Origin of the sequence: Marinomonas fungiae (assembly GCF_001418205.1) — a bacterium.
Classification (GTDB): Bacteria; Pseudomonadota; Gammaproteobacteria; order Pseudomonadales; family Marinomonadaceae; genus Marinomonas; species Marinomonas fungiae.
The window spans coordinates 115344-230686 of the sequence record NZ_LIQF01000005.1; the positions used below are offsets into that span (position 1 = coordinate 115344).

Annotated in this window: 103 protein-coding genes and 4 tRNA genes (2 of these 107 cut by a window edge); 25 read left to right on the plus strand and 82 right to left on the minus strand. The window is 45.1% G+C overall.

Going from position 1 to position 115343, the window contains the following annotated elements:
- The 8 genes from ASC49_RS09345 to ASC49_RS09380 all read right to left on the minus strand — a co-directional run.
- Positions 1-239: the 5' portion of a YcgL domain-containing protein gene (locus tag ASC49_RS09345; RefSeq protein ID WP_055462982.1), read on the minus strand. 52 nt of this gene lie to the left of the window's left edge; the window shows 239 of its 291 coding nt (coding positions 1-239); its start codon is at positions 237-239; its stop codon lies beyond the left edge, outside the window.
- Positions 240-262: 23 nt separating this feature from the next.
- Positions 263-1402 carry a ribonuclease D gene (gene rnd / locus ASC49_RS09350; RefSeq protein WP_055462983.1) on the minus strand — a complete coding sequence of 380 codons (1140 nt, stop codon included), beginning with the start codon at positions 1400-1402 and terminating at the stop codon, positions 263-265.
- 1 nt (position 1403) lies between these two features.
- Entirely contained in the window at positions 1404-1997 is a 594-nt protein-coding gene (gene recR, locus ASC49_RS09355) for a recombination mediator RecR (protein WP_055462984.1), read from the minus strand.
- 15 nt (positions 1998-2012) lie between these two features.
- The gene (locus tag ASC49_RS09360; protein WP_055462985.1) at positions 2013-2339 is read right to left on the minus strand and encodes a YbaB/EbfC family nucleoid-associated protein; all 327 of its coding nucleotides are present in this window, start codon (positions 2337-2339) and stop codon (positions 2013-2015) included.
- A 19-nt stretch (positions 2340-2358) separates the two neighbouring features.
- A complete protein-coding gene (gene dnaX / locus ASC49_RS09365) occupies positions 2359-4485 on the minus strand; it encodes a DNA polymerase III subunit gamma/tau (RefSeq protein WP_055463130.1) in 2127 nt (708 codons plus the stop codon).
- A 192-nt stretch (positions 4486-4677) separates the two neighbouring features.
- Positions 4678-5745 carry a hypothetical protein gene (locus tag ASC49_RS09370; RefSeq protein ID WP_055462986.1) on the minus strand — a complete coding sequence of 356 codons (1068 nt, stop codon included), beginning with the start codon at positions 5743-5745 and terminating at the stop codon, positions 4678-4680.
- A 158-nt stretch (positions 5746-5903) separates the two neighbouring features.
- A complete protein-coding gene (gene trhO / locus ASC49_RS09375) occupies positions 5904-6896 on the minus strand; it encodes an oxygen-dependent tRNA uridine(34) hydroxylase TrhO (protein ID WP_055462987.1) in 993 nt (330 codons plus the stop codon).
- A gap of 91 nt (positions 6897-6987) precedes the next feature.
- Complete coding sequence (locus ASC49_RS09380) at positions 6988-7641, minus strand: 2OG-Fe(II) oxygenase (protein ID WP_055462988.1); 654 nt, start codon at positions 7639-7641, stop codon at positions 6988-6990.
- An 87-nt stretch (positions 7642-7728) separates the two neighbouring features.
- Here ASC49_RS09380 and ASC49_RS09385 point away from each other — a divergent pair, with 87 nt between their 5' ends.
- Positions 7729-9474, plus strand: coding sequence for a DEAD/DEAH box helicase (locus ASC49_RS09385; RefSeq protein WP_055462989.1), 1746 nt, complete (start codon positions 7729-7731; stop codon positions 9472-9474).
- A 10-nt stretch (positions 9475-9484) separates the two neighbouring features.
- Here the strand turns inward: ASC49_RS09385 and ASC49_RS09390 are convergent, their stop codons facing one another.
- A complete protein-coding gene (locus ASC49_RS09390) occupies positions 9485-10069 on the minus strand; it encodes a TetR/AcrR family transcriptional regulator (protein WP_055463131.1) in 585 nt (194 codons plus the stop codon).
- A gap of 70 nt (positions 10070-10139) precedes the next feature.
- Positions 10140-10898 carry a DUF1499 domain-containing protein gene (locus tag ASC49_RS09395; RefSeq protein ID WP_055462990.1) on the minus strand — a complete coding sequence of 253 codons (759 nt, stop codon included), beginning with the start codon at positions 10896-10898 and terminating at the stop codon, positions 10140-10142.
- A 211-nt stretch (positions 10899-11109) separates the two neighbouring features.
- Here ASC49_RS09395 and ASC49_RS09400 point away from each other — a divergent pair, with 211 nt between their 5' ends.
- Positions 11110-11820: a tRNA-uridine aminocarboxypropyltransferase gene (locus ASC49_RS09400; protein WP_055462991.1), complete on the plus strand. Its 711-nt coding sequence runs from the start codon at positions 11110-11112 to the stop codon at positions 11818-11820.
- 115 nt (positions 11821-11935) lie between these two features.
- Positions 11936-12211, plus strand: coding sequence for a hypothetical protein (locus ASC49_RS09405; protein ID WP_055462992.1), 276 nt, complete (start codon positions 11936-11938; stop codon positions 12209-12211).
- Between the two features lie 10 nt (positions 12212-12221).
- Here ASC49_RS09405 and ASC49_RS09410 read toward each other — a convergent pair whose 3' ends face one another.
- Positions 12222-12695, minus strand: a complete 474-nt coding sequence (locus tag ASC49_RS09410) for a DUF2947 family protein (RefSeq protein ID WP_055462993.1) — start codon at positions 12693-12695, stop codon at positions 12222-12224.
- A gap of 132 nt (positions 12696-12827) precedes the next feature.
- Here ASC49_RS09410 and ASC49_RS09415 point away from each other — a divergent pair, with 132 nt between their 5' ends.
- Complete coding sequence (locus ASC49_RS09415; protein WP_055462994.1) at positions 12828-13103, plus strand: hypothetical protein; 276 nt, start codon at positions 12828-12830, stop codon at positions 13101-13103.
- Positions 13104-13230: 127 nt separating this feature from the next.
- Positions 13231-13878 carry an HAD family hydrolase gene (locus tag ASC49_RS09420; RefSeq protein ID WP_055462995.1) on the plus strand — a complete coding sequence of 216 codons (648 nt, stop codon included), beginning with the start codon at positions 13231-13233 and terminating at the stop codon, positions 13876-13878.
- On the opposite strand, the gene ASC49_RS09425 is transcribed toward ASC49_RS09420, so the two are convergent.
- Positions 13861-14892, minus strand: coding sequence for a nucleoid-associated protein (locus ASC49_RS09425; protein ID WP_055462996.1), 1032 nt, complete (start codon positions 14890-14892; stop codon positions 13861-13863). The two genes, ASC49_RS09420 and ASC49_RS09425, sit on opposite strands and share 18 nt — an antisense overlap.
- A 76-nt stretch (positions 14893-14968) precedes the next feature.
- On the opposite strand from ASC49_RS09425, the gene ASC49_RS09430 reads away from it, so the two are divergent.
- From ASC49_RS09430 to ASC49_RS09440, 3 genes are all read left to right on the plus strand, one after another.
- Positions 14969-15295 carry a hypothetical protein gene (locus ASC49_RS09430; protein WP_055463132.1) on the plus strand — a complete coding sequence of 109 codons (327 nt, stop codon included), beginning with the start codon at positions 14969-14971 and terminating at the stop codon, positions 15293-15295.
- A gap of 88 nt (positions 15296-15383) precedes the next feature.
- Complete coding sequence (locus tag ASC49_RS09435) at positions 15384-15806, plus strand: VOC family protein (RefSeq protein ID WP_055462997.1); 423 nt, start codon at positions 15384-15386, stop codon at positions 15804-15806.
- A gap of 133 nt (positions 15807-15939) precedes the next feature.
- The gene (locus tag ASC49_RS09440) at positions 15940-16599 is read left to right on the plus strand and encodes an OmpA family protein (protein WP_055462998.1); all 660 of its coding nucleotides are present in this window, start codon (positions 15940-15942) and stop codon (positions 16597-16599) included.
- 100 nt (positions 16600-16699) lie between these two features.
- Here ASC49_RS09440 and ASC49_RS09445 read toward each other — a convergent pair whose 3' ends face one another.
- The 8 genes from ASC49_RS09445 to ASC49_RS09480 all read right to left on the minus strand — a co-directional run bounded on the left by ASC49_RS09445 (position 16700) and on the right by ASC49_RS09480 (position 26230).
- A complete protein-coding gene (locus ASC49_RS09445) occupies positions 16700-18016 on the minus strand; it encodes a uracil-xanthine permease family protein (protein ID WP_055462999.1) in 1317 nt (438 codons plus the stop codon).
- A 38-nt stretch (positions 18017-18054) separates the two neighbouring features.
- Positions 18055-18681, minus strand: coding sequence for a uracil phosphoribosyltransferase (gene upp / locus ASC49_RS09450; RefSeq protein WP_055463000.1), 627 nt, complete (start codon positions 18679-18681; stop codon positions 18055-18057).
- Between the two features lie 176 nt (positions 18682-18857).
- Complete coding sequence (locus ASC49_RS09455) at positions 18858-19286, minus strand: copper resistance CopC family protein (protein WP_245624679.1); 429 nt, start codon at positions 19284-19286, stop codon at positions 18858-18860.
- 70 nt (positions 19287-19356) lie between these two features.
- Entirely contained in the window at positions 19357-22482 is a 3126-nt protein-coding gene (locus ASC49_RS09460; RefSeq protein ID WP_055463001.1) for an efflux RND transporter permease subunit, read from the minus strand.
- A 9-nt stretch (positions 22483-22491) separates the two neighbouring features.
- On the minus strand, positions 22492-23994 hold the full coding sequence (locus ASC49_RS09465) for an efflux RND transporter periplasmic adaptor subunit (RefSeq protein ID WP_055463002.1): 1503 nt from the start codon (positions 23992-23994) through the stop codon (positions 22492-22494).
- The gene (locus ASC49_RS09470) at positions 23991-25307 is read right to left on the minus strand and encodes a TolC family protein (RefSeq protein WP_055463003.1); all 1317 of its coding nucleotides are present in this window, start codon (positions 25305-25307) and stop codon (positions 23991-23993) included. The genes ASC49_RS09465 and ASC49_RS09470 overlap by 4 nt, the downstream gene beginning before the upstream one ends.
- A gap of 79 nt (positions 25308-25386) precedes the next feature.
- Entirely contained in the window at positions 25387-25782 is a 396-nt protein-coding gene (locus tag ASC49_RS09475) for a hypothetical protein (RefSeq protein ID WP_055463004.1), read from the minus strand.
- Positions 25783-25981: 199 nt separating this feature from the next.
- Complete coding sequence (locus ASC49_RS09480) at positions 25982-26230, minus strand: hypothetical protein (protein WP_055463005.1); 249 nt, start codon at positions 26228-26230, stop codon at positions 25982-25984.
- A gap of 306 nt (positions 26231-26536) precedes the next feature.
- Between ASC49_RS09480 and ASC49_RS09485 the strand changes: the two genes are divergently transcribed.
- Complete coding sequence (locus ASC49_RS09485) at positions 26537-27613, plus strand: hypothetical protein (RefSeq protein ID WP_055463006.1); 1077 nt, start codon at positions 26537-26539, stop codon at positions 27611-27613.
- Positions 27614-27698: 85 nt separating this feature from the next.
- Here the strand turns inward: ASC49_RS09485 and ASC49_RS09490 are convergent, their stop codons facing one another.
- Both ASC49_RS09490 and ASC49_RS09495 read right to left on the minus strand, forming a co-directional pair.
- A complete protein-coding gene (locus ASC49_RS09490; protein WP_055463007.1) occupies positions 27699-28658 on the minus strand; it encodes an AraC family transcriptional regulator in 960 nt (319 codons plus the stop codon).
- A 193-nt stretch (positions 28659-28851) separates the two neighbouring features.
- A complete protein-coding gene (locus ASC49_RS09495; protein WP_055463008.1) occupies positions 28852-29814 on the minus strand; it encodes an acyltransferase family protein in 963 nt (320 codons plus the stop codon).
- Between the two features lie 252 nt (positions 29815-30066).
- Between ASC49_RS09495 and ASC49_RS09500 the strand changes: the two genes are divergently transcribed.
- Entirely contained in the window at positions 30067-30462 is a 396-nt protein-coding gene (locus tag ASC49_RS09500; protein WP_055463009.1) for a hypothetical protein, read from the plus strand.
- 88 nt (positions 30463-30550) lie between these two features.
- Here ASC49_RS09500 and ASC49_RS09505 read toward each other — a convergent pair whose 3' ends face one another.
- Positions 30551-31267 carry a YccT family protein gene (locus tag ASC49_RS09505; RefSeq protein ID WP_055463010.1) on the minus strand — a complete coding sequence of 239 codons (717 nt, stop codon included), beginning with the start codon at positions 31265-31267 and terminating at the stop codon, positions 30551-30553.
- A 290-nt stretch (positions 31268-31557) separates the two neighbouring features.
- Between ASC49_RS09505 and ASC49_RS09510 the strand changes: the two genes are divergently transcribed.
- Entirely contained in the window at positions 31558-32115 is a 558-nt protein-coding gene (locus ASC49_RS09510; RefSeq protein WP_055463011.1) for a DUF1439 domain-containing protein, read from the plus strand.
- A gap of 171 nt (positions 32116-32286) precedes the next feature.
- Here the strand turns inward: ASC49_RS09510 and gloA are convergent, their stop codons facing one another.
- The 7 genes from gloA to ASC49_RS20305 all read right to left on the minus strand — a co-directional run bounded on the left by gloA (position 32287) and on the right by ASC49_RS20305 (position 40265).
- Positions 32287-32811, minus strand: coding sequence for a lactoylglutathione lyase (gene gloA, locus ASC49_RS09515; protein ID WP_055463012.1), 525 nt, complete (start codon positions 32809-32811; stop codon positions 32287-32289).
- An 85-nt stretch (positions 32812-32896) separates the two neighbouring features.
- Positions 32897-35737 carry an aconitate hydratase AcnA gene (acnA, locus tag ASC49_RS09520; protein WP_055463013.1) on the minus strand — a complete coding sequence of 947 codons (2841 nt, stop codon included), beginning with the start codon at positions 35735-35737 and terminating at the stop codon, positions 32897-32899.
- A 728-nt stretch (positions 35738-36465) separates the two neighbouring features.
- A complete protein-coding gene (locus tag ASC49_RS09535; protein ID WP_055463016.1) occupies positions 36466-38187 on the minus strand; it encodes a DUF2326 domain-containing protein in 1722 nt (573 codons plus the stop codon).
- A complete protein-coding gene (locus ASC49_RS20300) occupies positions 38178-38411 on the minus strand; it encodes an ABC-three component system middle component 6 (protein ID WP_055463017.1) in 234 nt (77 codons plus the stop codon). Before ASC49_RS20300 ends, ASC49_RS09535 begins: the two co-directional genes overlap by 10 nt.
- The gene (locus tag ASC49_RS09545; protein ID WP_055463018.1) at positions 38404-39396 is read right to left on the minus strand and encodes an ABC-three component system protein; all 993 of its coding nucleotides are present in this window, start codon (positions 39394-39396) and stop codon (positions 38404-38406) included. The genes ASC49_RS20300 and ASC49_RS09545 overlap by 8 nt, the downstream gene beginning before the upstream one ends.
- Before the next feature lie 184 nt (positions 39397-39580).
- Complete coding sequence (locus tag ASC49_RS09550; RefSeq protein ID WP_055463019.1) at positions 39581-39985, minus strand: HI0074 family nucleotidyltransferase substrate-binding subunit; 405 nt, start codon at positions 39983-39985, stop codon at positions 39581-39583.
- Positions 39972-40265 (minus strand): nucleotidyltransferase domain-containing protein, encoded by a 294-nt coding sequence (locus ASC49_RS20305; RefSeq protein WP_055463020.1) that lies wholly within the window; start codon positions 40263-40265, stop codon positions 39972-39974. Before ASC49_RS20305 ends, ASC49_RS09550 begins: the two co-directional genes overlap by 14 nt.
- Before the next feature lie 719 nt (positions 40266-40984).
- On the opposite strand from ASC49_RS20305, the gene ASC49_RS19605 reads away from it, so the two are divergent.
- A complete protein-coding gene (locus tag ASC49_RS19605; RefSeq protein ID WP_082443781.1) occupies positions 40985-41140 on the plus strand; it encodes a phage integrase N-terminal SAM-like domain-containing protein in 156 nt (51 codons plus the stop codon).
- Positions 41141-42015: 875 nt separating this feature from the next.
- Here the strand turns inward: ASC49_RS19605 and ASC49_RS09560 are convergent.
- The 24 genes from ASC49_RS09560 to ASC49_RS09670 form a co-directional block, all read right to left on the minus strand.
- Complete coding sequence (locus tag ASC49_RS09560) at positions 42016-42321, minus strand: hypothetical protein (protein ID WP_055463021.1); 306 nt, start codon at positions 42319-42321, stop codon at positions 42016-42018.
- Between the two features lie 328 nt (positions 42322-42649).
- Positions 42650-44236: a TnsD family Tn7-like transposition protein gene (locus tag ASC49_RS09570; protein ID WP_055463023.1), complete on the minus strand. Its 1587-nt coding sequence runs from the start codon at positions 44234-44236 to the stop codon at positions 42650-42652.
- Positions 44211-45137 (minus strand): TniQ family protein, encoded by a 927-nt coding sequence (locus tag ASC49_RS09575; RefSeq protein ID WP_055463024.1) that lies wholly within the window; start codon positions 45135-45137, stop codon positions 44211-44213. Before ASC49_RS09575 ends, ASC49_RS09570 begins: the two co-directional genes overlap by 26 nt.
- 1 nt (position 45138) lies before the next feature.
- Positions 45139-46563 carry an ATP-binding protein gene (locus ASC49_RS09580; RefSeq protein WP_055463025.1) on the minus strand — a complete coding sequence of 475 codons (1425 nt, stop codon included), beginning with the start codon at positions 46561-46563 and terminating at the stop codon, positions 45139-45141.
- 2 nt (positions 46564-46565) lie between these two features.
- Positions 46566-48821: a Mu transposase C-terminal domain-containing protein gene (locus tag ASC49_RS09585; protein ID WP_055463026.1), complete on the minus strand. Its 2256-nt coding sequence runs from the start codon at positions 48819-48821 to the stop codon at positions 46566-46568.
- Positions 48818-49651, minus strand: a complete 834-nt coding sequence (locus ASC49_RS09590; protein WP_082443783.1) for a TnsA endonuclease N-terminal domain-containing protein — start codon at positions 49649-49651, stop codon at positions 48818-48820. The genes ASC49_RS09585 and ASC49_RS09590 overlap by 4 nt, the downstream gene beginning before the upstream one ends.
- A 590-nt stretch (positions 49652-50241) precedes the next feature.
- Positions 50242-51000: a Fic family protein gene (locus ASC49_RS09595; RefSeq protein ID WP_245624680.1), complete on the minus strand. Its 759-nt coding sequence runs from the start codon at positions 50998-51000 to the stop codon at positions 50242-50244.
- An 88-nt stretch (positions 51001-51088) separates the two neighbouring features.
- Positions 51089-51340 (minus strand): DUF4172 domain-containing protein, encoded by a 252-nt coding sequence (locus tag ASC49_RS20010; protein ID WP_245624681.1) that lies wholly within the window; start codon positions 51338-51340, stop codon positions 51089-51091.
- A gap of 267 nt (positions 51341-51607) precedes the next feature.
- A complete protein-coding gene (locus ASC49_RS09600; RefSeq protein WP_055463028.1) occupies positions 51608-52183 on the minus strand; it encodes a hypothetical protein in 576 nt (191 codons plus the stop codon).
- Positions 52183-52803 carry a hypothetical protein gene (locus ASC49_RS09605; RefSeq protein WP_055463029.1) on the minus strand — a complete coding sequence of 207 codons (621 nt, stop codon included), beginning with the start codon at positions 52801-52803 and terminating at the stop codon, positions 52183-52185. The genes ASC49_RS09600 and ASC49_RS09605 overlap by 1 nt, the downstream gene beginning before the upstream one ends.
- 167 nt (positions 52804-52970) lie before the next feature.
- A complete protein-coding gene (locus tag ASC49_RS09610) occupies positions 52971-53381 on the minus strand; it encodes a hypothetical protein (RefSeq protein ID WP_141656822.1) in 411 nt (136 codons plus the stop codon).
- A 39-nt stretch (positions 53382-53420) separates the two neighbouring features.
- On the minus strand, positions 53421-53903 hold the full coding sequence (locus ASC49_RS09615) for a lysozyme inhibitor LprI family protein (RefSeq protein WP_055463031.1): 483 nt from the start codon (positions 53901-53903) through the stop codon (positions 53421-53423).
- A gap of 57 nt (positions 53904-53960) precedes the next feature.
- Positions 53961-56987, minus strand: a complete 3027-nt coding sequence (locus ASC49_RS09620) for a DEAD/DEAH box helicase (protein WP_055463032.1) — start codon at positions 56985-56987, stop codon at positions 53961-53963.
- Between the two features lie 69 nt (positions 56988-57056).
- On the minus strand, positions 57057-58772 hold the full coding sequence (locus ASC49_RS09625; protein ID WP_055463033.1) for an EH signature domain-containing protein: 1716 nt from the start codon (positions 58770-58772) through the stop codon (positions 57057-57059).
- 2 nt (positions 58773-58774) lie between these two features.
- Positions 58775-59533, minus strand: a complete 759-nt coding sequence (locus ASC49_RS09630) for an OmpA/MotB family protein (RefSeq protein ID WP_055463034.1) — start codon at positions 59531-59533, stop codon at positions 58775-58777.
- The gene (zorA, locus tag ASC49_RS09635; protein WP_055463035.1) at positions 59533-61398 is read right to left on the minus strand and encodes an anti-phage ZorAB system protein ZorA; all 1866 of its coding nucleotides are present in this window, start codon (positions 61396-61398) and stop codon (positions 59533-59535) included. The genes ASC49_RS09630 and zorA overlap by 1 nt, the downstream gene beginning before the upstream one ends.
- 36 nt (positions 61399-61434) lie before the next feature.
- Entirely contained in the window at positions 61435-61710 is a 276-nt protein-coding gene (locus tag ASC49_RS09640; protein WP_141656823.1) for a hypothetical protein, read from the minus strand.
- Between the two features lie 296 nt (positions 61711-62006).
- The gene (locus ASC49_RS09645; RefSeq protein WP_055463037.1) at positions 62007-62528 is read right to left on the minus strand and encodes a hypothetical protein; all 522 of its coding nucleotides are present in this window, start codon (positions 62526-62528) and stop codon (positions 62007-62009) included.
- 47 nt (positions 62529-62575) lie between these two features.
- Positions 62576-62788, minus strand: a complete 213-nt coding sequence (locus ASC49_RS19785; RefSeq protein ID WP_141656824.1) for a hypothetical protein — start codon at positions 62786-62788, stop codon at positions 62576-62578.
- Positions 62789-62842: 54 nt separating this feature from the next.
- A complete protein-coding gene (locus tag ASC49_RS09650) occupies positions 62843-64006 on the minus strand; it encodes a restriction endonuclease subunit S (protein WP_082443785.1) in 1164 nt (387 codons plus the stop codon).
- A complete protein-coding gene (locus ASC49_RS09655; protein ID WP_055463038.1) occupies positions 64003-65607 on the minus strand; it encodes a class I SAM-dependent DNA methyltransferase in 1605 nt (534 codons plus the stop codon). Before ASC49_RS09655 ends, ASC49_RS09650 begins: the two co-directional genes overlap by 4 nt.
- Positions 65608-65691: 84 nt before the next feature.
- Positions 65692-69075: a DEAD/DEAH box helicase family protein gene (locus tag ASC49_RS09660; RefSeq protein WP_055463039.1), complete on the minus strand. Its 3384-nt coding sequence runs from the start codon at positions 69073-69075 to the stop codon at positions 65692-65694.
- 51 nt (positions 69076-69126) lie between these two features.
- A complete protein-coding gene (locus ASC49_RS09665; protein WP_055463040.1) occupies positions 69127-70617 on the minus strand; it encodes a sigma-54 interaction domain-containing protein in 1491 nt (496 codons plus the stop codon).
- Between the two features lie 333 nt (positions 70618-70950).
- On the minus strand, positions 70951-72132 hold the full coding sequence (locus tag ASC49_RS09670) for a BaiN/RdsA family NAD(P)/FAD-dependent oxidoreductase (RefSeq protein WP_055463041.1): 1182 nt from the start codon (positions 72130-72132) through the stop codon (positions 70951-70953).
- A gap of 309 nt (positions 72133-72441) precedes the next feature.
- Here ASC49_RS09670 and ASC49_RS09675 point away from each other — a divergent pair, with 309 nt between their 5' ends.
- The 6 genes from ASC49_RS09675 (at position 72442) to ASC49_RS09700 (ending at position 80469) form a co-directional block, all read left to right on the plus strand.
- Complete coding sequence (locus ASC49_RS09675) at positions 72442-73017, plus strand: hypothetical protein (RefSeq protein ID WP_055463042.1); 576 nt, start codon at positions 72442-72444, stop codon at positions 73015-73017.
- Positions 73018-73180: 163 nt separating this feature from the next.
- Complete coding sequence (locus tag ASC49_RS09680) at positions 73181-74476, plus strand: imelysin family protein (protein ID WP_055463043.1); 1296 nt, start codon at positions 73181-73183, stop codon at positions 74474-74476.
- Between the two features lie 67 nt (positions 74477-74543).
- The gene (locus ASC49_RS09685) at positions 74544-75890 is read left to right on the plus strand and encodes a di-heme oxidoreductase family protein (protein ID WP_055463044.1); all 1347 of its coding nucleotides are present in this window, start codon (positions 74544-74546) and stop codon (positions 75888-75890) included.
- The gene (locus tag ASC49_RS09690; RefSeq protein ID WP_055463045.1) at positions 75890-76945 is read left to right on the plus strand and encodes an imelysin family protein; all 1056 of its coding nucleotides are present in this window, start codon (positions 75890-75892) and stop codon (positions 76943-76945) included. Before ASC49_RS09685 ends, ASC49_RS09690 begins: the two co-directional genes overlap by 1 nt.
- 3 nt (positions 76946-76948) lie before the next feature.
- Entirely contained in the window at positions 76949-78064 is a 1116-nt protein-coding gene (locus ASC49_RS09695) for a DUF1513 domain-containing protein (protein ID WP_055463046.1), read from the plus strand.
- A gap of 221 nt (positions 78065-78285) precedes the next feature.
- Complete coding sequence (locus ASC49_RS09700; RefSeq protein WP_245624682.1) at positions 78286-80469, plus strand: GGDEF domain-containing phosphodiesterase; 2184 nt, start codon at positions 78286-78288, stop codon at positions 80467-80469.
- A gap of 71 nt (positions 80470-80540) precedes the next feature.
- On the opposite strand, the gene ASC49_RS09705 is transcribed toward ASC49_RS09700, so the two are convergent.
- Complete coding sequence (locus ASC49_RS09705) at positions 80541-80819, minus strand: hypothetical protein (RefSeq protein ID WP_055463048.1); 279 nt, start codon at positions 80817-80819, stop codon at positions 80541-80543.
- Between the two features lie 152 nt (positions 80820-80971).
- Between ASC49_RS09705 and ASC49_RS09710 the strand changes: the two genes are divergently transcribed.
- Positions 80972-81472 (plus strand): GAF domain-containing protein, encoded by a 501-nt coding sequence (locus tag ASC49_RS09710; RefSeq protein WP_055463049.1) that lies wholly within the window; start codon positions 80972-80974, stop codon positions 81470-81472.
- Between the two features lie 102 nt (positions 81473-81574).
- On the opposite strand, the gene ASC49_RS09715 is transcribed toward ASC49_RS09710, so the two are convergent.
- The 23 genes from ASC49_RS09715 to ASC49_RS09825 all read right to left on the minus strand — a co-directional run bounded on the left by ASC49_RS09715 (position 81575) and on the right by ASC49_RS09825 (position 106165).
- Positions 81575-83761, minus strand: coding sequence for an OsmC domain/YcaO domain-containing protein (locus tag ASC49_RS09715; RefSeq protein ID WP_055463050.1), 2187 nt, complete (start codon positions 83759-83761; stop codon positions 81575-81577).
- 173 nt (positions 83762-83934) lie between these two features.
- Positions 83935-84843: a response regulator transcription factor gene (locus ASC49_RS09720; protein WP_055463051.1), complete on the minus strand. Its 909-nt coding sequence runs from the start codon at positions 84841-84843 to the stop codon at positions 83935-83937.
- Positions 84844-84860: 17 nt separating this feature from the next.
- The gene (locus ASC49_RS09725) at positions 84861-88292 is read right to left on the minus strand and encodes a hybrid sensor histidine kinase/response regulator (protein ID WP_055463052.1); all 3432 of its coding nucleotides are present in this window, start codon (positions 88290-88292) and stop codon (positions 84861-84863) included.
- Between the two features lie 93 nt (positions 88293-88385).
- Positions 88386-88970, minus strand: coding sequence for a HupE/UreJ family protein (locus ASC49_RS09730; RefSeq protein ID WP_055463053.1), 585 nt, complete (start codon positions 88968-88970; stop codon positions 88386-88388).
- A gap of 33 nt (positions 88971-89003) precedes the next feature.
- Positions 89004-89651: an urease accessory protein UreG gene (ureG, locus tag ASC49_RS09735; RefSeq protein WP_055463054.1), complete on the minus strand. Its 648-nt coding sequence runs from the start codon at positions 89649-89651 to the stop codon at positions 89004-89006.
- Positions 89652-89726: 75 nt separating this feature from the next.
- Entirely contained in the window at positions 89727-90404 is a 678-nt protein-coding gene (locus tag ASC49_RS09740) for an urease accessory protein UreF (protein ID WP_055463055.1), read from the minus strand.
- Positions 90385-90828, minus strand: coding sequence for an urease accessory protein UreE (gene ureE / locus ASC49_RS09745; protein ID WP_055463056.1), 444 nt, complete (start codon positions 90826-90828; stop codon positions 90385-90387). Before ureE ends, ASC49_RS09740 begins: the two co-directional genes overlap by 20 nt.
- Before the next feature lie 32 nt (positions 90829-90860).
- The gene (gene ureC / locus ASC49_RS09750; RefSeq protein WP_055463057.1) at positions 90861-92567 is read right to left on the minus strand and encodes an urease subunit alpha; all 1707 of its coding nucleotides are present in this window, start codon (positions 92565-92567) and stop codon (positions 90861-90863) included.
- A complete protein-coding gene (locus tag ASC49_RS09755) occupies positions 92567-92887 on the minus strand; it encodes an urease subunit beta (RefSeq protein ID WP_055463058.1) in 321 nt (106 codons plus the stop codon). Before ASC49_RS09755 ends, ureC begins: the two co-directional genes overlap by 1 nt.
- A gap of 14 nt (positions 92888-92901) precedes the next feature.
- Positions 92902-93204 (minus strand): urease subunit gamma, encoded by a 303-nt coding sequence (locus ASC49_RS09760; RefSeq protein WP_055463059.1) that lies wholly within the window; start codon positions 93202-93204, stop codon positions 92902-92904.
- 58 nt (positions 93205-93262) lie between these two features.
- Complete coding sequence (locus ASC49_RS09765) at positions 93263-94144, minus strand: urease accessory protein UreD (protein WP_055463060.1); 882 nt, start codon at positions 94142-94144, stop codon at positions 93263-93265.
- Positions 94145-94170: 26 nt separating this feature from the next.
- Positions 94171-94860: an urea ABC transporter ATP-binding subunit UrtE gene (gene urtE / locus ASC49_RS09770; RefSeq protein WP_055463061.1), complete on the minus strand. Its 690-nt coding sequence runs from the start codon at positions 94858-94860 to the stop codon at positions 94171-94173.
- 2 nt (positions 94861-94862) lie between these two features.
- On the minus strand, positions 94863-95720 hold the full coding sequence (urtD, locus tag ASC49_RS09775; protein WP_055463062.1) for an urea ABC transporter ATP-binding protein UrtD: 858 nt from the start codon (positions 95718-95720) through the stop codon (positions 94863-94865).
- Positions 95717-96850 carry an urea ABC transporter permease subunit UrtC gene (urtC, locus tag ASC49_RS09780; protein ID WP_055463063.1) on the minus strand — a complete coding sequence of 378 codons (1134 nt, stop codon included), beginning with the start codon at positions 96848-96850 and terminating at the stop codon, positions 95717-95719. Before urtC ends, urtD begins: the two co-directional genes overlap by 4 nt.
- Positions 96847-98406 carry an urea ABC transporter permease subunit UrtB gene (gene urtB, locus ASC49_RS09785; protein WP_055463135.1) on the minus strand — a complete coding sequence of 520 codons (1560 nt, stop codon included), beginning with the start codon at positions 98404-98406 and terminating at the stop codon, positions 96847-96849. The genes urtC and urtB overlap by 4 nt, the downstream gene beginning before the upstream one ends.
- 123 nt (positions 98407-98529) lie before the next feature.
- Positions 98530-99816, minus strand: a complete 1287-nt coding sequence (gene urtA / locus ASC49_RS09790) for an urea ABC transporter substrate-binding protein (protein ID WP_055463064.1) — start codon at positions 99814-99816, stop codon at positions 98530-98532.
- 532 nt (positions 99817-100348) lie between these two features.
- Positions 100349-100424, minus strand: a tRNA-Val gene (locus ASC49_RS09795).
- 39 nt (positions 100425-100463) lie between these two features.
- Positions 100464-100540, minus strand: a tRNA-Asp gene (locus ASC49_RS09800).
- 307 nt (positions 100541-100847) lie between these two features.
- Entirely contained in the window at positions 100848-101888 is a 1041-nt protein-coding gene (locus tag ASC49_RS09805) for a cytochrome d ubiquinol oxidase subunit II (RefSeq protein ID WP_055463065.1), read from the minus strand.
- 124 nt (positions 101889-102012) lie between these two features.
- Positions 102013-103092 carry a DNA polymerase IV gene (gene dinB / locus ASC49_RS09810; RefSeq protein ID WP_055463066.1) on the minus strand — a complete coding sequence of 360 codons (1080 nt, stop codon included), beginning with the start codon at positions 103090-103092 and terminating at the stop codon, positions 102013-102015.
- Positions 103093-103244: 152 nt separating this feature from the next.
- Positions 103245-104735, minus strand: coding sequence for a tripartite tricarboxylate transporter permease (locus ASC49_RS09815; protein WP_055463067.1), 1491 nt, complete (start codon positions 104733-104735; stop codon positions 103245-103247).
- 2 nt (positions 104736-104737) lie between these two features.
- The gene (locus ASC49_RS09820) at positions 104738-105172 is read right to left on the minus strand and encodes a tripartite tricarboxylate transporter TctB family protein (RefSeq protein WP_055463068.1); all 435 of its coding nucleotides are present in this window, start codon (positions 105170-105172) and stop codon (positions 104738-104740) included.
- 15 nt (positions 105173-105187) lie between these two features.
- Positions 105188-106165, minus strand: a complete 978-nt coding sequence (locus ASC49_RS09825) for a Bug family tripartite tricarboxylate transporter substrate binding protein (RefSeq protein ID WP_055463069.1) — start codon at positions 106163-106165, stop codon at positions 105188-105190.
- Between ASC49_RS09825 and ASC49_RS09830 the strand changes: the two genes are divergently transcribed.
- The 3 genes from ASC49_RS09830 to ASC49_RS09840 are packed head-to-tail and all read left to right on the plus strand — an operon-like array spanning position 106152 to position 109387.
- Positions 106152-106943 carry a response regulator transcription factor gene (locus ASC49_RS09830; RefSeq protein WP_245624683.1) on the plus strand — a complete coding sequence of 264 codons (792 nt, stop codon included), beginning with the start codon at positions 106152-106154 and terminating at the stop codon, positions 106941-106943. The two genes, ASC49_RS09825 and ASC49_RS09830, sit on opposite strands and share 14 nt — an antisense overlap.
- A gap of 52 nt (positions 106944-106995) precedes the next feature.
- Positions 106996-108387, plus strand: a complete 1392-nt coding sequence (locus tag ASC49_RS09835) for a sensor histidine kinase (RefSeq protein ID WP_055463071.1) — start codon at positions 106996-106998, stop codon at positions 108385-108387.
- Positions 108368-109387, plus strand: a complete 1020-nt coding sequence (locus ASC49_RS09840) for an ABC transporter substrate-binding protein (protein ID WP_055463072.1) — start codon at positions 108368-108370, stop codon at positions 109385-109387. Before ASC49_RS09835 ends, ASC49_RS09840 begins: the two co-directional genes overlap by 20 nt.
- Positions 109388-109528: 141 nt before the next feature.
- Here ASC49_RS09840 and ASC49_RS09845 read toward each other — a convergent pair.
- From ASC49_RS09845 to ASC49_RS09855, 3 genes are all read right to left on the minus strand, one after another.
- Positions 109529-109604, minus strand: a tRNA-Val gene (locus ASC49_RS09845).
- 39 nt (positions 109605-109643) lie between these two features.
- Positions 109644-109720: transfer RNA gene (locus ASC49_RS09850), tRNA-Asp, on the minus strand.
- Between the two features lie 138 nt (positions 109721-109858).
- The gene (locus tag ASC49_RS09855; RefSeq protein WP_082443791.1) at positions 109859-110770 is read right to left on the minus strand and encodes an AraC family transcriptional regulator; all 912 of its coding nucleotides are present in this window, start codon (positions 110768-110770) and stop codon (positions 109859-109861) included.
- Positions 110771-110880: 110 nt separating this feature from the next.
- Between ASC49_RS09855 and ASC49_RS09860 the strand changes: the two genes are divergently transcribed.
- From ASC49_RS09860 to ASC49_RS09870, 3 genes are read left to right on the plus strand one after another with little or no spacing between them, the layout of a single operon-like run.
- Positions 110881-112335: an aldehyde dehydrogenase gene (locus tag ASC49_RS09860; RefSeq protein WP_055463074.1), complete on the plus strand. Its 1455-nt coding sequence runs from the start codon at positions 110881-110883 to the stop codon at positions 112333-112335.
- Between the two features lie 48 nt (positions 112336-112383).
- Positions 112384-113172, plus strand: coding sequence for a coniferyl-alcohol dehydrogenase (locus tag ASC49_RS09865; protein WP_055463075.1), 789 nt, complete (start codon positions 112384-112386; stop codon positions 113170-113172).
- A 10-nt stretch (positions 113173-113182) separates the two neighbouring features.
- Positions 113183-114628 (plus strand): aldehyde dehydrogenase, encoded by a 1446-nt coding sequence (locus tag ASC49_RS09870; RefSeq protein ID WP_055463076.1) that lies wholly within the window; start codon positions 113183-113185, stop codon positions 114626-114628.
- A 264-nt stretch (positions 114629-114892) separates the two neighbouring features.
- On the opposite strand, the gene ASC49_RS09875 is transcribed toward ASC49_RS09870, so the two are convergent.
- Positions 114893-115343: the final stretch of an alginate export family protein gene (locus ASC49_RS09875; protein ID WP_082443792.1), read on the minus strand. 854 nt of this gene lie beyond the right edge of the window; 451 of the gene's 1305 nt are visible here — the last part of the coding sequence; the start codon falls outside the window, past its right edge; the stop codon is at positions 114893-114895.

Sequence of the window (115343 nt, forward strand, 5' to 3'; positions counted from 1 at the left end):
CGCACTGGCGGCAACTGCAAATAGAACCCCTTTTCGCGAATCTCTTTCATGACATCTTCCGCATTTGCGCGGGCCAATTTCTTTTCTGGCTTCAACAGCATCGTCATAGCACTGATCGGCTTACCGAAACGCTCCATTAGCATTTCAGGTACATCTTTAAAGCCTTTCTGCTTTTCCACGTAAAGGTACATTTCATCACGCTTTGAAGAGCGGAAAATTTCAATAATCAAATGGCTCATAGTGAGTCTCACAATGTCTCGGGTTACTTGGAAAATTTCTCAAGCAAAGGCTTAACAACCTTATCTTGACGCCAACCATTAAAAGCTGGATTCGACCAATCCATCGGTGAACCTTCATAAATATGTCGTAACAATGGGTCCAGCAATTTGCGCTTCAGAACCACTTCAGGAGCAATTGAAAGCGCCTGCGCCTGCTCTTTTAAATAAGCGCGAATGGCTTTCGATAAATCGCCGGCGTCTGAAGGTAACGGGGCAGGCAGTGCGACCTGATATTCATCGGGACTTAACTCATTCACTAGCGCCACTTTCTCAACAATCACTTGTGAAAACAAGCGTACTTGCTTTGGAGTAATATCTTCAGCTTTGCCAACCGCCCGAGCATTATCAGGCATTGACTTCGCCAAAGCCCACAACGTTCGGTCTTTTAGCACTTGCCCACGCGGGATGTTATCCGCACGGGCACGCTCGTCACGCCACAAGAATAGCAAACGTAATAGCGTTAAGCTTTTCGGGCTTAAGCGCCACGCAGCCTTAATACCGTCCCAATTTTGTTCGGCATCATTATTCTGTAGGTATTGCCACTTTAGGCTTTCGCAGTCCTCGAGCACCCAGTCCAGCATGCCTTTCTCTTCAAGACGAGCGACTTGCATTGGGTATACATGGGCAAGATAAATCACATCAAGCGCAGCATAACGTTTTTGCGCATCAGTTAAAGGGCGCAAGGTCCAATCTGAGCGAGTTTCGTCTTTCGCCACCTCAATGTCTAAGTAAGCTTTGACCAACTTCACATAGCTCAAAGACCACTCAGCACCCGCAAAGGCTTCACCGATTTGTGTGTCATAAAATGGCGTAGGCAAAACCCCCACTAGATCATCAAAAACATCTAAATCTTCAGAGCAAGCATGAAACACCTTCATCACCTGCTCGTTGATTAACAAGTCACGAAGCGGCGACCAGTCGGTGATGGTTTGCGGGTCAATCAGTATCGCCTGCTTCCCTTCGGAAATCTGGATCAATCCCGTAACTGGGTAAAATGTAGTACGACGAACAAATTCTGTATCGACAGCAACGAACGGTAATGTGGTCCAATAGTCACACCACTTTGCTAATTCCGCATCGTTTTCCACCCAAACAATGTCTAGGTTTTGGTTTTGAGTTTCCATGTTAAAGTTTTTTCCGGCCTTCTAGTGCCAATGCCAACGTATTACCGTCAACGTATTCTAATTCACCACCCATAGGTACGCCTTGAGCGATACGACTCACCTCAACACCTTGAGGTTTTAATAACTGCGCAATGTAATGGCTGGTGGCTTCACCCTCAACGGTGCTGTTGGTTGCGATGATCACTTCTTCGACGCCCTGCTGCTTTGTAATCTCTTCTAATCGATCCAAACCCAGCTCTTCAGGGCCAATGCCATCAATGGGTGATAGATGACCTAATAACACAAAATATAAACCATCAAACTGCTTAGTGCTTTCGATAGCAACCACATCCGCAGGCGTCTCAACAATGCACAATCGACTGCGATTGCGTTGCTCATCGGCACACACTGGACACAGATTATCTTCTGTCAATGTGCGACACTGACTGCAGCGCCCCACTTTATCCAGAGCCAAACGCAAAGACTGAGCTAATCGGTCAGCCCCTTGGGAATCGCGCTCTAACAAATAGAGCGCCATTTTTTGCGCTGATTTTGGCCCGACACCGGGTAAGCAGCGCAAGGACTCAATCAGCTCTTTGATTAACGGGCTGAACAATCGGCCACTCCTCTCTTAGAACGGCATTTTAAAACCAGGAGGAATTGGCATGCCCGCAGTTGCCGCAGACATTTTGTCTTTTGAAGCCGCTTCGATATTACGAACTGCATCGTTGATCGCAGCCGCAATTAAATCCTCTAGCATTTCTTTATCATCTTCAAACAAAGAATCATCAATGGACACACGCTTAACATCGTGGCGACCAGTCATAGTGATCTTTACAAGACCCGCGCCTGCTTGACCTTCAACTTCCATGTTGCCGATTTCTTCTTGGGCTTTCTGCATATTTTCCTGCATTTTTTGCGCTTGGCGCATCATATTGCCCATTCCACCTTTAAACATATTTTTCTCCAATAGTTGACTAAGCTTTCACTTTGACAGTGTCGTACAGTACTTGCCCACCCAGTTTACTTGCCAAGGCTTGTACCACTGGATGGGCATTTAAATGGTTAATTGCTGCTTGCAGAGCTTCTGCACGCTTACTCGCCGCGAATTCTTCTGCAGTAACGCCTTCGACCTCCGCTAGAGTATCGATAATTAGGGGTACCGGTGTTGCGAAGAAGCCAGATAGTTCACCTTGTATTTGCTCGTAGCGCGCTTGATTCAACATGTGTCCGTATTCTAACGGCACTTGTAGCTTGATACCCTGTTCTGACGCGCTGATTAAGCATGAGTTCATAACTATATTTTGGACCAATCCAGTCAATTTCAAGCGCGGCGCCACCAGCCACCACAAATTCATGGTCATATCTTTAAAGTGCGCAATCTCAGGTAAAGCCATCGCCAATGCTGGCTGCGCCACCGTATCAGGCTGTTTATCAATCAATGCAGGCTTTTCTGTGACCGCCTCAACTAGATTAGCGGTTGTTGCAAACGGATCTTCTGTTTCCGCAATTACACGCTCATCCGCGTCTTCATCACTCTCTTCATCTGTATCTAAGGCACTATCTTTTGAATCATGCAGCATTCTCGATAAGCGCTCACTAGGATCGATCGCAGCCACCTTAGTACGTTCCGGTGCAGGTTGTTCCACGGGTTGAGGGGCAGGTACTGATGCAATGTCTCCTGACGGTGCCTGATAATCGTCGTAATCCGGTAAAGAATCATCCCATGGTGGAACATCTTCATAGGACGGTGCTGCAGGGACACTTTGGCGTCCACCTGCATCGTCCTGAGCTTGAACAGCTAGGGTGACGCTAGGCTGAGAAGCAGGCGCAATACTGTGCGACGCTGTAGCCACTTCAGCTTTGACTTCTACTTGATCGCCTTCTACTGGGATAGAGCTAGCTGGCGTTAGTGTTTTTTTTTCTTCAAACACTGGCTCTGATGTAGAGGTAGCTGAAGCCGTTGACGCTGAAATAGGCTGGGCTGGCGCTGCATCGTAACATACCGTCAGAGTATTCACAGGACGAAACGCAATCAAACGCAACATCAGCATCTCAAAGCCGGATTTGATCGAGTAAGACAGAGGTAGGTCTCGGCGCCCAACCAACAAGCTTTGATACATCACCTGAATTTCTTCGGCAGACACAGTACGAGCTAATTGCTGGATTTGTGCTAAGTCACCAATTTGATCTTGCAGAACACCGGGAACTTGTTGTTCTACTGCCACGCGGTGAAGAGAATCCAACATAGCACCACAAATCGAAATGAAGTCCGGCTGATAATCCGCTATGGTATCGATTTTTGCTAAGGTCTGTGCGGCGTCTTTTGCCGCAACCGATTCCAGCAACGATAGAATTTGACTTTGATTCACCAAACCAAGCATGGATGTCACACCGGTTTCGGTGATTTGACCATCGCCAAAGGCAATCGCCTGATCGGTTAAACTTAGCGCATCACGCATACTGCCATTAGCGGCCTGACCGATTTGCCACAGGGCAGGCTGATCATAACTCACTTGCTCAGTCGTCAGAACTTTCTGCAGGTAATCCACCACTCGCTGAGCTGACATATTTTTTAGGTTGAACTGCAAACAGCGCGACAGAATTGTCACTGGCAATTTTTGCGGATCGGTCGTCGCCAATAAAAACTTCACATGCTCAGGCGGCTCCTCTAATGTTTTTAACAAGGCATTAAAAGAGTGCGTTGACAGCATATGCACCTCGTCTATGAGATACACTTTAAAGCGACCACGAGTCGGTGCGTATTGCACGTTCTCCAGTAATTCGCGGGTGTCTTCTACCTTGGTGCGAGACGCCGCATCGACTTCGATCAAATCAACAAAACGACCTTCCACAATCTCACGGCAACTATCACATTCACCACAAGGCTCAGGTGAAATGCCATTCACTTCACAGTTAAGACACTTAGCAAAGATTCGCGCAATGGTAGTTTTACCGACACCACGAGTCCCCGTAAACAAGTAGGCGTGATGCAAGCGCTGCTGGCGTAAAGCATTCACCAAAGCTTGTAATACGTGGTCTTGCCCTGCCATTTCAAGGAAAGTTTGGGGGCGCCATTTTCGTGCGAGTACTTGATAGCTCATGCAATCTAATCTGGTGATGATTGGGGCTGTAAAAACACAGCGCTGGGTTGTGTGACCTGAAATCATGCTTCCATGACGGCCAGATAATGCGCTGAATTTTAAGCTTTTTCAGCGAGAAAAGGAATGTGCAGGAAGAAATCTCTGCTTTTAACAAAAGCCTGCTATAGACCAACTATAGCAGGCTGCAAACAATTACTGACGATCAATGATCTTAAAGCCCGCCGGCACTTCAAAACGACTAGCACGCTCTGCCGTCATGTTAGCCGCTTTAACTTCCGACATAATCGTTAACACAGGCTTGCCATCTTCCATACCCATCCAAGACTTCGCGCCTTTCTCAGCCTGATCTGAAATGAAATCACCTGCCATACTTTGCAACGACCCTAATGGATCGGTGGCATCAAAGCCCGCCTTCTGCCTAGCTGTTTCAGGTTCTTGGCAAGTTTTGACATCAGCATACCATTCCAGCTTAGTTGATACTGGCTTTCCACCCACGACAGTCAGTTTGCGCAGCTCTTTTTCCTTACCAGCACTAAAGATGTCCATCACCTTAGCAAGGTTGGCATTGAAAAACTGCGCTAAAGGCGTTCCCGCAACCACCTGATTATAATATTTCTGGTCAAAATCATAAGCTGTTTTCAAAGCTTGATTTGTGGCTACATCAGCCATCCAATAATCCATGGTCACTATATGCTTATCTTGCTTACCACGATTATCTTCAGTCACTAACTCCCAGCGAGCCACATATTGGTCAGCGGTGAAACCGTTAATTTTTCTAGCGCGAGCCTTAGGCGTTACCGTGAAATCGTATTTTTTAACAGTAATTGGGCAGCTCTCTGAACCATTTGGATCATAGCTATCAGCCTCATCTTCCGAAGATTCCCCCAAACCAAGTTGCTCCAGCGGACTAAGAGAAGAACAGCCACTCAAAGGACATTCTAAATAGTTCTCGGCACCATAATTGACTTGCCAAATTAGATTTTTATCTAATCGAGTAATCTCAGATTGATGGCCATCCCCCATCAACTTGCCAGTGATCCAAGAGTCATATTCTGACTTTGATTCCACCGTACTTTTATCTGCCACCGTGTAACGCGTTTCCACTCGATTACCATCCGGTAAAAGATAGCCCCCAGTACGAATATTGGTTTGCACGACACTAACATCGATTTTCGGAGTATTATCGACGGCTTGACCAGCACATCCAGTTAGAGCAAAAGCAATCGCTGATAGGGTAAAAAGAGAAGCGTAATGTTTCACGAACAAAAATCCTTCTAAATAGTTTTCCAAAAAATGATCGCAGGAACAACCCCCACAACCTATGCCAGTCGCGAATGTTAGCCCTCTAACTTTGTAACATCAAGTAAACAAAAAAGGGCCAGCATGCGCTGACCCTTTTAAAAATTCTCACTAAGCCATTAGTTGGCTTTCTGACCCGCTTGACGCTGACGTTCACGCTCAAGCTCTTTTTCACGTCGGTGTTTTTCTACCGCATCCAACACTTCTGCGCCAATATGTGCTTCGCCACGTGATTTTGCTAGCTGAACTTGACGCTCACGCTCAACAAAACGACGACGTTGCTCTTCAGTGTATTTATCGAAACAGTGCGGGCAGCTTACGCCTTGTTCAAAGCGCTCGTCTTGCTTTTCTTCTTCGGTGATTGGCATACGGCAAGCGTGACACTGATCGTATTCACCTTTTTCAAGCTTGTGGTTTACCGATACACGGTTGTCGAACACGAAGCACTCACCTTTCCACATGGTCTCTTCTTCAGGCACTTCTTCCAAGTACTTCAGAATACCGCCTTCTAAGTGGTAAACCTCTTCAAAGCCTTGCTCTTTCAGGTAAGCTGTAGATTTTTCACAACGAATACCACCGGTACAGAACATAGCGACTTTCTTGTTCTTTTCAGGATCAAGATTTTCTTTCACGTACTGAGGGAATTCACGGAAGGTATCCGTTTTTGGGTTTACTGCATTCTCGAAAGTACCGATTTGGAATTCGTAGTCATTACGAGTATCGATCAACACAACATCCGGATCGGAGATCAACGCGTTCCAATCTTTTGGCTTAACATAAGTACCCACCACTTTACGTGGATCTACGCCTTCCACACCCATGGTTACGATTTCTTTCTTAAGCTTAACCTTAGTGCGGTAGAACGGCATCGTCTCGTCGTAAGACTCTTTGTAAACGATGTTTTCAAGACCAGGCTGCTGATCCAACCAAGCCAACATGGCATCAATGCCTTCACGACTGCCCGCAACCGTACCATTAATACCTTCACTTGCTAACAACAAGGTACCACGAATGCCGTTTTCTTCTAGGGTTAAACGAAGTGGCTCGCGCAGCGCTTCATAGTTATCAAGCTGAACAAATTTATACAGGGCACATACAACAACTTTTGACACGTCTTTCTCTCCTAATGCGATCTGGAACGTAAAACCAGAGCCTTTAATTGAAGGCGCGCATTATAGAGAAAAGACGCATCTTTTGCGAATTTTATTGATCCGGATCAACCGTATTTTGAATGCTATTATTGACACGAAACCAACCCGCAATACTATGCCGAGTCCGCTGAGCCGTCAGCACTTCATGGGGAAATTCTTCGCTCAAGAACACCGCCAAGCGCCCCTTCAGAGGGAAGTATCGGCCCAATTCAACGGTTTCATCACACTCATCAAACAAGACCAACTCACCACCGTCACCCTCTGCCCAGTTTTCATTCAGGTACAAAACGGTAGACAACACTCGATTACTTTTACCCTTAAAAGCATCAACATGTTTCTCATAAAAAGCGCCTTCCTCATAACGAGCAAAGTGTGCTTCATAGTCCCACAAACCTAAAAACAAACGACGATTAAACTCCAAGCGCAACTCGCTCATCGCGCTAAGAAAGGCACTACGAGCAGGGGTAATAGGATCAATCCAACGAATATAATCACTGCGACGATTAAGTGCCACCTGATGATCACTTGAACGCCCAACACCCGCCTGCTTCATGTAGCTATTGTCCAGTTCCGAGATATCCATCATCAAGGCGTCAACCATCTCATCAGAGAAGAAATCATCCGTAATACTCCAACCTTTTTCGCGAATATCGGACACAACCTTGTCGAATGGCGTCTGCGAAGTAAAGGGGATGATTGCACTCATAATGAAAACCTACTTGATCGTTGTAATGCGGCGAATGATACTGTAGCGTGCCCAGCGAAAACACTAACTTTTGACGATTTTCAGTAAATGTATCAACTACGTGACTATCAGCAAGAAGCGGTTGACGCTACCCTCGCACACTTTCGTAAAAGCGATGAGTCAGCCGTCATAGTGCTACCCACCGGAGCAGGCAAAAGCCTTGTGATTGCAGAATTGTGTCGTCTAGCACGCCATAAAGTTATTTGTCTTACTCATGTAAAAGAGCTCGTTGAGCAAAATCACCAAAAATTAAAGTCACTTGAATTAGACGCAGGCATTTACTCGGCGGGATTGGGCAGAAAAGACCTTAATCATAAAATCACATTTGCCAGTATTCAAAGTATTGCTCGCGGATTAGAGCATCACCACGAAGCCTTATCTTTGCTGATTATTGATGAATGTCACCGCATCCCCCAAGAGCAAGCGGGGCAATACCACCAGGTCATTGAGCATTTCAGATTACTTAACCCCAACTTAAAAGTGCTGGGATTAACCGCAACACCGTATCGCTTGGATAGTGGCTGGATTTATCACAAACACTATTGGGGGTTCGCCCGCGAAACCGAGAAGCCGTTTTTCAGCCAATGTATATATGAATTGCCACTGCGCCGACTGGTGAAATCAGGCTATCTAACCGAACCCAAGGTATTCGATGCAGCCATTGCTCATTACGACTTCGACCAACTGCTGGGCAATGAATACGATGATGCTAACCGCCCTATCGAGCAACAGCTAAATGAATTAGTCAGCAAGCACCCGCGCGTCACAAAAGCAATCTGCGAGCAAATTATTGAACTCTCAACGCAACGTAAAGGCGTGATGATTTTTGCCAGCACAGTCGAACACGCGAAGGAAATTCTAAGCTATTTGCCTACCAGTGAAGCCGCTGTAGTAACGGGCGATAGCTCATTAAAAGAGCGCGATCATATTATTACCGAGTTCAAAGCGCAGCGACTAAAATATCTAGTCAATGTCTCGGTCCTAACCACTGGTTTTGATGCCCCTCATGTGGATGTCATCGCCCTACTTCGCCCAACCGAATCTATCAGTCTATTTCAACAAATGGTCGGTCGCGGTTTAAGACTCTCCCCAGATAAGCAGGACTGCTTGATTCTGGACTACACCAACAGTGGCTATGATATCTTTCAACCAGAGATAGGCACAAAGAGGCCCAATCCAAATTGCCAGTTAGTACAAATCGAATGCCCACAGTGTGAACATCAAAACTTGTTCTGGGGGATCAAATCCGCCGATGGCTCGATCCGAGAGCACTATGGCCGTCGCTGCCAAGGACTTGTGGAGACACTAGATGGCGAATACCAATGCGACTATCGCTTTGTATTTAAGCGTTGCCCACATTGCAACGAAGAAAATGACATCGCTGCCCGACACTGCCAGCAATGCCATGAGCGCCTGATCGACCCTGATGACATTTTGAAAAAAGCTCTCAATTTAAAGGGGCACAAGGTCATCCGCTGCCAAGCTATCTCCATTACTGTTACGGGTAATAAAGTGCAGGTTACTTATCATGATGAAGACGGCGATGAGCTAAAACAGCGCTTCAACTTTGATTTCAAAAAAGATCGGCAACGTTTTAATGAAGAATTTTCTCGACGCCTTGGTGGCGGCAGCACGCCTGTTGAGTTTGATAAAGCAGAGCAAGTGACAGCCTTTGCCGCGCATTTCCCGCATCCAGATTTTGTGATCGCAGAGCAAGACAAGCAAAACTGGCAAGTCACCCAGCTACTCTTTGATTATCAAGGCCCTTACCGCAAAGCTAACGAGCTTATCTGAAGCATTCACCTCAAGCCCTAGCTGCATTTTCAAACGACACTTTAAAAGGTAGGTTGAGCGTTTCCAGCCTTTGCAGCACAGCAGACGACGTGAAAGATTTCGCAGGAAGACACTCCATGAACACCAACCAATAGTTAGCCGTCATGTTTTCAGAAAAAATTAATGCCGTCTTAGCATCGACACCCACAGCCTCAAAACGCTTAGCAATTCCCTGTTTAATGGAAGCCATCTGCTGAGAGTGAAATCCCCCATTCAGTACACTATCCACCAGAATCACACGAGTAAATTCATCGTACTGTTCATAAAATGGAAATAAGGTTGTAACGATTTGAGAGAGGTATTCAGTGGGAGAGGTTGTAGGAGGATGAAGGCCGACACTAGCACTCAACGTTTCGTCTAGGGCATCAAAATAGATTTCTTTGACGAGATCTAGCTTATCTTGAAAATGAACAAAGAAGGTACCAACCGCCACCCCAGCTAGGCGACTAATTTCTCGCGTCGTTGTTACTTCAACACCCTGCTCAAAAAACGCCTGCTTAGCAACCTGTTTGATTTTAGCGCGTGTATTTGCTTTTTGCTGGACTCTACGACTCACACCCATTCACTCCTTGACTTCATCATCGATGAGTCTATCGAAAAGAGCGTCTAGGGTGAACAAAAAAACATCAATTACGTAACACTAAACCATCGGGTATAGGTTGCAACCGCTTCCTGAGCTCACCTAAGAATCCCTGAATGCGCTCTGCATTATTACCATGATCAGACTCACCTGAGCGCGAGCTGGAACGCATATCGACAACTACTTTATCGCGCTGCTGTGTAATACGGATAACAATGTCGTTACGTAGACCAAAAATTGGCGTTCGAGCAGTTGCTTCAATCACACCCGCACTTGGGTACTGCGCTACCACATCCCAGCCACGCTGATTCACCAAAGCAGCCGCTTCGATGTAGGTTTCTTTAAAGGAATTGGTAACTTCTAAGGGCTTCACTTTCGGATAGTATTTCTTTTGCACTGGCACCCATGCAAAATCATAAGTTAGGTCATGCTCAGAGGCTTTGCGCAAAAAGGCCACATTGATGAAAACAGGAGGGTTATTGAGATCGGTCGAGATGTCATATAAATCTGGCAAACGAGACTTTTGCATAAAAAGCGCCAGCCACATGACGCTATAGATAAATGAGACGACACAAACAAGCCAAAAGAAGCGACGACCACCCGCACTACACTCTTTGCGGCACACATAGAGAGCCACCAGAGTTAAAATGGTCAATGCCAAGGCAGAAAAAACAGTTTTGCGCAACATATCAAAGGCGGCGATCGGCTCAATAAAACCAACACGAACACCGGCTATAGCAATAAACGCCACACACCCAATTAGCATCATCAAAATGTACAGCACGGGCGAAATGTAACGACTCATAGTTCACTCATTAAAAACATCACATCGCTTACCTTAGCGTGAGCGGGTACAGCTTGATAGTGCGTTACAAAGCCTTCTACAGTGATTCCACCAAATTTGCATATTTTGCGTAAAGCAGGCTGATTTTTAATAGAAAAATACATAAAAAATCGTCAGAATCCCTAGTCAACCACACTATAAACCTGTTATCAGTATCACTACATATAAAGCCATGATTACATTGAAACACCCGCCTCACTGCGTTGATCACCTCAGAGAATTTGCAAAAGAAGGTAGCCGCAGAGAGTTTATCGCCCGTGGTGCCAACGCAGAACGTTGCCCATCCTGCTTGATGGCCACTTTTGCTTGTTTCTGTGATCAACGAAAAACCATGCAGAGCCCACTTCATTTCACTCTGCTCTATCACTGTACAGAGATACACAAGCCGACTAATAGTGGTCGCCTTATCGCCGACCTATTTCCACAGCAAACCGACGCTTATCTGTGGTCACGCACTGCTCCCAACGACCTGCTTTTAGAGCGTTTAAAGTCATTTTCTGGCAATAACATCATCCTTTTCCCCAGCACCGAAAAACGTGAGAACGCTGGCACACACCTGCACGACCTTCCACCCTTAGATTTAGATACACCGTTGAATGTGATCGTTTTGGATGCCACTTGGCGTTTGGCTAGCAAGATGCTGCATCAAAGTCGCTGGCTTGATGACTTCTCTACCTTCGCCATTAACGAAGAGGCTATCCGCTCTTTTAAGGTAAGGCATGCTAAACACGATAATCAATTTGCCACCGCTGAAGTGGTCGCCATGCTGCTAGCCCAAGCCAATGCTATACAACAAAGCCAAGCGTTAGCGCACTATTATCACGTATTCAACAATCACAGCATGTGGAGTCGACACAGGCAAAAGACGCTTACCCCAGCCTAGTCGCGGCAAAGATTCCAAAGAAACAATAAAACTGCAAAAGCTTTAGAATCACCTAAACTAAGGGAACATCTGCATCAGGTCAGATTGTAGTCCTCAGTTTGTTAGGTGAAGCACTATGTTAAAAGCATTTATCTCTTTTCACATTCAGCTGGCACTATCAGTACTCATGCCAAGCTGGTATCAACGAGACTTTTTCGACGACCAAAAACCCTCGAAGCATGCCCATTACAGACGCTTTAGCAAACACTATCGAGCCAAGCGGCGCCTAGTTCGTACCCTCTGGACCGGCACAGGGTTCTTGATACTGGCATTTCCAAGCCCACCTATCTTGGTGGGTGGCGTACTATTCAGTACATGCCTCTCTTTCGCCATTTTAGATGAAAGCGAATAAGGACTCTATTTTAGGGTCTTAGCAATAAAGCCACTTGGCCATTTTCGCAAAACTGCAAGGCTTGCTTCTTCTTACGTCCCACCAGTACGGCATCACTGTCTAGAAACAGAAAGGCCTTCCAGCTACGCGCAAAGCCCCCCCATGTGGTTTCAATAACAAAGTCTGCATGGCAACAGAAATACACCTTGGTGTCGTCCCCCCAATTCGCACAATGAGTCAAAACACCTTCAGGCAGCTTAAGCTCATCCGACTCCCATACTGACTCCCAGTCATCTTCCCCTGTCTTACCGGTTTTTACCCACATATCTTTACTGAACAAATCGGGATATAGAAAAGCATCCGAAATGTAATCACGCCAGATGTTCGCACCGGCGGATTCGGTCATTAATAAAATAGCGGCACGATCTTCCTGCGTTACAAAGGGCTCTTCTCGACGAAAGACCCACTCTTTACCACTATCCGCTAATGATCGATATTGAGACATACAACCTCTATTGTTGAAAAAAAGTAACCTAATTCGTGAAAAAGCATCGTTTGAAGAATAAAACTCAAACAACTAACCTACAAATGTAGTAATAAAACTACATTTTCAAAAAATCACTCATGGAGACTGACTATGTACACTTCCGAAGATGTTAACACAGCCGCACTATACAACCTGCACTACACAGGCGCTGCAAAGAAAACGAAAGACTCTCAAGAGCAATACGAAGCCTTGCTAAACAATTGGGGCTTTGCAACTAAAAACGCTTCCGAGATTGCCCTAAGTAAGAAAATTTCAACTTTTGCCAAAAAAGTACTTAGCGCACTCAAATCCAGTTATAACATGATGACTGCATCACCATTATTAGCCAAACAACAGAGCGCTAACGCCCACATTTCCAGCCACTAAGGTTGAGCCAACTCACAATTTGCAATAACTCAGTAATTGGGAAGAAAAAAAATAACATCCCTCCCTTTCTCTTATCGCTCTCGCTACAATCATTTCGCACCAACACATCCACCTTAAAGGAGTTGTCATGCGCTTTAGCTACCAAGCTATTTTATTCGATTGTGACGGCGTAATAGTAGACACCGAAACACTTTCTTCTAATATTCTACAACGTATGCTTGCCGAGCAGGGACTTCACCTTGACGAGCACACCTTGCATACACAATTTGCCGGACACACTAACCAAGAAAATTTAGCCCTTGCCGAGTCAATGCTCGGAAAAGCATTACCCGCAAACTTTGCCAGTCAATTCCGAGATGAGTTTCAACGCAGCATCAAGACTTCACTGCAACCTATTCCAGGTGTCACTGAGCTGCTAAGCGCCATTCAATGCCCTATCGCGATGGCAACTAATGCTCAACGCGAAGAACTTGAACTTAAACTTGAACTGATTCAGCTGTCGGATGTGTTTCACACCCGCTTTGCTGTGGACGATGTAAAGCAAGGGAAACCCGCTCCCGATCTCTATTTAAAAGCCGCCTCAGCACTTGGTGTGGCACCGCAAGACTGCATTGTTATAGAAGATTCCTTAGCGGGGATCAGGGCAGGTGTTGCCGCTGGAGCAACCGTATTGGCTTACAGCGCGGTTTTCACCGCACAAGCACAACTTGATGCAGGAGCAACTCTGACATTTAACAGTATGCCAGAGTTAATGACATTACTTGGACTCAAGTGACATAAGCTGCTTAAGCAAGCTACGCGGCAGGTCTTTGATCGTCAGTTCACCTGTATCGGCATTGAACTGAATGCTCTCACCCAATAAATCCGTATCAAAACTCAGCGTTAGGGATCGGTTTGATCCTGACGCTCGCGTTAGCTTTTTAAGTGCTGCTTTTTCGACAAAAATTTCTTTTTCTACTTGAAAGGCATCGGACTCAGCCAGCTCAAGAAACTTACTTGCCTGCTCCGGTGAAAATCGCGTTTCAATTTGACGAGCAATTTCTGACAACTCTAATGGCTCTCGCTCTTCCGCTTTTTCAAGGCATTGCTCAGCCACAGCACGCTTAAAGTCGTTGGCAGCTTTAGATGGTAGGGACTGAGACTGACAAAAAGCCGATGCTGCTTCGACCAACTTGCGAGTTTCTTTGGCTGCCACTTTCGGCTCATCACAACCAATAAACTGTGTGAAATATTCACTTTCCCATTTGGGCGCCTTGCCAAATCGAAACGCTATATAACGGGTGTCATCACGGTCATGGTAAGCCGACAAGTTAACGCGCAAAGCCATGTGCAACTTATCTGTTTCCAATTGATGAACTTGAGCAAAGCTTAAATCTTCGCCTAACGTAATTCCGGCTTTGCGTTTAAGGAGCACAATAAATAAAAAGTGCGAGCCACCTAATTCATAATGGTTAAACCACAACAAGCCACCTTCCGCCTCATTAACAGGCTCAAGATAACGCACGTATTCAGCCGCACAAGCTTTAGTAAACGCAGCAAAGTCATCAAACGCCTCACCATTGAAGTGCTTGTGCAGTAAAGCAGGCAACTTACTACCGTCATCGCTCCCTTCTGGATTAGAAAATTGTCCTGTATTCATACCAGAACGATTAAAAAGGTGTGTCACCTTGGCAGCCAATTGTTCGGCTTCAGCGTCAATCGGATTTTCATTGGGACGCGCTACTAAGAGCGCTTTGGACTCCCCTTCCGCTTTTTGAACTTCATGGACAATTAAATTGACAATAGACACTAGCGACCTCTTACTATTAGTATGATTGGTTTGTGACACTTCTTATGCCGTAATGGACACAGCTATAATCATCGATATGACAAAACCAACGAAGACAAAGGCACAAACTCGAAAGGAAATTGAGTCTCAAATCGAAAGCTTCATTCGCCAGCAAGGTGAAATACAGCAAGTCGAAATGGGTGCTTCCGGTTTACAAGATGGCAAGTATAACACGAGCCACATGGGGTTTATCGAGCCTAAAAAAGAACGTACGCCGCTTAATCATGTGGTTGCCGCTATACAGCAACGAAAGTCTGAGAAATCCCCCGCCACAGCGTTACCCGCAAACAAACCAAGAAAACCGAAAAAGAAAGTTATCTACGACGATTTTGGTGATCCTATTCGCTACGTTTGGGAAGATTAAGGAAAGTCCCTGTAAGCTTTTCTCGACTTTTGCTCCGGCTCCTAAGTTCCACTACCATAAGGAAAAATCACTTACAGGAGAAAGCAAAATGTCCATCAAATATCTTCACGCTATGATCCGCACGACAGACCCAGAAGCTAGCCATGAATTCTACACCGATGGCCTCGGTCTGGTACAAACACGCCGTTATGACAGCGAGCAGGGCCAATTTTCTTTGATTTACTACGCTACAGAACCTGGCGCACCCGAAGTGGAACTTACCCATAACTGGGATGATCGCACCTACTCTGGCGGAGATCAGTTCGGTCATTTAGCTTTTGAAGTCGAAAACATCTACGACGTTTGTCAAAATTTGCAGAATATGGGCATCACCATACTGCGCCCACCGCGCGATGGTCACATGGCATTTATTAAAGATCCTAATGGCATTTCCATTGAGCTACTACAAAAGGATGGCTCATTAGAACCTCAAGAACCTTGGGCATCTATGGCTAATACCGGCTCTTGGTAACATTTGTTAACAAAACTTTAAGTTTGGTAACAAAGATTTGAAGTTTATTGGCCTCTGCTAAATTGATTTACATAAAGACAAGGATGTTTCTGCCACTATATTTGTATAGCCAACGGAAATACGGAATAGCACAATGATTCTAAAATCAATTGCCCGAAATAGCATGATCTTGCTTGGTGTTGCTGTGACACCTTTTAGCTTCGCCAATCAACCCCTGTATGACGCACAGCCATTGATGCCTAATATTGCAGATGAAGACAAAGATGGTGTCATTAATATTCGAGATTTTTGCCCCCAAACAGCTCAGGGAGCGAAAGTGGATAATGATGGCTGCCCTAGCAAGTCAACACATTTGCAGTCTATTAATCTTGAAGTTCTGTTTGATACTGGCAAGTTTGACGTTAAACCCATTTACTATTCAGAAATTCAGAAACTGGCTGACTTCATGAATGCCAACCCAAATACGACTGTTGTTATTGAAGGCCATACGGATAACGTTGGTGATGATGAATCAAACATCGAGCTTTCAAGAAACCGTGCAAATGCTATCGCGGTAGTCGTGATTCGACAGTTTGGAATTGATCGTAATCGCATACGCGGTATTGGTTACGGCGAGTCCCGCCCTATAGCAACCAATGACACGCCAATAGGCCGAGAGAAAAATCGACGCGTGGTGGCAGAAGTCTATAGCGAGCAAACCATGCAAACCAAGCGCTGGAATATTTACAGTGTTGATAACATGGGCATGGAGCCAGAGCTTGCACCAAACAGTGCATTCAACGGAAGCTACTAAAGCCTTAAACGTACCCACTACACCTCTATCTCTATAAAGCCAAAAAGGGTGAGCACTGAGTGCCCACCCTTTTCTTTTTCACATAAAAGCCAGTTTATAGCTATTTGCTTTCGCCATGGTGAACCATGTCTTCCACCACTTCTTGTTCTTCGTGTAGATCATTAGTTTGATCAGCGTGCGGCAGAATCAAGTTTAGGAAGATCGCCACTAGACCACATAAACTCACGCCTTGTAGATGCCAGCCAGAAGAGCCAAGTGTCATACCACCAATACCAAACACCAAGGTCACCGCTACAATCACTAGGTTACGCTGAACACCTAAGTCAACACGTGACTTAATCAGGATATTCATACCCACACCAGCAATCGAACCGAACAGCAGGATCATGATGCCGCCCATTACCGGACTTGGAATGGTTTGTAGCATGGTGCCAAATTTTCCGATAAAGGCTAAGGCAATAGCAAATACTGCTGCCCACGTCATCACCACAGGGTTGAAAGCTTTGGTCAGCATGACCGCACCAGTTACTTCAGAGTAAGTCGTGTTTGGTGGGCCGCCGAACAAAGACGCTGCTGACGTCGCTAAACCATCACCTAGCAAGGTGCGATGTAGACCAGGCTTTTGCACGTAGTCTTTACCCGTAATCGAGCCAATCGCTAGTACGTCACCCACATGCTCAATCGCTGGCGCAATCGCAACCGGTAACATAAACAAAATCGCTGCTAGATGAAACTCAGGCATGATAAACGCAGGCACACTCAACCAACCTGCTTGTTGTACGTTAGTGAAATCGACAATGCCCATAAATAAGGACACGACATAGCCAACCACCACACCCGCGATAATTGGCACAAGTCGGAAGACACCTTTCGCATAAGTAGCAACCAGCAAGGTGGTCAGCAATGCTGGCATAGACACTAAGATGGCATCTGCATAAGGGAACAACTGCACAGAGCCATCACCCGCTTTACCTAATGCCATGTTTACGGCAACGGGCGCCAAACCCAGACCAATTACCATAATGATCGGCCCCGTTACAACGGGTGGCAATAGACGATGCAGGAAGCCAGGGCCACGAATTGCCACTAGAATGGATAGCAAAACGTACACTAGACCCGCACAAAACAAAGCTCCCATGGTCGCGGCTTGTCCCCAAGTTTCCACCGCAAAAATGATCGGGGCAATGAAGGCAAACGACGAGCCCAAGAAGACTGGCATACTACGTTTCGTACACAGTTGGAAAATTAACGTCCCTAAACCTGCGGTGAACAATGCCACACTTGGATTTAGACCCGTAATCAAAGGAACTAAGACCAAAGCCCCAAATGCTACGAATAGCATTTGCGCCCCAGCTAAAGCCAGACGCCAGCCCGCAAGCATGTTGTCCTGTTGAGTAGTAGAAGTTGGTGTTGTCATGTGAAGGGAACCAAGACTAATGATTGAATACTAAATTATTATTTAGTGCCGAAGATCTTATCGCCCGCATCGCCTAGACCCGGCACGATATAACCTTGTTCATTCAAGTGGCTATCAATTGACGCGGTGTAAATGTCTACGTCAGGATGTGCTTCTTGCACTTTTTTGATGCCTTCCGGTGCAGCCACCAAGACCAATGCACGAATGCTGTCACAACCGTTTTTCTTCAAAAGATCGATGGTTGCGATCAATGAACCGCCTGTCGCCAACATGGGATCCACCACCAGCGACATACGCTGATCAATATCGCTCGCCAGCTTGTCGAAGTAAGGCACTGGTTCGAGTGTTTCTTCATCGCGGTAAATACCCACCACACTGATACGAGCACTGGGAATCAGCTCAAGCACACCATCCAACATGCCTAAACCCGCACGAAGAATGGGCACGACAGTGATCTTTTTACCACTAATACGCTGGCAAGTAGTTGGACCACACCAGCCATCTTGCTCGTATTCTTCAAGTTCAAGATCTTTCGTTGCTTCATAAGTCAGCAGATTACCCACTTCTGACGCCAACAAACGAAAACCACGCGTACTCATTTTCTGATTACGCATTAAGCCAATCTTATGTTGAACTAGGGGGTGGCGAATTTCATAAACGCTCATGGAAACCTCTTAAATAGCATTGATCTTGACTAAACGGTCATTTTCGCACATTACCCCGTTTGAGGCGATATGAGATGGCCCAGTTTTTGCGTAGTTAGCTCTAGAAAGCATGAAAAAATTGTGCCAAATAAAAAAGGCGCTTGTGTTACCAAGCGCCTTGCTAGCAATAATAGCCATTAGTGCTGCATAAAACCGTAGGCACCATCCATCATATGGCCGTCTTGGCCTTTGGCTTTCCAGTGCACTTGATACGTATCTGGCTCAAGCTTTGGCAAATTGATCGTGAACTCTTGCATTGCTTCACCTCCACGTTTGTACTTAAGCGCAACAGGTTTACCATCAGAGCCAACCAACTTTACATTCATCACTTGCATGGGCTGAGTAAAATGAAGCGATAGATGCTCCACTGGCGCCATCATCATAGCGCCGTCTTCAGGGTAAGTTGAGTGCATCATGCTGCCCATGCCATCGTGGTTCATCGAAACATCCGGCATTGAACCGTGATCCATTTCACCATGCTCCATACCTCGACCTGAGTTATCCGCCATCGCGCCGGCAGAGACAGCAATGGCTACTGCGGCTAAAGTAAGTTTCACTGCTTTCATGATTCCTTCTCCTATTGAAGTTCACTTAAATTCAAAGTGGACGCAGACAACCACTGCATCCGGTTGTCTGTCACACTTTGGCAAGTTCAAAGCGTTTCCATAAATAGTACACCGCGGGGAGCACCACTAAGGTCAGCACCACCGCACTGATCATGCCGCCCACCATTGGGGCCGCAATACGACTCATCACTTCAGAACCTGTACCGGTGGCAAATAGAATCGGCAACAGACCAATAATGATCGACGCAGAGGTCATCATAACGGGACGCACTCGTAAGCCCGCGCCATGCATCACCGCGTCAAGCAAACGCTCTTGGCGTTGCTCTTTGGTTAAGTTAGCGGCTTGCTCTTTAAAGGTCTGCCACTCTTGGTTGAGGTAAACCAACATGATGACACCGATCTCAACCGCCACCCCAGCTAGAGCAATAAAGCCCACACCGGCCGCCACCGAGAAATTGAAGTTCAGTAGATACATCAACCAAACACTACCGACCATGGCAAACGGCAAAGTAGCCATGATGATGGCGACTTCCATCGGCGAACGGAAATTGAGGTATAGCAGCACCAAGATAATGGCAATAGTGAGTGGCACCACATAGGTTAGCTTCTCTTTCGCCCGCTCCATGTATTCGTACTGCCCAGACCAATTCAGCGAATAGCCCGCTGGCAAATCCACTTCCTTAGCCACCACTTCTTTGGCATGTTCCACATAACGCCCTAAGTCCATGCCGTCGATGTCGATGAAGGTCCATCCATTTAAGCGTGCGTTCTCACTCTTAATCCCTGGCGGTCCATCTTCTAGATAGACATTGGCCACATCGCCTAATGCAATACGCTGACCACTAGGCGTAACGATTGGCAACAAGGACAATTGCTCCGGCGAGTCACGGTATGACTGCGGGTAACGAATATTGATTGGGTAACGCTCAAGGCCTTCCACCGTGGTGGAAACATTCATACCCCCCACCGCCAAAGCCACCAGCTGCTGCACTTCTTGAATATTAAGGCCGTAGCGAGCGGCTTTAGCACGTTGAATATCGACCTTAATATAACGACCACCTGCTACGCGCTCAGAGTAGACCGAAGCTGTGCCTTCAACCTTACTCAGTACCCGTTCAAGCTGCTGACCAATTCCCTGAATGACGGCCAAATCAGGCCCCGCCACCTTGATACCTACCGGTGTTTTAATACCGGTTGCCAGCATATCGATACGGGTCTTAATCGGCATTACCCAAGCATTGGTGACACCCGGCACCTTAACCAGCCGATCCAGCTCTTGCTTCAGGGACTCGGTAGTCACGCCATCGCGCCACTCAGACTTAGGCTTTAGCTGAATAAAGGTTTCAATCATGGTCAGCGGTGCGGGATCGGTCGCGGTTTCCGCACGCCCTACTTTACCGAAGACCGTCTCAACCTCTGGCACGGAGGCAATCAGCTTATTGGTTTGTTGCAAGGTTTGACGCGCCTGACCAATGGAGATCCCTGGGTAAGTCGTCGGCATGTACATCAAGTCGCCTTCGTCTAGATTCGGGATAAACTCACTGCCCAATTTATCCAACGGCCACATACCGATGGCAAACACACCAACCGCAACCACTATGGTCATTTTGGGGTAATGCAAGGCTCGTTTCAGCACCGGTAAATACAACGCCGTTAAACTACGGTTGATTGGGTTTTTATGCTCAGGGAGCACCTTACCACGCACAAAGTAACCCATCAGCACGGGCACCAAGGTTATCGCCAACGCCGCCGAAGCCGCCATGGCATAGGTTTTGGTGTAGGCCAAGGGGCCAAACATGCGTCCTTCTTGGGACTCCAAGGTAAACACCGGCACAAAACTGACAGTGATGATCAGCAAGCTGAAGAACAGCGCAGGCCCCACTTCCGAAGCGGCTTTGGCCACCACTTGCCAACGGTTTTCCTTGGTCAGTGGCGTTTTCTCAATATGTTTGTGCAGGTTTTCGATCATCACGATCGCGCCATCAATCATGGCACCAATGGCGATGGCGATCCCGCCCAAGGACATGATGTTGGCATTGATGCCTTGCCAGTGCATAACAATAAAAGCAGCTAGGATGCCAACCGGAAGACTGATGATCGCGACCAAAGAGGAACGCACATGGAACAAAAACAGCACACACACTAAAGCCACGACAATGAACTCTTCGATCAGTTTTGACCAAAGGTTGTCCACGGCACTGTCGATCAAGCCGGAGCGGTCGTACACCGTCACCACTTCTACACCGTCAGGCAAGCTGCTTTTCAGGGTCTCAAGTTTGGCTTTCACCCCATTAATGGTTTGTTGCGCGTTCTCACCAAAACGCATCACCACCACACCACCGACCGTTTCCCCTTCACCGTTTAGCTCGGCAACACCCCGGCGCATCTGTGGGCCTTTGACGATATCGGCCACATCTTTTAGCAAAATCGGCACACCGCTATCATTCGCCCCTAACGGAATGTTTTCTAAGTCTTCAACGCTTTGGATATAACCCGAGGTGCGCACCATGTACTCGGCTTCAGCCATCTCAATGACAGAGGCACCCACTTCTTGGTTGCCGCGCTCAATCGCCATTTTGATCAGGCTAAGCGGCATATTAAACGCGCGTAGCTTTTCTGGATTCACCTGTACTTGATACTGTTTCACCATACCGCCCACTGGCGCCACTTCTGACACCCCCGGCACGGTCTGCAGCTCGTATTTCAAGAACCAGTCCTGTAATGAGCGCAGTTCGCTCAAGTCATGCTGGCCCGTGCGATCGACCAGTGCATACAAATACACCCAGCCTACACCGGTTGCATCTGGGCCCAACTGTGGACGCGCATTGCTGGGCAGCGACGGCGCTACTTGGCTCAAATACTCCAACACACGGCTTCGCGCCCAGTACATATCGGTATCTTCATCGAAGATCACGTAGACATAGGAATCACCAAAAAAGGAAAAGCCTCGTACGGTTTGCGCCCCAGGTACGGACAACATGGCTGTCGTCAGCGGATAGGTCACTTGATCCTCGACCACTTGCGGCGCTTGGCCTGGGTAACTGGTTTTGACAATCACCTGCACATCGGACAAATCAGGGATCGCATCCACCGGTGTATTCTTCACCGAATACAGCCCTAGCCCGACTAAAATAAGCGTGGCCAACAACACCAAAAAGCGATTATTAATGGACCAATAAATAATGCTATGAATCATAATCGCTCCTTATTGATCATCCGTTTCCAGAAAATCGCTCACCACATAACGGGGGCTACTTTCACGGATAATTTCCAGCTGTAGATCGACATCAAGCGGCAAAGCCTCTAGGTCTAGCCACTCAGCGGCATAGAAATCCATAGTCATTTTTGGCCAATTCCATTCAGCAATCGCAGCGTGATTGACGTTCAACTTGCCATTGCCTGGATCAATGCTGTTTACGCTGGCCTTGACCCAAACATTTTCTGGTGGGGCGGCAGCGGCTTCTGAAGACATCTCCTTATCAGACATATCCTCAGCGCTGGTCATACGTTTAAAGTCTGATGTCTTGCTAGATTCAGAGTCCAACAGAAATTGTGCCGACGTCACCACCTGATCTCCGACCTGAAGACCCGATAGGATTTCTGCCTGCTTATCTGAAAAAGCGCCGACTTCCACGGCGATGGATTTAAAACGTCCGTCCCCTAATGCCAACACCACGCGGTTCTGTTTCGCGCCACGAATCACCGCTTCTTTTGGCACCAGTAGCGTTTCGCCCTGACGTTTGGCATCAATATCAATGTGCGCAAACATTTTCGGCTTCAAACGGCCATCGGGATTGTCCAAGCGCACTCGCACTTTTAAGGTACGGGTATTGGGATCAAGGGTGGGATAGATAAAGTCCACCTGACTCTGGAAGCGCTCACCGGGCAAGAAATCTAATTCAGCACTGACCGATTGCCCCACCTTGACCCAGCTGGCTTGACGTTCAAACACTTCCGCTTCGAGCCAGAGCTCAGACAGATCGGCAATCGACATCAGTGTTTTCGCAGGCGTCACGTAGAAACCATCTTGAATCGACAGATTATCCACCACCCCAGAACGCGGTGCGAAAAAGCGAACGGTTTGTGACACTTGGCGTGTTTTCTTTAAGCGATCAATAAAGCTCTGCGGCACTTGCAGTGCCTGTAGGCGTTCTTCACCGGCCTTGATCATGCGCGCATCTTTACGCCCTAGGGCAAACACAAACTCTTCTTGAGCATTTACCAAGGTTGGCGAGTACAAATCAAACAAGGGCGCGCCCTGCTCAACCTTGTCACCATTAGTTTTGATAAAGCTTTTCTCAATCCAACCATCAACACGTGGGTGAACATGCACAATTTGCTCTTCGTTATAGCCCAAATAGCCCACGGTACGAATATGGGTACTTAACTGGCCACGCTCGGCAACGCCCGTGCGCACACCGAGATTGTTCACCACTTCAGAGGCAACACTGACTGTCCCTGCGCCCATTTTTTCACCGCCTTCATCCCCATAGAATGGAATCAAATCCATGCCCATGGGCGATTTACCCGGTTCATCACGACGATAATTAGGGTCCATCGGCGCGACCCAGTACAAAGGCTGCTTTTCGGTGCTGCTCGCCGAACTTGACGACGCTTGCGAAGTGCTAGGCAGCCAGCCCATTTGCAAAGCACCGTAGGTTAAAGCGCCACCCAACACCAAAGTGCCGACATAGGCTAATCCTTTCATAGTTGCTCTCCTTTTAAATGGGCTTCACTCTGGCTGGCTAATAGATAATGCAGCTCGGCTGCCTGCTTGCTTTGCTCCACTTGGATGCCTAATAACTCGACTTGAGCGTTAAGCTCGGCAATGCGTGCTTGGACGATATCAACAAAACGGCCATCGTTTCGGGTATAAGCGTTCAGCGCTGCTTCACTGCTGGCGTGGTACTGTGGCAACAATTTCGACTGATAGAGGTTTTCTCGATTTTTGAGCTGCATCCAATTGCTCATCAGCGCTTGATAACGGGCTTTCAGCTCGTTCAGTAACAGCTCTTTGTCCGACAACAAGGCTTCGGCCTGTAAACGAGCCGCAGACACTTCTGCATCCTGACGTACGCTGGAAAAAATAGGTAAGCTGACACTGACTGCTAACGACGCTAAGTCTGCTCGATCGTTGCCATTAGGCGCATCGCCACGATAGCCATAGCCCAGTGTCACCCCCCATTGGGGTTTGTACTTTTGCTCGGCCAGCAACTGATCCAGTTGTGCACTATCACTGCGCGCATCCAGCAACTTCACTAACGGGTGATTGGTTAGACAGGTGGTTAGCGACTGAGACATTTGCTCCGGCACAATCACCAAGGCATCCAACGCCGACTGCTGATTGGCAATGGTCAACTGCGTTGAAAATTGCTCTGGAAGGTACTGTTTAAGCTGATTCACAGCGTTATCTCTAGCTTGGGCTAGCTCAATTAAACGCTGATCTAATTTGCTCAATTCAAGCTCAGCACGCACCAGATCTTGCTGTCGGGCGGAGCCATAGGAAGAGCGATAGTTGCTCACCACCGCATCGTTTAATTGCTCAAACAGCGGCTTACTTTGCTCAACAATAGCTAACGCTCGCTGATAGTAATACGACGTCAGCCACAAACGTGTGACGTCTTTTTCCACTAAGGCAATGCGATTGGCGCGCTGCCATTGGGCTTGCTTAGCTTTAACGCGATACTGATTGCTATTGATTTTCAAGGTATCGCCAGCAGGAAACATTTGCGTGACCTGCACGCTCATTTGCGTCATGGCTTCTTGCTCAAAATCAAACGTGTCGGTTGGCATATTCAGTAAACCGAGCGTAATTTTGGGATCAGGCAATGCCGTGGCCCCTTGGCTTAAAGCCATAGAAGCTTGCTGCTGTTTGCTGTTGGAGGCGAGCCAAGCATCTTGTTTAATCGCTTGTTCAACCGCTTGCGCTAGGGTCAAGGGTTCAGCGTAAGCAGAGCTCGCCAACGCCAATAGACTCAGTGCCGCGCAGGCACGAAGTGCAGTCGTCTTTAATTGGAACATTATGTTTGCTCATAAAAATCTAGCTAAATAGACATGCATGAAGACAAAGCTTCATACATCACATTAGGAATCTAGAGTTTTAAGCAATCGGAGGGATATAGGGCGTATTCGGCACACCAGACAAGGTCATGGGGGCGATAAAATCGCGCTGCTCAACCTGCAGTGCAATGGAAATAAAATGATAAGGTGTCGCCAAGACAGGTAAGGTACTGCAGTGTGCTTGAGTACACCCCTGATGATCGTGGTCGTTATCACTCATCTGGCAAGTCGAAGCATTGTCACTGTGGCAATGTTTATGCGCTTGACTGTCCGCGTGTACCATTTGCATAGCACTCACCGACGACTGACTAGGCAACATCTCCAGCGTCATTTTTAGGGACGCTAGACCCGAAAACACTAACGATACAAGCAATAGCAACAGGCATAAATACCCTTGCTTAGTATTGACTTGGTTAGTTAAGTGCAGTCGTTGCATTGCTCTATAAATCACTATGTATTGAAATAACGCACTGAAGTTAATAGAGATTTCTCCTGAAAGCAAACGCTTTCATATCTCAGATATAACTTTTATCGCTTTCTCTATAAAAAGCATGTCCAAGCATTTGAGGACAGGACAGACATTACAAGAAAAGCGCATTGATTCATGCGCTTTTCAAGTCTGAAGGCTGGCTAAGTCAGTGCACTTCGATGGTGTGCTGAGGACACAAATGTGGCGCCCATAACTGCATCGCTTCTAACAGTCTTTCCTTTTCGAACCCCACCAGCTTTGATGCCTCTAAAATATCCAAATACTGCGTATCTGAATCCTGCAATGGGGATTGACCAGACGCACGCAGCAAATCTGCTTTGTTAAAATAGCGCCCTTCTTTAAACTCCGCGACACGAATATTGTTACCTGCAAACACTTCCGAATAGATAGACATGACCAACCTCCTTAGCGATTTTAGGAAAGCTCAGTGGCTTACAAGTAAGTTATACACCAGTTAATTATGACAATATGTTACAAGCGTCTAAAAATTGATCTATTTAGAAGGCTTGGTGATTCATGTCTTACTTGGCATAAATCTTATTTATTTTATTCAGCTCGCCTCTAAAAGAGCCCCATCTAGACAGCAACCTTGTTACTTACACAATGTACAAAGATTACACTATTTGAATATTCGGATTTACACAGCTTTGCCATAGTTATTACACCTTATTAACAATGATAATAATGAAGGCTGTAAAGTATGATGAAATCAAAAGTAGCGTTGGCAGTATTGGCCGCAGGTCTTTCGTCGCAAATCTTCGCTGTCGAACTGGGCGAGTTCAACGGCACTAAATTTAGCGTCGGGGGTTACTTAAAAGCAGAGACAGTATTCGACCACCCTGATTCAGGTGAAAATTCTGTTGAAGGTAGTGTTCGTCAATCACGTTTTAACTTGGGCACATCTAGCGTAGTAGATGGTCACAATGTACGTGGTTTCATTGAAGGTGACTTTTGGGATAACAACACATCTCAAGACAGTAGCTATGCTTGGCGCCTTCGTCATGCCTACATCAACATTGACAATTTAACCGTTGGTCAAACATGGAACGGTCAGTTCTTTGCCAATGCTCCATTTGATACGGAAACGCTAAACTTCTGGGGTCTTGGTATTGGTACGATTGCTGGTAACGGCGCTCCTATCCGCCCAGATCTAGTGGTTCACTATGTCAAAGATGGCATGCGTCTAACGTTGCAAGACCCACTTTACAGCAATGCTGACTCTCCAGATCTAGTTGCACAATACACATATCGCACCAATGGCCATGCATTTAACGTAGCGGTAACAGGTCGCGAAGTAGACACAACACCAACCGTAAGCTCTGACGATGAGTCAGAATACGGTGCAGCCATCTCTCTAGCGACCAAACTAAAATTTGGCGATACATCACTTAGCCTAAGTGGTTTCACTGGTGAAGGTGCTGCGATTTACGCTGGCTGGGGTTATAACGGTGCACGAGGCCTAGACGGTCAAATGGAAGTTAACGCCAATGGCGACTTGATCACTACAACAGGTTTTAGTGCAGGTATCGGCCATAAATTCTCTGACACACTTCGCGCTAACTTACGTTACGGCCAAGTAAAAGCAGATGAATCGAGCCTTGCTGAAGACACTCTAAAACAGACGGCGTTTAACATGATTTACACTTACATGCCAAATGTTGAGCTAGGCTTTGAATTACGTGATCAAAATGCGGCTAACCGTCCACCATCCTCTCAAGGCACTTCTGTCCGCCCGGCGGGCAAGCAGCTAGAACTGATGGCAATGTACAAGTTCTAATGTTCTGATTCACTTATTAATGCAAGCGACTGCAAATAACCCAAGCTCCCCTTTGCTTGGGTTATTTGTTTTCAAAAGCAATTTTTTAGCAAGTGATGCTACGCAATGTCTGAGAAGGCAACTCACCAATATGCTCTCGGTACTGCGCCGAAAATCGCCCCAAATTAGTAAAGCCATATTTCATCGCCACTTCCGTCACATTTCGAATTCTCTCATTTTGGCTCAGTTCCATATGAACGCCTTCAAGTTTTAAACAACGCACATAAGAAGATGGTGTCATGCCCAATTCACGATCGCATAGATTATAAAGTGACTTGCGACTAATCTGACAAATTTCAGCCAAGTGGTCGATGCTAATATCTTGCGTGATATGGCTTAAAACGTGCTCACGAATACGCTCGACCAATCGATGTTGGCTAGTGTGGGCAATATTGACAGGGTTTACATTACTGGCAAAGGTACCAAAAATCGCATTGGCCAGAAGCTTGCTGTAGTACATCAAACCACGCTCGCACAAACTGCCTTGTGGCTGCTGTAAAATATCATTCAACAAGCTAATAAAAGAACCCGATGTAGGCAGCGGCTGCTTCTCAAAATCAAACACAATGCTGTCTTTCGAAATCCGGTAGCCAAACTCTCGCGCAGTTTGCACCATAAAATTCACAGGAATACGAATAACTAACTTGCGACAGTCCGCACTGTAATGACTAATTAACGGAGAGTTTGGCGATACAATCAACGCATCACCCGCACTTAAATGCTCAGATTTTCCGTGACATTGCACCAGACTTTCACCCTCAAGCATTACCTGCAAATGGTAAATATCTGACATCATCGGCGTTTGCATCTGTACTTCACAGCCAAAACTGTGCTCTGAAATCGACAGCTCACCAAAGCTTTTGAATTTTATACCGGCCTGAGCCAAGTAAGAGGATTTCTGAATCAGCTCATGCTCTCCAAAATGCTTACTCATTAAAAAGCTAGAAACAGATTGCGCAGAAATACCGCTGACTTCGTGATCACAAGCAGTAAGACAAATTGTCATATCAACCCCCAACGTATAATTATTGTTATGTAACCAAGGATAGAGAGTTATTCCCTTAGACATTTTGTTTATAGGCTAAACAATTAAAGTCTAATGCTTGTGATAGGAAGTAGGTCATCCAAATTTGTGAAAGAACTATCAATTATTAGCATAAGCTCTAGAGGCCAAAAGATTGAACAAGTCCTCAAGAGGGCTACAAAAACCAACGTTTTCGGGGGATTTTTTGGTCTATGCGCTGTAAATAGTTTGCCAAAATACTGTTAAATAACAGCACAATCACCACCGAACCGGCGACGTTCATCCCCAGATCCATGAACCAGCTAAGTAAAAACAACCATGGCACGTGAATTAAGAACAGAGCAAAAGACAGATCACTCAACCGAGTAATGGGCTTTTTCAAGAGATTGGGCAAGCCATTTAACAGCAACCAACAAGTTGGCTTTAACTTCAAGGCAAGCCAGATCCCAAAGCCAAACTCAAACACTCGGCACAATGGAAACCAATCGCCAGGGCGACCCGGCATAAAGCCGTATAAGCGATAAGCCCACTCTTCGACACCATCCCACCAATCATTGGGTACAAATGGCACGCCATAGCGCCCCACATACCAACGACTAATAAGACTCACCAGCAATAAGCCGAACAAGGTCTGGTTAGGCCAGCGACGTAATAAAAAGGCTATAAGAGGAAACATGGCATACAAGGTAATTATCAGCGCAATAAACCAACTGGGCGGATTATAAGGCCCGCCCCAGAGCCCAAACCAAGCATAGAAACCAGTGAAACTACCGACAAAATCCGTGCTCAAGCCATTAGGAAATGGATAGCGCCACTCCCCTTCCAGCAACAACCCTTCGAGCACAAAAGCCACCACAACTACCGGAATGGACAACCAGTACAGAGGGTAGATACGCAGAACTTTTTTCCATAGGTAAGTGCCATACGGTGTTTGTTTAGGTAAGTCCGTTAAACCTGCCAAGATGCCGGATAAGACCAAAAACATGGTCACGCCGACGCCTCCCAAACTCACATAATAGAAATTTTTCAGGCCGAAAAAATCCCCGCTCCAATGGCCCAAAACCTGCCCAAAGTGCGCCACAAACACCAAACCGATGGCCACTATTCGTAGCACATCAAGCAATATCGAACGCGCCATCACTCCTCCAATGTCTGAGCTATTGATTGGTTTTAGCAACAGAAGATTGCAAAAATATGAGCAGCTCATTTATTTGAAGAGCAGAAAGTCATGAAAGGCGCCGTCGAAGCGTTCAAAGATTACAATTTGAAACATTGACAATACTGCGTGAATTACTTTTTAACAAAAGCCCATTGGATGCATCGCACCATCAACAGAAATATTTGACCAAGTGTTCTAGATTTAAACCATATACTCAACGGATTTGAATGTATGTTTAGTGAACAAATCAAATTAACACAACGAAGACTTGCTCAGCTGATGGATGACACACTCTACCCGCAAGGAAGCTTCTGTGCAGAAATTGCCTCCCTTGTTAAATCTCGGCCAGACATTAGCGATTACACGCTCAGTGAAATAGAAGAATTAACCGGCAAACAAGGTTATCCAACATTAGTGGCGATCCTTAGATTGTCTATGCCACCCTATCGCCTTTTTGAAACGACGTTTGAATTGCCAAGCAAAGAAGGCACACCTTTGACTTTCAGCCTAAGCCAGTATCAAACGTGTGTTTTGTGCGGAGGGTTGAAAACCACAGAAGGCGAATACATTGATGTGGAGACCATTAATAGAGAAGCCACTGTCCATATACACGTGAACCGTCGCTAAAGCTTACCCATTCACTAAATCAAGCATTCATCCTTCCAGAAAAAAGCCGATTTGAAAACAAATCGGCTTCAGGCGTTCATTGTGCAGATTATTCGTTCAGCAACCAAATTTGGAAGGCTTTTTGATCAGCTGCAGAGGCCTTTTCAAACCAGAAACCTAGCATCTCAAAGGCGGTACTGGCTGTCTTTGGCTGGTGTGAATGCTCCACCATCCAAATACGCATATCTTTGCGTGTGCCAGCGTCCGCTTTGTTGTACCAAAACTTCAGCATTTCCAACTCTTCTGTTGCAGCAACCGTCGCTGGGGCTGGCATCGGCGTATCTACCGCAGGCTGCTTGTAGGTCTTAGTGAAGTCACGTACTTCACTCTTGTAATCACGCATCACCTGAACACCAGGCTTAGCTGGCAGCATACGCATCTCATAATCCAGCTCCGCCTCGCTCCCTTTATCAACCAAAGTAATCTCTGGCGACTTAGCAAAACTCGCGGCATCGTTTTTGCGGAAGAAGTAAGGCGCTTCAAGGACAATATTGGAATCCTCTGCCACGTTCACATCAATGATAAAAGGCTCAGATTGAAACTGTTCTGCATTACTGCCACCGCCAACGCGCTGATTGAAACGCACCACAAATTGACGCTCGCCCGCAGCCACTTCCGTTTTGAAGTCACCACCAAAGCTACCGGGACTTTTTAGATCTACATACATAATTTGGAAGTTTCGTGGCACCTCAAACGTGGCCGCAAACGTTGAAAGGCTGCTCGCCCCTAGCAACATACCCATCACAATATTAGAACGTAAACTCACCTTGGCGACTCCTTAACAGTGATATTAACCCATCATTATTTTAATCAGTAACCTACCACAAAGTGTTTAGAGTTTTTCTTATCTTCACTCTGCCCTAGATAAAAATGCTAATTGCTGCCTTTTTTTAGAGAAAAACTTAGATAAAAAGGACAATACACACGTTCATTTATATCAGATCAAAACAACTTGTATCATCTGGAACAGTATTCATCACAACACCCACTAGAGTTTTTACATACTCACCCAAGACACGCTAAACTAACTTTTTGATTCACTTTAAAGAGCCTCATATGAAAGTTTTCCTGACTGCTTGTTTTGCCATCCTGCTTAGTGGTTGCGCGACCTTATCGCAACTGTCAACTTACACGGTCTCTAATGCCGAATTAGAGCAAGTGCTAGACCGCAAACTTGGGGAACTGCAAACAGACGCCAAGCTCGGCGCCATCCCAATGACCTTAGCAATCGATGATATTAGCGTAAACATTGGCCCAGATGGCCGAGATGTGATTCAGCTAGGCACCCAAGCCACAGCAAGTATCGGCGTGTTTGGCTTTAATTACCCAGCCAAGCTGAACCTTAAACTAGAAGGCACGCCCTACTACGACAGCGAGAAAAAAGCGATCTTCGTGCACTCATTAGCATTATTAGACAGCACAGTGGATGCAGCGGGTTACAAAGGCAACTTAGCCCCGCTTAGCAATGAAGTCATGATGCTCATCAACGGCTACTTAGCATCGAATCCAGTTTACACACTCGACACCACCAATAATGCCATTCAGCTATTGTCCAGCGTACCGCTGAACCTAACGATTGAACAAGGCAAACTAGCGCTTAAACCAAGACAGTAAAACTGCTTTTCTGGGCAGAAAAGCGCGTTGGAAGCCCTTATCCAAGCTTGGATAAGGGCTCAATACCTCAACCTGACGTCAATTTGTCTTAATTACTAAACCAGCGTTTCAATTGACACTTTAAAACAATAAGTGAGCCTGTTCAGAATTAGATACATCGCCTAGCTCGATTTAACTCTGCACACGATTTGCGTCGAAAATCTCAATCCAGTAACCGTCTGGATCTTTGATAAAGGCAATGTAATTCATCTTGCCATCCGACAACTTTTTCTGAAACGTCACGCCCAGATCTTCAAAGCGCTGACACGCGCCTTCTAAATCCGGCACATGGAAGCCAATATGACCAAAGCCACGTGGATCACTGTTGCCACTGTGATACTGCACAGTGTCGGCCGTATCTCCCCAATTGTGCGTCAATTCTAGCACCGCCGGACGACCAAAAGTTTGCGCGGTGCGCTTAGCTTCATCGCTGCTAACATCCGAGAAATCTTCGCCGTAGGTCAAAAAGTACAGGCTGAATTCCATTTCAGGAAAATCCAACTTACGCAATAGCGTCATCCCCATCACACGCGTGTAGAAATCTAGCGAACGCACCGGATCAGCGATACGCAGCATGGTTTGGTTAAACACAAACCCATTGGTTGCCGGATCTTTTTCTTCACACAAGCCCTCGGCTTGCTCAAAATGACGACTCATATTCATACCTCCTTTACTGATAAATCAAAGGTGGGGGTTAAACGATGAAAATCAATGCTTTAGCGGGCTCCAACCCGCTACCCCGTTATTCTGAAACACTGTTTTCACGGGCCAATTGGCGTAGTGCATAGTGCAGTACGCCACCATGACGCACGTACTCGCACTCTTTTGGCGTTTGTAGCATCACATTGACCTCAAACACTTCAGACGAGCCATCGGCACGTGTAGCGGTCACCGTCGCCATCTTACTCTTACCATTATCCAGCCCTGTAATGCTCAGCACTTCCGAGCCGTCTAGCTTGTAGGTCGCCGCATTTTCACCGTCTTTAAAGGTCAACGGCAACACGCCCATTCCCACTAGGTTCGAGCGGTGAATACGCTCGAATGAGCTGGTCAATACCGCTTTGACGCCGAGCAAGCTGGTACCTTTCGCTGCCCAATCACGGCTCGAGCCCGAGCCATACGCCGCGCCACCAAGAATCACAAGAGGACGCTGCTCCGCTTTGTACTTCATCGCAGCATCGTAAATAGGCATCTCTTCGCCATCTTTAAGCGTGGCGTTGTCGCCGTTGAAATAGTAGGTGTAGCCACCCTCTTTGCCCCCCAACATGGTATTTTTGATACGGATGTTGGCGAACGTACCTCGAGTCATGACCGCATCGTTACCACGGCGTGAGCCATAACTATTGAAATCTTCCTTCAGCACACCACGGGATTGTAAGTATTGACCGGCAGGAGAATCCACTGCGATGTTGCCCGCAGGCGAGATGTGATCGGTGGTGATCGAATCGCCGAACAAACCTAAGATACGCGCCCCTTTGATATCAGGAATCCCCTCTGGCTCAAGCGTCATCCCCTCAAAGAAAGGTGGGTTTTTGATATAGGTCGATTCGTCATTCCAAGGGTACAGCTGACTGTCCTCTGAGCTAATGGCATTCCACGCGTCACTGCCGGCGAAAACTTCACCGTAGTTTTTACGGAACATGTCGGCATCGATGTTGTTTGCGATCAGCTCGTTAATTTCATCCGAGGTGGGCCAGATGTCTTTTAAGTACACATCGTTGCCGTCTTGATCTTGACCAATAGGATGGGTCGTCAAATCAATATCCACTGTCCCAGCCAGCGCGTAGGCCACCACCAGCGGTGGCGATGCCAAGTAACTGGCTTTGACGTGTGAGTGGATACGCCCTTCAAAGTTACGGTTACCGGATAATACCGCCGCCGCGACTAAGTCGTTTTCTTCAATGCCTTTTTCAATCGCCTCAGGCAGTGGCCCTGAGTTACCAATACAAGTGGTACAGCCGTAACCGACCAAGTAAAAGCCGGTTTTTTCCAGCGCATCCATCAGGTGGGTTTTCTTTAGGTAATCCGTGACCACTTTAGAACCCGGCGCGAGGGAGGTTTTCACCCAAGGCTTAGCTTTTAAGCCTTTTGCTGCGGCCTTTTTAGCCACCAATCCAGCCCCGATCATCACGGCTGGATTAGACGTATTGGTACAGGAGGTGATCGCGGCAATAACCACTGAGCCATCACGCAATTTGTGCTTTTTGTCATCAATACTGACGCTTGAAAATACATCGTTTGCTGGGCGGTAGGCTTGACTCTCTTCGGTTTGCGTATCGACGTCTATGATTGGCTCAGCGGCCAAGTTGTCGGCCTGCTCTCTCTCCCCGCCCTCGTGATCAAAACGTGCCTTGGCTTCACTTTCAGAGGTACGACCTTTTGCCATCAGCGCGATGGTGTCACCAAACTTTTGATGCATATCCGCTAGGTTGATGCGTTGTTGCGGTAAGTTTGGCCCCGCCAATGCGGGCTGTACAGACGACAAATCAAGCGCCAACTTGCTGGAATAGTTTGCAGCAGGCGTGTCGGCATCATGCCACAGGCCTTGTACTTTAGCGTATTGCTCCACCAGCTTAATTTGAGATTCATCACGACCGGACAGGCGCAAGTAATCAATCGCCATCTGGTCAATGGGGAAAATGCCGCACGTCGCCCCGTATTCCGGCGCCATATTGGCAATAGTAGCCCGATCGGCAAGCGGCATGTTGTGTAAGCCTTCACCAAAGAACTCAACGAACTTACCCACCACCCCATGGGCACGCAACATCTCAACCACACGCAGCACCAAATCGGTGGCCGTCACCCCTTCCGTCAGTTTACCGGTCAGCTCAAACCCAACCACTTGGGGAATAAGCATGGAAGACGGTTGACCCAGCATGGCCGCTTCCGCTTCGATACCGCCAACGCCCCAGCCAAGCACACCGATACCATTGATCATGGTCGTGTGACTGTCCGTGCCAAACACCGTATCTGGGTAAGCGGTTAACTCACCGTCGACCTCCGAAGCCATGACAACACGGGCAAGGTATTCGAGGTTAACCTGATGCACAATCCCCGTCGCAGGCGGCACCACCACGAAGTTTTTAAAGGCATTACTGCCCCAATTCAAAAACTCATAGCGCTCTTGGTTGCGCTTAAATTCAATTTTTTCATTTAAGTCCAGCGAATCTTTGCGGCCATAGGCATCCACCTGCACAGAGTGATCGACCACCAACTCACTGGGAATAAACGGATTAATTTGCTCCGCTTTGCCGCCAAGCTTCACCACCGCATCACGCATCGCGGCCAGATCAACCACCGATGGCACACCGGTAAAATCCTGCAACACCACACGCGCCGGCATGAAAGCGATCTCTTTTGAGGCTTCTGCTTTGGCGTCCCAATTGGCCACCGCCTCAATGTGGTCTTTGCCCACCGACAGACCACCGTCTTCATTACGCAACAGGTTTTCTAAAACAACCTTCATGCAATATGGCAAGCGGCTGATGTTCTCATAGGTGTCGGTCAATTTGGGCAAACTGTAGTAGGCATGCTCTTTACCATCGACCGAGATCGTATCTTTCACATTAAACGTATCACTCATGGTAGCGTCCTTATCATTGTTACTGAACCTAAACATAGACCAACCAACGCCTATGCTGATGGCTAGAGGCTATGGTGTTTTGCCAATACCTCCTTATAACCATAACAACATAAAGATTAGTGCACAGTGTGGGGCAAAATGGGTAAATCACGCGCATATTGCAAAGAAGAGTCTTAGAAATCAGAGAAGAGCAGTAAGCCCCCATGCCGCAGTTGGCACAGAGAGGAGCCTAACCAAGGTTAAAGTATGGCTAGTATTAATCGAATGAAAGCGATATGAAACGCCACTAGTTCAGCACACTCTTCGATTGCCAGCAATGACCAAACAACGAAATACAGCCGAAGCTAATTTGGTAGCGGCTGGGACGATGCTGACAGAGATTGCCAAAATACTAGGCAAGAAGTACTTATTTCTATGTCTACTAACCCAGTACGATTCGCAGATGACAAAAAATGTCGAGTCACTTTTGGGCACTGGATCTCAATGTTCACTGGAATTTGCGCTTAAGAAATTTCTAAAATTTCGTATTCTTAATGAGCTCATATACATACCTTATCCTTGAATTCTCCAATACTCCCACATAAGCACTAACGCCACAAACAGCGGCGGCTGAAAGCCGTCCGACTGCTTTGTTTTGTTAATTTTAGTAGTGACCAAACCTGTACTGAGTCATCAACCTTTTTTCTTGTTAATAACAGGGATAGCCACGTATCATTATCCACAAACTTTTAGTCTTTTTCGTATTGCATATCGATCTGAACACCGAGCAACTTAGATTCCGGAGAATCGTCTTTTAACTCTAGCGTTACCGTGCCAATTATCTCCTCAAATTCTTCTTCTGCAAGAACATCTTTTAGAGATGTTAATTGGTCTTCGTTAATCGTCGCTATATATTGTTTCCCATATTCTTTAGTCAATTTGTGGGCAAGCTGTAACAATATTGCTCTTTGCCTAGGGTCTATATCACTAAACATCCTACTATCATGGAAAATGCTTTGAAAATGATGAACTCTGGAATTAATTAAGTTATTCAAGTCATAGCAAAAGATTTTAACTTCGTTAATTCCATCTGAAGCGTCATTTTGAATTTTTGCACTTATTTTGAATCGTTCTTGGTTATTGCCCTCGTTATTTTTAATTGAAATGCCAGCAGGTACTTCAGGATAAAACTCATTTGCAAGGTCACTAAATCCAAGATAGACCGGATGCTCTTGTTCTTTATAAGCTTCCAAATACTCGATTGTAGTTACTTCTTGGCTTGATAGTTCCTTTTGCGCCTCTGCCATTTCCTTTTTAGAATGTGCCGAAATATTCTTGTAATCTTGCAGTTTGGAAAGCTTGCTCTTTAGTTCGGCTAATTGGGCATTGATTGCAGCGAAAAAGTCTAACGCTCGACTTTTTGCCAGCAACTTAATTTTCTCATCAAAAGCTTTCTGCAGTTCATTCTTGCTTTTTTCTTCTTCCAAATGTGTAGCAGATAACGTCTTAAGTTCTTTAGCTAATCGTTCACTTCGTTTAATATGAATACTTTTATGGAATGCAGTGACATTTTCGAGCGTTTGTAGCGTGCCTTCTTTAAACAGTTCAGTAATTTCACCATAAAGACTATAAACTTTCTCTAAGTCCATATCCTGATATAAGCTCATACTGTACTTAATATTTTTGATACTAGTATTTAAGTAATAAAGCCTGTTTTTCATTTGTGACAGTTTTTCAGCCATACCATCCGCTTCCGATTGGATCGCCGCGTAGTTTTCTGCCACGTTATAGTTTTTAATGTCAGATTCTAGTTTCTTTACATCTTGTTTTAAGCGAGAAATCTCAAATTCAACATCCAAATCGCCAGTATAGTATTCCCTTATTACCGGGTCATTTTTGAACGACTTTTCGAACTTTTCTAACTCTTGGTAACGCTTCCGTGTGTTTCGTTTTTGATAGACATAATCAAGGTCTAATTCAAGTAAGAAGGCATTATTTACCAAGGATGAAAATGGCTGCTCTTTCGCAGTTGCGAGGCTTGATACATAACTTCCCCGGCCTGTACGATAAAAACGTGAAAGAACAGTCCTAAAAGTAAGATATGGAGAGTCTTCGGGGATATCTACAAGCATTCGCTCCATTTCAGCATTGAAAGCAGTTTGCCCGAACTCCTTATCGTTTAGATAAATCTTGTTCTGATTTTTTGCAGCACGGTTTGCGGTAAATATTTTATCACCAACCTTGAAACTAAGAGTAAACTCCCATCCCGACAAATGCTGTTCAAATGCTGGGATTTTGTTGGAGCCAAGACAAAAATTTACGAGCTGGAGCAACAATGACTTCCCAACACCATTATATGTATTATTTTTATCAGTTGATGTGCTTTTCCCAATAATTAGGGTTAAACCCTTAGGGTTAAAATGAACTGTGTTAAAAGATGGCTTATTCGCTTCTAGAGAAATCAACTGCATTTGACTACTTTTCCTTGTTCATTCAACTCAATCGCTCCACATGCATATAAAAAATCTAACGCTAAAATAATGTGTTCAAAATCATGACTAATGAGCAAATTTAGATTCTTCAACTTGTCATAGATTTGTTCAGGGGTCTGTGGACGAGACAATAAATTTAGAATATTTGCGCCTAACCCCAAAAGTGACTCAGACAATCGTATGTGCTTTTGTGGACTAAGCATTTTCAATCACCTTCGGGTCATAACCTTCAAGTGGTTCCTCAAAGATGTCACATGCCTCAAAAAAGTAAGCCAGAACAGCGATTACATTTCTTTCGTAATCACGCCTCTGCATATTAGACAAGTTTTCAGGCAACATTTCATCAACCATGTTTTTAAAAACTATATCGGACTCAGACAAACCTGTAGCTATCGCAGCCTCTGCATTGTCAGTATTTAAGTGGTGTTGATACATTTCGTTCAACGAGTCTCTAGACTGTTGGCGTGAAAACTTACTATTGGTTCGAAAATAGTCATCAACATAGCCTACCTGATAAGCCCCGACATTAAGGTGCATCGCAGTACTTCTACCCAATTTATTAAATAGTATCTTGTTATAAAAATCGGGTGGTTCATTGACTTGAGAATCAGAAAAACCGCTGTAGTTCTTAGATACATAACCTGCAATTTCTGCGACGATTGAATTATCGATAAACCCAATATCTTCTGGCTTTGGATAATAACCACATATTGATGCAATACTGTCCTCTGGCAACTCCATGAAAACATCTTCTAAATCAGAAGAAAGAAATACATCACAAATATCCAGACCATACTTATTCTTAACGCTATTTAGCGTTGTATAAATTTCTGGGTAGGCACCATGATATTTGTCGTTGAACACAAAGTAGAAGTGTTTAATTTTATACTTATGCTCATTCCCCCAATACGCTATTAGTCCGTCTAAATCTTCTTCGATTTTTGAAGTAGCTGAAGTGGGATTGCCAGTCGGAGATTGAGGAGAGTAAACTTGAAAATATTTTCCCTCTAATGGGATGAATCCATCATTTTTTCTATCACCAATGCGTCCTTGTGGTTTTACTTTTTTAAATTCTTTATTTGATGCACGCATCACATCGCAAAACAAATCTTCGAATGCATTTCCATTTGACTCATGTATACGCAATTTAAAGGCTTTACGTACATCTAATTTTTGTTGAACATTCATTGACGAATTCCTTTCACTGCATCCTCGATAGTTTTTTGTAGCCTTGGCTAGTTTAGGGCTCACATCTTTAAAAAATTAACTATAAATATTCGCTGACTGAAGGTACTACACTTCCATTAGAAACTAACGCCGTGCTCTGGGGCAAACCGAAGCGTAGCGTAGGTTTGTCCCTAGCAGCACTTTGTTAAGGCTTTTCTGGATAACGGGCACGAAGAAAATCAAATGTTTTCCTCAAGATTGGGGTCACATGAATAATGTCATCATAATTGTCTTCAGCCAGCTCCTCATCGAGGTAATTGTGAGAAGTCGTATTCCGGCTATCGAGCATATCGTGCCATTCATCTTCATCATCTAGCCAGCCGATCTTAAAGGCTTCCTTCACACTTTCGCGTGGGGTTTTTGGATGAACACCTTCAAACTCTAGAGCTCTTTTTAGTGTTTTCCACATCAGCTCGATAACATACTCAAAGCGCTGAATTGTTCCCTCGACAACAAGCTCACGATCTCTTGGAATAAGCAATGCAGCTTCAAGTTTTGTTAGTGCTTTTTCCAGATTTCCTAGGCTATCTTGTAGTTTACGATCGCTCATAAATTATAATTCCTTGCTCAAGTATTCTTTGTTGTAATGCAGCTGGATTTGACTCGAAGTGAACAAGTGAAACCCAATATAATGTTCTAGACTCGGCAGCGTCCAATCGTAACTTTGAGAATTTTTTCCTGCATAAAGACTTAGAAAAAACCGCAATATCAAAGTCCGATCTATCTTCGTGATCTCCAACGGCTCTAGACCCGAACAACACCAGTTTGTCTATTGGATAAAGTTCGACTAGCTCCTTTATGACCTTTTCTACTGATAATGGTGTGTTCATTGCGAGTAGCCTTAACGTCCAGCCAAAGCGCCGCTGCTTTTTAGCGGTCGCTTTCGGCAAATTGTTGTTTGATGACGAGAAACAAAAGCGTCTGAATATATTCAGGCATCCTCCCCATCGAGGAATTTACAAGAGAAAGCGTGGAAAAAGAAAGCTATGATTGCTCATGCATTACCTTAAAATGAAGTGCTTGTCTGTTGTAACAACCCACTTCGTTGTTCATCAGCAAGCACTTCATTTTAAGGTTAAAAGAGTAAAAGGCTGTCAATCATATTTCCAATACCCTTTCGCTCTAAAAATTCCTCTCAATATACTGGATGGATATACATAAAATATCTTATATGTACTATCCTTGTATCAAGTAACCACGCGTTCTATTTGCAAACAACAGCTTAATAGTGCGCATGCGCGTTTACGCATTGCCGGAGCACTAAAAGAAAACCTTCTAACGATTTGTTTTAAAAGTATTTTTCTGGCTTACCCCATAGCAACTCAAAACATGAAATCGAGCATGCGCGTTATATCTTTTGTCCACAGCACGTTATTCTGGCTGCAGCATTGTTTAGTTATTGATCTTAGTACACTTTCACTGACGCTTCTATGACAAAACGAGAAACTGAATAGTATTCAGATCATAAAAACAGGCACCCAATTTGCGAATACAAAAATAAACTGTATATTTATACAGATTTATTAGATATATCCACAAGGAGTGTGTGATGTCTTCCAGCCCTTTTATGAATCACCTTCGCAGCGAGTTGCGTATCCGTGGCTACAGTATGAAAACGGAAAAGTCCTACTTGTATTGGATTCGTTATTTCATTCGCTTTCATAATTCGACAGGCACACCGTATCAATGCAAAACCAAAAGTTAACACTTCAATTCCATTTTTGGCGGGATTTTGAGAAGAAAACACTGAAAGCCCCAGCGCATCGAGCACTGAGGCTATTTGAGGAGAATTCGGGCTAAAAAGTTAACGGTTTAATTTATTGAATCCAACCCTCTACTGGATTCAGAGAATTAGACCGTATACTTTTTGAGGTCTCTAGCTCAGTGAATTGGCACTCGAAAATTTCTACAAAAAGAAATTCAACCTTATACTTTTGCCAAAAAGTTTACTAACGATCATTTTTCACACAGAAATAAGAAAAAGGAATTGAACCGTATACTTTTAATGCGAAAAAGCACCAAAACAGTGCGCTGATACACCATTTGAATAATGTCTTCCTACCAAGCAAGAGATACTAATGATGTCTTAGACACGCGCACACCTCGAAAATGACATCACATATCTATCTTAGCACTTATCAGAAAAATAGCATTCTCTGCATAAGGCGAAGTTTATGAGCCCCCCCTTAGAGCAATAATTAGTCTACATCGAATGATACTAGAGATCCGAACTGCATCTGATGTAGGCAAAGAGACTTATGGACCACACTACCAAAGCATTTTTTAACCTTAATACGCCTTTAATATCACTTTAGATAGAGCTATCGAGCGAACTAATTATGAATATATTTGCGAAGCTCACGCCCAAAGCGGTCAAGAATCGGACCCAATATTTCGTTGGGACAGCCTGAAATAAGCTGTGTTTCGGGGGTATTTGTCCCTGGATGTAAGCTGTTATGGAGAGTCTATAGAGGGTATAGCTGCTCAATGAGCTTGTGAAGCATTGCCAAAAATGTGAAGGCGTATTGATCAGGGATATCAATACCTAGGTAGAACTTGAGTTCTTATCCTTCTTTATAGTTACGCATAATTAAAATGATACTTCATGAAAAAATCCAGATGACAGGCTCGTCCTTTCGCAATTTCTTCAATCTGCTTCCACAGCATTGGTAAATAGACCTTAATAGCTTCAGCATCAGCTTGGAGATACTCATCGACACAGCCACCTTCTGCTGCTTTGAGCCAATCGGACGGACTTAAAAGACTCAGCCCATGGTGAAAAAACTCAGGGATAGCTTTTCGAATCGATTCTTCACTACCTGTTGCAACGTAAATAGTCACACCTTCACCTGTAGCGAAATAACGACTAACTCCAATATAAAACATAATTCACTCCTCCTCGATTATAGATTCTTTTAGAGCATTCATTCTCAGTTATCACTGTAGGCAGATTCTTAGTTTTGCACCGAATTCGTCAAGAATTGGCTCTAACAGTTCTCTGGGGCAACTCGATATTAGCTGTGTTTGTGGGATTTGAGTCCTTGGATCGAGTTCTATGTGAAGCACCTCAAGAGGGTAAGGTTGCTCACATAACTTGTGCAGCATCACCAAAAATGTGAATGCGTATTGGTCTGGTATCTCTATGCAGGGATAAAACTTGAAGTCCTCTCTTGTAACCACCAGTCCTATAACCACATCATGATCCAGCCACATACTAAGATTCCTCTTTAAGTACGCCTAACATCATCAGTAAATGCTTCGATTTAGGAAGTTTTTCCAGCCGCTTCAGCAGTCTACCGTGTCCTAATAGTAAGTGACTGACTTTCGAAATTGGCATGTTTTGAATGTTTTCAATCTTCAGAATGTCTAAATAAATACGCTCATCTTCCTCTGAGCAATCCATAACTGGCGTTTGAAAAGCCATTTTAGGAGGTAACAGCTCTTCAAGTCGCTGTGGTGCATATTTGTACAAGTAAAAGAATTCCTTGTTATACACTTGCTTAATGTTTTGCCTAGACCAATCAGGATGATTCTCTACCGCATGCTTGATCATATATATAGAGCGTTCAAGTCGTCTCATCTTAGCCAAATTATGTCGCCATTCGGGTAATCCTGGCACTTTGCTAATTTCTGTCTCTATAACGTGAAGCTTTAAACTAAATGCATCAGCTATAAACTGTCTGTGCCTTCCCAGTAAAGCGAAGATCAAAAATTGCTGATACCAGGGTGGAGTGGCACTAGGCACGCGATTAATTTTAATGCCATTCAAGGCTGCTACTCTCTCTATGACAGAGTACACACATCCAAGTTCTGCTTTTATTTCCGCTTTGCTGAAACCACTTTTGATCATAAACAGCACTAAATCATCAATATTCTGCTTCTTGTTCACTCTCTCCTTTTGCTTCAAAAACCGCCCGTCATCTATGGAAATCACATGATCAAGCCATACCTGCAAAAGCAAATGATGAAATGGATGCTGTATGAAATTCGTGTTTTCTCGAAGCATGTGCCCAAGAAACTTAAAGGTCATAACCTTTTCAAGACCCTTTTGCGGCTGAAAATCGTTGTAGTATCTACAAATATCATGGCGTAGCTGAGACTCGCGAATTCGATCATTCCTTGTCACAAGACCAAGCTGCTTAAGAATTGATCGATAATACTGGAGATGGTTTTCATGCTCATTAAAAGATGAGTGAACCAAGTTGTTTACGATCTGCATCGCTTTAAAAGCGACAATACGATTCTTACTCGCACAGTTCTCTACTCTACTTAGTAAATAGGTTGGCAGCTGAAACTTACGATCAATACCAAAGTCTGAATTTTCGGTAACGATGAGCTGAATGCCATGAATTGGGCAAGAGTCAATGCCTGGGAATTGAGGGTGAACTGTATAGATTCGTAGGCCTGTCTCCTGCCTTAATTCATCGACACATAATGGACAAAAATAGTGTCCAGCTTCACAGCCCAAACCCGCATTTGCAATCAAGTTTGGAAGGGGTGTTTTTGAGTTGTAAGTCAAGGAAGCAATGTAGTCACCTTTTGGGTCATATCCAAAGTAGGCAAATAGTGGATATAAAGTGTGCTCCCTCACGATTTCATCTAGCTTTCTTTCCCCTGCAATATTCATTAGGGATTGCGGTAGAAATGGATGAACTCTTATTCTTCTCGTACCAAAAAGCGCTTCATACGTATCTCTTATTTGAGCGTTACCGAATCTCAGATGATAACGGCTAGCCCAACTAAACACTGTTTCAGCTGGGTAAAAATCTAAGCGATTAATTTGTGGTGGAATGCCATTCATGATTAATCACTCCATCGAGAGTCGATAGTTTTTCACGAAGCCAAAATATCGTTACTAACCAATAGATTGGTGAGCGCACGCCTTGGAACGATTTGTCCTCATGCAAAGCGAGCCATAATGGATTAGAGACATATTGATGCCCATTTGCGTATCGCCTAATCATCTCAACAAAGAAGTTTTCTCCGAGATCTGAGTACATCTCTTTAAAGAGAGCGTTTATTCGTTCTTTATCAAAGTAATAAGTGACTTTACGATCAATTTCGAGCAACTCGAAAACATTTTGCTTAATGCGTGTCGCCAGGGTTAAATCGGCTTTAAAGGCTTCACAAAGTTGATATATAAATGACTGCCACTTGAGTTGCCACTCAAACTGAATAACCATCTCTTCAGCTTTCCCGAGCCATTCCTGAGGTAAGCTATAGTCATGCACATGTAGTTTCTGATGTGTAAACAATGGGGTCTTGTGCTTGGCGCAAATCATAGCGCCAAAATAATGATGCGATGAATGCCAGTATGAAAATCCTAGCATCTCTCTTTCTTTCTGTGCGCAGTCTGCACAAAAACGCCAACCTCGATGCCCAGCAAATGAGGTAAGCTCGCTTGCTCGTAAACGTCCTCTTGCCGAAGTATTCTCTTGATCAAGCGAGATCACCCAAGGTGCTGTCGTTGTGTGCTCTAACCAAAACTCATGCTCAGCTTTAGAAGCATCATGCGCTCTATATCGCTGAACGATCTCAGTGCACTGATCGCTAAAGGGAGCTTGTGCATGCAGTTTCCTGTTAGCTAACTCCAAGTGGTTGAACCAACGACGCTCTCCCATATTCCTCTGGCCGCTGAGTAGCTTTGATCGGACTAGCCCGCTAAATACATGCTCATCCTGTTGCAGTGTTTCAAGAATCATTTTACTGCCCCTCTTCGAGGGTTTGAGGACCAGCTTGCTTTTGAGTAGCTTTTTCAAGCCCTATTTTTAAATGTTTCAGAGCCTCTTTTTCTGCCTTGCTTAGCGGTTGAGAGTTTTCAAATCGTTGTATATTGTCCAAGTGTGCTTGTGCAGCCATCCCCATGGGATTTTGCTTCTTAATCGCTTTTTTCAAACTATCGATATAAGTCTTGCTTTCAAATTTATACATCTGTTCAACCGTCATGAAATCTATCACTTGGCTAGTACCTTTCACTCTAAGCTCCTGAAGTGCAGGTACTTGGTTACCGAAGTGCTTTTTCATGATTTTGCTGATAAGTGCTGGCGTCAGAGCTTTATTACGAGGAACAATTTCTTTTAGGCAAGTCCGAAAGAGATCCAACAAAGTAGATGGAATACCGGCGCTTTGAATCCAAAATTCGTTGATGACATCGTCTACAGAAGACACATTTATAGAACGCTCGATATTAGCAAAGAAAGCTTCATTGAATGCTTCCATTTCATCGTGATCTGTTATTCGAGCTAGCTCGATAATCTCACCTAGACGGCGCTGATGTCGCATCCGGTCTGAGAACAACAATATCGAATCTGTAGTGCCTACCTTGATGTGAGGAATCTTCAGATTGTTACTAAGGTCATCAAACAGCTGAATCATGTGTTTGCGATCATGGTCAGTGGTCGAGCTCAGAACCTGAACTTCATCAATGACAAACAAACCTACGTGATGACGAACAAAGACTGTTCTTACTGTCTCGACCATCCGTGCGATCGTTACATTCTCTCCGTTGGCTTTAGTCACAGAATTAGCGTAGCCAGGATTTGGATAACCGGCGTTGATTACTAATTTATCTACCTCTTGAAGCAGTCGTTTTAATAGCTCTGAACGTGATCCGTCATGATGCATATCCACTTTAATGTAAGTAATTTGCAAGTCATTAAAGTCTGATTGTGAATGCTTTATCACTTGATCAAAACAAGAGCTCAAAATACGCTCGATAGAAGATGTTTTGCCAACCCCACTGAATGCAACCACTGCCGCAGTCTCAGCAGTTGTTTTGCCTGAAGGGAACGGTACTTTTTCACCCGCAGCAATTGAATACATGTAATCAATATATTTTGGATGCGTGGGCGCTAACCCCTTGTAGCCCCTACGAATTAACAGGTGTACTTTTTCGTAAAGGTCATAATGCTCTTCTTTTACAAACCGAAATCGATCCACGGAATCAAGCAACTCTTCTAGCAATTCATAACGATCTTCAAACTCTTCAGAATTTGGATAGAGCATCGGGTAGTGATTGCTTTGATAGAATTCTTTAGCTGTCATCTTTGGAGGCAAAGCATCAAGTAAGTGGTTCTTCAAGTCGGTACGACTTGCTTGATTCTCATCATTAGCGAAATTTCTATTCATAATTATCTCCTATCCACCCAAGGTGTTTTCTTAGTAGAGTCGTTATTTTTATTGTTATCCCCACTATCCAGGTCGGACAGAGAAGTATCATTCGGTTCAATTTCAAGCGGTGCATCCGTCAAACTATTTTCAAGCTTTCGATTCTCTCTAACTTTTTGAGCAGTTGAGCTGATTCGTCCTGACTGTTTTATCTGCTGCTTTGCTTGCTTTACCGCAGCTTCAGAATTTGCGAATAAGCTAGCTTTAGAGTTTGCTTCTTCTTGGTGAGCCTCTTCTTCATTCAAAATAAGTAACGCATCAAGCTCATCTCTTTCTATTTGATTCATACCCTCGTAGCGATGGTATTTCTGATCAATGAAGGCTTCATATTGCTCATCTTTATAGTTAATCCAGATTCGGCTAATGTCATTCGGATCGTATCGACATGAAAGAATTTTTGAACGTGAAGCACCCTTATGCGGGCGGTCTTGAAGCCCCGTTAGTCGAATCGCTGGGCAGTTATAAAAAAGCTCTTGGCTTTGTCCTTTGAGGTATATTCCTTTCTGTCGGACTGATACTTCACCGTGAGGCAATAGAGCTAAACGAAGTTCACGATCATCTAAAATCGGAAGCATCCGTGACTTCATATTGTTCACCGACCAAGTCACTATGTCAGCAGGGATACGCTTAACACCATCCAGAATGGCTTCTCTCTCTAGATGAAAATGCTCATTTATCGCTTTAGTATTATGATGAACACATTCACGCATTAGATCTCTATAAAGCTGAGTTCTATTCAATAACGCATGTTTACGAGCTTCATTACTTCTTTGCTCAGGCTTACTCTCACCGCTATGCGATGGCGAAGTGTTTTCCTTAGTTCTTTTTAAGGTCGTAAACACACTTTCAATGAAGGGCTTATCATTCCCTGAGCGTGGCTTTCCAAAATCCACACGAACACCCAAAGATTTCAAAAGAGGCTCAGATAGTGTGTTGTTAAATTCAGCATTATCGACAGCAATGGTTTCCGGTGGTCCCATCTGAATCCAGTACGGAAGATAGTCAGCACAGCCAATTGATTCTAACCATGCTTTCCGGTCTCTCAGGCATTGATAAATAGCATTTCGCATCTCAAAAACTGACGGATTGCCGAACGTAAGATAGAAGCCAACTATGTATCGGCTGTAGACATCCCGTATAACGTATAGCGTAGGTTTTCCGAGTGACAAGCCAGGAATATACTCTGATAGGACTTCTTCATCATACGGGGTTTCATCAATTTCATAGCGTTGGCCAGGTCCTATTACATTCACATACGCATTACCAACACGACCATTAAGATCGCTATGCCGCTTTGAATGTGGGACAATCTTATTTCTTAATGCAACTAATCCATCTCCATGGGTCTGTTCCAGCCAATATTTAAACTGCCAAAAACTGGGTCGTTCGTTCTCTGGTTTTAAATGAATCTTTTTTTCATTACCTGATATATATGCTTGTCTATTGTCTAGCAGCACTGTTTTTTCTGCGTACTTTTTTGGAACCATTCGATCATAAGCAGCTTTGAAGGTTCTCGGTGCGCCTTTACCGCCTTTTTCCATGAGTGCGATAGCAAACTTAAAGTTTTCAATATCAGTCGAGTCAATGATCTTTCTAGTTTCTATTCCTGTTACCTTTGATCGCTTACTGGGCCGACCTTGCGGTTTGGTTAAAACACGTACTGGTTGAACAGAGTTAGCGTACTCCCCGACACCAAACCCAAGCGCAGCCAACTTCATTCCAGAGTATAAATATGCCCAAAGGTAGCGATAAATCGTTGCTTTAGTCAGATTATTTTCATTAGCAACTTTTGTGATAGCTCCATCTCTATACGAGCTGTAGAAAACGCTATCTAAGTCATTTACTAAAGACTCTATGATCTTCAATCTCAAAGATGCCTTTACCTTTTGATTATCATTCAATTGATCATAAGGCGTTTTAGACTGAGTCGATTGAAATGTTTCACCTTTCTGAAGCTCTGAAGACTCCACTGCATCAATAAGATCAACGATCTCAACCCGTATTGGCTTTTTGAGTGTTCCTCTGATGTTCATCAGAAATGCATGACCACGTTTTTCATTGATATGAACAACGATCATCGGCTCTTTCAGTTCACGCTGACTAACATATACAGTGTCTTGCTCATCAGCTAAGAAAAATGAATCATAAAGTTTTATTGGCGCTAAAAGCGTAACTGGCTTAGCATTCTGCTCTAGCTGTGAACTTAGTACATTACTCACAAGCTTTTCACCTCTAGCTTCAGGGCTGTACGCTCTAGACGTAAACGCTCATTCCAATTCATCGTCAGATCGCGAACCCATAGCGCATGCTTGAAGAAGTGAAGGGATAACTCCGGCTGAATGCCCACAGAAAAAGCTACATTTTTCAGCAACTCGCCCATACGCATGTTCGAATGAAACAGAAGCTCACCACGGATTGTGCTAAGCCACTCGGGGTAAACGCTTTCAGTAAATGGCTGTAAACGACGATGGACGTACAGCCCTTCGAGGGTTTCGCTGTAAACAGTGCGTAGCTGATCACTGTCTAGAACGATGAATTCGATATCATTCAGCATTGCAAAAGCTTCTTGTATTTTCAGCTTTTCTTGAACACGATCCGTCAACAGGGCTTTCGTCGACTTAACTGCTACGGCTTGCCATGTCCCGAATTTAAGGTCTTTATGATCGCTACTTGGATCTAATTTCACTAAGAAATCAAATGACTCATAACCTAATTTACTACTACGTTTAGCCCTTGGATGATTAATCTCAAGCTCAGAACAAATCTCTATTGTGTACTCAACCGGAAGAGCCCACTGTTCATAAACGTCCACGACATTCTGACTATGAATGATGTTTAAGTAAGCCCATAGCTCGTTGGCAGACAGCGTGTGTACTAGTCGGTCTTTGTTTTCAAGATGAGGTGTTTTAGAGCGATTTCCTGCCGAGCGAGTAAAGTCCATCGTTCTAATGAACGGTTCATACTCGCATTTAGGATTCTCAAATGATCTCTTGTGTATTTCATATCGTCTCTTCTGATGTTCATCAACAATTAGATTATCGTTTTTCATATTTCACCTACCAAATCAAAAACCGAATAATGAAAAACATAATCCCAATATATTTTTAGTCAAGTTGAAAAAAGATACACGAAATATAATAAAATATTTAAAAACCAATATTATTGATGGGATTTTTAATTATTATATAATATGTATAAAAAATCAGACGAAAATAAAACCATTAAAATTCAGTAGCTTAAAAAATACATCTTTATTGAAAACCACCAAAAAATGAAAAAATATACATTATTCGAAATAAAAACACACTCTATTATAAAGCCCTAAAACCATTAAAAATCAGCTTATCACACCAAGTGAATTACACTTTATTTGCACAATTAAATAATCAAACATTCCCTTAAAAGAACCTAAAACCATAATTCAAATAGCCAAGCTTTGAATTCAGAACGAACACTTTTTTGGAATACAGCCCTATTTTCGGGAGCAATTCCGAAGTCAACGTTAGTGATTATGAATCTAGATACGATCAGAATTTGAACAGAGAAGCTGCTTGGATCTTTTGAGCATTTGCAAAGTGACAAATTTCAAAATTGAGGTACAGCCATAAGTTGAAAAGTTGAAACAGGGATCGTGGTAGATCAATCCTGAAAGTGCGCAAGTGTATACCTTGTGCTACGTCCACCGGCTTCACTTTTTACCAGAAAGCCTAACCCAACCAAGAGAGCTAAATGACGTGAAGCGGTTGGCTTACTTACTTTCATCAACTTATGATATTGCGAGGTGCTAATGCCTTCGTCAAAGTCCCCATCGAGCATACGATCAAGAACTTTTACTTGCTCTGAAGATAATTGAGTTTGATCCACTTTTGCCCAGAAGTTTGTTTTGAAAATCGTTTGATCAATTTCTTCAAGCGCACAGTCAAATGCCTCATCTAATGTGTTTAAAAACCAAATAAGCCAAACAGTAATATCAAGATCACCTTTCTGGGATAGCTCTAATGCTTCGTAGTAGCTTTTACGATTCGCTAGAATCGCTACTGGCATCGCATAGAAACAGGCAGAGCAACGCTCAGCCTGCGCCAGTGCTAAGTCAGTAAGTAACCGTGTGATCCTGCCGTTACCATCCTCTAAAGGATGGAGAGTCACAAACCAAAAGTGTGTTATGGCCGCTCTAAGCAGAGGGTCGAAAACTGGATTCGCCTGTGAATCATTAAACCAGTCGATAAAGTTAGCAAGTTCGGAATCAAGCACCTCTCTGCTTGGGGCTTCAAAGTGAACAGTAGAGTTGTGAATTCGCCCAGAAACAACCTGCATTGACTCATCCCCACGTAGCTGCCCACCTTTAACTGGGTTAAACAAGGTGTAGCCTTCTGGAAACAGTCGTTCATGCCATTTCAATATTCTTTCAAGTGAGAGCGCTGAATCCAAATTCTCCACTGTGTCTAGCTAATCCATCAGTGTGATCGGTTCTAGGAAAAGGTTTTTCTTAGGAAAGGCCAAGCTTACTAGCCAAAGATGAACGAACGAAAAGCGCAGTAAGTTTCACACCCTCAATGGCGCTCGAATGCACAATGTTCGCCAGCATTGTGTCTAACATAATTTGGTTTTGATCTTTGGTTTTGCTAGACATCTTGCCTACAAGAACACCTTGATGAAAACACACATCTCTTAACTTAGGCTCTACTATCTTCGATTCCCAAGTGAAGTGAGGCCAATCTGCGTGCTCCCAAATCCACATATTGCCCCCACTTCGATTCAAATTAACTAATTATTAAAAACAAATAATGATACGAATACCAAGGATATTCATATCAAGCAATGATGCGAATAAGATTAGATCGACATCAGTTACTGAAACACGCATGGTAACTGCCGCCTAAAATTATGCTTTTCTGGTGCTCTTTATGCGGTTTTACACCTGCCAGCCCATCTATTAAATTTAAGCCGCTTTCAGCGATTACAGAAAGCGGCTTCTGCTAAACTAATTACCATTTGGGCAAGGTTGTTAGAAGACCTCTTCATCCGGTGCAAACGTCTTAGGTCTCATGGCATCTTTTTTAGCTTCTCTGGCCTCAATGACATCTACTAAATACCACTGTTCGTTCATCGACTTAAAATCGCGCATTTGCCACTTCATTTCATACAACACGCCACCACGATGTTTCTCAAAAGCAGGGCTACCGGTTGGTAAAGCCAGTTTTTTAGGAAAAGTGCGAATCGTATACATGATATTTTGAGTTTCTAACTGCTTTCCCATCACGCTGTATTGTGTTCCTGGCAGGCTAAACTTTTCAGCATTTCCATAGCAAAGCTTCACAGAATCGAAAGACTCTTCTTTTAATCGCCCAGCGCTTTGCAAAAAAACTCGAAATACATCCATTGGCCCAACAAAATCCTCAAGTGATTTAACACAAAACCAAAGATCATTTCGCTTTGATTCTAAGGTCACTTCAACACCTTGATTACGAGAGTCAGATTCAATGATATCTTCTATTACGCCTTGGTAGTTTTTCGCTGAACTAATGCTTGTCGCAGCTATTAGAACAAAAGCTAAGCTTGAGACTTTCATCTTGATAAACATTAAAATGCCTCCAGATCGTCTGCTTTATCAGCGTTATCTACCTGGTCTTTTGCAACATAAAACTCGGGGCTTTCGTAGATGATTTTGATATAGCCCTTGCCTCTACCCTGACCTTCAATTTGAATCGCAAGCAATCCACCTGATAAATCATACTGAGTAATGTAGTTACCGCAGCCATCGTAGTCCAAGCATTGATAAAACTCATCAGCATCGTCATATAACTTCATACCAACATATTCAAGCTTGTCAGTGGGTTGCCCATATTTCTTAGACATAATGGTTTTCACGTTGTCATACAGCGCTTTCCCCTGTGTTCCGTACACATCACCAGTAACACTCTTCGAGCTAACGATAAGTTTTACCAGTTTGTTTTGATAGGTCAGCGCAAGGTACTGATCGCCCTTCGACCAAGGCTTAGGGGTAGTGAGAGATGTTAAGTATTCAAACTGGCCTGTGGGCCTAGGAGAGTTAAAACCAGCTTGGATGAGCTCTTGATTAGACATTCCCCATTTGAGCCCAAATGGCTCTGGGAAAGCACTTTCTTCGGCCCATGAAAAGCTGTTGCCAATGATGATGGCTGAGGCAATCGAGCCGGTAAGTAGATGTTTGATGATATTCATAGACAGCACCTTCTGTGTTAAATGAAAAACAGCACTCTTTTTAAAGAGGTCTTAATCATTTAAGAGCAGAAGGCGTGCCAGGGATTTATTCTTTATAGATCATATAGTTAACAAAAACCCCATCAGTAATGACATAAATTTTTTTATGTTTGAAAGAAATTTTATTATCAAATATCATTTAAAAAATCGCTGTCTTTGTCAGCTAATTCTTTCCAACGTGAATAGGCTTTACTTATAATTTCAAAGTTTTCAGCTTGTTGCGCATGATTAGGGTATTGATTTATAAAATAATTTATTATCGAATGTGTATTTTCTTCAACAGCTAATACAAAATCAACATTCAAAGAACTAGAATCGCCGCTATTCTCATAAGCTGACCTAGTATTAAGACACGCTATTACACAGCTTGCGATAGCTCCAACTATATATTTCGCATCTTCACTAAGCGTCTTATTTTTATACAGATCATCAAAAAACTGTATTAAAGGCTTTTCACAAGGCCATTCTAAGATCATTTTCTTTAAAAGTGCTGTTGTTTTTGGATCAACATTTGATAGATTCTCAATTTTTGCTGACACACCAGCTCTAAACCACCTAAATCGAGTGTGGTAGAACATTTAGTAATCCTCTTCTATTTTTCGTGAATCATCGATGTAGTACTCATGAAGCACGGATCCTGAGCACATCTCACCATCCTCATGTCCATTAGCCCACTCTGTAAGAAAGCTTATGCGCTCACGAATTAGTTTCTCTAAGTTCGAGTAATAACAAACAGGGAATATAGAACCGTATATTCCTTTGGAGGCCTCAGGAAACCTCATTTTCAAATCAAGTAATAACTGCTTTTCCCAATGAACCTGAGATTCCTCAAAAGCTTCTAAAAAAATAGTATCATCATATAAGGATTGAATTTTACTTATTAATAAATCCAACTCATCTTTTGCTTCTTTATAGTCTACTTTCGAACACTGATTTAGTTCAGATTGTGTCAAAGGATCATTTTTTGAATTAGCTTGAGCAAATACATCAATGCTGAACCCAGAAAGTACTATAAGTGGGATTAGATTTATAGAAATAAGCTTCAATATACACTTTTTCATCTCATTATAGCCTTTAAATTTAGAAAACCTTTAAATGGAAAATTTATGGAAGATGGACTAAAATCCCATAGAATTCATCAGCTCATGCTCATTGACTGCCTCTGGTGTGACAACAGCATCTCTAAGCATAGTCTTTTTGGCTAATAATCTATCTAAGTTCACATCAAACGAGTCGTACTCTGGGTGAAGTAAGCATGGTAAATGGATAAATACATCTTTCTTTTGGCCGATTCGATAAACTCGATCTGTCGCTTGCGCTTCTTTAGCAGGGTTCCAGTGACGTTCTAGATGAATGACGTGATTGGCCCCTACTACCGTCAACCCCACACCAGCAGCAACGGGTGACATAATGATGATGTTAAAACCTTCCTTTGCCTCAAAGTCAGTAATCATTCCTTTACGAGACAATTGATCCTTTTTAGTGGCTACTGCTTTAGCATCACCGTTAATTATGTGAATGCTAAGTCCATAAAGCTTATCTAGGCACAACTTAAGCACTGCTTGCAGTTTCTTAGTCGTTGCGAAGATGATTACTTTCTCTTGCTTACTTTTTATTTCAGCTAGAGTATCCAGCATCATTCTCAGTTTCTCAGACTCCTGCAACTGGTTTTGTGCCTCCTTTGCGTTGGATGGCGGTGACTTGAAAATTTCGTCAAGCCTTGGGTGAAGGCTTATAGAGCGAAGATTTTGAAGCACAGCTAGAGCGTGGCCTGAACCGTCTTCTTTGGCTTTTTTCTTTCGATACTCTTCAATAATATCGTTATATGCTAAAAGCTGACCTCCGCTCATATTGCGGGCAAGATTAGGTTCAAACTTCATATTATCAGGCATATCCAAATGAACACCTGTTAAAATGGTTTTATTTGGCATATTTTGAAGTTGGTCTTCCTTAGTTCGGCGAAGCATAAACTGACCTACAGCACTTCGTAGGTCCTCACCAACTTCTAATCGCTTCTCAGCTTTTTCCTCTTCGCTTGCACTGCTAATAGGTTTAATCCAGCGCTCTCTAAAATATCCCCAATCGCCTAATAGTCCAGGCTGTGCTGTATCCATCAAGCACCAAAACTCGCTTAAGCTATTTTCAACTGGCGTACCCGTTGCTAAAAGCTTGAAGTCTGCTTTCAAAGCTTTTGCAGCACGAGTAGCTTGAGTATTAGGATTCTTAATATTTTGTGCTTCATCAAATACCACAACACCCCAGTCAATCACACACAAAGAGAACTGGTAATCACGAAGCGTTTGATAAGTTGTGATTACGATACGACGATCCATATCTAATCGTTTTGTCGCGGCCTCAGAGCCAACATGAAGAGCGTATCGAATTGATTCATGATCCGCTGTGGTCTCATTCATCACCGTTGTTAACTGCATTGACTCTCGCTCAGCACCTTGCTTTCTAAATTCTTTTAGATCACGCCCTGACTGTAAGATTTTAATATCTCTAAACGGCGAGAGCTTAAACGTAGCTTCAACTTCTTGCTCCCAGTTCTCTAACAGACTCAAAGGCGCAACAATAAGAATTGGCTTTTCAGGATTAGACTGAGACTTTTGCATGGCCAGATATTCTGACAGCATCACGAGCGTCATAAAGGTTTTACCCAGCCCCATATCATCGGCGAGTAAGGCTCCTTGTACTCGATACATGTCATCATGATTTTCAGACAATACTGATTTCAATAAAGCCACCATCCAGCTAATGCCTGACTCCTGATGAGGAAATGGCGTTCGTGCTAGATTTGTTTTATCGAAACCGGTGTTTTTATCCAGTTGAGAGACCTTAGAAACGATCTCTTGGTTATGTTCATCCGCATCCTTAAGCAGCAAAGAAACTTTTTCTTTGCGCTCTAATACTTCGTCAATGTCAGTGGCTCCATCTGCACTGGGAGGGTTAGATATTCTTTCTCGTACTTCTGATATAGATTCTTGAACCCGTTTTTCATCACTGATGTCGATGTTTTCATCATTAACCATTAGGCTTTCAGCATTTTGCGCTTTGGCTTGCGCATAGCTTTGCTCAAAAGACTCAAGATCTTCTTCGCATTCAAGAAGTTTTGTCAGGCGCTCTGGTGGCTCAGCTTGGGCATTAGTTGAGAACCAACCATTACTTCCATCTGAGTCCTGACCAAACGGGATATGCACCATTTTGCCGATGCCTGAGACCCTTACCGAGAAACCAAGATCCAAATTTAAAATCGATGCATCTAAGAACGCTGACGGCGTTTTAATGAACTCTGCAACCTTGTGCGCAGGAATCTTCCGATGTTGAAGCACTTCCTGCACAGCTCGCTTTTTCTCATCAGAAAGCAAAACAATACGATCTTTGATTCGCATGACTTGACCATCATTGGCCAGTTGCGCCCAACGATTTTCAAGCTCTTCTGGGGTTGACCCCTCTCCCATATTTGGAGATAGCTCAAGGCTGCCATCGGCATTCTGCTTAGCGGTTACCGTAATGTGCTCAGGTTGGACTAATTCAAAATTATTAAAATGTTTAAGATCGAGCTTTAGACCTTGGTTAATGGCATTTTGAAGTTTAGCCATGGCCAAGGTGTTGTTTAGTTCTGTTCGATCATCTGGTGAAAGACCACTATGCTCTTCAACCGCAATAACAGCATCAAGTTGTTCTGGTGTGAGTAGAAACTTAGTTTGCTCACTTAGGACCAACACGGGACCTTTGCGCCGAACGGGGTATTTTTGATTCCCATATTTCACAAAAAGCTGAAGAGCAAAACTACTCTTTGTCGTTCTCCCTTGGATATCGATATCAAAAAAGCCATTAAAAAAAGGCGGTAACCCAAGAGCCTCTGCATCATCAGGCTCTAACAAACAAGCCTGCTCACTATCAATCCTAAAACCATTTGGCAGAGCCTCGGCTATGTCACGCTCTTCTAACATTTTCAGCAAAATATGCTGAACAAGCTGACGACCTGAACCTTCACCCTGATTTAAACAATGATAGACCGATTGATCTGTTTTAAAGATCAAACCAAAAGAATCAGATTGCCACTCATAAGCATTATCTTTATGGCTGCTGTGCTGCTCGTCCTTTGAGATCAAGCCTTTAATAAAATTTACAAGAGACATAGTTAAATCTTCTTCTGATACCTAACAATTAATAGATTACGATTTACGGACTTCAATAATTAGTAATAACTAGTGATCTTCAGGCAGGCTCCAGAAGTATTCAGAATCTAATACTGCTTTCCCCTCTGAGCGAAGTGAGTACAAAATTGAGTTTATTTTTGATCGTTCAATCACTAATCCAAATTCTGAAAGCATTGCATTGACCAAGCCTTTCGCCTTAATCGGAGATTTGGTCTCTAATATTCTTAAGATTTGGGCTTCTAGCGTCTTGCTCGCTTCGGTTTTAATTTTCTTTACTACTGGTGTGCCAAATCTTCTGAGATAAACCTGGTAATCTTCTCTTGAGAGGACCTTTTCAAGATCAAGCTCTACCCCATTCTCAGCAAGAAACTCAATAGCATTTCTCTGCCAAGTCGTCGGCGAATGGGTAATAGCCTTGTAGCTCCCTTCATCGTATGCATTATTAAAATCACGAACAAAACCTGTAGTTAAGTCTGAATGACTCAGCTTCTTCAATGAGTAATCAGATAGTCGAGCACTTGGTAGGCCCATATAGATCCATAGTTTAAATGCGTGAGAACCCTCTACGATATGGAAATCTCCACAATCTAAGTAGATGACTGCTTTGTCATTCATACTTGAATCAGAGAGCTTTATAAAATTTGTAGTCATGCTTTTACCAAGCACTTTTTTGACTGTAGATGCTGCGCTATTACCTAGCATCAGCCTAGTATTACGGATAATTCCGTGCTCATATAATCCCTCTAAGAACTTCTTTCGAGCAGGAAACATTCGATTAAGAGCTTCATCACCAGACTGCTTGCCATACTCTTCGATTGCCCCCAAAAACAAGCGCAAATCTTCTTTCGCAAGCCAGCTGGTTACTGTTTTGATTCGGTTTTCGCCTATCGGCATCCACCACTCACGATAGTTCTTAGCCGTACTAGCGATACGAGGGTCACCAGCTAGATCAAGGACAAAGTTTTGCCAAACACTTGAAGGGGCACCACCAGAGCGGTCAATGATGATCTCTAATGCAATATGGCCAATTCGCTTACCGTCTTCGAAGGGCATTCCTGCCACTTCAGTTTTAGACAGCTCAGATAAAATCTCGTGATCCTCTCCTAACGGAATGTCTCGCAATGTTTCTAGGTAGTACTGAGCATGACAAATATTTAAAAAACGTCCTTGTGGAAGCTCACTTAAACGTAATTGTTTAAGTTGGTCATTCAAATCTAAATGATTCTTTTTAGCTAGGTCTACGACTGCCTTCGGAGCCGTCATGTCAAATAACCAACTTTTGTGCTGATGCAGAACTGAAAGAATGGTATCGCTACTACGCTTTCGATCTTTTAGGCGCATATCGATCTGCTGCGACAACCAAGCAGTCAACTTATGGAAAGCTGACCCGATATTTAAGTCATCAAAATAGCGATAAAGCAGCGAAATTAAGTTCATCAGAGACGACATACCTAGTTTAGGATGCTGCTCTTGAATGAAGGAGATAAAAGACTCATTAAAAGAGCTCTTTCTCACTTCATCATTATCGATCCACAACTGCGTCAGCACACGAACACCACGTCGCTTCCGGAGGATCTTTTTTACTTGCTCGAAGTCACCTTGCAAAACCAGTCGTCGAACACCTTCTTCAAGCGCTTTAAATTCTTGGCTTTGCCCTGCACCGTCTGCAATTTTTTTGGTGTTTGCTGTTAGCTTACCCCACTGCTCAGTGACTTTTTCCCACTGAGCATCGTGTAACTTAGGAATAGAAGGTAATTGCAACATAACTACTGCATCTCCAGCCTATTTCTAACGGACTCATACTCTTCACTGCTGGGGCGGCGAATGGTAAAACGAATATCAATTCGACGGTTAGCTCGATAGTCTTGCTCTGTAGCTTCTGATTCAACAGCACGTCGAGTTGCTGCATAGCCGCTAACTGAGAATAGTGGATTACCATCTTGATTCTTTAGGTTATCTAATTGAAGATCTTCAGGCAATGAAGAACTCCATAACTCCCACAAAGAAATTGCCCTGAAAGTCGATAACCCCCAGTTACCTTTACCCATCATGCCATTGAAATTCTTACTATCCGTATGACCCTCAATGAAAATGGTATCGAAATATTGCTCACTTTTATCCAAACTTATTTTCTTGAATAATACTTTACCAATTTCTAAAGCTGTCGTTTCAAATTTAGGACCAATGTTAAATGCCGCACTATCAAAACCAAGAATATCATTAGGGATACTTAGCACCGTTTCATTTTCACTGATCGTGACTTGAATGCCCATTTGACGAAGAGAGTCAGCGATTTCATGAAGAAGAGTTCTACGAACTTGCTCTGCTTTATGAAGCATCTCTAGTTCTTCGGTGAACGCTTCTTGCTTGTTTTCAAGCTCCTGCTTGGCTTCCATCAACTCGACCATAAGCACAACAGAGGCCAAAACAAACAAAATCAAAAGACCTGACAAAATGTCAGAAAAAGACATCCAATATGGGTTTTCCTCATCGACATTGACTTGCCCAGACTTGAACACTCGCATTACTTACGCTCCAACTCATCCACTAAATCAGAAATAGAGCTCACGGTTCTCACCATCTGATCACTGAATTCACGAGTTTTATCGTTCCATGTTTCCATACGCTCTTTAAGCTGAGTATTTACCTCACTTGAGTAAGAACGTAGCCATTCGTTGGTTTGCTTCTCAATGTCCGAAACTTGCTTTTTCAGGTTCTCACCCAAGGACTCAAATGACGATTCTATATTAGCAATGAACTCCGTTTGGTGTTCTTTCATTTCATTAAACCCATTCTGAGCTAACTGTGCAGTTTCACCGAACTTATCCGTAGTCGTTACCAAAGACGTCTCAAGACCTCTAAGCACCTTGGCCTGCTCAATCACATGAGATGCTAATGCATCATTTTGAGCTGAAATGCCTTTAATAGAATCTGTCATCTCGCCTAAACGTGTATCAAAAAGCTCTGTCGCTTTAACAAGGTTCCCAGAAAGCACACCGATTTGATTTGAGCTATTGCTTAGATTTTGACTACTTGTTGCCGTTGTATCCGCAACCGTTTTCAATTGCCCCACTACATCACGGTGTTGTTCAATGACTGAATCCATATGAGCTTGAGTACGCTCTACAGCATCTTTCATGGTTTCAATTAACTGCGCTTGCTTTTCAAGCCAGCTATCTAGCTGTGTTTGTAGCTTATCTCGATGCTCGGTCTCACGCTCAGTTAGTGCTTGTTGTTGCGCATTTAGAGTCTCAGCAAATTTAGACTCCATTGCTTGCTGACGTTCTTCACTCTGTGAAAGCATTGCACGCAACTGCTCATTAAACTGCTGCGACGCTTGCTCTTGCTGTTTTGCCATTGCTTGATGGTTATTAGACGTTTGATCTACAACTGTCTTCATCTGATCGCTAAGGGTGGCAACGGCTTGACGCATTTCTTCAGTAGACTTTTGCATTAACTCGCCTTGGCCTCGCCCAGCAGCTTGCATGCTTTCGGTAAAATTACCGATCAACTGTTCTAAAACACCACTTGTTTGTTGGCTGGTATTACTAACGAGTGACTGCATAGCCGGTGCCATGACATTGTTAAGCGCATTGGTGAAAGCTTCTTGCATGCTATCGCTCACGCCTGAAATGGTCTCTTGTAGGCGATCACCGATACGTTCATGCAGCTCTTGAAGAGCTTCACTGCTTTCTCCAGTGAATTTGCTAATGTCGACTAATGATTTTTCTGCGGGTAGCCGAGGGAATAAGGCGTCAATTTCTTGTTGTAAAGAGCTCACCTTTCTAATTACACTCCTCTCAGCAATTTTCTCAAAAATATTGAGCAACAGACTTAGACCAACTCCCCAAACTGATGTTAAGAATGCAAAAGCAGCACCATTCATCATGCTTGAAATTCCGGCCTTTAAAATATCAATATCCTTGCTATCTAAATGAATTCCTTGTAACCCCATAGTCAAGCCCATAAAAGTACCTAACACACCGATAGCGGTTAAAAATGAAGGTGCAGCGGCTAATAAGCGGCTTGAAGTAATTCCTGATGCTAACGTTCTAGTATTAAAAAAATGCTCTGCATCAAGAGTATTGAATACTCCTTTTTCACGATGGTCTAGTACCAAACTTTCATCAAATTCATGCCAAAGCTTTCTAATTTTTTCGCTTTCTGACTGTTGGCCTTTTTCACGAATATCACCAATATTTTGATAGAGTAAGTCAATACTCTGATCATTTATAATCAGCCAGACTTGCTTGATACTAAAGCTAAATCGTCTGTAGAGAACAACCGTTTGAACTAAAAAGAAAAAGAAGACCACTAATAGTGAGGCCCAAAACCAAAGGCCTAAAGTTGATTTAGGTATAAACCAGTAATCACTCAAAAATTCCAACATTACCACTCCTAACCCTTAAGCATCTAAGGGTACTATTTAATTAAAAAGCACATTGGGCTGAAGGTAGGTCGCACCATTTAACCCCAGTGAAACAGTGATAACAGACGCCTTGGCCCAACGAGAGATTTTGGTTACTAAACTATTTTTCATAGGCTTTCCCTTCTGCTCAGGTGTTTTCAAGTCAGTTGTTCCCTTTCGGGCTTTATTCAATGTTTCAGGAAGATTTGAACTTCCAAATAGACAAGCTTCTACGGTCACATTTTCATTGCTGTAAGCTAGGCAGACGCTGCTATCACCTTCATGCCAATGCACTCTCGGCATAATCCACTTAAAATTAAAGCCTCGCGCTATCCTGCGCGAGGCGTTGCAGACTACTTAGGGTTTGTATCCTGTTTTATGGCATTTCGAACATGGTAGTATCTATCGCTAGTGTCATCCAAAGTGACCTTTTCTAGATAGTTGGTACACGTGTAAGTGCCTTTACCTGATTTTTCGCCGGTCGTAGACATAACGCTCTCCTTTTAAACCTATCCCCATTAGCAATACAGCGCTCGATATTGCGAGTATCGAGATATTAAATCTTCAACACCATAAACTACAGATGAAACCTATTTATGGGTAATTATTAGGTCTTTAATCTCTCCACCAGAGACAGATACTTTTTCCATTAGGTAGCCCCCTTGAGTATTTTTTACGACCCATAGTACTGTAGCCGTTACAAAATACTCCCCATCAGGAACCTCTGTTAGCTTAAATCTACCATCAGAGTCACAAATCGTGCTTCGAGTCATAGTGAAATAGCTATCTGGAGTACTACTAAAATCTATCAGTCGGGTATTGAGACTTGCTGCCGAGTTGTAACCGTGCTTTGTACTACCGTAGAGATACTGCATTCGTTCAGACGAGTAGTCTGTAACTGGGTATAAGGTAATGTTTTCACCCGCACAGGTCACAACACCGCCGCCTCTTTGTCTTAAAAATGCATTACCTGTAATCGTATTAGTGCCATCTTCTTTAATAAATGAGACTTCATCAAGATTAAAAGTACTATTAAAGTTCTCTTTAATGGCTGATGTTTTACAGCCAAATAGAGCGAGTGACGCGATAGAGATGATAGCTAGCTTCTTCATAAATACTCCAATTTTTAAATTTTTCTTAGCTAAGAATTCCGTATACGTTAATCAGCGGTGATGTCGATAATCCAGCCGTCCCATTCAAGACAAACGTGTGTTTGGCACTGTTCATTTACTGTTCTCTCGCCCGCTACATAGCGGACATTTGCATATCCTTGGGTGATAAGAAAACAACCAAGGATACGACTCGCCGCAGCAGCCTGTTGGGAAACGCTCAAATAAATAGTTTCCTTGCGGTTGCTTAGCCAGCCCTTCAAAGTAACTTCGAGCTTGCTTTAGATTCAGCCTTATCTCATCAAGTTCAGGCAAAACTACAGCTCACCAGAAAATGCTTTTTGACTAAGAGCAGAAAATAACGTGCTTTCCTCATCAAGATGTCTTAGTTGTTTATTCTTATATGATTCGATAGCAGAATATCTCGATAAAAACTCATCCTGAAGATCTGAAGAAGGAAGTGCTATAGGAGTTTTTCCAATAAGACCTACGTTTAATGTAGGTTGTGCAACTGCGCGGGTCTCACGTTCAAAGTAGCCTTGAACAACAGGACTCTGAAGATATCTGTATATATACTCTCGATTCACACTACTTTTTAATGGAATACGGGTTACAGCTCTGGCGATATTCCAGCCTTTCATTTCTTCAGAAACCCAGCCAACTTTCCCTATACTCCCAACACATGCAATCAATATCTCATTGCCCACTAGACGAGACTTTTTGTGTTTTAAATCTACTGAGGCTGAGACTCGTCGAATAGTCGACTTATCAGGAGTTCGGCCTGATAAGTCGCCAGACCTCACTAATGGAACACCATCTTCATCATGTTCCCCAGGCTGAACAACTCCGTAGTTCAACTTATCATTAGACACAATAAGCTGATTAAGCTCCACAACCTCCCACCCCTTGGGGTTGGTCACTGGATCACCAAACATATTCAAAAACACGGAGCGCAAGAATTCGTCGGCGAGGTCGATGGCTTGTTGCCGTTTGCGGCGGATGGCGTCGGCTTTGTCGAGGATGGCGGCGATGCGTTTTTGTTCTTCCAGTGGAGGAAGTGGAATTTCTATCGCTTCAAGCTTTCCCTTTGTTATGTGCTTTAGACCTACTCCGCCGTGAGCCTGATCAATAATAAGGTTTAACTTTGAGTTAATTGCATAACGAAGGTAATTTTTACTAACTTCATTTTCATCAATATCAACTCTAAAGATATGTTGGTTCAGGAAACCTTTTCCCCTGTTCCAAAAAAATGCACCAAACGATGTTCCTGGAGTACCTGACCAAGAAAACAACAGATCGCCTGAATTAACATGAAAGCGATCTTCAACTTCAAAGTCACAGTAATTAAATGACTTAGTATCGTCGTTTAAATTTTGAATCCTGATGATTGGAGTTCCCGATGTTGACCACTCTTCAGGCTTAAAAGCTCTTCCATTTTGAAGTTTACAAACAGAGCCAAATTTCACCATCGGCCATTTCATAGCATCCCCTCCAGTTCTTTTAGGTCTGCCATGATTTCATTTTCTAGAGCCATCAGTTTGCCAAGGATGACTTTCGGCTCTTCGTATTGCTCTTCCTCATATACCACTTCTTTGTAGCGGTTGATGGAGAGATCGTATTTATTGCTGGCGATGTCCGCTGCATCCACCACAAAGGCTTTTTGAGTCTTGTCGCCAAATTGCTCTAGGATTTGCTCTGCTGGTGCGTTGTCGAGTACTAGCTGGCGGTAAGCTTTCCATTTGTCGATGGCATAGGGTAGATCGTTGCTGTCTTCGCCTTTTAATGGTGTGCGTTTGTCATCTAGTGAGTAACCATCGGCTTGCAGGTCGTAGAACCAAACGCGCTCGGTATTACCGCCTTTGGTAAACAATAGGATCGCCGTGCTAACACCGGCATAAGGTTTAAACACACCGCTTGGTAAGCTGATAATGCCTTCCAGTTGGTTGTTTTCGATCAATTCTTGGCGTAACTGTTGGTGAGCTTTAGAGGAACCAAATAATACGCCATCCGGTACGATCACTGCGGCACGGCCACCCAACTTCAAAGATCGTAAGATATGAGCCACAAACAACAGTTCGGTCTTTTTGGTTTTGACCATGCTTAGCAGTTCAGGGTTGGTATTGGTCTCGTCCAAGCTGCCTTTAAATGGCGGGTTCGCCAAGATCACATCAAAGAAGTTTTCTTCCTGCTTTGGGTAGTTCTCGCGGATCGACTTGTTCAAGGTATCTTGGTAAACGATGTTGGAGCCATTGACCCCGTGTAGCATCATGTTCATGCTCGAAACACGCAGCATGGTGCTGTCGAAGTCTAATCCCCAGAACATGTCTTCGTTGATGTGCTCGCGGTAGTTTTCCAGCAAATCCCCTGGGTAATGCTTGTTACCTTCTTCGTCTTCCCAAATGGCCTCAGGGCTAGAATGCTTACGATTCAGGTATTCCATAGTGCGCGCAAGGAAACCTGCGGTACCACAGGACGGGTCACAGATCGTATCCCAAGGCTGTGGGTCCATTATCTCAATCATGGCATCGATAATATGACGCGGAGTACGGAACTGACCGTTGATACCTGCTGTGGTTAGCTTGCTTAGCAGGTATTCGTAGATATCTCCCTTCACATCGCTCTGGTTCAATGGCAGTGAATCTACCATTTCTAGCGCAGCAACCAACACAGACTCGTTTTTGATTTCCAAGTCAGCGTCTTGCATGTACTCACTAATGTGACCAAGTGCTTGCTGGGTACTGCCTTCTTGACCGATGCCGTCTTGCTCATCTGAGTATTGGCCCAGTTTCGCGAAGTATGGGTATACCTCATTCTTTAGGTGCTTATGCAGCTCTTTGCCCGATAGATTTTTGAAGTTCTTCCAGCGTAAAAGCTGACCTTCCTTAGTTTCTGGAAATAAGCGTGTAAAAGGCTTCCCAGTTAGCTTAGATTTACGCTCAGCCGTTTCTTCCTGTTGATCCAGCATACGGGCAAACAATAGGTAACTGATCTGTTCGATCACGGTTAGCGGATTGGTAATCCCCCCAGTCCAGAATTTCTCCCAAAGTTTGTCGATGTCGTTACGGATTGGTCCGGTTAGCATATGGTCTCTCTTAGTCACTCTTTAAATCATTAAAGGTGCTGTGAACATCACAGCATCTAAGTTATTCATTTTTTTATTGGCTTGTTAACTTAACGAAGCGCTTGGTGTTTCTTGTTTAACAAACGGCTTTAGCACTTCAACAAGGTCATAGACATCACTCTCTTTAAACACACCGTCGATACCATTTGGGTTCACACTGGTAAACGGTGCTTCGTATAACTTCGCAAGGTCGATGAAACCGTAATTAGCGATGTAGCTTTTCATCATGTCCATAAAGCGGACTTGCTGAGCCGTTAGGTTCGGGTGTCGGTGAACAAAGTCAGTGAAATGCTCATTGACCTTTTCTGGCTCCAAGCCAATCAGTTCTTGCAAGGTAATGTGCAGTTGATCGGCAGTACGGCCATAAAACTCGTTCAACGCATCCAAGCTAACCCTCGGGTGAGTTGTTAGGATGGTTGACGTTAAGTTTTTCAGATCGTCGACAGAAACCGGCTGATGCTGTTTGATCTTTTGCAGCACTTGGTTTTCAGAAACAAGTTTTTCTAAAAGCTCTTTTGCATTACGACGGTAGGCACTCACCTCATCTTTGCTAAATAGCGTGTGCTGACGATCTTCTGAGCGTACTTCACCGTCCTGAGTACGTGTTTTAGGGGTATCAAAACCACCCGTTCCACTGGACTGACGGAACTTCATAATGCCTCGTAGCTGAGTACGAGCGTTCTCCAGCTTTTCAATGCTTGGATTGTTCCAGAAGTCCGCGCTGTTCACTTCATCAATGATGGCTTGTTTTTGGCGTACTGCTTGAATATTGATCGCAAGGCTCGCTAGCTGCTCAAGTACCGTGGCACGCCCATCTTCAAAGCTAGAGGACTTCATAACCAGAGCGGTTTCAACCGTTGCGATAAGACGATCAAATTGCGTCGCGTGTTTGTCCTTTAAAACACGAGCTGCCATCAGTGGAGCCATGGTTTCAAGTAAAAGATGTTGAGTCGTTGATGAAAAGCCCATTAAAAGATCGGTTTGCAGAAGCTTATCGACCTGACGAAGCTCTTTTCGTACTGCTACGCTGTCACGCGGTAAATCAGCAAGATCGGCTTTAATTAATTCAGTTGCCGTATCAAAAGCTTCTCGATGGTTGTGCTTAAGGGCTTCAATCGCTAACTCGACACGGGCTTCAAAGCAGGTTTGCAGTAGTGGCTTGCCACCCACATCTTTGGCTTCCTTGTACTCTTGTTCAAAGTATTCAAAGTTGCCGTAGTGGTCGAAGATCAAGAACTCGCTCTTGTCTTTACCCGGGCCAAAAAGATTCTTACAAAGACGAGTACCACGACCGATCATCTGCCAGAACTTCACTGACGATTTTACTGTCTTAGCGAACACTAAGTTTACCACTTCTGGTACGTCGATACCTGTGTCCATCATGTCCACAGAGATGGCGATACGGAAGTCGTTGTCGCCTTTTTTGAACTCTTTGATCAAGCTTTCAACATGAGGCACTTTGTTGTGAATCACTTTGCAGACTTTATTGCCGTGCTGTGGGTATAGCTTGCAGAACAATTTTTCCAAGTGCTCAGCGTGCTTTTGGTTATTGGCAAAGACTATGGTTTTCCCCACCAAGGAATTGGTTTCATCCTTGATGCCGTTATTCATCAGGTTCTCAAGGATTTCTTGGTCGGTCTTTTCACTGAAGATACGACGACCAATATCCTTACCTGCATAACTAGCGTTCTGCGCTTCATCAAAGCCAAGATCGTCTTCTAGCTGCTGCTTTTGCTCAGGACTGAGATCTTTGTAGTGAATACCTTCACGTAAGAACTCCGTCGTGACATCTTTCACCTTGAAGTTGACCAAGTACGGCGGCTCGTGATTGATTGCCTGATCGAGAGTAAATTCATAGGTTGGGTCTGTGGTTTCACAACCAAACATATCAAAGGTATTACGGCTAACGAACTTCACTGGTGTCGCCGTTAGACCTACTTGCAACGCATCAAAGTAATCAAAGATATCGCGGTAACGATTATAGATACTGCGGTGACTCTCATCGGCAATGATTAGGTCAAAAAAGCCTACATCAAGCTGTGCAAAGCGGTTCATCATGCCTGGGTAAGTCGACACGTAGATTCGCGCACTTTCATCGATCTTGTTAGTTTCACCGATCTCGCAACGAGGTTCACTCGGTAAATTGGTTTTAAACGCTTCACTGGCCTGTGTACGTAGTTCTTTTCGGTCACATAGGAAAAGCACGCGCTTTGCCCAACCTGCGTTTAGAAGCAAATCTCCCAAGGCTATAGCAACACGAGTTTTACCCGTGCCAGTCGCTTGGATAATAAGCGCCTTGCGACGTTGCTCTTGGAATGTCTTGGCCACGGATTTAATCGCTTCAATCTGGTACAAACGATCAGCGATTTTAAGGTTTGGATTGTTTTGCTCAAGCTGATTATTGCGGTAAGTACGCTGGTAAATCAGGTAATTCAAACTATCTTGACTGTAAAAGCCGTAGACCATACGTGGCGAGTTGTACTGTGCATCATCCCAGATAAAGGTTTCGTAGCCGTTGGTGTAGAAGATCACTGGACGCTGACCAAACTCTTTTTCTAGGCTGTCTGCGTACAAGCGAGCTTGTTCACGACCCGCCTGATCGGATTCATTGCCAGTACGTTTAGCCTCCACTACCGCTAGCGGCTTACCATCACTGCCCCATAGGACGTAATCAACGTAACCCACACCTGTCGGATTGTTTGGGAAATCAACTTTTACTTCGATGCCAACACTTTCTTTGTTAGATACATCCCAGCCTGCTTGGGCAAGCATAGAGTCAATAAGTAGCTTACGAGTCTTAGCTTCGTTCCACTGTAGGCTGTCTGCAACGGCCTCACTTTCTTGTTTACGTTTTTGCTGATCTGGAAATGCCGGTGCTTCAAGGTGTTTAAGGTTCTTGGTGCGTTCTTGCTCGACTTGCTCTAATAGCTCTTCGTTTAGCTTACGTTGCTTTTCTAACTCTTCTTTGTACTTGGCAACTGAACCCGATAGAGCAATGGCTTCTGCACGGTTGTCTTTTACATCTGTGAAAGCCGGTATATCGGCTTTTTTCTTAACGTAATATTTTATCGCTAAATACGAGGCAAGCTGATGAGCTGTACCAAGGGCGATGGATGCTGTTCGGGTATCACCTTCTCCGCCGTGAGCCGTATCGTTGCCCAGCGCTCGTAAATAGTTCAGCTGATGGATCAATGATTGGTTTACACAGTTACGAAATGTGCTGTCTTTGATAAGCTCGTAGAAACTTGCCTCTGGTATACGTGGTAGGCGCTCTTCTTTATAAATAGCCTTGGTTAGCTCTTCTGCGAAAGCTCGTAAACGAGTCAAAGCACTACCTGGGTCAATAAACAATACAGCCTCAGCCAATCCTGCTAGGTTAGCCAGCGTTTCGTTTTCTGGTCGAAGAAACTCAAAGTTTTGTGATTTCATAAATAATATTTTATCCATACCAATGTATTTGCGAACGTCATGCCAAGTTTGCTAGGCATCGATTTTTACATTGTGCTTATCAATCCAATTGTTCAGTGTTTGGTAGTTTTTAAGCCCTAAAAGCTCCGCTGCACGGGACTTATTGCCTTGGGCTGCTAACAGTGCTTTAGGCACATAGTGACCTACCAGTTCCGAAATAATATTTTGAATATCAATACCTTGAGAGATTTCCCTATCTAGCAAGCCATCTTGTTTTTGTGGTCGATGGAAAAATGCTTGCTGCATTTCCTCACCACTGATGAGTTCATCACTACTCCATAGTGATGCTCGTAATATCGTAGAGCGTAATTCGCGAATGTTGCCAGGCCAGCGGTGCAACAGGATAAGATTTTTTGCATCAACAGAAAGTTTTGTATCTTCGAGCGCTTTATCTTGTTTTGCTAGACCTGCAAGCAGTGTTTCAGAGAGATGCAGTAGATCACCTTCACGGCTTCGTAGAGGCGGCAGCGTTAGCACACCAACTGCAACTCGATAGAACAAGTCTTCACGGAAGTCTCCACTGGCGATGTCTTCGATCAGATTTCGATGCGTCGCGGTAATGATTCTGACATCAACCGATTCTTCTTTTTGAGAGCCAACTGGCGTAACTAAGCCTTCTTGTATTGCGCGAAGTAAGCGTACTTGAGCCGCTGGCGTTAATTCACCAAATTCATCCAAGAATAATGTTCCGCCATGGGCTTGCTGAAAGACACCCGCGCTATCTGAGGTAGCCCCCGTAAATGCTCCTTTTTTATGGCCAAAAAGCGTCGTATCGATTAACTCTGGCGGTATTGCTCCACAGTTCAACGCAATAAAGGGCTTATTAGCACGCTGACTAGCGTTATGTATGGCTCTGGCAAACAGCTCTTTACCAGTTCCTGTTTCACCTTGAATCAGCACCGGTACTTCACGCTCTGCCAAAATCTGCGCCTGTTTCTTAAGGCGTAACATATTCGGGTCTTGGGTGATGATGTCATCGAATGCCGCATGAACGGGTGCCTGGTCATTGATCAGATTCGCTAAATGCTGGTCATTCACCGACACCGCACTAGGAATGTACTCAGCGGCAATATTGAACGGAATCTCGACCTGCTCAACCCCTTGCTCTCGGCTGGATTGATAAAAGGTCACGGGGTATTTGGTTTTACCCAGTAAGATCCAAACCGCCTGCATGGCTGGTGTACCAGGCGACAGCAAAACCGAAAGGCTTGAACGATCCGAATGAAGTTGCTGAAGGTGGCGATCTGCCACTTGGTAAATGCTGGCAAAGTCGATAGGAGAAAGAAGCGTTTCTTGATGGGCTTCAATAGAGATCGAGTAAGCGCCTAAGCACTCAATTAACCACGCTTTGAACTCACGTAATTCAGACTCGGTGTAAGCCCCAATTATAACCACTTTATCAAAAGTGAATGCTTGTAATGTCGTTAGGATAGGCCCCTGATTAGGAGTCCCAATGGTCTCAAGATCACGCTTGCCTATCCATGTTACTAAAACTGCTTCCATACACCCTGCTCAGCTACCGCTACAATGACGTAGCGGTTATAAACCATATATAAGAAGAATCTACCATAGGCCTATAGCGTAAGGAACGTGTAAACGGGCAAAGTTTAGGGAATCAGTACTCAATGCACCAAGCCTGTGCATTGAGGAAAAGTATACGGTTTAATTTCATGTTTCTAAGAAATTAGCTCTAAAAACACGAAAGCCCCCATCCTGTAAGGGATAGAGGCTTTTAATCAATTTTTGGCCTTGGAAAAGTTTACGGTGCAATTCCTAGTTTTTTCGCCAAAAGTTTAAGGTTAATTACAAAGTATAAGGTTTAATTGTTTGAATCCACTACACAAACTGCCCCGCGGCAAAGCCTGACGACCAGGCAAATTGGAAGTTGTAGCCGCCGAGCCAACCCGTCACGTCAAGTACTTCGCCAATAAAGTACAGTCCCTTAACACTATTGCATTCAAAGGTTTTGGAGCTGACTTCGTTGGTATCGATGCCGCCTAGGGTGACTTCGGCGGTGCGGTAGCCTTCGGTGCCATTTGGTTGCACGTCAAAATGGGTGTGGTATTGAATCAATTCCGCGAGGTTGTCGTTGGACAGTTCCGCCATGGGTTTGGTGATCCAAGGTAGGTCTTGTTTGACGACTTCAACGAATCGTTTTGGTAGCAGCTGGTTTAATTCCGTTTCTAAAGCACGCTTTGGTTTGTCGTTACGCAGGGTTTTGAAGTGCTCTTCAGGGTTTAAATCTGGTAGCAGGTTGAGTTGCAGTTCATCGCCCGGTTGCCAGAAGTTGCTGATTTGCAAAATCGCCGGGCCGCTGATGCCACGGTGGGTAAACAGCATGGGTTCTTTGAAGCTTACGCCATTGGCACTGGCTTCAATGTCCACACTCACGCCAGACAATGTGGATAACTTTTCTTTCATGGCTGGCTGTATTGTAATTGGCACTAAGCTGGCGCGTCTTGGTAGCACTTTCAAGCCAAACTGCTCTGCGATTTGATAGCCAAAACCCGATGCACCCAGTGTCGGAATGGAAAGACCTCCGGTCGCCACGACGAGGGATTCACATTCAATCTCTCCTTTGTTTGTGATTAGAGAGAATCCTTGATCCCGTTTGTTTATCGTTTTAACGCTGGTGTCGAGACGAATTTCTGAGCCAGACCACTCACATTCCGTTAGCAAGATATTGAGCAAATCTTTCGCAGAATGCTGACAAAAGTACTGCCCAGGTGCCTTTTCGACGTATTCGAGCCCATGTCGATCGACTAGCTCAACGAAATCATTCGGGGTGTAGCGTTTCAATGCAGAGATGCAGAAATGCGGATTGGCCGATAGGAAATGCTTTGGGGCAGCATCAAGGTTAGTGAAGTTACAGCGACCGCCACCGGACATAAGGATTTTTTTACCGGCTTTGTTGGCGTGATCAAGCACCAATACTTTGCGCCCACGGTAACCCGCTTGCGCGGCACAAAATAAGCCCGAAGCACCCGCTCCGATGATAACGACGTCGAAAGTTTCCATTTTTACCCCTGTATAATAAGGGGCGCATTATACCTAAGTGATGAAAAATATGCCCATCTTGTGCAAACCTATACAGCAGAAGGCATTCCCGTTTATTTCCACAGAATCCGTGAAAAAGACTGTGGGAATTCCGTTTTTTTCCTTATAAATCAGTGATATTTTTCAAATCAAGCGTTTTTTTAGATTTTCTTTCAAAGCTTCGCTCTGCATCAATTTCAATATTTGTTCAAGAAATCGTCAACAAAAGACTTGCACAGTAAAACTGTTTTTATATACAGTACTGTATATCTATACAGTAAAGGTGATTTTATGAACGCTTTCATCTACTTCTTACGTGGAAAAACTCAATTCTTCGCTTTTTTAGCCATTGTGGTCGCTATGTACGCACCTGCTAAAGATCTGTTTTCGTATGCCAATAAAACGATCGCAGACGCCAAAATTGAGCTGACAAGCATTTCGTTTGGTGGTCACACGCCTTGGCAAAGTCAGACCGCTCATCAGGGCTTTGTAAAGGTCAGTCAGTCACTTTCTGTACCACAACAGATTTTCACTAAATTCACTCTCAAGAATCCGTCTAACCAAGCGGCAAGTTATCGAAAAATTTGGCTGTACTTCGAGCATGCAAACGGTAATCGCGAGTACACGACTGACTACACGCTTTACGATCCAGCAACTCGACAGCGTTTAATCGGCCATTCGATTGAACTTGGGCCAAATAGTGAGGTGGAAGTCTTAGCTTCCTATCGTTTTATTCCAAGTTATAAACAGAGCTCGCCTGAGAGCGTATCGATTTCATGGGAGTCGAATGGTCATTTCCGCGATTCGAGCTGTCAATATGCTTTGTCCACAGATTCACTGAGTCAATTCGGTGTAACCTGTGAGTAACTCTCTCAAAGGCTTATATTCCCTTGCTTAAAACTATTTTTCAGCGTGACGTTAGTTTTTGTTCTGAATCAAGCTTATGGCGCATTGAGGCAAAAAGCACCATTGATAATCATTTTCATTTTTAATAGACTGTGAACACAATTTGCATATGGAGCAGTAACAAATGAAAAAAGTATTGACCCCAATCGCAGCGCTTGTAGCAGCTGGTCTGCTGACTGCATGCGGTTCACAGTCTGTTAAATCTAGTGACTCTGTGGTACTGACACCTAGCTCGGTTGTTGATCAGTACGCCAACATTGCTGAAGCCGCTTATGGTGACTCGTACACCACGGCTTTAACTCTGCAAAGTAGCATTGAAGCATTTCTAGCGAAGCCGACAGAAGCCAATCTACAAGTCGCCAAAGATGCTTGGATTGCGGCACGTGTTCCATACCAGCAAACCGAAGTTTACCGCTTTGGTAACGCTTTTGTAGATGACTGGGAAGGCAAGGTAAACGCTTGGCCTCTAGACGAAGGCCTGATCGATTATGTTGCTGAAGAGCAATACGGTTCTGAGTCTGACATGAATCCTCTGTACACAGCAAATGTCATCGCGAATGCCAATATTGAGATCGGCGGCAAAACAGTAGACGCAAGCAAGATCACACCTGAGCTGATTGCTGACTTTCTACAAGAAGCCGATGGTATCGAAGCAAACGTAGCCAGCGGTTATCACGCCATCGAGTTCCTACTGTGGGGACAAGATCTAAATGGCACCAACCCAGGCGCAGGTAAACGCACTGCCACGGACTACGATGTGAATAACTGCTCTAATGGCAACTGCGAGCGTCGTCGTGAATACCTAACAGCCGTGACTGAGCTGTTGGTGTCAGATCTTAAGTTTATGGCGGATGCTTGGAAAAATGGCGGTGATGCCCGTAGCGCATTGCTTGAGCAATCACCAGAAGAAGGCCTCAGTACCATTCTAACAGGCATGGGTAGCTTGGCTTACGGTGAGCTGGGCGGTGAACGCACTAAGCTTGGCTTAATGCTGCATGATCCTGAAGAAGAGCACGATTGTTTCTCTGACAACACCCACTGGTCACATTACTACGATGCCAAAGGTATTAAGAACGTTTACCTTGGTGAGTACCAGCGCGTTGATGGCAGCTGGGTAAAAGGACCGTCTCTGTCTGCATTAGTGGCGGCCAAAAATCCTGCTCTGGATGTCGAGATGAAAGCGGACCTTCAGAGTACAGAAGCCGCAGGTCAAGCAATGGTAGACGCTGCAAAGAAAGGTCAAACATTTGATGTGCTAATCGCCATGAATAACACAGCAGGCAATGCATTAGTACAAACGTTTGTCGATTCGTTGGTAGACCAAACGCGCACCACAGAAGAAGTGATTCGCGCCTTGAATTTAGAGGGCATTACCCTTGAAGGCTCTGACAGCCTAGATAATCCAAGCGCTGTTTTCTAATCGCTGGATACCGTAGGTTATTTAGGGGTGACAAGTTCACCCCTTTTGTCGTTTTAGGTTTACTAATATGACCCGTTTTTTGTTCTCTTTTGGCATGATGATGCTTAGCAGCGTTAGTCTCAGCTCATATGCTGATAGCCATGCCTACAACCAACCTTTTCCGTCGCTCTCTGCAGAAGACAAGCAGGCGTTCTATTTAGGCGAAAGTATTTTTGAGCGTTTCTGGGTGCCTGCGCCGTCCTCTACCACAGCGAGCGATGGACTTGGGCCCCTGTTCAATGCGCGCTCTTGTCACAGCTGTCATGTCAACAGCGGCCGTGGTCATGCCCCAAAATCAGATCAACTCGGTAGTGAAGTCCCCTCTTTTTTTATTCGCTTCGCTCAACAATCGCCTCAAGATCATAAGACATTGCTTGGGGATGAGATTTATGGCCGACAGTTTCAGCCATTGAGCTCTACCAATACGAATTCAGAAGGCGATTACAAAGTTATATGGCATGAGATTGTCGAGACATTTCCCGATGGTCATCAAGTCACATTGCGTCAACCTGAGCTGCAATGGATTCGATTAAATTATGGTGACTTTTCCCCCAACACGGGCTTTTCAATGCGCGTCTCTCCGCCGCTGGTGGGCATGGGGTTACTGGATTTGGTTCCCGAATCTGTCATTCTGGAATACGCTGATCCGACTGATCGCAATCAGGATGGCATCAGCGGTAAAGCAAACTGGATTATAAGCGATCAAAGTCAGCGTTTAGGCCGCTTTGGACACAAGGCCAGCGTTGCGACCTTGAATGAACAAAATCAATCGGCGTTTAATGGTGACTTAGGTTTATCTACAGAACTCTTCCCTTATCCTAGTGGCGACTGTACCGAAGCCCAAGCTGATTGTCTGCGTGCTCCAAACGGCAACAGTGCTCATTTAGACGATCTCGAAGTCAGCCATGAGCAAATGGCGTTGCTGGATAGTTACGTCGCGCTAAGCATGCCTCCCGCTATGCGAAACTTAAATGAACCTTGGTTTCCTGAGGCCAAACAAATTTTTGATGCGTTAGAATGTGGCAGCTGCCATCGACCAAAACTAAGCACTGGCCCATCGCAATATACGGCACTCCATCGTAGAGATTTCTACCCGTTTACTGATATGCTTCTGCACGACATGGGCCCGGGGCTTGCCAACGGTTTTCCAGTATTTAGCGCATCCCCTACTGAATGGCGAACGGCCCCTCTTTGGGGTATTGGCTTGTCAGAAGCCGTTTCTGGCCGCAATGGCTTTTTACACGATGGTCGGGCACGCACCATTGAAGAAGCAATTTTATGGCATGGGGGCGAAGCCCAAGCCAGTAAGAATGCGTATAAATCACTTAATGCCAAACAACGCACCCTATTCGTAAGATTTTTGGAGTCTCTTTAATGCTAATTACTAAACAAGCCCTCGCAGCTTCAGTTGCTTTGCTGGCGGGAAGCTCTGCATTTGCCGACCAATGGGATAACACCCTTGAGCAAATTCAATCTCAGTATATCGTGCCGAAATATGAGAATTTCAGTGCCAGTGCAGATGAGTTAGCAAAAGCGACAGCGGCTCTTTGTTTGGCGCCAAGTGACACTACCTTAGAAACTGCAAAGCAAGCTTTCAGTCAAAACATTCAAGATTGGCAGCAGGTACAGTGGCTTAACTTTGGCCCAGTCACTTACTTTATGCGTTACTATGCCTACGAATATTGGCCCGATAAAAAAGGCGTGACACAGCGCCAGCTACGCACTCTAAGTGCCGATCCAAGTACGATGGCTACGCCTAAATTCTGGACTTCTGCGAGTATCGCGGTACGCGGCATGACGGCCATTGAATCTTTGCTTTACCATTCTGATTTTGATGTTGTGGCAAAAAACAGTGACTGTGAAGTGCTAGAAGCCATCAGTCGCCATCACGCCACGACCACCCATGATGTATTAACTCAATGGCAACAGAGCCAAGCAACGGATTGGATTTTCCCTGAAGAAGGCACCACCGCCACACCAGAACACTTAGTGGTTGAGCAGCTGATGCAACAGTGGATCGAGCACATGTCAGTGGTGAAAGATGCCAAACTGGAAACACCGATTGGTTACAAGGATCAGCCAACCTTGAAACTGGCGGAGTTCTATCGCAGTGAGCAAACCTTGCCAGCGATCCTGACCAATTTAAAAGCGTACCGTAATCTGTATCATGTAGGACAACCGTCGCTATTTGATACGGCAATGGCTAAACAACCGGAGTTAGCTCAAGCATTAGAGTCAGCTCTCGCGGAGAACGTGAAAGCTGCATTGCAACTGCCTAATGATTACTTCACTGCGGACTACTCTCAAGCTGAACGGATTGAGATGGCTAAGCCTCTCGTCCTTTCCATTTCAAATAGTCAAACGAAATTGAGTAATCTCGTTACCAAACTGGGCTTTCAAATCGGCTTTAACAGCCGTGACGGAGACTGATCCATGTTACTAAGCCGTCGCGCATTCTTGGCCTCGTCGCTAGCCGCTATGTCGATCCCAACTTGGGCTTCGGCTTTGCCGATTGAAGCTCAAGGCGAATTATTCTTTTCGGCTTTTTCAAAAGGTAAAACGGATCATTATGTGGGTGCCTTTGGGAGTAATGGCCGTCTACTCTGGTCAATGCCTTTGCCAGACCGCGCTCACGCTCCCGTCGTTCACCCTACTCACTCCGTAGTTGGTGCCGTTGCACGTCGACCGGGCTTTTACATAGATTTCTTCAACCCATTAACTGGGGAGGCGATTAAGCGAATTGAGCCTTTGGCCGAGCATCATTTCTACGGCCACGCGGTTTTTAGCCAAGACGGTGAGCGCCTAATCACCCAAGAGAATCATTATCCTACTGGCGCAGGTAAAATTGTGATTCGCTCTTGGCCTCAAGGTGAGGTACTTAATGAATACAGCAGTGGCGGTATTGGGCCGCACGAGTCAGTGTTAATGGATCAAGACGTAATAGTCATTGCCAATGGGGGGTTACGAACTCACCCTGATAATGACCGTGAAATCATGAACTTAGAAACCATGAGACCGAATGTAACATTTCTGTCATTAAAAGACGGTAGGGTCATCAACCAAGCCGAACCAGAGCCATTACTTCACAAATTGAGTATTCGCCACCTCGATGTGAATCGCCAAGGGGTGGTGGCATTAGGTTTTCAATACCAAGGCGAGTTATGGGAAAACGTTCCTTTAGTTGCATTAGTGAGCGCAAATTCAGATACTCTAGACTACCTTGATATGCCAGAACAAATTCGAGCTCGCTTCCAACAGTACTGCGGCAGCGTTTGTTTTGATGCCAGTGGAGAAACACTGGCGATTAGTACTCCAAGAGGTGGATTTGTTGCCTACTGGGATGTACCCTCGAAGACCTTTTTAGGCGTTGATAACTGTCGCGATGTGTGCGGCGTGATTGCAACAAATAGGAAACATGAATTTGTATTGACCAGCGGCACAGGAAAACAGTTGATTTCTTCGCCCCGCACACGTCAAATTAGCCAAATAAACCAGCTCGCCGATTTGCATTGGGACAATCATTTAAGGCGAATTAACTTAAACGCATAAACATTTAACAAATTGCATCACACTCAGGATGGTCAGAAGCAGTTTTTTTAGGTAATGTAAAATGGTTTAGCTTGCACATTTCGTGCTGTTATAGCGACCATTAATCTGATTGTAGTAGTTTGATGTTATTAAACTTTTTTAAACAGTTTTTTGTAATCGATGACGCTGAGCACGAATCCGGGAACCTGCACAACTTTCACGTTAGTGCGCTCAGAATTTTATTGAGCACCAGTTTACTGGTTGCTTCAGCGTTCACTCTTCACAGTATTTTCCGTATTGATGGTACGGATGACGCTTTTATGTTAAGTGTGGTAGGCGCTGCTTGCTCACTTGTCTTAATCACTTTACTGTGCACCTCGAAAAGATTTAATCGGCAATCCTCTTTCCTTTTGATTGTTGCCCTTGCTGTAACCGGCGTTCTTTTCATACGTTACTCAGAGCATCCCAATGGCATCGAATTTGGCGTTATCTTGCTTTATTCACTGCCACTGCTGGCCCGCTTATTTTATAGCTTTAAAGTCTCCTTATTGTTTGCCTTTGCTAACACAGCAACGTTAGCAATGGATCTGCATGTCTCGGAACACTTACCGTTTGAATCCGGCGCGAATGCTTTATTTAGCGATCTATACGCTCAGCTAATGGTGTTCACATTGTTAAATTTTGCGCTTCCTTTAGCGGCTTCTCGTTTGATTAAAACCTTACAAAGAAGCATTCACCGTTTAAAAGAGCTAACAAACAGTGTGAGTCACCACTCGGATTTGTACGAGGAAATCTTTGAGCATACGGGTACGCCGACTTTGTTATGTGACAAGCGTGGCGTGATTATCAAGCTTAATCAGAAAGCATTAGACCTGTTTCCTGGTGTTAACCCAGAGACGATTGAAGGGTCAAAGATCAATGATTGGATTTCGTCTATTTCAGACTCCTCTAATCGCTTTTTTTGGCAAAGTAATGTTTCTGAATGTGTGTTGAAATCCAACACCCGAAACTCTCTGGAAGTACATCGATCTAGCTTAACCACTCACGGTCACTATGTCCTGCACTTGCAAGATGTCACGCATCTACGCGCCCTGACCGAAAAGCTGGAGAACACACAGCAGACGAATTCACAACTTGTGCACTATGATGCTCTTACCCAACTGCCTAATCAGCAGAAGTTCTGTAATCAGGTAAATCATCGTATTCACAATGTGTCCGACTATTACACTGGCGCCATGTTTATCATTCGTATTAGTCAGTTTAAACTCTTGAACAAGCAATACGGACGAGACCAAGCCAACCGCGTCATTCTTAATTTCTCACGCACCCTTCAGTCTCGCTTATCCGACAAGACCATTTCAGGACGCTTACGTGGCGTGAAATTTGCCTGCTTTATGCCAGTGGGTCAGACTTATCTGATTCAACGCAATCTGCGAACCCTCATTAAATCCGTGTTGCCAGAACAAATTCGTATTGGTGAAGACATACTCAACATCGATTATCAAATTGGTGTGGCCTACTACCAGAATGAAGGCGAAACAGCAGAAGAACTGCTCGAACGCTGTGAAATGGCACTTGAGTATTCCACTTCCGCGGAACGCATTGCTTTCTTTGACAAGCAACTGGAAACAAAACTCATCCAAGAGCATAAATTAGGGCTGGCTCTTGGTGAGGCGGTCAAAAACAAGAAAATTCAACTTTGGTTGCAACCTCAGGTAGTGTCTTCTGGTGACATCCGTTCTTTTGAAGCCTTGTCGCGCTGGCAGTTGGAAGACGGCACCTTCATCTCTCCAATTGTCTTTATCAAGCTTGCGGAAGAATTAGGGCTTTTACCAAAGCTGGCGGAAAATCTTTTAAAACAGCTTGTGGCCGTTTTAGAAGAGTGGCACGCGGAAAGCATCAAAACACCGATTGCCTTTAACTTGGCAGGACAAGAGCTAATGAACGACGTGTTCTTTGCTTTACTCATGTCGATGACATCAGAGCGTCCTTGGTTAAGTGAAATGCTGGAACTTGAAATCACAGAAACAAGTCCTGTCATGACGCACCCACTGATTCATAAACGTCTGCGAGCGCTTTCTCAGTATGGTTACTCGATTGCCATTGATGATTTTGGAACTGGGCAAGCTTCACTCGGTCAGCTGATTGATATACCGGCTAGCATACTAAAAATCGACCGCCGCTTTGTCGCACCTTTGCCAAATGATAATCGCCACTTGGACATCGTCAAATCCACCATACAATTGGCTCGGTCATTGAATATGAGCGTCATTGCTGAAGGCATTGAAACACGTGAACAAGCCAACCTGTTGATTGGCTTGGGCTGTGACACCTTGCAGGGTTATTATTTCGGTAAGCCGTCCCCTATCTCAGATTGGACAAAAAACAATCATGAGAAAGCCAAACAATTACGAATGGTCTATTAAGTCGATCAAGTACGCCCTGAAAACGAAAAAGCTGGCCTTAGCCAGCTTTTTTGCTATACGAAGAGTATTGATTAGAATAGCAATTTATCGAATACCGCACAGTCTGTGTAATGGTATTCTGTGTTCGCTTTCAAACGCGCCGCTTTATCCAACAGCTTTTGCGATGCTTCTTTTTGTCGGGGTGAAATGTAGTCTGATGACACATTGTCACGCAGCGTTTGTAAGTACTTCTCAAGCCTTGGGGTGCAGTCATCTGCCTCACGTTCAGCGGCGCTCACCGTCAAGGCTGAAGACGCAACCAACGCCACAGATACCAATTTCAATGCTTTTGAGAAATCAAACTTCGCCATAACCAACCTCAGACTAATTTTCTTTTGTCTATTAAACCACATTGGCTAGGTTGAGAGAATGCAACAAAATGAGAGTCAGCAAACTAAGCAGCGAGCTTTGTAATACAATACTCCAAACTATTTCTAAGCTTAATTCACGGGATTGAGAAACGATGTTTACCCTAACAAACGATGCGAATTTACCGAAACATGAACTTTATAAGCAACTGAATCAGCAATTATCAGCGCTCTTACAAGATGAGCGGGATTTGATCTGTAACGCCGCACAATTCTCAGCATTTATCATGCAAGCGTTGCCAGATTTAAACTGGGCAGGCTTTTACTTTGCTCGGGGTGAAGAGCTTGTACTTGGGCCTTACGTTGGAAAAGTCGCCTGCACTCGCATCCCTTTTACCCGCGGTGTTTGTGGTGCTGCAGCGCGTACTTTAACAACACAACGGGTTGATGATGTGCATGCTGTGCCTGATCACATTGCCTGTGATGCCGCGTCGAATGCTGAGCTGGTGATACCAGTTATTGTGGAAGGACAGCTAAAAGCCGTCTTTGATATTGATAGCCCTAAGGTAGATCGCTTTGACAGCACTGATCAGGCTGGCATTGAGCAACTGGTGCGCACCTTTGCTGACGCTTGTGAATGGCAGTGGTCCATTTGAGTGAACTTCGTCACAAAGAACTTTTGCTTAACCATACCGGCGTAAATACCTCGCTAAAAAAATGCAGAGCTGAGTAATAGCTCTGCATTTTTCGCTACCGTTTTAGAGACCGGCTTTCTTCGCGCGATGTGCGTGAAGCTTTTTGTAGCTGTCGATCAGTTTCAAATGACGATCTAGGCCTTCTAGCTTCATGCTGGTCGGTGTGAGGCCATAGAACCTCACTGTGCCATTAACAGAGCCCACAACGTTTTCCATCACCTCTTTGCCAAACATACGCGACAAGTTTGGTAGGAAGTCATCCAGCTCTAGTTCATCATCCAGCGTGATTTCTAATACAGCACTGATCGCTTGGTAGAACAAACCACGCTCCACGGTATTGTTGTTGTAGCTTAAAAACTCCTGCACTTGGTCTTTGGCTTCTTCGTGCATTTGCAGCGCCAAGAACAACAGCAGTTTCAGCTCGCCCACATCTAACTGCCCCCATGGCGTGTTTTCATCAAACTCAACGCCGATCAACGTACGAATGTCGTTGTAGTTATCCAGCTCGCTTTCTTCTAAACGCTCAAGCAGTGCTTCAAGCGCTTCATCATCAAGTGAATGGATGTTAAGAATGTCTTCACGGAACAACAGTGCTTTATTGGTGTTATCCCAAATTAGGTCGTCGGCTGGGTATACCTCTGAGTAATCCGGCACTAGGATTCGGCAAGCGTTGGCACCTAGGTCATCAAACACCGCCACATAGACTTCTTTGCCCATGTCTTCGAGAATGCCCATTAAGCCATCACGTTCTTCCTCGTTGGTGCCAGAGAAATCCCATTCGCAAAACTCATAATCCGCTTTGGCACTAAAGAATTTCCAAGAGATCACGCCGGTTGAATCAATAAAGTGCTCAACGAAGTTATTCGGCTCTTGTACCGCAAACGAGTTAAAGGTCGGCAATGGCACATCGTTTAGACCTTCGAAGCTACGACCTTGCAACAATTCGGTTAAGCTACGCTCCAACGCCACTTCAAAGCTTGGATGAGCACCAAACGAGGCAAACACACCGCCTGTGCGTGGGTTCATCAAGGTCACGTTCATCACTGGGAATTGACCGCCCAGAGATGCGTCTTTGACCACCACTGGGAAGCCGTTTTCTTCTAGGCTTTGGATACCCGCCAGAATACTTGGGTATTTTTCCAATACCGACATCGGCACATCTGGCAGGACGATCTCTTGCTCGATGATTTGCTTCTTCACGGCTCGCTCAAAGATCTCAGACAAACACTGCACCATGGCTTCAGGTAACGTGTTGCCAGCACTCATGCCGTTACTTAAGAATAAGTTCTCGATCAAGTTTGATGGAAAATACACCGTCTCTTGATCCGATTGACGCACGTATGGGATCGCACAAATGCCACGTTCGATATTGCCGGAGTTGGTATCAATTAGATGAGAGCCTTGCAGCTCTTGCTCGGGATCAAAGATATCTAGACAATAATCGTCCAACAGACCTTCTGGTAACGAATCGTCTTCGGTCAATGGAAACCATTTTTCCGTTGGGTAATGCACGAACTCAGCATTGGCTAACTCTTCACCAAAGAATTGATCGTTGTAGAAAAAGTTACAGCTGGCACGCTCGATAAACTCACCCAACGCCGAACAAAGCGCGCTTTCTTTAGTCGCGCCTTTGCCATTGGTGAAACACATGTGCGAGGCGGCATCACGCAGATGCAAAGACCAAACGCCAGGCACGATGTTACGCCAAGACGCGACTTCGATCTTAATGCCCAAATCTGCCAACAGACCTGACATATTGGCGATGGTGTCTTCTAGAGGTAAGTCTTTACCTAAAATCGAAGTTTTCTGGGTTTGATCCGGCTGCGCCATCGCCATCAGCGAAGCTCCCGCATCCAAATCCTCTACCGTTTCGATCTTAAACTCTGGCCCCGTTTGAATAACTTTTTTAACGGTACAACGATCAATCGAACGCAGGATACCTTCACGGTCTTTGTCACTGATGTACTCAGGCAACTCAACTTGAATCTGGAAAATTTGATTGTAGCGATTTTCCGGATCAACGATGTTGTTCTGCGATAAACGAATATCCTCGGTTGGGATATCACGCGCTTTACAGTACACCTTTACAAAATACGCCGCACACAGTGCAGAAGACGCTAGGAAGTAATCAAATGGGCTAGGCGCAGAGCCATCACCTTTGTATCGGATAGGTTGATCGGCAACGACGGTAAAATCGTCAAACTTGGCTTCTAAGCGAAGGTTATCTAAAAAATTTACTTTGATTTCCATGGTGGGTTTCCAGCGTCAATATGGCGCGCAGTCTAGCATTATTTGCCGCCTTGTTCGCCTCATGCACTGTGTAAAGCCATGTTATTTTTTGCAGGGCGTCCTATTGAAGTGGATGTGAATGATTGCTTAGATGATTCAACTCATAGGCTATTAAAAGTTGGCTCTTCCATTGTTCAGTTAGCAACCTCAACCTTAAGTGCAACGCCTGCGGCAGAGGTGCGATTCTCAACACCTAACTTTGGAAAAATCTGCTCTAAATGCTTATTAACAGTTCGAGGGCTCATATTTAAAATTTCAGCAATTTCTCGATTCGTTTTACCGTTGGCGATCCAGTGCAAAACCTCGGATTCACGCTCAGTTAATGCAAGCTTCTGCCTTAGCAGCTCAGGACCAGTTAATTTGTGCCCATCTTCAAGACGGACCAATCCATCGCCATATTCTGTATAGCCTAAAAATTTCAATGCTAAAGGGTATTCCAAGCCTGAAAGTTTTATCGTCTGCCCGACGTTAGGCTGATGGCTAAACCATTCACAAATATGTGTCGCCAGCTGCTTTGCTTGCCATTCTGGAGTCACACGCGCCTTTGCCATTAATGCATAGGCTTGTGGAGTCGCCCATGACACTTCGCCTTGAAGGGTAAAAGACATAAGAAACTGACCAACTGTATCTAATGCCGCTTGTGCATTATTACTCATGCGCGCGTTTGAAAGGTGTACCTTCATTCGCGCCACCAACTCATTTGGCTGAATAGGTTTTGTTAGATAATCAACACCTCCGGCTTCAAGCCCACGCACAATGTCCCCTGTTTCACTTAAACCAGTCATAAAAATAACAGGGATATTTGATAGCTTCGGATCGTTTTTTAATGCTTTACAGGTTTCAAAGCCATCCATGATAGGCATGATGGCATCAAGCAAAATAATATCTGGCCGAATTCGATTGGCGATGGTTAATGCCTGTCTACCATCAAGCGCCACCAGCACATCCATGTTCTCTGATTCTAATGTGTCATGGATCAAACTCAGCGCATCTGCCGAGTCATCTACAACCAGCACAATATCGCTTTCATTGTTTACTTTCATATTTCTTTTCCGATTACTTAGGCCTTGTGCTGCTCTAGATAATTCACTAGATCATCAAACTTAAACTGACTATAAAGATGCTCTAATGTTTGTAAATGATGGTGACAGATTAAGTCGACTTGCTGAAGTTGATCCAACATTTTGCGTACACCTTTTTTGTACCCCATTTCCGAGAAAGCTTCTAACTCCCGAATCATTTCATGATCAGGAATTGGGACAATCTCAAGTGACTCATTTGAAATGTCATTAGGCGTATCTTCAACCAGCGATGCAGGTTCGTCATCTGCATACACCCAGTCCAAACGCAGCCACTGTTTGATCGCTTCCAACAAGTCGGCATTTTTTATTGGTTTAACAAGATACTGGTTGAACAGTACTTTATCATCACGCGAGCGCTCATTTGCATCCGCAGAAAGCATCAAAATCGGCACTTTATAATGTCGCTGCCTTAGCTCACTGGTTAGAGTTAAACCATCCATAACTGGCATTGAGACATCTAAAATAAATAAATCTGGCTCGCATAGGCTGAGTTCTTCTAGACAAGTTACGCCGTTTTCAGCTTCCACAACATTAAAACCAATGGGGGCTAACATTTCAGCCAGAAGTCCTCGAACAACAGGGTCATCATCAACCACCATAATAGTCCTTTGCGCACCATTGTAACTGACCACTTTTCGCTCCATTGGTAACGTTGACGAATCTTCGGTCATCCATGGCAACATCAAACTCACGCGAAACTCACTTCCAACCCCCACATTTGAGATTACCTGTAAGTCTCCCCCCATTATTTCTGTTAATAATTTTACGATGGTCAGCCCTAATCCAGTGCCCGGCAGATTCGCCGTGCTCGCATCTCGAACCCTTTCGAATGGATCAAAAATTCGATCGAGGTTTTCTTCTTTAATACCTAATCCAGTATCGCGGATTTTAAAATCTGCCACTTGGTTGCGATAATAAATCTCAAAAACGACAGAGCCTTGCTGCGTGTACTTCACAGCATTGGAAAGTAGATTAATGAGTATCTGTCGTAAGCGCTTTTCATCGGTTGCAATCACACGCGGTAATGGTGAAAGAACACGACACTCAAATTTGATACCTTTGTTTTTGGCTTGCATGGCAAACATGCTTTCTAACTGCGAAATTAACTTAGGTAACTCGACCGTATTTCGATACAGCTCAAAACGTCCCGCTTCAATTTTTGAGATATCAAGCAAGCCTTCTATTAAATCAGCTAAGTACAAGCCACTACGATGAATAATCTCTAAACCATTCTGGTGGCTTAGTGGTGTATTATCTTTTTCGGAAAGTAACTGTGCATAACCAATAATCGATTGCAGCGGTGTTCTTAGCTCATGGCTTATCCCGCCCAAATAGCGACTTTTCGCTTCATTTGATCGCTCAGCCTGCTCTTTAGCACTTTGCAATGCCAAATCCGTTTCTTTATGCGCTTCAATTTCTTGTGTCAACTTGCGAGTTTGTCGATTCGATTCCTTCTGTGCCACGACACGACTTTCGTGGGCAAGTAAAAACAACCAAGACAACACCCCAGACACGATCAACAAAGTGAAGAATAAGGCAAACATCGCCTGCTCTAATAACATGGCTTCATTGGCAGTTTGCGGTGCCATTTGACGATAAATCAGCATCATCAGCGCCGCATTAATGATGTTAATCACCACCAGCATAGAGGCAAAACGCCCTAGACGTGAGTTGATCGCCCGCACCAGTCTTTTCGGTAAAAATAGCTTAAGAAAGTAATCGCTTTGTTGGGAAATGCTGGCTTGCGGCTTACAGCTGTCTAAACAACGAACATCGAGCGAACAACACAAAGAACAAATTGGCTGTTGGTAAGCTGAGCAGAAACTCATGTCTTCGCTTTCAAATTCATTTTCACAGATACCACACTTTAACGTGACCACAGAATGGCCGTGTGGGTGCGAGTTTGGAGTGGCCTGCTTAACCGTCGCAATAAGCGGTATTAACTCAGGACTTTGTCGTGCTATGTAATACTTCCCCTTGGTAAGAAAGGCGATAAGCGGCACACAAATAAAGCATGACGCGATGGCAATAAAGTGCGACAGGCTTTTTGCCACATCACCGAATATGCCTAAATAACACAATAACCCAAGAGCAGTAGCAATCAACATCGATCCAGTTCCCACTGGGTTGATGTCATACAAATGCGCGCGCTTAAACTCCACATAGTTAGGGCTTAACCCCAGCGGTTTGTTGATCAGTAAATCCGCCGATAAACTTGATAGCCAACTGACAGCACTGATAGCAAATACACTTAAGATGGCACCTAACGCTTGATAAATACCTAACTCCATTAACAAGAGCGCAATGGTAACGTTAAAGATTAACCAAACGACTCGGCCTGGGTGTGAGTGCGTAAGACGGGAGAAAAAATTCGACCATGCAATGGAACCAGCATAAGCATTGGTCAGATTGATCTTCATCTGACAAATAAACACAAATACCGCCGCTAAAATTAAAGCCGTCGTTGGCGAGGTGGTTAAGAACAAGAAGATGCGTTGATAAAGATACGTGGGATCGGTTGCTTGCAGCGCCGTGGCACCATCAGAAATCGCTAAGTAGGCAAGAAAGGATCCCAGCAACATTTTTATGGCTCCGATGAATACCCACCCAGGCCCTGCCAACACTAACCAAAACCACCAACGTTTGCGGTTTTCTTTGGTCTTCTTCGGAAAGAAGCGTAAGTAGTCAACCTGCTCGCCGATTTGCGCCATCAGCGCAAACAACACTGAGGCGGCTGCGCCAAACAGCATCCAGTCAAACCCCGTCTCTTGGGGTAAGTGGCCGGGCACATACTCAGTCCAGCCAGAAAAATTCTGATATTCCTGCGTTACCACAACGCCAATGGCCGCCGCTTGTAATACGAGCCAAAGCCATTGAGTCCCCACTTGGAAGCGGCTGATCGCCCTAATCCCATGAGTCACGATGGGAATGACGAATATGGCTGATAAGGCATAGCCAATAGGCAAAGGAATCCCAAGTAGCACTTCTAAGGCAGATGCCAAAATGGCCGCTTCGATGGCGAAGAAAATAAACGTAAACGTGGCATAAATCAGCGACGTTATTGTGGAGCCAAGATAGCCAAATCCCGCACCACGGGTGAGTAAGTCAATGTCTAAGCCATGCTTAGCCGAGTAATAAGCAATGGGGAACCCAGTAATAAAGAAAACCGCCAGCACCGTCACAATAGCAGTCACGGCATTGGTGAAACCGTACGTTAGAGTAATCACTGCCGCTAAGCCTTCTAGCGCCAGAAATGCCGCAGCGCCCAAGGCAGTATGACCTACGCGGTCAATACTCATGGTATGACCGTGCTTCGCCGTATAACGTAAAGCGTAATCTTCCATCGTTTGATCCGCGACCCACTTATTGTAGTGTCGCCTTACTTTGAAGATTTTTTGAGCAGCAGCCATTTCGCCTTATTCCATTCTAAAACGCCAAGAGTTCACACTCTTGGCGCTTGTTTCAGGGCTAGATAAAACCATCCCCTTATATCTACTGCTGAATTAAGCAATCGACAGTAGTAAACCTAATACGGCAATGGCCGAACCACTAAGGCGCGTGACAAGCGGCGTACCGATACGCGCCATCAGCTGACCAAAGCCTAACCCCACTAGGTGAAGTGCCGTAGTCGCCACAGCAAAACCTAGAGCGTATTGAGCAGCAGTGCCGTTAGCAGGCATTTCCATGCCGTGCGCAACACCGTGAAAAACCGCAAAACCGCCTGCAATCGCAGCACAAGCCGCGACAGGCAAGCGCTTGGCACCTAATACCAATACCCCCAACACCATCACAGATAATAGAATGCCTTGCTCAACAAAAGGCACTTCTAGGCCCGCCATGGCTGCGCCGCCACCTAACAACATCATGGCAACAAATGCCATTGGTACTGTCCACAAAGCACGTCCTCCCATACTGGCAGCCCAAAGACCCACTGCAATCATCGCCAACAAGTGGTCCAAACCACCCATTGGGTGAAGGAAACCCGACATAAAACTAGACGTGTGCTCATGTCCAGCGTGAGCAAATACAGCGTTAGAACCAATCACTAATGCTGCGCCAACTGAGGCCTTTACCATGGTTGTTTTCATATATTTCTCCTCAACAAAGTTCCAAAACCTAACTTAAACAACTGCCTTAGCGGGGGGAATTACTTTTGCTTCGAGCATACCTTCCGATACGATAAATTGAATAATCTCATCTAATCCTTTTGCGGCTTTTAAATTTGAGAACACAAACGGACGTTCACCACGTTGAGCTTTAGCATCTTGGTCCATCACTTCAAGGGACGCGCCAACCAGAGGCGCAAGATCAATCTTGTTGATAATCAATAAATCGGATTTGGTAATGCCTGGCCCCCCCTTACGTGGAATCTTGTCACCCGCTGATACATCAATCACATAAATGGTAAGATCCGACAACTCAGGGCTAAAGGTTGCGCTGAGGTTATCGCCACCAGACTCAACAAATACAATGTCTAACTCACCGTGACGATCGAGTAGTTGATCAATCGCCGCTAAGTTCATCGACGCGTCTTCACGAATCGCAGTGTGCGGACAGCCACCTGTTTCCACACCAATGATACGATCGGCATCCAGTGCTTCATGCCGAGTTAAAAATTTCGCGTCTTCTTGGGTATAAATATCATTCGTTACCACGGCGATGTTGTAGTGATCACGCATCGCAGAGCACAAAGAGCGCAATAATGCTGTCTTGCCCGAACCGACTGGGCCACCTACACCGACTCGTAGGGTTTGCTTAGGTTTACTCATATTTCGCTCCTATTGTAGGGCCTAAAAACTGGCCATGTTTAAACGTCATTTATTCACTCTTCACAACAAAATCTTCTAAGACCGGAACAACCTTGAATATTGGGTTTCATGTAAACAACTGGCGATGGCAACCGCTGGTAAACCTGCCCCAATGTCGTCCTCGTCGATGCTTTTCGACAAGGCAATCGCTTCCGATAAAGTCGGTTGCAACTCCCCTAGCAATAACTGTGCTTGGGTCTGCCCTAAGGGCACGAGCTTGGTCGCCGCGGCGATTTGGTTTTCCAGCCAAGACCATGAAAAGCCCAATGCCGCGCTATCAAATTCCACCTGCCAGTGCGTCGCGGCCATCGCAAACAGCACGACGAAGCTAATGTCTTCCAAGCGCACAAACGGTGTTTCAATCTCCAAACTACGCAACAAACGCGCCAAGGCTTCGCCCATAGCGGTATCGTTTAGACGCAGTTCTTTGGTCTCACGACACGCTAAAATCAGATCGTTCAGTTCGACTATGCGCGCTTCATCACGTTGCGCCCACGCTGCCATCGCCAAACGCAGCACAGGCAAATCCACTCGCGCCAAAGACTGTAACAACTGAAGCTGTGTCCAATCAGCCACCTGCGCTGGTTTGGTTAGCCAGCCTTTGTCGATGGCGTACTCCATACCTTGCGAAAAGGCATAGCCGCCAACGGGCAAGCTGACGCTACTAAGCTGCAATAAGCGCAGCAGTCCGTGATCAGTGGTGGTGATGACCATGGCTGTATGCTCCAGATTCTGGATTAAAAATGCCTTGCTCATGGGTGACGACCAACCCCAACAAATGCAGCATTTCTTCCAGCACGTGATCCGGTTTAATACGCAACCAGCGCTCTCCAACTTCCACTTTGGTGTGGCGGTTACCTAAGTGGTAACAAGCTTTGGCAAACGTGCTCCAATCCTCGCAGCTAGCATGGGCGATGTCTTCGACTGCGCCCACGATACGAATGGTTTTACCGCACTCAGAACGCAAGTATTCTCCCACTAACAAAGGCTTACCACGGTCTAAAAACACACGAATCTCTTCGCCGTTTTCGCCCACGAGTTTTAAGCGACCTCGCTCGCGCTGCTCATGGGTCAAGATCACAGTGGTGTACACCTCATCGTGGCAATGTGTACCGAGGCGAGTGTAAATATCTAACATAGGACTACCCCAATTGGTTGCGCAGGACGCGATTAAAATAAGTTGTACAGTTGTGCCAATGGCAAGCTTTGTGCTGGCTCACAGGTCAATAATTCACCATCCGCACGTACTTCATAGGTTTGCGGATCGACGGTGATATTCGGCATCCAGGCGTTATGAATCATGTCGGTTTTGCCGATATTTCGAGTGTTTTTACAGGCCACCAAAGTGCGATCTAAGCCAAGCGATTCTTTAATGCCATTGTTGAGAGCAGCTTCAGAAACAAAGGTTACCGACGTTGCCGCCGGCGCTTTGCCGAACGAGCCAAACATCGGGCGATAATGCACCGGTTGTGGCGTGGGAATAGAGGCATTAGGATCGCCCATCGGTGCACTAGCAATCATGCCTCCTTTAATAATCATCGACGGTTTCACCGCAAAGAACGCCGGTTTCCATAACACTAAATCTGCTAGCTTACCCGGTTCAATGGAACCCACTTCGTGGCTGATACCGTGTGCGATGGCGGGGTTGATGGTGTATTTGGCGATATAGCGTTTGGCGCGGAAGTTATCCGCCCCCACCTCGGTGTCTTCTGGCAACAGGCCAAACTGTTGCTTCATTTTGTGTGCCGTTTGCCACGTACGAGTAACCACTTCCCCCACTCGGCCCATGGCTTGGGAGTCAGATGAGATCATTGAGAACGCACCGCGATCGTGAAAGATGTCTTCTGCGGCAATGGTTTCTTTACGAATACGCGAATCCGCAAAAGCCACGTCTTCAGGAATATTGCTATCGAGGTGGTGACACACCATCAACATATCCAAATGCTCATCCACCGTGTTGTGCGTGTACGGACGTGTTGGATTGGTGGAAGACGGCAAAACGTTCGCTAAGCCTGCTGCACGAATGATATCCGGTGCGTGACCGCCGCCTGCGCCTTCCGTATGGTAGGTGTGAATAACACGTTCTTTGAAAGCATCAATGGTACTATCGACAAAGCCTGACTCATTCAAAGTATCCGTATGGATCGCCACTTGTACGTCGTATTTTTCGGCAACCGATAAACAGCAATCAATCGAGGCCGGTGTGGTGCCCCAATCTTCGTGCAGCTTTAGACCACAAGCGCCCGCTTCCAATTGCTCTTCCAAGGCTTCAGGCAAACTCGCGTTCCCTTTGCCTAAGAAACCTAAGTTCATCGGCATGCTATCGGTTGCTTGTAACATTTTGCCCAAATACCAAGGACCTGAGGTACAAGTCGTTGCATTGGTACCCGTCGCAGGGCCGGTACCGCCACCAATCATCGTCGTCACACCAGAGGTCAGGGCTTCTTCAATTTGCTGTGGGCAGATGAAGTGAATGTGCGCGTCAATGCCACCCGCCGTTAGAATAGAACCTTCACCTGCAATGACTTCAGTACCTGGGCCAACCACAATATCAACATTGTCTTGAACGTCTGGATTACCCGCTTTCCCGACTTTAAAGATACGGCCATTTTTGATGCCGACATCGCCTTTGACGATGCCCCAATGATCCAGCACAAGGGCATTGGTGATCACTAAATCCACTGCTACGTCATTGGTTAATTGGCTTTGCCCCATGCCGTCACGGATGACTTTACCCCCACCAAATTTCACTTCGTCGCCGTAGGTAGTGAAGTCTTTTTCTACCTGAATCCAAAGATCGGTGTCACCTAAACGCACACGGTCGCCGGTCGTTGGGCCAAACATTTGTGCATAGCTGTGTCTGTCCATTGTCGCCATTATTCTGCCCCCTCTGCCAAGCTGCCCATCACTTCACCACGGAAGCCGTAAATCGTTTTCGTGCCCGCGTATTCGACTAATTCCACTTCACGCCCTTGGCCCGGCTCAAAACGCACCGCGGTTCCCGAGGCTATGTTCAAGCGGTAACCTTTGGCTTGTTCGCGATCAAATACCAGAGCAGGGTTCACTTCATAAAAATGGTAATGGGAGCCAATTTGTACTGGGCGATCACCCGTATTTTCAACACGTAATGTCTGTGTCTTACGGCCTTCGTTTAACTCGATCACTCCATCAGCGACCTGAATTTCACCTGGAATCATGTTGCCTCCGTGAGTTAGTTAATCGGGTTATGCACAGTGACCAATTTCGTGCCGTCTGGAAACGTCGCTTCCACCTGTACTTCGTGAATCAAATCCGCGACACCATCCATCACTTGTTCAGCACTCAATAAAGTCTTACCAAATGCCATCAGCTCGGCCACGGTTTTACCATCGCGTGCACCTTCAATAATTTCCATGGTGATGTAGGCCATGGCTTCGGGGTAATTCAGCTTCAGGCCACGATTTAAACGTCGTTCGGCCAACAAGGCGGCAGTAAACACCAGCAGCTTGTCCTTTTCTCTTGGTAGTAATTCCATCGTTAAACCCTTTATTCGTTATCATTTTGCTTCACGTATGTGGTTAGTGACCTGTGTTTTAGGTCGCCCAAATTCTCGGCGCACACGCGGTTTTATCGATCAATGCTGGGCGTAGCACTTCCCAGCAACGGGCAAATAATCGTTTCATTTTTTCGCTGTCGTGACTCAAGCTACGCAGCACAATAAATTCATCTACTTGTGTCACACCGGATAAACCATCGCTCTCTTGGCAAAAACTTCTCAATGTTTCAATCACGTCTTCTTCAACCTTCACAAACGGCCCCGCTAGCAATAAGCCATTGACAGGATTGCCTTGTAAGCCTGCTTTACCCGCCATCAAGCCACGGCTGTGTTCGTCGACTAATAAGCGCTCACGCAAGCGCAAGCGGCCATCGACACGAATCTGGAAGCTCTGATCCGCATGTCCCGTCCCAAAATCCAACTGATTAGCAGGTAAGCCAAAGCAAGTAATCTCCCAGCCAATAAAGCGCGCGCTGCCGTACAACTCAATCTGGTTGCGTAGTCGCGTGTTAGCATCAGGATAAAGAATGGTTTCTTGCGGTAACCATTCCATGATGGCGTCTTTCGGCACGTTTAAGCGGGTCGTTTGGCGTTGCAAGGTTCGGTCTGAGCGCGCTTTATAAACGCGCCCTGCTCCTGGAGTAGTAATCAGCACATGAGTATCAGGGGCTTGATTGGATTCGATCACTAGCTCGTCACCCGACACCAAACCGCCAGGAGGGTGCAATAAATACACGTGAGCCGTATCTTTGCCTTCTGGATAAAAGGGCTTTTGCACATACAAAGGCCCCTTGTGATCGCAGGTTTTTAATACGGTGCCACGAACACTCTTCGTGAACCCCAGCGTCAAATACGCCTGCCACTGACTGGCAGGCGAAATGGTTTCCATCGAGGGCAACGCATTTTTTACAGCACTCATGCAACTCCTTAGCTTGCTTTCAAAGCCTATACCGCGAGGTATTGCTTAATTAGGTCATCATTCAAGTTTTCCATCTTGTCGGCTGCGACGATGCGCCCCTTTTCCATCAGACGAAACTCTTTGCCTACGCGGCGGGCGAATCCCAGTTTCTGCTCAATTAAGATAACGGTTAGGCCTTCCTCTTCATTGAGCTTAAGAATCACATCGCCAATCTGCTTGACGATGTTTGGCTGAATGCCTTCATTTGGCTCATCCAAGATCAGAACCTTTGGCTCAAGCACCAAGGCGCGACCAATCGCTAATTGCTGCTGCTGACCACCGGATAAGTCGCCACCCCGGCGATGCAACATTTCCTTGAGCACCGGAAACAACTCAAAAATCTTTTCTGGGATCTCTTTGCTTTTACGCACTGGCAGTCCAATACGTAAGTTTTCTTCCACCGTCAGCATGGGGAAAATGTCACGCCCTTGGGGCACATAACCAATCCCTTCGTAAGCTCGACGTTCAGCACTCAGCTTGTGAAGCGCTTGGTTATTCATGGTGATTTCACCGCTTTTAATCGGTAACAATCCCATGATGGCTTTCATCAGCGTGGTTTTACCTACTCCGTTGCGCCCCATGATGCAGGTGATTGAGCCTGGTTCGATGTCTAAGTCCAAATCCCAGAGTATTTGTGTGCCGCCGTATAGTTGGCTCACTTTGTTCATTGCAATCATGCTTAGACCTCCGCCGCTTCTTCACCGAGGTAAACCTCGATCACATCTTTGTTACTTTGAATTTGATCCATAGTGCCTTCGGCGAGCACCGAGCCTTGGTGAAGCACCGTTACAGTGCGTGCAATGCTGCGCACAAACTCCATATCGTGCTCGACCACAATCACCGTTCGCTCTCCTGCTAATGATGTTAAAAGCTCGGCAGTACGCTCCGTCTCTTGCGCGGTCATCCCCGCAACCGGTTCATCAATCAGCAATAAACGCGGATCAGAGACCAACAACATGCCAATTTCGAGCCATTGTTTTTGTCCGTGTGACAAAGCACCCGCTTTCATAAAACGTTGTTGCTTCAAACCGATAATGCTCAACACTTCATCAATACGATCAACTTCCGTTGGCGATAAGCAGGCAAACAGTGTTGGTAGTACGCGTTTATCGGTTTTTAACGACAGCTCTAAATTGTCAAACACAGTTTGCTCTTCAAACACGGTTGGCTTTTGAAATTTACGGCCAATGCCAAGTTGCGCAATGTCGGCCTCGTCTTTGGTCAGCAGGTTATGGGTCTGACCGAAAAACACCGAGCCAGCATCGGGTTTGGATTTACCCGTAATGACGTCCATCAACGTGGTTTTACCCGCCCCATTGGCGCCAATTAGGCAACGCAACTCCCCATCGTTTACGTATAGGTTCAGATCATTAAGCGCTTTGAAGCCATCAAAACTGAGGTTTAAGCCTTCTACGTATAAAATCATTTGGTTCGACACGTCGACCTTAGCCGCTTGCTCCGGCGCTAAAAATGGCCAAACTTGGTCACGACGAAAGGTTTCTCGTAGCCCTTGGATCGAGTTATCGAATGCACTCATGATGTCACCTCCTGAGATGAAGCAGGCTGACGTTTCGATTTCAGTTGGCCATAAAGACCTATCAAGCCTTTTGGTAAGAACAAAGTGACTAGGACAAACAAAGCACCTAATGCAAACAACCAGCCATCCGGCATGATGGCGGTAAAGCGGGTCTTCGCGTAGTTCACCAGTAGCGCCCCGATAATGGCGCCAATCAAGGTGCCACGGCCACCAACCGCTACCCAAATCACCACTTCAATGGAATTAATAGGAGAGAATTCACCCGGGTTAATGATGCCCACTTGTGGTACATACAAGGCCCCTGCCACACCCGCAATAACAGCTGAATACACGAACAACCATACTTTGTAGCGCTCTGTGCGATATCCGATAAAACGTGTACGCGCTTCGGCATCGCGCACCGCCAGAGTGACTTTGCCTAAACGTGATGACAGGATGCGTTGACTGAGCATCAGCACGACCGCTAATAAGATTGCCGTGATGATAAACAGCGACACACGCGTGCTGTCGGCCTGCAAATCAAAGCCTAGGATTTCTTTAAAGTCGGTCAGACCGTTGTTGCCACCAAAGCCCATTTCGTTGCGAAAGAAGGCCAGCAACAGAGCATAGGTCAACGCTTGCGTCATGATGGATAGGTACACCCCCGTCACACGAGAACGGAACGCCAACCAACCAAAGACAAAGGCCAATAGTCCTGGGACCAGCACCGCCATGATCATGGCAAACCAAAATTGATCCATGCCATGCCAAAACCAAGGCAACTCCTGCCAATCTAGAAACACCATAAAGTCTGGCAGGATGGGATGGCCGTATACACCGCGATCACCGATCTGACGCATAAGATACATGCCCATGGCATAGCCGCCCAGCGCAAAGAACGCACCGTGGCCTAAGCTTAAAATACCGCAGTAGCCCCAGATAATATCCACCGCTAGGGCCAGCATGGCGTAGCACAAATATTTGCCTAACAACGTAATACTGTAAGTGCTGACGTACAGCGCTGAATCTTGCGGTAACAATAGGTTCGCGGCTGAAGCTAAAACCGTGACCGCCAAAAGAAGGATGACAAACGGCAGCGTGTACTTGCCTGATGAGCGACCTTCGGAAAACCAGTTGATCAGCTTGCTCATTCTGCTGCTCTCCCTTTTTGTGGGAACAATCCTTTAGGACGTTTCTGAATAAATAGGATGATGAAGACCAACACCAAGATCGCAGCCAACACCGCGCCCGTGGTCGGCTCTAGGAATTTGTTCGCAATACCAAGAGTAAATGCTGCAACGAGAGTGCCGAGTAAATTCCCCACGCCACCGAACACCACCACCATAAACGAGTCGATGATGTAGGCTTGGCCAAGGTTAGGTCCGACATTGGTTAATTGAGACAAGGCCACCCCAGCAATACCTGCAATACCTGAGCCCAAACCAAAGGTCATGGCGTCGACCCACTCGGTTTTCACCCCCATGGCTTTGGCCATGCTGCGGTTTTGCGACACAGCACGAACGTTTAGACCTAATGAGCTTTTCTTCAAAATGAACACCAGTGCCAAGAACACCAGCAAGGCAAACGCTAAGATGTATAAACGGTTCAACGTTAGAGAAAGCACTGGGTTAATTTCCCAAGAGCCACTCATCCAGCTCGGCGTTGACACTTGACGGTTAAGAGGAGAGAAAATCGTACGCACCAGCTGTTGTAAAATCAGGCTGATACCAAAAGTCGCTAACAAGGTTTCCAATGGACGGCCATGCAGACGACAAATAACTAGACGCTCAATCAAGACGCCCATTAAGCCAGACACTAGGAAAGCTGCAGGAATCGCTACCCAGATTGAGTAGTCGATGTAATTCGGCATGACCAACTGCACAACGTAAGTGGTGTACGCGCCCAGCATGATCATTTCACCATGCGCCATATTGATCACCCCCATCACACCAAACGTGATTGCCAGACCAATCGACGCCAACAGCAATACCGAGCCCAAGCTCAAACCAAAGAACAACTGATCCACCAGAGCATAGCGCTCTACTTGTCGGTTAATGTTCACCAGTGCTTTATCCGCGGCTGCGGCAACGGCTTCATTACTGTCACGAGACAATTTTAATAAGGCGTTTCTAACGTCGTTTTCTAAGCTACCACCCAAAAACTCAATCGCAGCAACTCGCGATGTTTGACTGCTACTTTTATCCATCGCGGTGTAAATGGACAATGCCGTTTGCATCATCTCTTTCACATCATTATTGGATTCTTTTGGATATAGATTTTCTAATGCTGCAAAGGTGTCTTCATCAACGTCTGCCAACAGTTCACGCACCGCCCCTTCACGCACGTCAGCATTATTTGAGGTCAATTGAAGACGCGCAATCACACCGCGCAACAGGCCACGCAACTTGTTATTAACTTTGATTTTCTTAACGTCTTTGCTGGAAATCCCCTCTAGCTGCACTTGAGTAAATGGGTCAACGTAGGCGTCATTACCTTGTACATCGATTTCCACCACAATGGCGTTACTGTCTTTGACATAATGCAAATCACCCGCTAGCCAAGCTCTAAAAACTGGTAACAGGGATTCGTCCTCTTGTGCCGCAAGTTGCTCGACGATATCGGGTAATTTTGAAAGTTTGGTTGTTGTTAACTGCTCAAGTAAGGTTTCGGTAGACGCCGCATGCACTGGCATCCAACTGGCAAACATTAACAAACAAAATGAGATGAGATATTTCACGAAGATACTCCAGGATTGGAAAATGTGGGGCGTTAGAAAAGACCCTCAGAACTCGCTCTGAGGGTCAAGTTTTAACCCTGGGAGGCAGTCAGATTAGTAGTTCTGACCCGAACACGTTTTCGTTTCCGTGTTGTAGTTGCCGCACTTTACTGGGTCCGTCCAATCAGCAATTAAGTCTTTTGAGCCCGGCAGGAAGTCAGACCAAGCGTCACCTGGCACAACACCTTCTGTTTTCCATACGGTTTCAAACTGACCGTCGTCTTGGATCTCACCGATTAGAACTGGCTTGCTCAAGTGGTGGTTTTTGTTCATCACCGCCACACCACCCGTCAGGTTAGGTGTTTCTTGCCCAATCATCGCTTGCTCAACCGCATCCACGTCAGTCGTGCCCGCTTTCTTAACCGCATTTGCCCACATGTTGAAGCCAATGTAAGTCGCTTCCATTGGGTCATTGGTTACACGATCTGGGTTCTTAGTGAAGGCTTTCCATTGCGTGATAAACTCTTCATTTTCTTTCGTTTCAACGCTCTGGAAGTAGTTCCAAGCCGCTAAGTGGCCCACTAATGGCGCTGTGTCTAGGCCAGAAAGTTCTTCTTCCCCCACAGAGAAAGCCACCACTGGGATGTCTTCAGAAGAGATGCCTTGGTTACCTAGCTCTTTGTAGAAAGGTACGTTAGCGTCACCGTTGATGGTCGACACTACTGCGGTTTTCTTACCTTCGGAACCAAATTTAGCAATGTCTGCTACGATCGACTGCCAATCAGAGTGACCGAAAGGTGTGTAGTTGATCATGATGTCTTCTTCTGCGACTCCCATGTCTTTTAGGTAGGCTTCTAGAATTTTGTTAGTGGTACGTGGGTAAACGTAGTCCGTACCCGCTAACACCCAACGCTCAACACCTAACTCGTCTTTTAGGTAGTTAACCGCTGGAATTGCTTGCTGGTTTGGTGCCGCCCCTGTGTAGAACACGTTTTTAGACGATTCTTCACCTTCGTACTGCACTGGGTAGAACATCAAGCCATTAAGCTCTTCAATAACAGGTAGTACAGACTTACGAGATACTGAAGTCCAGCAGCCGAAGATGACGTCTACGTCTTTTTCAGTAATCAACTCACGCGCTTTTTCTGCAAACAAAGGCCAGTTTGACGCAGGGTCAACCACAACTGCTTCCAGCTTTTTGCCAAGCAAACCGCCTTTTTTATTTTGCTCTTCTACCATCATTAAAACCGTATCTTTTAATGTGGTTTCAGAGATGGCCATCGTGCCTGACAAGGAATGCAAAACACCGACTTTAATTGTGTCGTCCGCTGCCATCGAAGGCATTGCAATGAAGGTTGCACCTGAAAGCGCAATTGCGGCTGCAAGAGATTTGATTTTCATGTTGCGTGTCGTCCTTTGTGATGTTGATTATGTATCGACTCAGGGACATCTAGTGGAGATACCCACCCCCTTTATCTGTGTAATCAGTATTCAAAAAATAAGGACAAACAGGTATGCGCTAAATGCACTAGGCCTATACGTCATTTGACGTATAGGCCTAGGTTGCACAAGAGCATACAGACAAAAAAGCCCAGCAAAGACTGGGCGTTTTAATGATCACAATTTTTCATTTGGCGTCACGAATACGGCAATAGTAAACGTCATGGGAGCTGATGGCATGGACTTCATGAATATTACAATCTGCAATCAAAGCTCAAATTAGCAGAGAGCGAGAGAAGCCAATGAGGTAAAACAAGGTAACCGAAAAAAGAAAACTATAGGGGCACGGCTTTTAGTACGAACTTCAAAATCACACGAGAAATACGTTTAAAAAGGTGAAAAATGGCATTCGAAATAAATGAGACAATTCGTGTAACAAAGCACGCTTTGAAATAAGTATGGAATTAAGAGAGATTTATCTAAGATATAAAGATGGTGGGTGTGGAGAGGTTCGAACTCCCGACATTCGCCTTGTAAGGGCGACGCTCTCCCAACTGAGCTACACACCCATCTTTAAGATGGTTACTTACTTTACTGATGAAAGTAAGTGGCGGAACGGACGGGACTCGAACCCGCGACCCCCTGCGTGACAGGCAGGTATTCTAACCAACTGAACTACCGCTCCTAACCTCAACACAAACAATCGTCTGCGTCAGAAGATGGAGCGTATTATAGGGAAACTTTTATTGAACGCAACCACTTTCTTAAAAATAATTCTTTAATTAACAGCAGCTTAAAAACCGTACAGCGCCGCTTTGTAAAACGAGTGATTAAACGCCCCCGAACAATACATGAATGATTTACAGCTTCCTTGTGTAGGAATGCCTTAGAATCAGACCTTCCGTCTACAGGTCAGTAGCCTGAATGCAATGTCACTCAGGCTGCTGGCTAGCTTTTGATCGATGAGAGTAAACCTAGGCATTGTCCGTTTTTCAAGACAGTGCTTGAGACTTAAACGCTCTCCCGGAATTGTCTTCAGAGCCTTTCTTATAAAACACACAATAAGATCGATATAAATAAACCATGAGCGCAGGCAAGGCTATCGCCGAGCCCCACAAAGCAAGCCTCAAGGTAGACTCTGATGCAGCAGCATTATGGATCGTTAGCTCGGCTGGAAGCACCATAGGCCAAAGGCTGATAATAAGCGTGAAATACACCGTCCCTAAAAAAATTAAGAACACGCTAAATGGCCACACCTTCCACGTTGAAAAACGAATAACATAATAGACCCACACGTACGCCATTAAACCAAGCATGGGGACAAACCCCATGTAGAAGAAGTTAGGCAAGCCCAACCAACGTTCCCTAAGTGCGTCCGTTAGAAAAGGCGTGATCAACTGCACAGCCACGATCGCGTAACCGAACCAAACTAGTAGATGATGTGAGTAATGGCGCATTTTCTGCTTCATGTCTTTATTCAGAGCAGGCGGCATCAAGAGTCCTGTTGCGCCAAGTACTAGGTAAGTTAGGATCAAGGTGATACCTGTTAGAGCACTAAACCAACTCAGCCAATCCCAAACACTACCGACAAAGCGGGAGTCTTCCACCAAGACGCCTTGCATGAATGCTCCGATCAACGCGCCTTGACAAAACGTTGCTAGCACTGAGCCAAAACCTAAACAAAATCCCCAAGGACCTTGATGGCCGCTCGGAGCCTTAGACAAACATTTTGTCGCTATGATACGAAGTAGAAAACCGAATAACATCAGTAAACACGGTAGCCAAAATGCTTGCAAAAATACTGAACCGGCCAAAGGAAAGGTTACGATAAAGCCAGCCACACATAGCATCAGCCAGACAGCATTACCGATATTGAACGGTTTTAAACTGCCTATCATCTCCTCACGCTCAGATGACTTACGAGCACTTAAAAGCAGCATTTCGATCCCCAAATACATGCCATCCAATAACACGTACAGCGCCAACCCAAGCGCCAAAACGATTGACCAGACAGTTACCAGATCCAAGCCCATGTTGTTACCTCATATCCACTCAAAATGACTGCTTCATACTAGAGTCAGTGTCAAAACAGGGACAGGCACACTTTTTTAGAAAATTTATAGGGACAGGCTGAATTTGCGCGGTAAAAAAGACGAACTAAGAAAGATCGAGTTGAAGCTGCTTGCTTTCCTCTTCGGATTTCAACATGACGTGTAATCCCAACAATCTAATTTCTCGACCGTTTTGTCGAGTTAACACTTCCTTTAATAGATCATGAAAATACGCATGATCCAAATAACTGTGAACATGCTCAATCGTGGTCAACTGAAAGTCAGCGAACTTCACTTTGATCCCTTGTTTTGTAATAGCATAGTCCGGCGAGGCTTTTCCCAAGCGTTGATAAAGCTCAGGAAACAACTTGTGCTCGATCACTTGCCAGCATTCCTCAAAGCTAGAAATATTGTTTGCAAAGGTTCTTTCAACGCCAACAGATTTACGCTGACGATGAGGTGTCACTTCACGTGGATCGATACCATGACTTCGATGCCAGAGGGATTCGCCCAAACGGCCAAATTGCCGCACTAACTTCAAATAATCAGTGTTTCGAATATCCGAGCAGACATAAAAGCCCGCTTTTTGCAGCTTCTGCAAGCTCACCTTACCTACCCCAGGAATCTTCTCTAATGGCAGCTCATCAATCACACCTTGCATCTCTTGTGGGGTAATCACAAACTGACCATCGGGCTTATTCATATCAGAAGCAATCTTGGCGAGGAACTTCACTGGAGCGACGCCAGCCGACGCAGTCAAGTTGAGTTCAGTGCGAATCTGATGACGAATGGCTTCAGCAATCAAAGTAGCCGAGCCGTGTAATTGCTGACAATGGGTTACATCAAGATAAGCCTCGTCCAAGGAAAGGGGCTCGATTAACTCCGTATAACGGGCAAAGATGTTACGAATTTTAGCGGACACTTCGCGATAGACCTGCATCCGCCCGGGGACAACAGTGAGATGAGGACACAGTTTCTTTGCCCAAGCCGTGGACATGGCAGAGCGCACGCCGTATTTTCGAGCCTCGTAATTACAGGTACTAATGACACCTCTTTGACGCTCACTACCCCCTACCGCCAGTGGTATATCACGATACTCCGGCTGATCACGCATCTCTACCGATGCGAAAAAGGCATCCATATCTATATGAATGATCTTCCTTTGCGAATGAACAGGACTAGACATAGAAAAATACTGGCTAAATAAACAGTATTAAGACATAGGTTTAGCGAGCTTGTCTAGCAAGAACTACGAAAGCGCCCCGCTCAACAAGCCGCCATTCATTCAAAAACAAAAAGCCACCCCATGGTGGCTTTTGTCTGAACCTATCGATTTACTCAGCGTTTTTTTAACGTCTTCATGACAAATGGCCCAACCAAAGCAAGCAAGGTTGCGATTGCTAACGTGATAGTAATCGGACCATTAAATAAGATCCCCCAGTCCCCACCACTAATAGAGAGTGCTCGACGTAGGTTATCCTCCAACACTTCACCAAGCACTAGGCCAAGTATGACTGGCGCCAAAGAGAACCCTAGCTTACGAAGAATAAACGCAAATACCCCCAGCACAACCATGAAGTAAAGATCGAAGCTATCGCCATGAATTGAGTAGATACCAATGAAGGTCAACATAACAATAATAGGCACTAGGTAAGACTGCTTAATAGAAAGCAATCGAACAAACATACCAATCAGTGGCAAGTTCATTACCAATAAGGCTAGGTTACCCACAAACATCGATGCAATCAGACCCCATGCGATTTCTGGTTGCTGTTCGAACAATAGCGGCCCCGGTGTGATGTTAAACATCAATAAGGCACCCAGTAGAATCGCCGTGGTACCGCTGCCGGGAATCCCCAAGGTCAGCATCGGTAACATTGAGCCTGCAGCGGAGGCATTATTGGCTGCCTCTGGGGCTGCAAGACCACGAATGTCCCCTTTGCCAAACTGATCATCGTTGCCTTCCGCAAAGCGCTTTTCCGTACCATAGGCCACTGCACTACCAATGGATGCCCCTGTTCCAGGCAAAACACCAATGACAAAGCCAATTAAAGTAGAGCGTAACACCACCCATTTCACCGCAAGCAAATCGCTGATGGATACAAAGCTTTTGCCAACCGGCGTCATTTTCATATCGTTGCGTAACCAGCTTTCTAGCAACACCAATACTTCACTGATCGCAAACATCCCGATGACCACCACCAAGAAATCAACGCCATCGAAAAAGTTTGGAATGTCCATAGTAAAGCGCAGGAAACCGGTACCTGAGTCCACACCAACGGTCGCTAGCAACAGACCAATCACCACACCAATGGTGGTTTTTAGTGGTCGGCTTCCCACCATCGTCGCAAGACAGGTAAATGCGAACGTCATTAACCAAACAAACTCACTAGGGCCGAATTTCAATGCAAGGTCGCTTAGCATTGGCGCAAACAGTACGATTAAAATCAGTGCACCGATACTACCCACAAAAGAGGCCACCGCTGATAATGCCAACGCTCGACCACCCTCGCCTTTTTGCGCCAGAGGGTAACCGTCCAAAGTCGTCATAATCGCCCCAGCATCACCGGGAACGTTTAGCAAGATACTGGAGATACGGCCACCGTATTCTGCTCCGTAATACACACCAGCCAGTAGGATCAGGGCAGACTCAGGCGGAAACCCCATCGCATACGCCAATGGCAGCAAAATAGCGACACCATTAATCGGACCAATTCCAGGTAAAGACCCGATAAGCGTACCGACAAAACAACCGATTAAAACTAATGCCAAATTCATTGGCGCGAGGGCAACCGAAAAGCCCGTCGCTAAAAATCCGAGCGTCTCCATTTTTACCCTCCGAATAACATACCAATCGGTACGTTTAACTGCAGTAGATGTTTCATCACAAAGTAACTAACGACACTTAAAATGACTGAGTACATGATCGCTCGTACTGGCTTTTCGCCAAACAGAATGCAAAATACTGTGCCAACAATTGCCGTCGATACTATAAACCCTGCTTTTTCAAACAAGAAAGCGTAACCCGTCATTAATGCGACACCACTTAAGAGCTTTATCAAAACAGCTCCGGTAGGCGCCCATTTGTTAGCGCTTGGTTTAACGAGCAGCCAAACCGAACAAAAACCAAGTACTGCGGACAAAATCAGGGGGAAGGCCTTGGGGCCAAGCGGTTCATACTGAAATGGCACTTCAAAATGAAATGCTGTCCAGGCAATAAGCCCAGACAGACATAACAGAGCGCCAGCAAATAGGCGGTCAAACATATAAAGCCCCATTAGTTATTTAAGCAAGCCAGCAGCTTTTGCTAATTCACGCATGTCTTGAACTCGCACTTTTACATACTCGTCCAAGGCTTCACCATGCATGTAGAATGGCATCAAGCCCTTCTCCGCAACCGTTTGCTTAAAGCCTTCTGTTTTGTAGGCTTCGGCAAATTTGTTTGACCAATATTGATACGCTTCATCCGATACTTTTGGCCCCAAGTAGTAGCCACGCATGATGGTCCATTCAGCGTTGTATCCTTGCTCATGAGCAGTAGGGATTGAGGCAAACTCACCCTCTAAACGTTCTGGGGACATGACCGCCAAAACACGTACTTTGCCGGCATCGAGCTGGCCTTTCATTTCGCCGATATCACCGGGATAAACCTTGATATGTCCACCCATTAATGCAGCAACCGCTTCACCGCCGCCTTCGTAGGCCACGTAACGCATTTTCTTAGGATCGATACCGGATGCCTTCATCAAGATGGCAGCTTTCATCCAGTCTTGGCTACCCACACCACCACCGGCACCCAATACAAAGGCTGATGGATCCTTGCGCATATCTTCCACCAGCTCGCCAAGTGTTTGCCACGGCGCATCTGAAGACACCATGATCGCGCCGTAATCAACACCGGCGGTGCCGACCCAACGGGCATCATTTTCGTCTAGATCTTTACCAAATTTGCCTTGCGCTAGATTCAACAGCGAACCAGAGCTGAAAGCGACCAGTGCGTCACCATCATCTGGGTTCACCTTGTTGATATGGTTGTAAGCAACCGCACCTACACCACCGGGCATAAATTTCACAGCCATCGGTGCATTAAGCAAATGTGCCCGCTCGAAACCAGTGGAAACCACTCGACATGTCAGGTCAAAACCACCGCCTGGTTTGGCTGGGGCGATGCAGGTAGGCTTCGATGGTTCATAGGCTGAAGCCATCGATGTCATGCCTATCAGTGAAAGGGCCAGTAGGGATTTTTTGAAAGTCTTCATTATAAAAGCTCCGCATTTGTTGTTATTGTTCTGCGCTGAAGATCGCAGTAAGGTAAAAGTAAGCACCGAAACTGACATCAACCTGACAAGCCATAAAAAGAGTCTCTCTATGCGTGTTTTACTCACCGAGGACAACGAAGGGTTAGCAAACTCTATCGTTCACTATTTTACTGATAATGGGCACGCTATTGACTGGGTCCACAGTGCTGAAAAAGCCGATTTAATCCTCTCTCACGATGAATTTGATATGCTGATTCTTGATGTTAACTTGCCGGGAAAAAGTGGATTTGAGCTGCTATCGTCGTTGAGATCGCGTAAAAACCCGCTACCCGTTTTAATCCTAACGGCTCGTGCAGATATCGACGATCGGGTCAGCGCGCTGGACTTAGGCGCGGATGATTATTTAGTCAAACCGTTTGATTTAAGAGAACTAGCTGCCCGTTGTCGAGCACTGGTTCGACGGGAGCGAGGAAAGTCTGATAATGAAATTCAATGCGGCAATTTAAGCTTCAACAGCGCAACTAAAACCGTAAAAATTGACGATGAGATCATCGAACTACGCCCACGCGAAGTACAGATGCTGGAACTTTTTCTGACGCATCTCGATAGGATGCTAACGAAAGATGATATCGCAAATCGACTGTATAATTTTGATGAAGCCTATACACCCAATGCGGTAGAGCAGACTCTGACAAGACTCAGAAAGCAAATTCAAGGATCGACTTTGATTATTAAGACCGTTCGCGGCTTGGGATATCTAGCGCATGTCGATGATTAAACATCATCTCGCAAAGCTCACGCCAACACAGATGTATTCCCTGAGACAGAGAATGCTGACGCGCACAGCTTTATTGATGTGCACTGTGTTAGCCATCTTGAGTGTCGGGGTTTGGCATTATGCCAACACAAGTGCCGACTATTCTTACGATCGTCTATTATCCAGCGCGAGTGTTACCATGCTCGATGGCATTAACGTCGACAAAAATCAGGTGCATATTGACCTCCCTTATTCCGCCTTTGAGATTTTGCAGCTAGCGCCTGAGGACAAAATTTACTATGGCATTTACGGTCCAAACGGTCATTTACTAAGTGGATATTCCGATCTGCCTCTAGAACCAAGCATGACAGAACGCGCAGCGGACCAACCGCGTTATGAACTACATACCTATAAAGGTCAAAAAGTTCGCTTTATCGTGCGCCACAAACGCTTGAGTGAACGCTCTGTGGCTGGCAATGTGACCGTCATTTTAGGGCAAACCACCATTGCTCGAGACACGCAAATGCGGGATACACTTTACGCCGCTTTGACAACACTAATGGCGGTGATGGCCATTGCCTTATTGGTTTTATGGTTAGCCATAAATCGTGCGTTAACCCCACTCAGCTGGTTGTCATCACAGCTTGTTTCGCAATCACCACTGGAAAATGGACAACTGCCAGCCACGAAGATAATGGAAGTCGCCCCGTTAACTCAGGCGATTAATAACTATCGACAGCAATGGCTGGATGCTTTGGCGGTCATGCGCGATTTTATCGCAGATGCTTCACATCAAATTCGTACCGCTCAAGCAACAACCAAAGCCCAGCTTGAAATAGCACTGTCCTCCCAAAGCGAGAAAATCGATAGAAGCGTCGTCGAGGCCATCTACCAAGATCACACCAAACTGACGCGTTTAACTAACCAATTATTAGTCCATGCCACGATTGTTCATCGTGGGGATCGCCAAGAGTTTATACCTTTAGACATACCTGTGATTTTGCAGGAAGTGATTACTCATGCGGTGCGCGATTATGCCCATACTGATATCGAGTTTGAATACGTTGCGGCGCATGAAAAGGTAGCAATACTTGGCGATGAAATAGTCCTTAAAGAAGCACTAAGAAATGTCATTGATAACGCCGTTGCCCATGGCTCCACAGGAAATGCTGCAACGCACGGACTTATCCGCATTAGCCTCAAAGCATCTGGGCCCAACTGTCAGTTATGGGTGGAAGACAATGGACCAGGCATACCAGAAGAACAAAGACAGCGGGCATTGGAGCGCTTTGTAAAAGTGGGTTCGAACACTCAAGGATCTGGCCTTGGGCTTGCCATCGCGCAAACTGCTGCGATCTCTCATCACGGCCAACTTATGTTGTCTCAAAGTGAGCTGGGAGGGCTAGCAGTCTGCTTTTTATTACCTCGGTTAACGGAGGCGTCGAATGCATCGCTTAATAGTTAGTCTAATTAGCTTCTTTTTTGTCGCCAACCTTTTCGCTAACGACACCGTTCTTCGTATTTACAGCGCGACTGACATCAGCGCAATACGCCCCATGTTGCATGAATTTGAAAGTCTTTATCCTGACGTCCCTGTTCTATATCGAGAATTTAATACGATAGAGCTATTTGATGAGCTACTCAATCCAAGCTTGCCAGCTCCAGATGTTGTCATCAGCTCTGCTGCGGATTTACAGGTAAAATTGGTCAATGATGGCTTTGCTCAACCCGTCTATGACGTGCCTGATGTATCCCCTAATCAACCGTGGGCGCAATGGAGTAACGAACTTTTTGGCTTCACCTATGAACCCATCGTATTTGTTTACAATAAGGAAGCCTTTAAAAATACGGCCATCCCACACACCCATGAAGCCCTCGCAGAACAACTACGTGAAAAAGCCGCATTTTATCAGGATAGAATTGGCACCTATGATGCGGGTAGCTCAGGTCTTGGCTATCTGGTCGCATCACAAGATGAAGTGACGTTTAGTCTTACAGGACGTTTACAGGAAAGCTTAGGGCGTGCCAAAGCCAGTATTCATTGTTGCTCTTCAATACTACTGACACGTCTTTCAACGGGGGATTTGGTGTTTGGCTATAACCTCTTAGGCTCTTATGCCATGGCGAAAGCCACTAATAATGAGCATATTGGCGTGATCGTTCCAGAAGATTATACCTTAGCCATTCTGCGCTCAGCTTTTGTCCATAAAAATGCCACTAGACCAGAGCTAGCAGCAGCCTTTATTAGATACTTACGTTCGCCAGCTGGGCAAATAACCATTGCGACAAAAACTGCACTCATGCCTCTTAATCGACAGCTAGGTTCTCATAATGATCCCGAACAGCAACTTCAAAAATCGACCAACTTCCACCCTATTCGCCTTGGTCCAGAGTTATTACTGTACCTAGACCAGCATAAAAAAGCGCAATTTTTGAATAGCTGGTCCCTAGCCATGCGTCCTTAGCCTCAATAACGGTGAGGAGTATCTTGCAAAAACGTACTGGTAGTGAAAGATTACGGCTGAATGAATCCGCTAACGCTTCATTAGCAAATGAGAGTTTATAAAAATCAGGAGAAAATTTAGAACGAGAAATGATACATAAGATGGTGGGTGTGGAGAGGTTCGAACTCCCGACATTCGCCTTGTAAGGGCGACGCTCTCCCAACTGAGCTACACACCCATCTTTAAGAAGGCTACTTACTTTACTGATGAAAGTAAGTGGCGGAACGGACGGGACTCGAACCCGCGACCCCCTGCGTGACAGGCAGGTATTCTAACCAACTGAACTACCGCTCCTAACCTCAACACAAACAATTGTCTGCGTCAGAAGATGCGGCGTATTATAGGATAAAAATCACTAAGCGCAACCATTTTTTTAAACTATTTCTTTACTAAACATAAGGTTAAAAAGCACACAAAAAGCGCCTCTCCACACTAGGGCCAATCGGAGAAGTCGATGCCTTGTTCTTTAGATAGGTTGCGCTGGCTTTCTCGATACAGCTGACGATACTGCTTAGGCGATTGCTGCATTGTTTTTTTGAAAAAATGGCTGAACTGACTCGAATCAGAAAAACCCAATTCATTTGAAATGGATTGAATTGTGTCGGGTAGCTTTCTTAGTCGATAAGTGGCCTCCATCAGTGTTCGGCTGTCGATCATCTCTTTGGGCGTTTTGGCCTGTGAGCGACGACACACATCATGGAGCCTGTCATAGGTCATATTCAGTTTTTCACAGTAATAAGAGAGCGGAAGGCGTTGTTTAAAAGCCACCTCTATCAGTTGCTGAAATTGCTGCACGAGTCTTTCATCATTAGAATCAGAAGACACATTTGAGCTCTCCCCTAATACTCTTTGTGCCTGAATCAACAACACGCGTATAAGAGAAGAAATAACCATTGGTGAGCGGTTTTTCTCTTGCCAAATCTCTTTTTCAAGCAAACCAAACAGTGGCAGCATAGTCGCTTCCAGCAATGGTTGTTCTACAGTTAGAACCGTAGGCTGTTGCAGTAACTGCTTGAGCTTTGTGCTTTCGACTTCACTCCCAATTATCATTGAACGGAGCGTCTCTTCAAAGCCAATCAAGCGTACCTGTGTACCACTGGTTAGATCCAACTTTGCTCCCGCCCCTAGATTGAGGATGGCCATGGAAGCGTCAAGCAAGACATACTCCTCACTATCAGATCGAATCACGGATCTGCCACTTTGTTGCAATACTAAGTAATAGAACCCTGTCATTTCGCTATCACTCAGGCTGTAACTCCGTGACTGCAATCCAGCCTGATACGATGCAAATCGAACCGATGCTCCGATGATATCCTCTACCATTCCACCCTCAAAAATACCCATTAATTAACAATATTAACCCACATAACGACAATATTTTAAGCTACTCATCTTGCTAATCTGTTAAAACATCATCACCCAATAAAAACAGTAATAAAGAGTAAGGTGGTTTTATGGATCAGTCAGCAACCTCTGCGCAGCTGGGCAGCGCGGTAGTAGAGTTGTTTATCGACGGAGAATTAAGAGCGGCTCGAGATCAGCAATATTTCGAACGTTTAAATCCCGCCACTCAGTCTGTCAGCAGTCAGGTAGCAGACGGACGTGCCTGTGACGCGCAACAAATGCTGTTCGCAGCCACTCGATGCTTTGCCACCTGGTCCAAAATGGAACTGGACGACAGAATCCAAATTTTCCATAGAGCGAAAGACTTATTACCGAGTTACAAAAAGCGTTTTTCACTTGCGATGCAAGAGGATATTGGCGCGGCCCAAGATTGGATTGACTTTAATCTTAACGTTGCCATGGATGTCATCGATGCCGCCATCGATTTAGCGAGAAGGTGTCAACATGATAGTGACGAGGCAGACTCCCAAAATAGCTTTTTAATACGCCAACCTGCCGGGGTTTGCTTAGCGATCGCTCCATGGAATGCGCCGATAGCACTTGGTATGCGCGCAGTAATCTTTCCCCTTATCTTTGGCAATACGGTGGTGTTTAAAGCCTCCGATATGTCCCCGCAAACACATTTATTGATTGCACTATTACTAAAAGAGGCCGGGCTGCCTGCTGGGGCTTTAAATGTCATAAACAATCGCCCAGAACACTCTGAAGCCGTTCTTCGCTGCTTAATTTCTAACCCTGCCGTGCGGCGTATCAATTTTACGGGCTCTACTCGTGTAGGCCGCATTGTAGCGGGTATGGCTGCCGAGCACGTCAAACGATGTCTACTTGAGCTAGGCGGTAAATCTCCTGTGATTGTGCTAAAGGATGCAGATTTAGAGCTTGCCACGAACGCTGTCATTCATGGAGCTTTTTTAAATCAAGGGCAGATTTGTATGGCCACGGACCGGATCATCGTCGAACAAGCCATCGCCGAAGAGTTTATTAGTCGATTAGTTCAAAGAGCTAAGTCCATTACTGCGCAGCCACCGTCTCAAAAAGGCTGTCAACTTGGCCCAGTAGCAAGCCCGTCCATTGCTAATCGACTCTCAGGACTAATAGAAGATGCATTGGATAAAGGAGCACGCTTATTAACAGGTGCTCGCGTTCAAGGTCAATTCATTGATGCCACATTAATTGATCGTATCACCCCAATGATGCGGCTGTATTCGGAAGAATGCTTTGGCCCCATTGCTGGTATCTACCGTGTAGAAAATGTCGAAGAAGCCATCACGCTGGCCAATGACTGCGAGTATGGCCTAGCCGCTGCGATATTCAGCCAAGATCTCGACAAAGCAACCTATATTGCAGAACGGCTTGAATCAGGCACTTGCCATATCAATTCGTCCACCGTTCAAGATGATCCTTCTAAGCCATTTGGCGGACTGAAATCCAGTGGATATGGGCGTTTTGGGGGGCTAGCGTGCATCGATGAATTTACCGAATTACGCTGGATAACCGTCCAATAAAGTAGATCTTGTCAGTTGTTATTCAAAATAAAAAACTAGGAGAGTGTTATGTTATTTGGAAAGAATATCGTCATTACAGGCGCAGCAAGTGGAATTGGAGCCCGTACAGCGGAGCTTGCCAGCCAAATGGGCGCCAATGTCATTTGTATTGATATCAACACACCAAAGCACCACTACGGTACATTTCTGGCAGGAGATTTGTCCTCAGCGGAAGGCGTCGCCAAGATAGTTGACAGGTTGCCAAAAGAAATTCACGCGCTTTGCAATGTGGCCGGCGTATCAGGAGAAGCAGGTGCCGATATTACCTTACGAGTTAACTTCTTCGGTTTAAAAATGTTGTCTGAGTCGATTGTTGGAAAAATGTTCTCTGGTGGCAGCATTATCAATGTCGCCTCTATTGCTGGCTATGGTTGGCGAACGAATGCCAAAAGAGCCTCCGCCATCGCCCATACATCAGGCTTCCCAGAAAATATGGCTTCTTTTATGGAACAAAATGATATCGCCAATGAGCTTGGTTACCCAATTTCTAAGGAAGCACTATTGGTTTGGACTCAGCTTGCATCACAACAAGCATTGTTTAAAGACAAAAGTATTCGCGTCAATGCCGTCTCTCCTGGACCTGTTGAAACGCCTATTATTAATGAGTTTCGTGCTGTACTTGGTGATGATCGAGTTAATGCTGATATTAATAAAGTAGGACGTCCTGCTACACCATCAGACATCGCCCCTGCTATCTGCTTTTTATGCTCTGATGGCGCACGCTGGATCAATGGGCACAATCTAGCGACTGATGGTGGCTTAGAGGCTGTTGTTAACAAAGACACATTTGAGCTATAAGGAGAATAATATGACTGTCATGCTTCGTATTGCTAATCAAGATCTGGCGGCTAGCCACGGCAAGACATTTGATCGAATCGATCCTGTCACTGGTGAGATTGCTTCAACCTCGGCTGCGGCATCGTTAGAGGATGTGAATCAAACGGTAAAAGCAGCCCATGAGGCTTTTAAAACATGGAGCAAAACCACACCGGCTGAGCGCCGTAACCTGCTGAATAAAGCCGCAGATATCATGGAACAAAAAAGTGACCTATTTATCGCGGCCATGATCACAGAAACGGGCTCAACGGGACCTTGGGCGGGATTCAATGTATCACTGGCTGCGGGACATATTCGAGAAGCGGCCGCGCTAACCACACAGCTAAATGGTGAAGTCATTCCCTCAAACAAACCTGGCACCCTCGCCATGTCTGTTTATAAACCTAAAGGGGTGTGTTTAGCCATGGCACCTTGGAATGCGCCAGTGATCCTTGGTTCACGTGCTATCGCTACGCCACTGGCTTGTGGCAACAGCGTCATTTTAAAAAGCTCTGAGTTTTGCCCTTTGACCCACCGCCTAATTATTGATTGTTTTATTGAAGCAGGCTTCCCAGATGGTACGGTGAATGTACTGTCAAATGCTCCAGAAGATGCGGCTGAAATAGTGAAAGCTTTAATTGAGGCGCCACAAGTTCGCCATATCAACTTTACGGGTTCAAGTCCTGTCGGTCGTATTATTGGAAGACTCGCCGGAGAAAACCTTAAGCCAGCTTTACTGGAGTTAGGTGGTAAAGCCCCTTTAGTCGTTTTATCAGACGCTGACATTGATGGCGCAGTCAATGCTGCTATTTTTGGTGCTTTCATGAACCAAGGGCAAATCTGTATGTCGACGGAGCGCTTAATCGTTGATAGCGCGATTGCCGATGTATTCGTTGAGAAGCTCGTTGCCCGCGCCGCAAAACTTCCTTGGGGAAATCCACGCGACCATGTCGTTCTTGGTTCACTGGTCAATCCAGAGGTATCTGATAAGATGCATAAGCTGATTGACGATGCCGTTAGCAAAGGCGCTAGCGTAGTGTGTGGTGGTGAAAACGATGGCGCCCTCTTCTCTGCAACACTGCTCGACAATGTAACGCCAAACATGCGCATCTTTAACGAAGAAAGCTTCGGCCCTGTAAAGTCTATTATTCGTGTTGATGGTGACGAGGAAGCCATTGCTATGGCGAACGATACGGAATATGGCTTATCGGCTGCCGTATTCTCGCAAGACATAAACCGCGCTCTAGCCTGTGCCAATGCGATTGAAAGTGGCATTTGTCATATTAATGGACCGACCGTCGCGGACGAACCTCACATGCCCTTTGGTGGCGTAGGTGACTCGGGCTATGGCCGTTTCGGCGGCAAGGCTGCTATTGCAGAGTTTACCGATCTTCGCTGGATTACCATTGAAGACCCAAACCAGCATTACCCTTTCTAAATAAGCTATAGAAAACTCTCTCTATATCCCCGCTTAAAGCCTTTTAAGCGGGGTTTTCTTATGGGAAGAATAGATACAGTGAGCTGGACAGCATACTAGAACAGTACAAAGGATAGTGTACAAGAGATTGGCTATCAGAATACTTCACATCAGATTCGCCAGACTCGATATAGGCAAAAAAAAGCCTAAATAACAGTTTATTTAGGCTTAAAGTGGAGTAAACAGGGGGAAAATTTACAAAAGAACGTTTGTAGCAAATTGCGACTAGAATGGAACTATCGCAACGATTTGTCCGTACACATTCGTGTCATTATCACCTAATTGAGTGCTGACGGCATTGTCAGGTTTATAAATGCCAATCAGCGGACTGATAATTAAATTAGGTGAAACAACCCATTCTGCATATAGATCGAGCTCTTGAGCATCCATTAAACCGCCACTGGTGTTACTAAAGTCGAAGAACACTGCTCCGAGAGATAGCATGTCGGTTGGTGATGCTTTTAAAGCAACCTGCTGAACATCCGCATTTGAGTTGAACGGTCCGGCATAATTACCTGCTACTTCACCCTGGAACCAGGTACCATAACCGCGATTGAAACCATAGAATAATGGGTCAAAGCCTTCATCAAACTGCGCAAATCGGTAGTTAATACTCGGTGACCAGCTCACATCGGCAAAGGTCCAACCCGCCTCCAAATACCAAGCATCGCCGTCC

What these genes read in the sequence shown, in the direction of transcription:
- ASC49_RS09715 (WP_055463050.1), bottom strand. Translation starts at nt 83,761, where the DNA reads ATGGAAATCAAAGTAAATTTTTTAGATAACCTTCGCTTAGAAGCCAAG.
- ASC49_RS09500 (WP_055463009.1), top strand. Translation starts at nt 30,067, where the DNA reads ATGTTTAGTGAACAAATCAAATTAACACAACGAAGACTTGCTCAGCTG.
- ASC49_RS09400 (WP_055462991.1), top strand. Translation starts at nt 11,110, where the DNA reads ATGATTACATTGAAACACCCGCCTCACTGCGTTGATCACCTCAGAGAA.
- ASC49_RS09490 (WP_055463007.1), bottom strand. Translation starts at nt 28,658, where the DNA reads ATGACAATTTGTCTTACTGCTTGTGATCACGAAGTCAGCGGTATTTCT.
- ASC49_RS09695 (WP_055463046.1), top strand. Translation starts at nt 76,949, where the DNA reads ATGTTACTAAGCCGTCGCGCATTCTTGGCCTCGTCGCTAGCCGCTATG.
- upp (WP_055463000.1), bottom strand. Translation starts at nt 18,681, where the DNA reads ATGAGCGTTTATGAAATTCGCCACCCCCTAGTTCAACATAAGATTGGC.
- ASC49_RS09405 (WP_055462992.1), top strand. Translation starts at nt 11,936, where the DNA reads ATGTTAAAAGCATTTATCTCTTTTCACATTCAGCTGGCACTATCAGTA.
- ASC49_RS09440 (WP_055462998.1), top strand. Translation starts at nt 15,940, where the DNA reads ATGATTCTAAAATCAATTGCCCGAAATAGCATGATCTTGCTTGGTGTT.
- dinB (WP_055463066.1), bottom strand. Translation starts at nt 103,092, where the DNA reads ATGTCTAGTCCTGTTCATTCGCAAAGGAAGATCATTCATATAGATATG.
- ASC49_RS09380 (WP_055462988.1), bottom strand. Translation starts at nt 7,641, where the DNA reads ATGAGTGCAATCATCCCCTTTACTTCGCAGACGCCATTCGACAAGGTT.
- ASC49_RS09475 (WP_055463004.1), bottom strand. Translation starts at nt 25,782, where the DNA reads ATGCAACGACTGCACTTAACTAACCAAGTCAATACTAAGCAAGGGTAT.
- ASC49_RS09360 (WP_055462985.1), bottom strand. Translation starts at nt 2,339, where the DNA reads ATGTTTAAAGGTGGAATGGGCAATATGATGCGCCAAGCGCAAAAAATG.
- ASC49_RS09765 (WP_055463060.1), bottom strand. Translation starts at nt 94,144, where the DNA reads ATGAGTGCTGTAAAAAATGCGTTGCCCTCGATGGAAACCATTTCGCCT.
- urtB (WP_055463135.1), bottom strand. Translation starts at nt 98,406, where the DNA reads ATGTTTGCCAGTTGGATGCCAGTGCATGCGGCGTCTACCGAAACCTTA.
- ASC49_RS09645 (WP_055463037.1), bottom strand. Translation starts at nt 62,528, where the DNA reads ATGAAGAAGCTAGCTATCATCTCTATCGCGTCACTCGCTCTATTTGGC.
- ASC49_RS09385 (WP_055462989.1), top strand. Translation starts at nt 7,729, where the DNA reads ATGTATCAACTACGTGACTATCAGCAAGAAGCGGTTGACGCTACCCTC.
- ASC49_RS20305 (WP_055463020.1), bottom strand. Translation starts at nt 40,265, where the DNA reads ATGAACACACCATTATCAGTAGAAAAGGTCATAAAGGAGCTAGTCGAA.
- ASC49_RS09545 (WP_055463018.1), bottom strand. Translation starts at nt 39,396, where the DNA reads ATGAATGTTCAACAAAAATTAGATGTACGTAAAGCCTTTAAATTGCGT.
- ASC49_RS09680 (WP_055463043.1), top strand. Translation starts at nt 73,181, where the DNA reads ATGAAAAAAGTATTGACCCCAATCGCAGCGCTTGTAGCAGCTGGTCTG.
- ASC49_RS09655 (WP_055463038.1), bottom strand. Translation starts at nt 65,607, where the DNA reads ATGCTAACCGGACCAATCCGTAACGACATCGACAAACTTTGGGAGAAA.
- ASC49_RS09870 (WP_055463076.1), top strand. Translation starts at nt 113,183, where the DNA reads ATGACTGTCATGCTTCGTATTGCTAATCAAGATCTGGCGGCTAGCCAC.
- ASC49_RS09560 (WP_055463021.1), bottom strand. Translation starts at nt 42,321, where the DNA reads ATGTTTTATATTGGAGTTAGTCGTTATTTCGCTACAGGTGAAGGTGTG.
- ASC49_RS09410 (WP_055462993.1), bottom strand. Translation starts at nt 12,695, where the DNA reads ATGTCTCAATATCGATCATTAGCGGATAGTGGTAAAGAGTGGGTCTTT.
- ASC49_RS09615 (WP_055463031.1), bottom strand. Translation starts at nt 53,903, where the DNA reads ATGAAAAAGTGTATATTGAAGCTTATTTCTATAAATCTAATCCCACTT.
- urtE (WP_055463061.1), bottom strand. Translation starts at nt 94,860, where the DNA reads ATGATTGCAATGAACAAAGTGAGCCAACTATACGGCGGCACACAAATA.
- ASC49_RS09660 (WP_055463039.1), bottom strand. Translation starts at nt 69,075, where the DNA reads ATGAAATCACAAAACTTTGAGTTTCTTCGACCAGAAAACGAAACGCTG.
- rnd (WP_055462983.1), bottom strand. Translation starts at nt 1,402, where the DNA reads ATGGAAACTCAAAACCAAAACCTAGACATTGTTTGGGTGGAAAACGAT.
- ASC49_RS09835 (WP_055463071.1), top strand. Translation starts at nt 106,996, where the DNA reads ATGCTGACGCGCACAGCTTTATTGATGTGCACTGTGTTAGCCATCTTG.
- ASC49_RS09480 (WP_055463005.1), bottom strand. Translation starts at nt 26,230, where the DNA reads ATGTCTATCTATTCGGAAGTGTTTGCAGGTAACAATATTCGTGTCGCG.
- ASC49_RS19605 (WP_082443781.1), top strand. Translation starts at nt 40,985, where the DNA reads ATGTCTTCCAGCCCTTTTATGAATCACCTTCGCAGCGAGTTGCGTATC.
- ASC49_RS09725 (WP_055463052.1), bottom strand. Translation starts at nt 88,292, where the DNA reads ATGGCTGCTGCTCAAAAAATCTTCAAAGTAAGGCGACACTACAATAAG.
- ASC49_RS09705 (WP_055463048.1), bottom strand. Translation starts at nt 80,819, where the DNA reads ATGGCGAAGTTTGATTTCTCAAAAGCATTGAAATTGGTATCTGTGGCG.
- acnA (WP_055463013.1), bottom strand. Translation starts at nt 35,737, where the DNA reads ATGAGTGATACGTTTAATGTGAAAGATACGATCTCGGTCGATGGTAAA.
- ASC49_RS09485 (WP_055463006.1), top strand. Translation starts at nt 26,537, where the DNA reads ATGATGAAATCAAAAGTAGCGTTGGCAGTATTGGCCGCAGGTCTTTCG.
- ASC49_RS09580 (WP_055463025.1), bottom strand. Translation starts at nt 46,563, where the DNA reads ATGAATAGAAATTTCGCTAATGATGAGAATCAAGCAAGTCGTACCGAC.
- ASC49_RS09720 (WP_055463051.1), bottom strand. Translation starts at nt 84,843, where the DNA reads ATGAAAGTAAACAATGAAAGCGATATTGTGCTGGTTGTAGATGACTCG.
- ASC49_RS09470 (WP_055463003.1), bottom strand. Translation starts at nt 25,307, where the DNA reads ATGTTCCAATTAAAGACGACTGCACTTCGTGCCTGCGCGGCACTGAGT.
- ureC (WP_055463057.1), bottom strand. Translation starts at nt 92,567, where the DNA reads ATGGCGACAATGGACAGACACAGCTATGCACAAATGTTTGGCCCAACG.
- ASC49_RS09465 (WP_055463002.1), bottom strand. Translation starts at nt 23,994, where the DNA reads ATGAAAGGATTAGCCTATGTCGGCACTTTGGTGTTGGGTGGCGCTTTA.
- urtC (WP_055463063.1), bottom strand. Translation starts at nt 96,850, where the DNA reads ATGAGCAAGCTGATCAACTGGTTTTCCGAAGGTCGCTCATCAGGCAAG.
- ASC49_RS09395 (WP_055462990.1), bottom strand. Translation starts at nt 10,898, where the DNA reads ATGAGTCGTTACATTTCGCCCGTGCTGTACATTTTGATGATGCTAATT.
- ASC49_RS09755 (WP_055463058.1), bottom strand. Translation starts at nt 92,887, where the DNA reads ATGATTCCAGGTGAAATTCAGGTCGCTGATGGAGTGATCGAGTTAAAC.
- ASC49_RS09710 (WP_055463049.1), top strand. Translation starts at nt 80,972, where the DNA reads ATGTTTACCCTAACAAACGATGCGAATTTACCGAAACATGAACTTTAT.
- ureE (WP_055463056.1), bottom strand. Translation starts at nt 90,828, where the DNA reads ATGTTAGATATTTACACTCGCCTCGGTACACATTGCCACGATGAGGTG.
- ASC49_RS09665 (WP_055463040.1), bottom strand. Translation starts at nt 70,617, where the DNA reads ATGGAAGCAGTTTTAGTAACATGGATAGGCAAGCGTGATCTTGAGACC.
- ASC49_RS09860 (WP_055463074.1), top strand. Translation starts at nt 110,881, where the DNA reads ATGGATCAGTCAGCAACCTCTGCGCAGCTGGGCAGCGCGGTAGTAGAG.
- ASC49_RS09730 (WP_055463053.1), bottom strand. Translation starts at nt 88,970, where the DNA reads ATGAAAACAACCATGGTAAAGGCCTCAGTTGGCGCAGCATTAGTGATT.
- dnaX (WP_055463130.1), bottom strand. Translation starts at nt 4,485, where the DNA reads ATGAGCTATCAAGTACTCGCACGAAAATGGCGCCCCCAAACTTTCCTT.
- ASC49_RS09670 (WP_055463041.1), bottom strand. Translation starts at nt 72,132, where the DNA reads ATGGAAACTTTCGACGTCGTTATCATCGGAGCGGGTGCTTCGGGCTTA.
- ASC49_RS09535 (WP_055463016.1), bottom strand. Translation starts at nt 38,187, where the DNA reads ATGCAGTTGATTTCTCTAGAAGCGAATAAGCCATCTTTTAACACAGTT.
- ASC49_RS09690 (WP_055463045.1), top strand. Translation starts at nt 75,890, where the DNA reads ATGCTAATTACTAAACAAGCCCTCGCAGCTTCAGTTGCTTTGCTGGCG.
- ASC49_RS09590 (WP_082443783.1), bottom strand. Translation starts at nt 49,651, where the DNA reads ATGAAAAACGATAATCTAATTGTTGATGAACATCAGAAGAGACGATAT.
- ASC49_RS09415 (WP_055462994.1), top strand. Translation starts at nt 12,828, where the DNA reads ATGTACACTTCCGAAGATGTTAACACAGCCGCACTATACAACCTGCAC.
- ASC49_RS09685 (WP_055463044.1), top strand. Translation starts at nt 74,544, where the DNA reads ATGACCCGTTTTTTGTTCTCTTTTGGCATGATGATGCTTAGCAGCGTT.
- ASC49_RS09445 (WP_055462999.1), bottom strand. Translation starts at nt 18,016, where the DNA reads ATGACAACACCAACTTCTACTACTCAACAGGACAACATGCTTGCGGGC.
- ASC49_RS09460 (WP_055463001.1), bottom strand. Translation starts at nt 22,482, where the DNA reads ATGATTCATAGCATTATTTATTGGTCCATTAATAATCGCTTTTTGGTG.
- ASC49_RS09550 (WP_055463019.1), bottom strand. Translation starts at nt 39,985, where the DNA reads ATGAGCGATCGTAAACTACAAGATAGCCTAGGAAATCTGGAAAAAGCA.
- ASC49_RS09495 (WP_055463008.1), bottom strand. Translation starts at nt 29,814, where the DNA reads ATGGCGCGTTCGATATTGCTTGATGTGCTACGAATAGTGGCCATCGGT.
- ASC49_RS09650 (WP_082443785.1), bottom strand. Translation starts at nt 64,006, where the DNA reads ATGAAATGGCCGATGGTGAAATTTGGCTCTGTTTGTAAACTTCAAAAT.
- gloA (WP_055463012.1), bottom strand. Translation starts at nt 32,811, where the DNA reads ATGAGTCGTCATTTTGAGCAAGCCGAGGGCTTGTGTGAAGAAAAAGAT.
- ASC49_RS09605 (WP_055463029.1), bottom strand. Translation starts at nt 52,803, where the DNA reads ATGAATATCATCAAACATCTACTTACCGGCTCGATTGCCTCAGCCATC.
- ASC49_RS09625 (WP_055463033.1), bottom strand. Translation starts at nt 58,772, where the DNA reads ATGTTGCAATTACCTTCTATTCCTAAGTTACACGATGCTCAGTGGGAA.
- ASC49_RS09570 (WP_055463023.1), bottom strand. Translation starts at nt 44,236, where the DNA reads ATGAATGGCATTCCACCACAAATTAATCGCTTAGATTTTTACCCAGCT.
- ASC49_RS09760 (WP_055463059.1), bottom strand. Translation starts at nt 93,204, where the DNA reads ATGGAATTACTACCAAGAGAAAAGGACAAGCTGCTGGTGTTTACTGCC.
- ASC49_RS09430 (WP_055463132.1), top strand. Translation starts at nt 14,969, where the DNA reads ATGACAAAACCAACGAAGACAAAGGCACAAACTCGAAAGGAAATTGAG.
- zorA (WP_055463035.1), bottom strand. Translation starts at nt 61,398, where the DNA reads ATGTTGGAATTTTTGAGTGATTACTGGTTTATACCTAAATCAACTTTA.
- ASC49_RS09435 (WP_055462997.1), top strand. Translation starts at nt 15,384, where the DNA reads ATGTCCATCAAATATCTTCACGCTATGATCCGCACGACAGACCCAGAA.
- ASC49_RS09815 (WP_055463067.1), bottom strand. Translation starts at nt 104,735, where the DNA reads ATGGAGACGCTCGGATTTTTAGCGACGGGCTTTTCGGTTGCCCTCGCG.
- urtA (WP_055463064.1), bottom strand. Translation starts at nt 99,816, where the DNA reads ATGAAAATCAAATCTCTTGCAGCCGCAATTGCGCTTTCAGGTGCAACC.
- ASC49_RS09820 (WP_055463068.1), bottom strand. Translation starts at nt 105,172, where the DNA reads ATGTTTGACCGCCTATTTGCTGGCGCTCTGTTATGTCTGTCTGGGCTT.
- ASC49_RS09620 (WP_055463032.1), bottom strand. Translation starts at nt 56,987, where the DNA reads ATGTCTCTTGTAAATTTTATTAAAGGCTTGATCTCAAAGGACGAGCAG.
- ASC49_RS09455 (WP_245624679.1), bottom strand. Translation starts at nt 19,286, where the DNA reads ATGAAAGCAGTGAAACTTACTTTAGCCGCAGTAGCCATTGCTGTCTCT.
- ASC49_RS09825 (WP_055463069.1), bottom strand. Translation starts at nt 106,165, where the DNA reads ATGAAGACTTTCAAAAAATCCCTACTGGCCCTTTCACTGATAGGCATG.
- ASC49_RS09630 (WP_055463034.1), bottom strand. Translation starts at nt 59,533, where the DNA reads ATGCGAGTGTTCAAGTCTGGGCAAGTCAATGTCGATGAGGAAAACCCA.
- ASC49_RS09805 (WP_055463065.1), bottom strand. Translation starts at nt 101,888, where the DNA reads ATGGGCTTGGATCTGGTAACTGTCTGGTCAATCGTTTTGGCGCTTGGG.
- ASC49_RS09840 (WP_055463072.1), top strand. Translation starts at nt 108,368, where the DNA reads ATGCATCGCTTAATAGTTAGTCTAATTAGCTTCTTTTTTGTCGCCAAC.
- ASC49_RS09600 (WP_055463028.1), bottom strand. Translation starts at nt 52,183, where the DNA reads ATGTTTATCAAGATGAAAGTCTCAAGCTTAGCTTTTGTTCTAATAGCT.
- ASC49_RS09865 (WP_055463075.1), top strand. Translation starts at nt 112,384, where the DNA reads ATGTTATTTGGAAAGAATATCGTCATTACAGGCGCAGCAAGTGGAATT.
- ASC49_RS09575 (WP_055463024.1), bottom strand. Translation starts at nt 45,137, where the DNA reads ATGATTCTTGAAACACTGCAACAGGATGAGCATGTATTTAGCGGGCTA.
- ASC49_RS20010 (WP_245624681.1), bottom strand. Translation starts at nt 51,340, where the DNA reads ATGTGGATTTGGGAGCACGCAGATTGGCCTCACTTCACTTGGGAATCG.
- ureG (WP_055463054.1), bottom strand. Translation starts at nt 89,651, where the DNA reads ATGAGTAAACCTAAGCAAACCCTACGAGTCGGTGTAGGTGGCCCAGTC.
- urtD (WP_055463062.1), bottom strand. Translation starts at nt 95,720, where the DNA reads ATGAGTGCATTCGATAACTCGATCCAAGGGCTACGAGAAACCTTTCGT.
- ASC49_RS09510 (WP_055463011.1), top strand. Translation starts at nt 31,558, where the DNA reads ATGAAAGTTTTCCTGACTGCTTGTTTTGCCATCCTGCTTAGTGGTTGC.
- ASC49_RS09675 (WP_055463042.1), top strand. Translation starts at nt 72,442, where the DNA reads ATGAACGCTTTCATCTACTTCTTACGTGGAAAAACTCAATTCTTCGCT.
- ASC49_RS09740 (WP_055463055.1), bottom strand. Translation starts at nt 90,404, where the DNA reads ATGGTCATCACCACCACTGATCACGGACTGCTGCGCTTATTGCAGCTT.
- ASC49_RS09420 (WP_055462995.1), top strand. Translation starts at nt 13,231, where the DNA reads ATGCGCTTTAGCTACCAAGCTATTTTATTCGATTGTGACGGCGTAATA.
- ASC49_RS09855 (WP_082443791.1), bottom strand. Translation starts at nt 110,770, where the DNA reads ATGGGTATTTTTGAGGGTGGAATGGTAGAGGATATCATCGGAGCATCG.
- ASC49_RS20300 (WP_055463017.1), bottom strand. Translation starts at nt 38,411, where the DNA reads ATGCTTAGTCCACAAAAGCACATACGATTGTCTGAGTCACTTTTGGGG.